The 112,976-nt window shown below is 64.6% G+C and carries 108 protein-coding genes and 1 riboswitch (2 of these 109 cut by a window edge); of the genes, 55 read left to right on the forward strand and 53 right to left on the reverse strand.

All coding sequences use genetic code 11. The features are described 5' to 3' along the window. The 3 genes from ABS761_RS07740 to hpaR all read right to left on the reverse strand — a co-directional run. Nucleotides 1-1,134, reverse strand: partial view of an MFS transporter gene (locus ABS761_RS07740; RefSeq protein ID WP_350407548.1) — the 5' portion only. Its footprint begins 111 nt before the window's first position; the window shows 1,134 of its 1,245 coding nt (coding positions 1-1,134); it begins with the start codon at nt 1,132-1,134; its stop codon lies off the left edge, out of view. Between the two features lie 31 nt (nt 1,135-1,165). Then, on the reverse strand, nt 1,166-2,350 hold the full coding sequence (locus tag ABS761_RS07745) for an MFS transporter (protein WP_350407549.1): 1,185 nt from the start codon (nt 2,348-2,350) through the stop codon (nt 1,166-1,168). 76 nt (nt 2,351-2,426) lie between these two features. Next, a complete protein-coding gene (gene hpaR, locus ABS761_RS07750) occupies nt 2,427-2,888 on the reverse strand; it encodes a homoprotocatechuate degradation operon regulator HpaR (RefSeq protein WP_350407550.1) in 462 nt (153 codons plus the stop codon). A 280-nt stretch (nt 2,889-3,168) separates the two neighbouring features. Here hpaR and ABS761_RS07755 point away from each other — a divergent pair, with 280 nt between their 5' ends. From ABS761_RS07755 to ABS761_RS07765, 3 genes are all read left to right on the forward strand, one after another. Further along, entirely contained in the window at nt 3,169-4,257 is a 1,089-nt protein-coding gene (locus ABS761_RS07755; RefSeq protein WP_350407551.1) for a TRAP transporter substrate-binding protein, read from the forward strand. Between the two features lie 115 nt (nt 4,258-4,372). Next, entirely contained in the window at nt 4,373-5,005 is a 633-nt protein-coding gene (locus ABS761_RS07760; RefSeq protein WP_350407552.1) for a TRAP transporter small permease subunit, read from the forward strand. A 4-nt stretch (nt 5,006-5,009) separates the two neighbouring features. After that, complete coding sequence (locus ABS761_RS07765) at nt 5,010-6,743, forward strand: TRAP transporter large permease (protein WP_350407553.1); 1,734 nt, start codon at nt 5,010-5,012, stop codon at nt 6,741-6,743. A gap of 42 nt (nt 6,744-6,785) precedes the next feature. Here the strand turns inward: ABS761_RS07765 and ABS761_RS07770 are convergent, their stop codons facing one another. Beyond that, nucleotides 6,786-9,368 carry an EAL domain-containing protein gene (locus ABS761_RS07770; RefSeq protein WP_350407555.1) on the reverse strand — a complete coding sequence of 861 codons (2,583 nt, stop codon included), beginning with the start codon at nt 9,366-9,368 and terminating at the stop codon, nt 6,786-6,788. Nucleotides 9,369-9,727: 359 nt separating this feature from the next. On the opposite strand from ABS761_RS07770, the gene ABS761_RS07775 reads away from it, so the two are divergent. Further along, nucleotides 9,728-10,936: a glycine C-acetyltransferase gene (locus ABS761_RS07775; protein ID WP_350407556.1), complete on the forward strand. Its 1,209-nt coding sequence runs from the start codon at nt 9,728-9,730 to the stop codon at nt 10,934-10,936. Between the two features lie 17 nt (nt 10,937-10,953). Further along, nucleotides 10,954-11,979, forward strand: a complete 1,026-nt coding sequence (gene tdh / locus ABS761_RS07780; RefSeq protein ID WP_350407557.1) for an L-threonine 3-dehydrogenase — start codon at nt 10,954-10,956, stop codon at nt 11,977-11,979. 54 nt (nt 11,980-12,033) lie between these two features. Here tdh and ABS761_RS07785 read toward each other — a convergent pair whose 3' ends face one another. The 3 genes from ABS761_RS07785 to ABS761_RS07795 form a co-directional block, all read right to left on the reverse strand. After that, on the reverse strand, nt 12,034-13,020 hold the full coding sequence (locus tag ABS761_RS07785) for an asparaginase (protein ID WP_350407559.1): 987 nt from the start codon (nt 13,018-13,020) through the stop codon (nt 12,034-12,036). Between the two features lie 11 nt (nt 13,021-13,031). Continuing rightward, nucleotides 13,032-14,321 (reverse strand): Glu/Leu/Phe/Val family dehydrogenase, encoded by a 1,290-nt coding sequence (locus ABS761_RS07790; RefSeq protein ID WP_350407561.1) that lies wholly within the window; start codon nt 14,319-14,321, stop codon nt 13,032-13,034. A 195-nt stretch (nt 14,322-14,516) separates the two neighbouring features. Next, complete coding sequence (locus ABS761_RS07795) at nt 14,517-15,191, reverse strand: Crp/Fnr family transcriptional regulator (RefSeq protein ID WP_350407562.1); 675 nt, start codon at nt 15,189-15,191, stop codon at nt 14,517-14,519. Nucleotides 15,192-15,316: 125 nt separating this feature from the next. Here ABS761_RS07795 and ABS761_RS07800 point away from each other — a divergent pair, with 125 nt between their 5' ends. The 8 genes from ABS761_RS07800 (at nt 15,317) to ABS761_RS07835 (ending at nt 24,517) form a co-directional block, all read left to right on the forward strand. Then, on the forward strand, nt 15,317-16,114 hold the full coding sequence (locus ABS761_RS07800) for an ABC transporter ATP-binding protein (protein ID WP_350407563.1): 798 nt from the start codon (nt 15,317-15,319) through the stop codon (nt 16,112-16,114). Beyond that, nucleotides 16,104-18,068, forward strand: coding sequence for an AMP-dependent synthetase/ligase (locus ABS761_RS07805; protein WP_350407565.1), 1,965 nt, complete (start codon nt 16,104-16,106; stop codon nt 18,066-18,068). Before ABS761_RS07800 ends, ABS761_RS07805 begins: the two co-directional genes overlap by 11 nt. Further along, nucleotides 18,065-18,949, forward strand: a complete 885-nt coding sequence (locus ABS761_RS07810; protein ID WP_350407566.1) for a branched-chain amino acid ABC transporter permease — start codon at nt 18,065-18,067, stop codon at nt 18,947-18,949. The genes ABS761_RS07805 and ABS761_RS07810 overlap by 4 nt, the downstream gene beginning before the upstream one ends. A gap of 3 nt (nt 18,950-18,952) precedes the next feature. Beyond that, nucleotides 18,953-20,026 (forward strand): branched-chain amino acid ABC transporter permease, encoded by a 1,074-nt coding sequence (locus ABS761_RS07815; protein WP_350407567.1) that lies wholly within the window; start codon nt 18,953-18,955, stop codon nt 20,024-20,026. A 39-nt stretch (nt 20,027-20,065) separates the two neighbouring features. Further along, on the forward strand, nt 20,066-21,337 hold the full coding sequence (locus ABS761_RS07820) for an ABC transporter substrate-binding protein (protein ID WP_350407568.1): 1,272 nt from the start codon (nt 20,066-20,068) through the stop codon (nt 21,335-21,337). After that, nucleotides 21,334-22,125 carry an ABC transporter ATP-binding protein gene (locus ABS761_RS07825; protein ID WP_350407569.1) on the forward strand — a complete coding sequence of 264 codons (792 nt, stop codon included), beginning with the start codon at nt 21,334-21,336 and terminating at the stop codon, nt 22,123-22,125. Before ABS761_RS07820 ends, ABS761_RS07825 begins: the two co-directional genes overlap by 4 nt. Nucleotides 22,126-22,141: 16 nt before the next feature. Then, complete coding sequence (locus ABS761_RS07830) at nt 22,142-23,407, forward strand: phenylacetate--CoA ligase family protein (RefSeq protein ID WP_350407570.1); 1,266 nt, start codon at nt 22,142-22,144, stop codon at nt 23,405-23,407. Nucleotides 23,408-23,500: 93 nt separating this feature from the next. After that, nucleotides 23,501-24,517, forward strand: coding sequence for an amino acid ABC transporter substrate-binding protein (locus ABS761_RS07835; RefSeq protein ID WP_502881399.1), 1,017 nt, complete (start codon nt 23,501-23,503; stop codon nt 24,515-24,517). A gap of 43 nt (nt 24,518-24,560) precedes the next feature. On the opposite strand, the gene ABS761_RS07840 is transcribed toward ABS761_RS07835, so the two are convergent. The 3 genes from ABS761_RS07840 to dprA all read right to left on the reverse strand — a co-directional run bounded on the left by ABS761_RS07840 (nt 24,561) and on the right by dprA (nt 27,171). Beyond that, nucleotides 24,561-25,034 carry a hypothetical protein gene (locus ABS761_RS07840; RefSeq protein WP_350407571.1) on the reverse strand — a complete coding sequence of 158 codons (474 nt, stop codon included), beginning with the start codon at nt 25,032-25,034 and terminating at the stop codon, nt 24,561-24,563. Then, nucleotides 25,031-25,933, reverse strand: coding sequence for a hydroxymethylglutaryl-CoA lyase (locus ABS761_RS07845; RefSeq protein ID WP_350407572.1), 903 nt, complete (start codon nt 25,931-25,933; stop codon nt 25,031-25,033). The genes ABS761_RS07840 and ABS761_RS07845 overlap by 4 nt, the downstream gene beginning before the upstream one ends. 89 nt (nt 25,934-26,022) lie before the next feature. Then, nucleotides 26,023-27,171, reverse strand: a complete 1,149-nt coding sequence (gene dprA, locus ABS761_RS07850; protein WP_350407574.1) for a DNA-processing protein DprA — start codon at nt 27,169-27,171, stop codon at nt 26,023-26,025. Nucleotides 27,172-27,375: 204 nt separating this feature from the next. Here dprA and def point away from each other — a divergent pair, with 204 nt between their 5' ends. Both def and fmt read left to right on the forward strand, forming a co-directional pair. Beyond that, nucleotides 27,376-27,900, forward strand: coding sequence for a peptide deformylase (gene def / locus ABS761_RS07855; RefSeq protein ID WP_350407575.1), 525 nt, complete (start codon nt 27,376-27,378; stop codon nt 27,898-27,900). Then, nucleotides 27,900-28,856 carry a methionyl-tRNA formyltransferase gene (fmt, locus tag ABS761_RS07860; protein ID WP_350407577.1) on the forward strand — a complete coding sequence of 319 codons (957 nt, stop codon included), beginning with the start codon at nt 27,900-27,902 and terminating at the stop codon, nt 28,854-28,856. The genes def and fmt overlap by 1 nt, the downstream gene beginning before the upstream one ends. An 80-nt stretch (nt 28,857-28,936) precedes the next feature. Here the strand turns inward: fmt and ABS761_RS07865 are convergent, their stop codons facing one another. Genes ABS761_RS07865 through rsmB form a run of 4 tightly spaced genes read right to left on the reverse strand, consistent with a single transcriptional unit; the run spans nt 28,937 to nt 33,944 of the window. After that, nucleotides 28,937-29,635, reverse strand: coding sequence for a response regulator (locus ABS761_RS07865; protein ID WP_350407578.1), 699 nt, complete (start codon nt 29,633-29,635; stop codon nt 28,937-28,939). A 27-nt stretch (nt 29,636-29,662) separates the two neighbouring features. Further along, nucleotides 29,663-31,990 carry a sensor histidine kinase gene (locus ABS761_RS07870; RefSeq protein ID WP_350407775.1) on the reverse strand — a complete coding sequence of 776 codons (2,328 nt, stop codon included), beginning with the start codon at nt 31,988-31,990 and terminating at the stop codon, nt 29,663-29,665. Beyond that, nucleotides 31,990-32,559: a DUF4390 domain-containing protein gene (locus ABS761_RS07875; RefSeq protein ID WP_350407579.1), complete on the reverse strand. Its 570-nt coding sequence runs from the start codon at nt 32,557-32,559 to the stop codon at nt 31,990-31,992. The genes ABS761_RS07870 and ABS761_RS07875 overlap by 1 nt, the downstream gene beginning before the upstream one ends. Nucleotides 32,560-32,615: 56 nt before the next feature. Continuing rightward, the gene (gene rsmB, locus ABS761_RS07880) at nt 32,616-33,944 is read right to left on the reverse strand and encodes a 16S rRNA (cytosine(967)-C(5))-methyltransferase RsmB (protein WP_350407581.1); all 1,329 of its coding nucleotides are present in this window, start codon (nt 33,942-33,944) and stop codon (nt 32,616-32,618) included. Nucleotides 33,945-34,096: 152 nt separating this feature from the next. Between rsmB and rimO the strand changes: the two genes are divergently transcribed. Further along, nucleotides 34,097-35,422 (forward strand): 30S ribosomal protein S12 methylthiotransferase RimO, encoded by a 1,326-nt coding sequence (rimO, locus tag ABS761_RS07885; RefSeq protein WP_350407582.1) that lies wholly within the window; start codon nt 34,097-34,099, stop codon nt 35,420-35,422. A gap of 16 nt (nt 35,423-35,438) precedes the next feature. Here the strand turns inward: rimO and ABS761_RS07890 are convergent, their stop codons facing one another. Next, a complete protein-coding gene (locus ABS761_RS07890) occupies nt 35,439-36,398 on the reverse strand; it encodes a methyltransferase domain-containing protein (RefSeq protein ID WP_350407584.1) in 960 nt (319 codons plus the stop codon). Nucleotides 36,399-36,473: 75 nt separating this feature from the next. Here ABS761_RS07890 and ABS761_RS07895 point away from each other — a divergent pair, with 75 nt between their 5' ends. The 3 genes from ABS761_RS07895 (at nt 36,474) to ABS761_RS07905 (ending at nt 38,537) form a co-directional block, all read left to right on the forward strand. After that, the gene (locus ABS761_RS07895) at nt 36,474-37,235 is read left to right on the forward strand and encodes a ComF family protein (protein ID WP_350407585.1); all 762 of its coding nucleotides are present in this window, start codon (nt 36,474-36,476) and stop codon (nt 37,233-37,235) included. Between the two features lie 12 nt (nt 37,236-37,247). After that, entirely contained in the window at nt 37,248-37,937 is a 690-nt protein-coding gene (locus ABS761_RS07900; protein ID WP_350407586.1) for an ankyrin repeat domain-containing protein, read from the forward strand. Between the two features lie 129 nt (nt 37,938-38,066). Further along, complete coding sequence (locus tag ABS761_RS07905; RefSeq protein ID WP_350407588.1) at nt 38,067-38,537, forward strand: tRNA (cytidine(34)-2'-O)-methyltransferase; 471 nt, start codon at nt 38,067-38,069, stop codon at nt 38,535-38,537. Between the two features lie 42 nt (nt 38,538-38,579). On the opposite strand, the gene ABS761_RS07910 is transcribed toward ABS761_RS07905, so the two are convergent. From ABS761_RS07910 to ABS761_RS07925, 4 genes are read right to left on the reverse strand one after another with little or no spacing between them, the layout of a single operon-like run. Beyond that, a complete protein-coding gene (locus ABS761_RS07910) occupies nt 38,580-39,608 on the reverse strand; it encodes an NAD(P)H-dependent glycerol-3-phosphate dehydrogenase (RefSeq protein ID WP_350407589.1) in 1,029 nt (342 codons plus the stop codon). A 10-nt stretch (nt 39,609-39,618) separates the two neighbouring features. Further along, nucleotides 39,619-40,128 carry a protein-export chaperone SecB gene (secB, locus tag ABS761_RS07915; protein ID WP_350407590.1) on the reverse strand — a complete coding sequence of 170 codons (510 nt, stop codon included), beginning with the start codon at nt 40,126-40,128 and terminating at the stop codon, nt 39,619-39,621. A gap of 25 nt (nt 40,129-40,153) precedes the next feature. Then, nucleotides 40,154-40,414, reverse strand: a complete 261-nt coding sequence (grxC, locus tag ABS761_RS07920) for a glutaredoxin 3 (protein WP_350407592.1) — start codon at nt 40,412-40,414, stop codon at nt 40,154-40,156. A gap of 19 nt (nt 40,415-40,433) precedes the next feature. Beyond that, nucleotides 40,434-40,844 carry a rhodanese-like domain-containing protein gene (locus ABS761_RS07925; protein WP_350407593.1) on the reverse strand — a complete coding sequence of 137 codons (411 nt, stop codon included), beginning with the start codon at nt 40,842-40,844 and terminating at the stop codon, nt 40,434-40,436. Nucleotides 40,845-40,944: 100 nt separating this feature from the next. Here ABS761_RS07925 and gpmA point away from each other — a divergent pair, with 100 nt between their 5' ends. From gpmA to ABS761_RS07945, 4 genes are all read left to right on the forward strand, one after another. Continuing rightward, nucleotides 40,945-41,697 (forward strand): 2,3-diphosphoglycerate-dependent phosphoglycerate mutase, encoded by a 753-nt coding sequence (gpmA, locus tag ABS761_RS07930; protein ID WP_350407595.1) that lies wholly within the window; start codon nt 40,945-40,947, stop codon nt 41,695-41,697. A gap of 1 nt (nt 41,698) precedes the next feature. Continuing rightward, nucleotides 41,699-43,093 carry a murein hydrolase activator EnvC family protein gene (locus tag ABS761_RS07935; RefSeq protein ID WP_350407596.1) on the forward strand — a complete coding sequence of 465 codons (1,395 nt, stop codon included), beginning with the start codon at nt 41,699-41,701 and terminating at the stop codon, nt 43,091-43,093. A 117-nt stretch (nt 43,094-43,210) separates the two neighbouring features. Continuing rightward, nucleotides 43,211-44,731: a S41 family peptidase gene (locus ABS761_RS07940; protein WP_350407598.1), complete on the forward strand. Its 1,521-nt coding sequence runs from the start codon at nt 43,211-43,213 to the stop codon at nt 44,729-44,731. Between the two features lie 17 nt (nt 44,732-44,748). Beyond that, nucleotides 44,749-45,528, forward strand: coding sequence for a HesA/MoeB/ThiF family protein (locus tag ABS761_RS07945; protein ID WP_350407776.1), 780 nt, complete (start codon nt 44,749-44,751; stop codon nt 45,526-45,528). Here ABS761_RS07945 and ABS761_RS07950 read toward each other — a convergent pair. From ABS761_RS07950 to ABS761_RS07975, 6 genes are all read right to left on the reverse strand, one after another. Continuing rightward, entirely contained in the window at nt 45,458-46,213 is a 756-nt protein-coding gene (locus tag ABS761_RS07950; RefSeq protein WP_350407599.1) for a pyrimidine 5'-nucleotidase, read from the reverse strand. The two genes, ABS761_RS07945 and ABS761_RS07950, sit on opposite strands and share 71 nt — an antisense overlap. Beyond that, nucleotides 46,213-47,112: an acetylglutamate kinase gene (gene argB, locus ABS761_RS07955; RefSeq protein WP_350407600.1), complete on the reverse strand. Its 900-nt coding sequence runs from the start codon at nt 47,110-47,112 to the stop codon at nt 46,213-46,215. The genes ABS761_RS07950 and argB overlap by 1 nt, the downstream gene beginning before the upstream one ends. Further along, complete coding sequence (locus ABS761_RS07960) at nt 47,109-47,606, reverse strand: peroxiredoxin family protein (RefSeq protein ID WP_350407601.1); 498 nt, start codon at nt 47,604-47,606, stop codon at nt 47,109-47,111. Before ABS761_RS07960 ends, argB begins: the two co-directional genes overlap by 4 nt. Next, nucleotides 47,603-48,313: a BON domain-containing protein gene (locus ABS761_RS07965; RefSeq protein ID WP_350407602.1), complete on the reverse strand. Its 711-nt coding sequence runs from the start codon at nt 48,311-48,313 to the stop codon at nt 47,603-47,605. Before ABS761_RS07965 ends, ABS761_RS07960 begins: the two co-directional genes overlap by 4 nt. Next, on the reverse strand, nt 48,313-48,906 hold the full coding sequence (locus ABS761_RS07970) for a phosphoheptose isomerase (protein WP_350407603.1): 594 nt from the start codon (nt 48,904-48,906) through the stop codon (nt 48,313-48,315). The genes ABS761_RS07965 and ABS761_RS07970 overlap by 1 nt, the downstream gene beginning before the upstream one ends. Before the next feature lie 97 nt (nt 48,907-49,003). Continuing rightward, nucleotides 49,004-49,507, reverse strand: coding sequence for a YraN family protein (locus tag ABS761_RS07975; RefSeq protein ID WP_350407604.1), 504 nt, complete (start codon nt 49,505-49,507; stop codon nt 49,004-49,006). Between the two features lie 32 nt (nt 49,508-49,539). Between ABS761_RS07975 and rsmI the strand changes: the two genes are divergently transcribed. Then, a complete protein-coding gene (rsmI, locus tag ABS761_RS07980; RefSeq protein ID WP_350407606.1) occupies nt 49,540-50,466 on the forward strand; it encodes a 16S rRNA (cytidine(1402)-2'-O)-methyltransferase in 927 nt (308 codons plus the stop codon). A gap of 14 nt (nt 50,467-50,480) precedes the next feature. Here rsmI and ABS761_RS07985 read toward each other — a convergent pair whose 3' ends face one another. The 10 genes from ABS761_RS07985 to ABS761_RS08030 form a co-directional block, all read right to left on the reverse strand. After that, a complete protein-coding gene (locus ABS761_RS07985) occupies nt 50,481-51,398 on the reverse strand; it encodes a septal ring lytic transglycosylase RlpA family protein (RefSeq protein ID WP_350407608.1) in 918 nt (305 codons plus the stop codon). Beyond that, entirely contained in the window at nt 51,395-52,270 is an 876-nt protein-coding gene (gene rapZ, locus ABS761_RS07990) for an RNase adapter RapZ (RefSeq protein WP_350407609.1), read from the reverse strand. Before rapZ ends, ABS761_RS07985 begins: the two co-directional genes overlap by 4 nt. A gap of 43 nt (nt 52,271-52,313) precedes the next feature. Beyond that, nucleotides 52,314-53,252 carry an HPr(Ser) kinase/phosphatase gene (gene hprK / locus ABS761_RS07995; RefSeq protein ID WP_350407610.1) on the reverse strand — a complete coding sequence of 313 codons (939 nt, stop codon included), beginning with the start codon at nt 53,250-53,252 and terminating at the stop codon, nt 52,314-52,316. Then, complete coding sequence (locus tag ABS761_RS08000; RefSeq protein WP_350407612.1) at nt 53,224-53,721, reverse strand: PTS sugar transporter subunit IIA; 498 nt, start codon at nt 53,719-53,721, stop codon at nt 53,224-53,226. The genes hprK and ABS761_RS08000 overlap by 29 nt, the downstream gene beginning before the upstream one ends. A 119-nt stretch (nt 53,722-53,840) precedes the next feature. Beyond that, the gene (gene hpf, locus ABS761_RS08005) at nt 53,841-54,167 is read right to left on the reverse strand and encodes a ribosome hibernation-promoting factor, HPF/YfiA family (RefSeq protein ID WP_350407613.1); all 327 of its coding nucleotides are present in this window, start codon (nt 54,165-54,167) and stop codon (nt 53,841-53,843) included. A 223-nt stretch (nt 54,168-54,390) separates the two neighbouring features. Then, nucleotides 54,391-55,200 carry an LPS export ABC transporter ATP-binding protein gene (gene lptB, locus ABS761_RS08010; protein ID WP_350407614.1) on the reverse strand — a complete coding sequence of 270 codons (810 nt, stop codon included), beginning with the start codon at nt 55,198-55,200 and terminating at the stop codon, nt 54,391-54,393. Further along, complete coding sequence (lptA, locus tag ABS761_RS08015; RefSeq protein ID WP_350407615.1) at nt 55,197-55,823, reverse strand: lipopolysaccharide transport periplasmic protein LptA; 627 nt, start codon at nt 55,821-55,823, stop codon at nt 55,197-55,199. The genes lptB and lptA overlap by 4 nt, the downstream gene beginning before the upstream one ends. Next, on the reverse strand, nt 55,820-56,437 hold the full coding sequence (lptC, locus tag ABS761_RS08020) for an LPS export ABC transporter periplasmic protein LptC (RefSeq protein WP_350407616.1): 618 nt from the start codon (nt 56,435-56,437) through the stop codon (nt 55,820-55,822). Before lptC ends, lptA begins: the two co-directional genes overlap by 4 nt. Next, the gene (locus tag ABS761_RS08025; protein WP_350407618.1) at nt 56,434-57,036 is read right to left on the reverse strand and encodes a KdsC family phosphatase; all 603 of its coding nucleotides are present in this window, start codon (nt 57,034-57,036) and stop codon (nt 56,434-56,436) included. Before ABS761_RS08025 ends, lptC begins: the two co-directional genes overlap by 4 nt. Further along, nucleotides 57,036-58,025, reverse strand: coding sequence for a KpsF/GutQ family sugar-phosphate isomerase (locus ABS761_RS08030; protein ID WP_350407619.1), 990 nt, complete (start codon nt 58,023-58,025; stop codon nt 57,036-57,038). The genes ABS761_RS08025 and ABS761_RS08030 overlap by 1 nt, the downstream gene beginning before the upstream one ends. Before the next feature lie 72 nt (nt 58,026-58,097). On the opposite strand from ABS761_RS08030, the gene ABS761_RS08035 reads away from it, so the two are divergent. Next, a complete protein-coding gene (locus ABS761_RS08035; RefSeq protein WP_350407621.1) occupies nt 58,098-58,643 on the forward strand; it encodes an adenine phosphoribosyltransferase in 546 nt (181 codons plus the stop codon). Between the two features lie 34 nt (nt 58,644-58,677). Here the strand turns inward: ABS761_RS08035 and ABS761_RS08040 are convergent, their stop codons facing one another. The 7 genes from ABS761_RS08040 to ABS761_RS08070 form a co-directional block, all read right to left on the reverse strand. Continuing rightward, nucleotides 58,678-62,610 carry a DUF3683 domain-containing protein gene (locus ABS761_RS08040; protein WP_350407622.1) on the reverse strand — a complete coding sequence of 1,311 codons (3,933 nt, stop codon included), beginning with the start codon at nt 62,608-62,610 and terminating at the stop codon, nt 58,678-58,680. Nucleotides 62,611-62,667: 57 nt separating this feature from the next. After that, nucleotides 62,668-63,198 carry a YqaA family protein gene (locus ABS761_RS08045; RefSeq protein WP_350407623.1) on the reverse strand — a complete coding sequence of 177 codons (531 nt, stop codon included), beginning with the start codon at nt 63,196-63,198 and terminating at the stop codon, nt 62,668-62,670. A gap of 105 nt (nt 63,199-63,303) precedes the next feature. Then, the gene (locus ABS761_RS08050; RefSeq protein ID WP_350407624.1) at nt 63,304-63,435 is read right to left on the reverse strand and encodes an entericidin A/B family lipoprotein; all 132 of its coding nucleotides are present in this window, start codon (nt 63,433-63,435) and stop codon (nt 63,304-63,306) included. Between the two features lie 164 nt (nt 63,436-63,599). Beyond that, entirely contained in the window at nt 63,600-64,520 is a 921-nt protein-coding gene (locus ABS761_RS08055) for an amidohydrolase family protein (protein WP_350407626.1), read from the reverse strand. Further along, nucleotides 64,496-65,776 (reverse strand): TRAP transporter large permease, encoded by a 1,281-nt coding sequence (locus tag ABS761_RS08060; protein WP_350407628.1) that lies wholly within the window; start codon nt 65,774-65,776, stop codon nt 64,496-64,498. The genes ABS761_RS08055 and ABS761_RS08060 overlap by 25 nt, the downstream gene beginning before the upstream one ends. Beyond that, complete coding sequence (locus tag ABS761_RS08065) at nt 65,769-66,272, reverse strand: TRAP transporter small permease (RefSeq protein ID WP_350407630.1); 504 nt, start codon at nt 66,270-66,272, stop codon at nt 65,769-65,771. Before ABS761_RS08065 ends, ABS761_RS08060 begins: the two co-directional genes overlap by 8 nt. Nucleotides 66,273-66,281: 9 nt before the next feature. Further along, on the reverse strand, nt 66,282-67,289 hold the full coding sequence (locus tag ABS761_RS08070) for a TRAP transporter substrate-binding protein (protein ID WP_350407631.1): 1,008 nt from the start codon (nt 67,287-67,289) through the stop codon (nt 66,282-66,284). Nucleotides 67,290-67,507: 218 nt separating this feature from the next. On the opposite strand from ABS761_RS08070, the gene ilvA reads away from it, so the two are divergent. Then, nucleotides 67,508-69,049 (forward strand): threonine ammonia-lyase, biosynthetic, encoded by a 1,542-nt coding sequence (gene ilvA / locus ABS761_RS08075; protein WP_350407778.1) that lies wholly within the window; start codon nt 67,508-67,510, stop codon nt 69,047-69,049. Nucleotides 69,050-69,136: 87 nt separating this feature from the next. On the opposite strand, the gene phoR is transcribed toward ilvA, so the two are convergent. Both phoR and phoB read right to left on the reverse strand, forming a co-directional pair. Further along, on the reverse strand, nt 69,137-70,456 hold the full coding sequence (gene phoR, locus ABS761_RS08080) for a phosphate regulon sensor histidine kinase PhoR (protein ID WP_350407633.1): 1,320 nt from the start codon (nt 70,454-70,456) through the stop codon (nt 69,137-69,139). Continuing rightward, on the reverse strand, nt 70,453-71,148 hold the full coding sequence (gene phoB, locus ABS761_RS08085) for a phosphate regulon transcriptional regulator PhoB (protein WP_350407634.1): 696 nt from the start codon (nt 71,146-71,148) through the stop codon (nt 70,453-70,455). Before phoB ends, phoR begins: the two co-directional genes overlap by 4 nt. Before the next feature lie 173 nt (nt 71,149-71,321). On the opposite strand from phoB, the gene ubiE reads away from it, so the two are divergent. The 5 genes from ubiE to rfaE2 all read left to right on the forward strand — a co-directional run bounded on the left by ubiE (nt 71,322) and on the right by rfaE2 (nt 75,954). Further along, nucleotides 71,322-72,092: a bifunctional demethylmenaquinone methyltransferase/2-methoxy-6-polyprenyl-1,4-benzoquinol methylase UbiE gene (gene ubiE / locus ABS761_RS08090; protein WP_350407635.1), complete on the forward strand. Its 771-nt coding sequence runs from the start codon at nt 71,322-71,324 to the stop codon at nt 72,090-72,092. Nucleotides 72,093-72,221: 129 nt separating this feature from the next. Beyond that, on the forward strand, nt 72,222-73,193 hold the full coding sequence (locus ABS761_RS08095) for a Tim44 domain-containing protein (protein WP_350407636.1): 972 nt from the start codon (nt 72,222-72,224) through the stop codon (nt 73,191-73,193). Between the two features lie 89 nt (nt 73,194-73,282). Beyond that, entirely contained in the window at nt 73,283-73,912 is a 630-nt protein-coding gene (locus ABS761_RS08100) for a ubiquinone biosynthesis accessory factor UbiJ (RefSeq protein WP_350407637.1), read from the forward strand. Then, nucleotides 73,906-75,462: a ubiquinone biosynthesis regulatory protein kinase UbiB gene (gene ubiB / locus ABS761_RS08105; protein ID WP_350407638.1), complete on the forward strand. Its 1,557-nt coding sequence runs from the start codon at nt 73,906-73,908 to the stop codon at nt 75,460-75,462. Before ABS761_RS08100 ends, ubiB begins: the two co-directional genes overlap by 7 nt. 3 nt (nt 75,463-75,465) lie before the next feature. Then, a complete protein-coding gene (gene rfaE2, locus ABS761_RS08110) occupies nt 75,466-75,954 on the forward strand; it encodes a D-glycero-beta-D-manno-heptose 1-phosphate adenylyltransferase (RefSeq protein WP_350407639.1) in 489 nt (162 codons plus the stop codon). A gap of 39 nt (nt 75,955-75,993) precedes the next feature. On the opposite strand, the gene ABS761_RS08115 is transcribed toward rfaE2, so the two are convergent. The 5 genes from ABS761_RS08115 to ABS761_RS08135 form a co-directional block, all read right to left on the reverse strand. Continuing rightward, nucleotides 75,994-76,674: a protein-L-isoaspartate O-methyltransferase family protein gene (locus ABS761_RS08115; RefSeq protein ID WP_350407640.1), complete on the reverse strand. Its 681-nt coding sequence runs from the start codon at nt 76,672-76,674 to the stop codon at nt 75,994-75,996. Between the two features lie 46 nt (nt 76,675-76,720). Beyond that, nucleotides 76,721-77,578, reverse strand: coding sequence for a bifunctional hydroxymethylpyrimidine kinase/phosphomethylpyrimidine kinase (thiD, locus tag ABS761_RS08120; RefSeq protein ID WP_350407642.1), 858 nt, complete (start codon nt 77,576-77,578; stop codon nt 76,721-76,723). A gap of 22 nt (nt 77,579-77,600) precedes the next feature. Continuing rightward, nucleotides 77,601-78,401 carry a thiazole synthase gene (locus ABS761_RS08125; protein WP_350407643.1) on the reverse strand — a complete coding sequence of 267 codons (801 nt, stop codon included), beginning with the start codon at nt 78,399-78,401 and terminating at the stop codon, nt 77,601-77,603. Nucleotides 78,402-78,700: 299 nt separating this feature from the next. After that, the gene (locus tag ABS761_RS08130) at nt 78,701-79,399 is read right to left on the reverse strand and encodes a GntR family transcriptional regulator (RefSeq protein ID WP_350407644.1); all 699 of its coding nucleotides are present in this window, start codon (nt 79,397-79,399) and stop codon (nt 78,701-78,703) included. 16 nt (nt 79,400-79,415) lie between these two features. Then, nucleotides 79,416-80,447 (reverse strand): asparaginase, encoded by a 1,032-nt coding sequence (locus tag ABS761_RS08135; RefSeq protein WP_350407646.1) that lies wholly within the window; start codon nt 80,445-80,447, stop codon nt 79,416-79,418. A gap of 494 nt (nt 80,448-80,941) precedes the next feature. Between ABS761_RS08135 and ABS761_RS08140 the strand changes: the two genes are divergently transcribed. The 13 genes from ABS761_RS08140 (at nt 80,942) to ABS761_RS08200 (ending at nt 92,175) form a co-directional block, all read left to right on the forward strand. After that, complete coding sequence (locus ABS761_RS08140) at nt 80,942-81,931, forward strand: branched-chain amino acid ABC transporter permease (RefSeq protein WP_350407648.1); 990 nt, start codon at nt 80,942-80,944, stop codon at nt 81,929-81,931. Nucleotides 81,932-82,013: 82 nt separating this feature from the next. Continuing rightward, complete coding sequence (locus ABS761_RS08145; protein ID WP_350407649.1) at nt 82,014-82,898, forward strand: branched-chain amino acid ABC transporter permease; 885 nt, start codon at nt 82,014-82,016, stop codon at nt 82,896-82,898. 123 nt (nt 82,899-83,021) lie between these two features. Then, entirely contained in the window at nt 83,022-84,167 is a 1,146-nt protein-coding gene (locus ABS761_RS08150) for an ABC transporter substrate-binding protein (RefSeq protein WP_350407651.1), read from the forward strand. A 143-nt stretch (nt 84,168-84,310) separates the two neighbouring features. Further along, the gene (locus tag ABS761_RS08155) at nt 84,311-85,534 is read left to right on the forward strand and encodes an NAD(P)/FAD-dependent oxidoreductase (protein WP_350407652.1); all 1,224 of its coding nucleotides are present in this window, start codon (nt 84,311-84,313) and stop codon (nt 85,532-85,534) included. Between the two features lie 3 nt (nt 85,535-85,537). Continuing rightward, nucleotides 85,538-85,870: a Rieske (2Fe-2S) protein gene (locus ABS761_RS08160; RefSeq protein ID WP_350407654.1), complete on the forward strand. Its 333-nt coding sequence runs from the start codon at nt 85,538-85,540 to the stop codon at nt 85,868-85,870. A 109-nt stretch (nt 85,871-85,979) separates the two neighbouring features. Continuing rightward, nucleotides 85,980-86,948, forward strand: a complete 969-nt coding sequence (locus ABS761_RS08165; RefSeq protein WP_350407655.1) for a heterodisulfide reductase-related iron-sulfur binding cluster — start codon at nt 85,980-85,982, stop codon at nt 86,946-86,948. A 154-nt stretch (nt 86,949-87,102) separates the two neighbouring features. Then, nucleotides 87,103-87,417, forward strand: a complete 315-nt coding sequence (locus ABS761_RS08170; RefSeq protein WP_350407657.1) for a Rieske (2Fe-2S) protein — start codon at nt 87,103-87,105, stop codon at nt 87,415-87,417. Then, nucleotides 87,414-88,178, forward strand: a complete 765-nt coding sequence (locus ABS761_RS08175; RefSeq protein ID WP_350407659.1) for an ABC transporter ATP-binding protein — start codon at nt 87,414-87,416, stop codon at nt 88,176-88,178. The genes ABS761_RS08170 and ABS761_RS08175 overlap by 4 nt, the downstream gene beginning before the upstream one ends. Next, on the forward strand, nt 88,178-88,879 hold the full coding sequence (locus ABS761_RS08180; RefSeq protein WP_350407660.1) for an ABC transporter ATP-binding protein: 702 nt from the start codon (nt 88,178-88,180) through the stop codon (nt 88,877-88,879). The genes ABS761_RS08175 and ABS761_RS08180 overlap by 1 nt, the downstream gene beginning before the upstream one ends. 8 nt (nt 88,880-88,887) lie before the next feature. Further along, on the forward strand, nt 88,888-89,823 hold the full coding sequence (locus ABS761_RS08185; protein WP_350407662.1) for a substrate-binding domain-containing protein: 936 nt from the start codon (nt 88,888-88,890) through the stop codon (nt 89,821-89,823). A gap of 125 nt (nt 89,824-89,948) precedes the next feature. Beyond that, nucleotides 89,949-90,575 carry a DUF1989 domain-containing protein gene (locus ABS761_RS08190; RefSeq protein WP_350407664.1) on the forward strand — a complete coding sequence of 209 codons (627 nt, stop codon included), beginning with the start codon at nt 89,949-89,951 and terminating at the stop codon, nt 90,573-90,575. 155 nt (nt 90,576-90,730) lie between these two features. Next, nucleotides 90,731-91,573 (forward strand): fumarylacetoacetate hydrolase family protein, encoded by an 843-nt coding sequence (locus ABS761_RS08195; RefSeq protein ID WP_350407666.1) that lies wholly within the window; start codon nt 90,731-90,733, stop codon nt 91,571-91,573. Nucleotides 91,574-91,704: 131 nt separating this feature from the next. Next, nucleotides 91,705-92,175 (forward strand): hemerythrin domain-containing protein, encoded by a 471-nt coding sequence (locus ABS761_RS08200; RefSeq protein ID WP_350407667.1) that lies wholly within the window; start codon nt 91,705-91,707, stop codon nt 92,173-92,175. An 80-nt stretch (nt 92,176-92,255) separates the two neighbouring features. Here the strand turns inward: ABS761_RS08200 and ABS761_RS08205 are convergent, their stop codons facing one another. Together ABS761_RS08205 and ABS761_RS08210 are read right to left on the reverse strand one after the other, a co-directional pair. Continuing rightward, entirely contained in the window at nt 92,256-93,188 is a 933-nt protein-coding gene (locus tag ABS761_RS08205; protein WP_350407669.1) for a cobalamin-binding protein, read from the reverse strand. A 9-nt stretch (nt 93,189-93,197) separates the two neighbouring features. Next, entirely contained in the window at nt 93,198-95,123 is a 1,926-nt protein-coding gene (locus ABS761_RS08210) for a TonB-dependent receptor domain-containing protein (protein ID WP_350407670.1), read from the reverse strand. Between the two features lie 117 nt (nt 95,124-95,240). Beyond that, a riboswitch (cobalamin riboswitch) is annotated at nt 95,241-95,414 on the reverse strand. Between the two features lie 152 nt (nt 95,415-95,566). Between ABS761_RS08210 and metH the strand changes: the two genes are divergently transcribed. Together metH and ABS761_RS08220 are read left to right on the forward strand one after the other, a co-directional pair. Continuing rightward, nucleotides 95,567-99,340, forward strand: coding sequence for a methionine synthase (gene metH, locus ABS761_RS08215; RefSeq protein WP_350407671.1), 3,774 nt, complete (start codon nt 95,567-95,569; stop codon nt 99,338-99,340). Then, nucleotides 99,340-100,161 (forward strand): helix-turn-helix transcriptional regulator, encoded by an 822-nt coding sequence (locus ABS761_RS08220; RefSeq protein WP_350407672.1) that lies wholly within the window; start codon nt 99,340-99,342, stop codon nt 100,159-100,161. The genes metH and ABS761_RS08220 overlap by 1 nt, the downstream gene beginning before the upstream one ends. Here the strand turns inward: ABS761_RS08220 and ABS761_RS08225 are convergent. Beyond that, nucleotides 100,150-101,595, reverse strand: a complete 1,446-nt coding sequence (locus tag ABS761_RS08225) for a DHA2 family efflux MFS transporter permease subunit (RefSeq protein ID WP_350407674.1) — start codon at nt 101,593-101,595, stop codon at nt 100,150-100,152. The two genes, ABS761_RS08220 and ABS761_RS08225, sit on opposite strands and share 12 nt — an antisense overlap. Nucleotides 101,596-101,665: 70 nt before the next feature. On the opposite strand from ABS761_RS08225, the gene ABS761_RS08230 reads away from it, so the two are divergent. The 4 genes from ABS761_RS08230 to ABS761_RS08245 all read left to right on the forward strand — a co-directional run bounded on the left by ABS761_RS08230 (nt 101,666) and on the right by ABS761_RS08245 (nt 104,028). Continuing rightward, the gene (locus ABS761_RS08230) at nt 101,666-101,857 is read left to right on the forward strand and encodes a DUF3460 family protein (protein ID WP_350407676.1); all 192 of its coding nucleotides are present in this window, start codon (nt 101,666-101,668) and stop codon (nt 101,855-101,857) included. 8 nt (nt 101,858-101,865) lie between these two features. Then, the gene (locus ABS761_RS08235; protein ID WP_350407677.1) at nt 101,866-102,738 is read left to right on the forward strand and encodes a segregation and condensation protein A; all 873 of its coding nucleotides are present in this window, start codon (nt 101,866-101,868) and stop codon (nt 102,736-102,738) included. 27 nt (nt 102,739-102,765) lie between these two features. After that, entirely contained in the window at nt 102,766-103,608 is an 843-nt protein-coding gene (gene panC, locus ABS761_RS08240) for a pantoate--beta-alanine ligase (protein WP_350407678.1), read from the forward strand. 126 nt (nt 103,609-103,734) lie between these two features. Continuing rightward, nucleotides 103,735-104,028, forward strand: a complete 294-nt coding sequence (locus ABS761_RS08245; RefSeq protein WP_350407680.1) for a response regulator transcription factor — start codon at nt 103,735-103,737, stop codon at nt 104,026-104,028. A 16-nt stretch (nt 104,029-104,044) separates the two neighbouring features. Here ABS761_RS08245 and ABS761_RS08250 read toward each other — a convergent pair whose 3' ends face one another. Further along, nucleotides 104,045-104,716: a copper resistance protein NlpE N-terminal domain-containing protein gene (locus ABS761_RS08250; RefSeq protein WP_350407682.1), complete on the reverse strand. Its 672-nt coding sequence runs from the start codon at nt 104,714-104,716 to the stop codon at nt 104,045-104,047. 155 nt (nt 104,717-104,871) lie between these two features. Between ABS761_RS08250 and coaE the strand changes: the two genes are divergently transcribed. The 5 genes in view from coaE to ABS761_RS08275 are tightly spaced (at most 51 nt apart) and all read left to right on the forward strand, a layout consistent with a single transcriptional unit that may run on beyond the window. Next, on the forward strand, nt 104,872-105,504 hold the full coding sequence (gene coaE / locus ABS761_RS08255; RefSeq protein WP_350407684.1) for a dephospho-CoA kinase: 633 nt from the start codon (nt 104,872-104,874) through the stop codon (nt 105,502-105,504). A gap of 12 nt (nt 105,505-105,516) precedes the next feature. Next, complete coding sequence (zapD, locus tag ABS761_RS08260) at nt 105,517-106,269, forward strand: cell division protein ZapD (protein WP_350407686.1); 753 nt, start codon at nt 105,517-105,519, stop codon at nt 106,267-106,269. 51 nt (nt 106,270-106,320) lie between these two features. Next, a complete protein-coding gene (locus tag ABS761_RS08265; protein WP_502881400.1) occupies nt 106,321-107,526 on the forward strand; it encodes an efflux RND transporter periplasmic adaptor subunit in 1,206 nt (401 codons plus the stop codon). After that, nucleotides 107,523-110,615: a multidrug efflux RND transporter permease subunit gene (locus ABS761_RS08270; protein WP_350407689.1), complete on the forward strand. Its 3,093-nt coding sequence runs from the start codon at nt 107,523-107,525 to the stop codon at nt 110,613-110,615. Before ABS761_RS08265 ends, ABS761_RS08270 begins: the two co-directional genes overlap by 4 nt. Then, nucleotides 110,612-112,976, forward strand: the 5' portion of a protein-coding gene (locus tag ABS761_RS08275) for an efflux RND transporter permease subunit (protein ID WP_350407690.1). It continues 734 nt past the right edge of the window; only the first 2,365 of its 3,099 coding nucleotides appear in the window; it begins with the start codon at nt 110,612-110,614; the stop codon falls past the right edge of the window. The genes ABS761_RS08270 and ABS761_RS08275 overlap by 4 nt, the downstream gene beginning before the upstream one ends.

Below are 112,976 nucleotides of genomic sequence, written 5' to 3' on the forward strand. Positions count from 1 at the left end.
GACCCAGGCCACCACGGGCGGGCCCGTAAACTGCCCGAGCGATGAGCATTGCTGCATCCAGCCCACGGTGGTGGTGGTCGTGTGCGGGGTCGGTGCGAGGGCGATGGCCAGTACGAACAGGGTGGCCGGGATCAGGCCGCCGACGGCTGAGAACACCAGAATCGCGGCAAACTGCGCGGCGGCGGGCAGGCCGGCGCCAAACGCGGCAAAGGCGCACGCGATCATGGTCGAGAAGCCGATGATGATCAGCCTGCGCGCGGGCACGCCACCGTGCAGGAGGCGTCCGGCCAGCAGGTTGCCGATGATGTTGGCGCCCGCCACCAGGGCGGTCAGGAGTCCCGCCGTCGTGCCGGCGACGCCGCCGGCCGCGTAGATCGTCGGCAGGAACCCGATGACCGCGATCCACTGTGCCGCATAGACCCCGAACGTCAGGGCGACCATCCAAACGTCCCGTGAACTCAGGGTCTGGCGGACCATGCGCATCGCCGGTGGGCGACCCGAAGCGTCCTCGCTGGCGCGGGTGCCCGCGGCCGAGGCGGCTGGAGCGGCTGGAGCGGCCGGATCGGCCGGGACCAGGGCCCCGGTCACCAGCAGCATGACGAAAGTCAGTGCCCCCAGCAGGATCCACAGCATGCGCCAGTCACCCAGGGTCAAGAACCAGGCGCCCGCGATCAGGATGATGACAGTGCCGGCGGGCATATAGCAGCTCCACAGGCCCATGACGCGGCTGAGGCTGCTCGGCGGCACCAGGCGCCGGATCAGCGAGGGTACCGGCATGGCGACCATCAGGAATCCGCAACCCTCGATGCCCCGGAACAGCAGCATCATGGCGGTGGTGTCGAAAAGAGTGCCCGCCGCCGAGGCCGCCGCGAGGATTGCCAGGCCGGTCATCACGCAGCGGCGCAGGCCGATGCGTTCAGCGACCAGTCCGATGAGCAGGCCCAGCGTCATGCCTCCCATCTGTACGATGGACAGCAGGAATCCGGATTCCACCAGATCCAGTCCAAGCTCGGCCTGCAGGGCCGGCAGGGCGGGCGGCAGCTTCCAGATGTGCAGGGCGGCGCAGATTCCGGCCAGCACCAGGCAGAGGGCGGAGCGGATGGTGCGTGGGGCGCTGGTGGGGGGAGGCATCATGGTCTTCAACGGGCATGCGCTCGCGCAGGGATCATGCGGTGACCCGGCGCGGCAGCCAGCGCCAGAACATATAGGCCGCCACGTAGCCCAAGCCGCCGATGGCCAGGATGCCGGCGGCCAGCGACAGCGCGGCGGTGATGGCCGAGAGCAGCAGGGGTCCGCCGCCGCCGCCCAAATCGCTGATGACGCGCCAGATGCCCAGGAACTGTGTGCGCCCTTCGTTTGGCGAGGCGTCGGCACCGATGGTCATGATGATGCCCGAGCCGATCCCGTTGCCCAGCCCCAGGATCATGCTGACCGCCATCAGGGTCGCAAAACCGTGGGTGAGGGGAATCAGCATCAGCGAGGTGCTCATGATCAGCATGGAGGGCAGCGCGACCCAAAGCCGGCCTCTGACGTCCATGACCTTGCCGGCGGGATAGAACAGCAGCATGTCCACGCCGCCCATGAAACCGTAGATGAGGGCGGTTGTGGTGGCGTCCAGGCCGATGTGATCGGCCCACAGGGGGATGACGATTTGGCGGCAGGCCCGCAAGGCCGATACCAGAGCGGAGGCCAGGCCCAGTGTGATGAGCACGCGCGCGTGGCGTCGCATCATTCCGCTCATGGCGACGTGCCGCGACGACGCGCGTTGCTTGCGGTCGCCCGGCAGGTCGGGAATCGCCAGGGACAGCAGGCCCGCGCCGAGGATGGCCAGGGCCGCCGCCCAGTAGGCGCCGTCCAGGCCGAGGGCGTGAATGAAGGCCGCGGCGATGAACGGCCCAAAGAACAAGCCGATGCGCATGGCGCCGCCTAATGTCGACATGGCGCGCGCGCGCATCGTCAGGGGCACGGCCTCGACCAGGTAGGTTTGGCGGGCGAGCATGAAGACGGCGCTGGCCATGCCGATCATCAAGACGCCGATCCCGAACAGCCAGGGCTCGTGGGCGAGCAGGCAGAAGGCCAGCCCCAGCAGGCTGAAGACGGATGCACCCACCATGGCACTGCGCTCTCCGAACCGGGCGGCCAGCGCGGCAGCCGGCAGGTTGGCCAGCAACGAGCCGATGCCCACCAGGGCCACGATGAAGCCGGCCCACGCCGCCGAGGCTCCCAGGTCCCGGGCGCTGAGCGCCAGCACAGGGTACATCGCGCCTTCGCCCACGCCAAACAGGAGCGAGGGGCCGAAGGCGGCCAACGCGATCTTGCGCAGACTGAACGAGGGTTTGGGTTCCTGCACGGGAGGCGGCTTGGGTTGGAAGGCCTCTATTCTTGCATATCCGGCTCGCGGTCGCGGCTTTCACGATGGCTCGATACTAGCCCCCGGGCAGCTCGACCGATCGGATCTGGTCCAGTGGGGCGTTCAACAGACGGTCGATCTGGAGGTAGCTCTGGTCCATCAGTTCGCGGCCGATGGCCTCCTCGATCAGGCGGTACTGCTCGTCGATCAGCGGTGCGATGCGGGCGCAGATTTCCTGGCTGCGCGGCGTCAGGCTGATGATGACGCGCCGCTGGTCGCGCGCGACCTTGCGCCGGCTGATCAGGTCCATGGCCTTCATCCGCGCCAGTATCCCCGTCATGCTGGGGCTCAGGATCATGCACAGGTCGCACAACTGATTGGGCTCCATGTCGCCATGCTGATTCAGGTTGCGGATGATGCGCCATTGCTGCTCGGTCAGGTTGAAATGATTCAGGATCCGGCGGAAATGGCAAAGCAGCGCCTCGCGGCCCCTGAGCAGCAGGTGGGGGAGGTTGCGATGCGCAATCGGTGTCTTCATCAACGGGCTCCTGCTCGGATCATGGTGGTACTTTACTGGGTTTTCTTCGCCGGCTTGCCATCGCGCCAGTCAGATTGCGAACATCATAATAAATATCAAGTCCAGGCCCGCTAATCGTGGGTTTTCCATTGGGATATCAGGGTTTTTGCGGATGGGTTTCCTAGCGTTAATACTGATTGCCCGAATCAGCCAATGTCCTGCACTATTCACGCGCTCTCACCCGTTTACAAAACGGAAACAAACTACTCAGGTTTACAAACCAGAACAGGGGCTCTCTCTCATGCAACGTCGTTCCTTCCTCAAGAAGGCCGCACTCGGTGCGGCTGCCGGTGGCGCCACCCTGGCCGCTCCCGTCTTCGCCCAGGATGCGCCTGCCCTCCAATGGCGCCTCGCTTCCAGCTTCCCCCGCAGTGCCGACGCCATCTACTCGGGCGGCGAGCACGTGGCCAAGTACGTCTCGGAGGCCACCGGCGGCAAGTTCCAGATTCGCGCCTTTCCCGGCGGCGAGATCCTCCCCGCGCTGGCAGTGCTGGACGGCGTTCAGAACGGCACGGTGGAATGCGGCCATACCGCGTCCTACTACTATTTTGGCAAGGATCCCGCGCTGTGCTTTGACGGCGCCGTTCCCTTTGGCCTGAACACCCGCCAGTACAACGCCTGGGTGCGCCATGCGGGTGGCCTAGAGATCCTGCGCGAGATGTTCGCCAAGTTCAATGTCGTGAATTTCCCCTGCGGCTACACCGGCACCCAGATGGGCGGCTGGTTTCGCAAGGAAATCAAGACCGTCGAGGATTTGCAGGGCCTCAAGTTCCGCACCGCCGCGTTTGCCGGCGCCGTGCTGACCAGGCTCGGCGTGGTGCCCCAGCAGATTGCCGGCGGCGACATCTACCCCTCGCTGGAAAAAGGCACGATCGACGCGGCCGAGTGGATCGGTCCCTACGACGACGAAAAACTCGGTTTCCACCGTGTGGCCCCGTTCTACTATTTCCCCGGCTGGTGGGAAGGCACGCTGCAGGTTTCCCTGTACGTCAACAAGGACAAGTACGAGGCCCTGCCCAAGCACTACCAGGCCGTGATCGACCAGGCCTCCGCCCTGGCGACCAACGTCATGATCGCCACCTACGATGCCGAGAACCCCAAGGCCCTCAAGCGCCTGATTGGCGAGGGTGCCAAGCTGCGCGCCTTCCCCAAGCCCGTCATGGACGCGTGCTACAAAGCGGCCCAGGACACCTATGCCGAGCTCTCGGCCAAGGATGCCGGCTTCAAAAAGATTCATGACCACTACATGGGCTTCCGTGACCACGAAATTCCATGGTTCCGCGTGGCCGAGGGCAGCTTCGACCAGTACATGGCCGCGGCTGCGAAGTAAGCCGTCCCCGCCGCCCCGGACCCTGATGCCGGGCTCCGGTGATGCGTGACACGCGCCGGCCCCCGACATCGGGGGCTTGCGCGTGTCTTGCCGTTATCTTTCAAAGATTTAAACCATGAAAGCTCTACTTGCCCTTTCGCGGGTGATTGACGCCGTCAATCGCCGCGTGGGCCGGGCCGTGACCTGGTTGATTCTGCTTGCCGTGCTCGTCAGCGCCACCAACGCGACCGTGCGCAAGCTCTTCAACGTCAGCTCCAATGCCTGGCTCGAACTCCAGTGGTATTTATTCGGCGCGGTGTTTCTGCTGGCTGCCGGCTATACCCTGCTCAAGAACGAGCACGTCCGCGTGGACGTGCTGGCCCAGCGCCTTTCGCGCCGCACCCAGATCAAGATCGAAATCTTCGGTGTGCTGTTCTTCCTGTTTCCGGCCTGCTTCATCATCATGTGGCTGTCCTGGCCGGTGTTCATGGACGCCTTCGTCAACAACGAGCAGTCGTCCAATGCCGGCGGCCTGATCCGCTGGCCTGCCAAGCTGCTGATTCCCGTCGGTTTTGCACTGCTGATCGCCGCGGGCGTCTCGCATCTGATCAAATGCGTCGGCTATCTGCGCGGCGCGTGCCCCGATCCCACGAACACCCACACCGGCAAGTCGGCCGAGGAACTGCTCGCCGAGGAAATCGCCCGCGAGGCCGCACAACGCGAGGTCGAGCAACGTGCAGCCAGCTCGCATCATGGGACGGAGCACTGACGACATGGAAGCCATCTTTCTTGCATATATTGCGCCGATCATGTTCGGCACCCTGGTGTTCCTGTTGCTGTTGGGCTTTCCGGTGGCCTTTGCCCTCGCAGCCAACGGTATTCTCTACGGCCTGATCGGCATCGAGATGGGCTTGCTGTCGCCGGCGCTGTTCCAGGCCTTGCCGCAGCGTGTGTTCGGCGTCATGTCTAATGAGTCTCTGCTCGCCGTGCCGTTCTTCACCTTCATGGGCCTGATCCTCGAGCGCTCCGGCATGGCCGAGGACTTGCTCGAGACCATCGGTCAGTTGTTCGGCCCCCTGCGCGGCGGGCTGGCGATCGCGGTGATTCTAGTGGGTGCCATGCTGGCGGCCACGACCGGCGTGGTCTCGGCCTCGGTGATTTCGATGGGCCTGATCTCGCTGCCCATCATGCTGCGCTACGGCTACGACCGAAGGCTGGCCTCCGGGGTCATCGCGGCCTCGGGCACCTTGTCGCAGATCATCCCGCCCTCGCTGGTGTTGATCGTGCTCGCCGACCAGCTCGGCCGCTCGATCGGCGACATGTACAAGGGCGCCTTCCTGCCTGGCTTTGCGCTCACCGGCCTGTATATCCTGTATGTCGTGGCGGTGTCCTTCTTGAAGCCCAAGGCCGCGCCGGCGATCCCGCCCGAGGCGCGCACCTTTGTCGAGCCCAACGGCGGCCACGGCATTCCCTCGCTGCTGGTGTTGATGGCGCTGTCGGTGGCGGTGGCGGTGGCGGGCGTCGAGGTCCTGCTGCCGGACAATGTGCACGTTGATGAACTGATCGTCACCAGCATCCTGGTCTGGGGCGTCACGGCTTTCGTACTCGCGCTGGTCAACAAGGTCCTGCGCCTGGGACTGCTCTCCAAGATCGCGGAACGGGTCACTTTTGTGCTGATTCCGCCGCTGGCGCTGATCTTTCTGGTTCTGGGCACGATCTTCATCGGTGTGGCCACGCCCACCGAGGGCGGCGCCATGGGCGCGGTCGGCGCGCTGATCATGGCGCTCATCAAGCGCCGCCTGAACTGGTCGCTGCTGCGCCAGGCCATGGACACGACGACGACCCTGACTTGTTTCGTGGTGTTCATCCTGATCGGCTCGTCGGTGTTCAGCCTGACCTTCCGCGGCGTCAACGGCGATCTGTGGGTCGAGCACCTGCTGATCGGCCTGCCGGGCGGCGAGATGGGGTTCCTGATCGTGGTCAGTATTCTGACCTTTGCGCTGGCGTTCTTCCTGGATTTTTTCGAGCTGGCCTTCATCATCGTGCCGCTGCTCGGGCCGGTCGCCGAGAAGATGGGCATCGACCTGATCTGGTTCGGCGTGCTGTTGGCGGTCAATATGCAGACGTCCTTCATGCATCCACCCTTCGGCTTTGCGCTGTTCTATCTGCGTTCCGTGGCGCCAAAGGAGGATTACATCGACAAGGTCACCGGCCAACCCATCGCCAAGGTGACGACCGGCCAGATCTACTGGGGATCCATTCCCTTCATCGTGATCCAGCTCTTCATGGTCGCGATGGTCCTGCTGTATCCCAGCATGGTCACGCACTACAAGGCCGACCGGCCCAAGGTCGACATCGAGAACATCGAGATCGACGTGGGGACCTTCTCGGGCTATGGCACCGGCAGCTACGGCGATGGATCGGCGGCGGGGGCCTATGGTCCGGACGTTGGTTCGGATGCGGGCGGCACCCCGTCGGATCAGGAATTGAACAACATGTTCAAGTAGCTGGACTGGGGCGCGGCGGAGCGGCCGCCCCGCCCCGGGGCTTCATGACGGTGCGCGGCGCTTGCGCACACAGTCCAGCCAGGCGTCGATCGGCATGGGTCGCGCCATCAGATAGCCTTGCAGCGCATCGCAATCGTGCTGGAACAGGAAGTCGGCCTGGGGCTGGGTTTCGACGCCCTCGGCCACCACCTGCAGTCCGAGCTGTTCGGCCATGGCCAGGATCAGTTGCGCGATGGCCATGCTGTCGGGGTCGTTCGGGATGTCCTGAACGAGGCTCTTGTCGATCTTGAGTTCGTAGAGGGGCACGCGCTTGAGGCTGGCCAGATTCGAGTAGCCCGTGCCGAAGTCGTCGACGGAAAAGCGGATGCCCAACCGGGTGATCTCGTCCAGGCGTTGCATGGTGGCGTGGGCGTCGCGGATCAGGACGCCTTCGGTGATTTCGAAAATCAGGCGATTGCCCGGCGCCCCGGTGCGTTCCAGGATGTCGCGCACGTACTGGACGAAATTCGGGTCCATGAGGCGCTTTGGGCTGATGTTCAGCGAGATGGGGTAGGTCTCGTCCAGTGCCTGCAGATCCAGCAGGACCTGGCAGGCCACCTCCAGCGTCCAGTCGCTCAGGTGGTTGATCAGGCCGGTTTCCTCGGCCAGGGGGATGAACAGGGCAGGGGAAACCGCACCCCGTGTCGGATGGTTCCAGCGCGTCAGCAGCTCTGCCCCAGTGACCCGGCCGCCCTGCGCATACTGGGGCTGCAAGTGCATGCAGAGCTGTGGCGTGTTCAGGGCCAGGGTCAGGTCGTGCTCCAGCCACAGGCGCTGTTCGACCTCGGATTGGATGTCCTGTTCGTAAAAGACGACACAATTGCCGCCGCGTTCCTTGGCACGATGCATGGCCATGTCGGCCTCGCGCATCACGTCGTCGATCGACGTGCTGCGGGCCTGCAGCAGGGTCAATCCAATACTCGCGCTGAGCACGCTGGGCTTGCCATCGACCACCAGTGGATCATCGAGCAGCGCGAGTCGCAGCTTTTCCGCCACCGACATGGCGTTGCGCGCGCTTTCCTCGATGCCGGTGCCAAGCAGCGTGAGCAGGACCATGAATTCGTCGCCGCTGACCCGCGAGACGGTGTCGCGTTCGCGCGTGCGGGCCACCAGCCGCCGGGCGACCTCCTGCAGGATGCGGTCGCCGACCACGTGGCCCCGGGTGTCGTTGATCTTCTTGAAATTGTCGAGGTCCAGAATCAACAGGGCACCGAACACCTGACCGCTGCTGGCGCTCTCGAGCGCCTGTTCCAGGCGGCTGATCAGCATCCGCCGATTGGGCAGGTCGGTAAGCGTGTCATAGAAGGCCAGGCGGTGCACCTGCTCCTCGGCCTGCACGCGGTCCGTGGTGTCGGTCAGGATCGCGCAGACCGCCTCGACGGACCCTTCGGCGTTGCGCAAAGGCACCTTGATCGATAGGAACGTGTGCTGCTTGCCGGTGGTTGCGGAGGTCAGGCGCTCTTGCAGGGCGACGCGTTGCTCCAGGTGCAGGACCTGCTGGTCCGATTGTTCGATCGTGTCCGCGGTGCTGGCGTCGTCGAGCAGTTCGCGATCGCGGCGCATGACGAGGTCACTGACCGACAGGCCGAAGAACTCGCAGACCTTGCGGTTGGCATAGAGGTAGCGCCGCTCGCGGTCTTTGATGTAGATCATCGCGTCGACGGTGTCGAGGATGGTGTTCAGGCGGCGCTCGCTGATGATCAGGCGCCGTCGTTGGCTGCGCTCCCGGCGCTTGAGATGTACGGCGAGGATAAGGGCGAACACCAGCATCAGGGCCAGAGCGACGACGAACCACTCTGAATACCATGGCACCGGCGACTGGGGACGGGGGTTTCGCCACTGCGACAGGATCTGGAAGTAGACCGATTCCGGGTTGGCCTGCCAGGCGCTGAGGTACTGGTCGATGCGTGCGAGCACCGCGGTGTTGCGACCCTTGGGTGCCGCGAAGAAGGCCTTGGTGGGCTGGAAGATGATGGGGGTGGGGACCAACTGGTATTTCGGGTATGTGAGTTCGCCGAAGAAATAGTCCGCAACCACTCCGTCGGCCTGCCCCGCCTGGACGAGTTGGAAGCCCTGGGTCAATTGGTTGACGGTCTGTAGTTGCGCGCCGATGCCCAGGGTCGGCAGCAGCCCGCTGAGATAGTCGTACTGGGCCGATCCGGCCAGCACGGCGAGGCGCTTGCCGTGGAGATCCTGGATGGTGTGCAGCGCGTTGCCCTTCGCGGCGTAGATCTGGGACCAGCTATGCAGTGCCGGGATGTGGTGGAAGTCGATCGTCCGGGCGCGCTCGGCGGTGTAGAACACATCGGGCAGCAGATCGATCTCGCCGCTCTCGAGCTGATGCATGCAGGCGGCCCAGTCGCACGCCTCGAGCGTGAGGGTCCAGCCCTCGCGTTCCGCGATTTTGCCGAGCATCTCGCCCAGGATTCCGCCAGGTCGGCCTTCGGGCGTGATGTAGATGTCGGGTGGCTGGTCATAGATACCCACACGTAGCGCCACTGCATGTCCGGTGGCTGGCAAACTGATCGATACTGCGGCCAGGGACAGCAGGAGGGCGCTTCGAAGGATTCGGATGATGATCCGCATGGGCTCAGTCGGACGTGGAAGGGCCTGTTTTTGGTCGGTGCGGTCGAATCCTGCGGGCCATCTGCCTGACCCGGCGTGATTCATCGGAGCTTGCCGACCTGTGTTGCCAGACAAAAATTGTTGACAATATTATCAGCCTGTCGCGGGTGCCTACAAGGGCTCGAAAGTGCGTCGCCGGGGGGGCGGCCAAGCGGCTGCGGCGGGGCAATGCTCGGCAAGGCTTACCATAGATCAATAGCGTAAGCTTAAAACAAATGTTGTGTGGGTCGAAATGCCACCTGTTCGGGCATTTGCGCGGGCGCTGTGGCAGGGAGGATAAAATAATGCCTCCAGATCTCACAACCTCACAAAGGTTAACCATGTCACAGCGTTTCCTGGATGAGGCGCGCGCCCGGATCGGGCAGTTGCGCACGGATGGGTTCTATAAGACCGAACGCGTCATCGCCAGCCAACAGGCCGCCGGCATCCGGCTGGCCGACGGCGCCCAGGTCCTGAATTTTTGCGCCAACAATTACCTGGGTCTGGCCAATGACGCGCGCCTTGTCGAGGCCGCGCGCGAGGGCCTCGCCACCGACGGTTTCGGCATGGCTTCGGTGCGTTTCATCTGTGGCACGCAGTCAGGCCACAAGGTGCTGGAGGCGGCGCTGGCTTCGTGGTTGGGCATGGGCGATGCGATCTTGTATTCGAGCTGTTTCGACGCCAATGGCGGCCTGTTCGAGGCCCTGCTCGATGAGCGCGACGCGGTCGTCAGCGACGCCTTGAATCATGCCAGCATTATCGACGGGGTGCGCCTGTGCAAGGCGCGGCGCTACCGCTATGCGAACAACGACATGACCGATCTGCGGGCACAACTCGAGGCGGCCCGCGCTGCCGGGGCGCGGCATGTGATGATCGCCACGGATGGCGTGTTTTCGATGGATGGGGTGATCGCCGACCTGCCGTCGATCTGCGACCTGGCCGACGAGTTCGATGCCTTGGTCATGGTCGACGATTCGCATGCCGTGGGGTTCATGGGCGAGGGCGGGCGTGGCACGCCCGAGCATTGCGGCGTCGGGGGGCGTGTCCACATCCTGACGGGTACTTTGGGCAAGGCGTTGGGCGGGGCCTCGGGCGGCTATGTGGCGGCCGACGAGGCGGTGGTCGAACTGCTGCGCCAGCGCTCGCGGCCGTATCTGTTCTCGAATTCGCTGGCGCCTGCCATCGTCTCGGCGTCTCTGCGCGTGATCGAGGTGCTGCGCAGTGCCGAAGGCACCGCGCTGCGCGAGCGCGTGCACGTCAACGGGCGGCATTTCCGCCAGTCGATGCAGGCGCTGGGCTTCGATCTTGTGCCGGGCGACCATCCCATCATCCCGGTGATGCTTGGCGATGCTGCCTTGGCGTCGCGCATGGCCGACGCGCTGCTCGGCGAGGGCGTCTATGTCGTCGGATTTTCCTATCCCGTCGTCCCCAAGGGACAGGCGCGCATCCGCGCGCAAATGAGCGCGGCGCACACGCTCGCGCAGATCGATGAGGCGGTCGAAGCCTTCGCCCGAGTGGGCCGCGCGCTGGGCGTGATTCCACGCAACTGAACGGACGGGACACCATCATGCGTGCATTGGCGAAGCTGCATCCGGCCCCAGGGCTGGAACTCATCGAAGTCGACCGTCCCAAGATCGGTCACAACGACCTCCTCATCCGCATCCGCAAAACCGCCATTTGCGGCACGGACATCCATATCTGGAAATGGGACGATTGGGCGGCCCGAACGGTACCCGTGCCCATGCATGTCGGCCACGAATACGTGGGCGAGGTGGTCGAGATCGGCCAGGAGGTCCGGGGCTTCCAAATCGGCGACCGGGTCTCGGGCGAGGGCCACATCACTTGCGGCCATTGCCGCAACTGCCGCGCGGGGCGTCGTCACCTGTGCCGCAATACGTCCGGCGTGGGCGTGAACCGTCCCGGCGCCTTTGCCGACTACCTGGCGATCCCGGCCTTCAACGCCTTCCGTATTCCGGACGATGTGTCCGACGATCTGGCGGCGATCTTCGACCCGTACGGTAACGCCACGCACACGGCGCTGGCCTTCGATCTGGTGGGCGAGGATGTCTTGATCACCGGTGCTGGGCCGATCGGTGCGATGGCGGCGGCCATCGCGCGCCATGTGGGCGCGCGCAACGTCGTGATCACCGACGTCAACGACTACCGGCTGGATCTGGCCGCGCGCATGGGCGCGACCCGCACGGTGAACGTGGCGCGCGAGGAACTGGCGGTGGTGATGCGCGAATTGGGCATGACCGAGGGCTTTGACGTCGGCCTGGAAATGTCCGGTGTCGCCAGCGCGTTCTCGTCGATGCTCGCGGAAATGAATCACGGGGGCAAGATCGCCATGCTGGGCATCCTGCCCGACGGAGTCGGCGTGGACTGGGGCCAGGTGATCTTCAAGGGCCTGGAGATCAAGGGGATCTATGGGCGTCAGATGTTCGAGACCTGGTACAAGATGGTCGCCATGCTGCAAAGCGGACTGGACCTGTCGCCCATCCTGACCCATCGCTATCCGGTATCCGAGTATCGCCAAGGTTTCGACGTGATGCTGTCAGGCCATAGTGGCAAGGTCATCCTGGATTGGAACTGATCCCGGCGGGCCGCCGCGGAGGCGGGCCTCCGGTGCCTGGGCAGCGGATCGGGTTCAGAGCTCGCGCAGCGCGGCGCCGATCGCGGTCGTGTCCAGGCCGCGCGCCAGGGCCAGGCGCAGCAGCGTGCGGGCCTGCTGAGGATTGAGCCCCCGCGACGCCAGGATGCCGTCCTCGTCGTCCGAGGCCTTGACCGTCACCTCGCCGTACGGCACGCGGCTCGCACGGATGCACTGGATCCCGCGACGACGGGCACGCGCGCAGCCACGCAAGGCCGCTGGACTGAGGCTGCCATTTCCCAAGCCGGCCACCACGATCCCCTCGACCCCTGCGTCGATGGCCGCCTGGTACAGGTGGTCGCCGGCGTCCTGGTGGTCGTAGAGAATATCGACCCGGGGCAGCTTGCGCAGCCCCGTCAAGGGGAAGGGCGCGGCTGGCGGCAGGATGGGGCGCTGTACGATGCGCACCGCACCGTCGCTGATCCAGCCCAACACCCCGGGCCCCTCGGCACCGAAGGCATCGACCCGGGTGGTGTGACCCTTGGTGGCGTGGCGCGCGGCGAGGATCCGGTCGTTCATGGCCACCAGGATGCCGCAGTCGCGGCTGCGCGGATCGCGCGCAACGAGCAGCGCGTTGTACAGATTGAGCGGGCCGTCCGCACTCAGCGCCGAGCCCGGGCGCATCGCGCCCACCAGCACCACGGGCTTGGGGTGGCGGATCGTCAGATGCAACAGAAAGGCGGTTTCCTCGAGCGTGTCGGTCCCGTGCGTGACGACGAGGCCGTCGATCTCGGGGTCGCGCAGCAAGGCCCTGATGCGCCGCGCCAGGCGCAGCACCCCGGCGGTCGTGAACTGGCGGCTGTCGATGTTGAAGATCTGCTCGCAGCGGATTGCGCCCAGCGCCTGGGCGCCGGGCACCGCCGCCAGCATGGCGTCGACGTCCTCGGTCACGCGATAGTCGGTGAGCTCGTTCGCATGCCCGGCGGTGGCGGCGATCGTGCCGCCGGTGCCGAGCAACACCAGGCGCGCTGGCGCCCGCCGCATGGACCCGCCCATCAAGGGTAGAGGCCGCGCACCTGGCGGGCCTCGAGGATGCGCGTGCAGGCGACGATGAATGCCGCGGTGCGCAGCGACACCTGGTGCTCGCGCGCCACGCCGGACATGGCGCTGTAGGCCGAGCGCATCATGGCTTCGAGGCGGTGGTTGATTTCCTGCTCGGTCCAGAAAAAGCTGGAAAAGTCCTGCACCCATTCGAAATAGCTGACCGTGACCCCGCCGGCATTGGCCACCACGTCGGGCACGATCATGGTGCCCTTGGCCGAGATGATGTCGTCGGCCTCGGGGGTCGTCGGGCCATTGGCGCCCTCGACGAGGATCTTGGTATGGATGAGGTCGGCGTTGTCGTGCGTGATCTGGCCTTCGAGGGCGGCCGGGATGAGGATCTCGGTTTCCAGCGACCAGAACTCCGCGGGCGTGAGTGATTCCGTATCCGGCGCGCCGGCCACGCCGCCGGACATGCGTACGTGGTCGAACAGCGCGAGGATGTTCAGGCCGTGGGCGTTGTGGACGATCCCGGTGTGGTCGTAGATCGCCACCACCTTGGCGCCGGCCTCGTGCAGCAGGCGGGCCGCCGTGCCGCCCACGTTCCCGAAGCCCTGGATGGCGATGCGTGCGCCCTTGATATCGATGTGGCATTCGCGTGCCGCCTCGCAGGCGGCCACGTAGACGCCGCGTCCGGTCGCTTCGACGCGCCCCAGGCTGCCGCCCAGCGCCACCGGCTTGCCGGTGACCACCCCGGTGGTGGTTCCTCCCTCGTTCATCGAGTAGGTATCCATCATCCATGCCATGATCTGGGCATTGGTGTTGACATCCGGCGCGGGGATATCCCTGTTGGGGCCGATGATCACCCCGATCTCGCTGGTATAGCGGCGGGTGATGCGCTCGAGCTCGCCTTTGGAGTAGTTGTGCGGATCGAGGCGGATGCCGCCTTTGGCGCCGCCGAAGGGCAGGTTCACGGCGGCCGCTTTGACGGACATCCAGGCCGACAAGGCCATCACTTCGGACAGCGTGACGTCCTGGTGATAGCGCACGCCGCCCTTGCCGGGGCCGCGCGAGATGTTGTGCTGGACGCGGTAGCCCTCGAAATGAGCCACCTCGCCATTGTCGAGTTCGACGGGAACGTCGACGATCAGGATGCGCTTGGGGCGCTTGAGTGTTTCGATCCAGCGGCTGAGAGAGCCCAGATAAGGCGCCACGCGGTCCACTTGTTCGAGGTAGATGCCCCAGGGACCCGGATCGTCAGGATTCAGGTACGAAGGCAGCGGTTGCGGCATGGATTCTGTCATGACGATAGCCTTTTGAGAATGGTCGTAAGGAGGGGGGAAATTGACGAAAGGTACATTCTAGTGCGCGAAATCGACGCTGTGCGGCTTTCGGGGCGGCGGTGTCCGCTGTGGGGGCGCTCGCCGGCGATGGCGTGGCGCTGGGCCGCCCGGCAGTTGGCCGTCAACCTGCCGCGTCTAGCCACTGTCTAGCCCGCTTCAGAGGCCGTAGGCCTTGAGGCCCTCCAGGTCCAGGACCTGGACCGCGCCGTACTCGACCTTCAGCAGGCCGGCGTCCTCGAGGGCGCGCAGGGCCTGGTTGGTGCGCTGGCGTGAAATCCGGGCCAGGTAGCCGATTTCCTCCTGGGTGATCTCCAGGCGCATCGAATCGCTGGGGTAGAGCAGGGGATTGAACAGCTCGGCCAGGCAGCGCGCGACCCGCGCCTCGGGCGCAAGCAGGCGGTCGTGCTCGGCTTTGCCGATGAACTGCGCCACGCGCTCGTTGAGTTGGTGCAGCAGATAGCGGTTGAAGGGGATGCTGGTGTCCAGCAACCAGTAGAACTGGTCGCCGCGCAGGCGCGCGATGGTGCTCTGGCGCAGGGCCACCACGTCGTACTTGCGCGCTTCGTGCTTGAGCAAGGAGCCCTCGCCGATCCAGCCTCCGCCGGGCACCCCCGTGAGTGAGGCCAGCTTGCCTTCGGCATTACCCACGGAAACCTTGATGAGGCCGTCCAGCACGCCGATCCAGGCGTCGGCCACGACACCCTTGTGCTCGATGATGGTTCCCGCGGGGATCGTGGCCACGGTTGTCCCCTGGACGACGCGCGCCTGCTGGTCGGCATCCAGGAGATCGAACCATGCGGCATGGGTCTGCAGCATCTGCACGATATTCATGGGTGATTACCCTCGAACGGGAGCGAATGTCATATGTGCGACAGTTGAGGTAGTGCCTACACTGTATCTTAGACCGAACGAATCGTGTTTCAGCGATGTTTTCGTAAAAACCTGAGGAGACTTTGGTGTCGAGCACTGCCGGACCGAGCGAGGGTGTTTTATCCCTCAAGCATGTCAGCCGCTGGTTTGGCGGCGTTCAGGCCCTGGCCGACGTCTCCATGGATGTCGGCCAGGGTGAGATATACGGCTTGATCGGCCCCAACGGCGCGGGCAAGACCACGCTCATCAACGCGATCACCGGCTTCTATCCGCCGCAAGAAGGCACGATCAGCTTCGAAGGCCGGTCGCTCAACAAAGTCCAGCCCCACCGGGTCGCGCGCGACGGCATTGCGCGCACCTTCCAGAACGTCGCTCTGTTCAAGGGCATGAGCGTGCTCGACAACATTCTGCTGGGCCGCCACATCTTCATGCGGCCCAGCGCGCTGGCCTCGCTGTTTTATTGGTGGTGGGCGCAAAAAGAAGAGATCGCCCATCGGCGCAAGGTCGAGGAAATCATCGATCTGCTTCAGCTCGAAAGCGTGCGCGACGAGCCCGTGGAGGTCATTCCCCTGGGCATGCAAAAACGAGTCGAGTTGGCTCGCGCCCTGGCAGCCGAACCCAGGCTGCTGGTCCTGGACGAGCCCATGGCCGGCATGAACCAGGAGGAAAAGGAATACATCGTGCGTTTCATCCTGGATGCCCAGGAGGCGCTGAATCTGACCATCCTGCTGATCGAGCATCACATGGATGTGGTCACGGCGATTTGCGGGCGCGCCTTGGTGTTGAACAACGGCCGCGTAGTGACCGAAGGTCCGGTGGTCGAGGCTGTCAACCATCCGGATGTCATTTCCGCTTATATCGGGGGGGTATCGAGTGACGACTGAGCATCCCGACGGGCGTCGCCCGGAGACCGGCTGGCGTGACGATGACCATCTGATTGCGGTGCTGGCCGAAAACGCCCGCACCCATGGCGACATGGTTGCGATGCGCGAGCGCGATCGCGGGATCTGGCAGGAATATCGCTGGCGGGATTATCTCGATCAGGTGCTGGGCGCGGCCGCCGGGCTCGAGGCCCTGGGCATGGCGCCGGGGGATAATGTGCTGGTGATCGGCGACAACCGGCCGGCGCTGTATTTCGGGATGTTGGGGGTGATCGCCCTGCGCGCGGTACCCTCGCCGGCGTATCCCGATACCACCCCCGACGAGCTCTTCGGGCAACTGGATCGCGAGGGCGTGCGCTGCGCGATTGCCGAGGATCAGGAGCAGGTCGACAAGCTGCTGGATCTGCGCGCGCGCCATCCCGATCTCAAGTGGATCATCTACGATGATCCCAGAGGGCTGACGGGCGACGTGCCCGAGGGCGTGGTCGCGTTCACCGAGATCGTGCGCAGGGGGCGCGAGCGCCTGCGCGATAACCCCGCCCTGCGGGACGAGTTGCTCAATCGCCCGCGCGCCGACGACGTCGCCGTGCTGCTGCATTCCTCGGGCACCACGGGCGCGCCCAAGGCGATTCCACTAAAGCACCGACACGTCCTGTTTGCGGTGCGCAACGCGGCGGCGGCAGGCTACTTCGAGCAGGGCGAAACGCATATGGCATACATGCCCATCGCCTGGGTCGGGGACTTTATTTTCTCGATCGGCGCCGCCCTGGCGTTGCGCTTTTCCGTGAACATCCCGGAAAACCAGGAGACCGTCCAGCACGATCTGCGCGAGATCGCGCCCACCGTGTATTTCACTTCGCCGCGGGCCTGGTCGGCCATGTTGACGCGGGTGCAGGTCGGCATCGAGGAATCGAGTCCGTTCAAGCGCTGGCTCTATCAGCACTTCATGCCGTTCGCCGTTCAGTTGGAGCGCCGGCGGCTGCAAGGCACGCAGCCCGGTCCGGCGCAGCGCTTGTGGCGGCGCCTGGGCGAGGTCCTGATCTATGGGCCGATCAAGGATCAACTCGGGCTGACGCGCGCGCGGCGCTCGTATACCGCGGGGGAGGCGATCGGCGAAGAGGTGTTTCTGTTCTTCCGCGCCCTGGGCCTGGATCTGCGCCAATTCTATGGCCAGACGGAAAACTGCGCGCTGTGCGCGGCGCAGGATCCGGGCACGGTCAAGCTGCATACGGTGGGCGTGCCGTTTCCGGGCATGGAGCTGCGCATCAGCGAGGCGGGCGAGATCCTGGTGCGCGGCGGCAATGTATTCGATGGCTATTATCGGAACCCCGATGCCACGGCCGAGGTCCTGCGGGACGGTTGGCTGCATACCGGGGATGCCGGCCATGTCGAGGACGATGGCCAACTGGTGGTCCTGGGCCGAGTGTCCGAGGTGGTTCATACGCGTGGCGGCGAGCGGTTCATCCCCACCTATATCGAGAACCACCTGAAATTCAGCCAGTACGTCAAGGACGTGTGCGTGATCGGCGCCGGGCGCGAGCACCTGTCGGCGCTGGTGGCCATAGACTGGGATGCCGTGGGCCACTGGGCTCAGGAAAACGGCGTGGCCTACACCTCGTTTGCCGACCTGTCGCAGAAGCCGCAAATTTATGACCTGATCGAGAGCGTGATCACGCACGTCAACACCACCTTGCCCGACGCCGTACGGATACGCCGCTTCGTGAATCTGCACAAGGAGTTCGACCCGGATGACGGGGAGGTCACACGCACGCGCAAGCTGCGCCGAGGCGTCATCGACGAACACTATCGTGACATCATCGATGCCGTCTACGAAGGCCGGGACGCGATTGATTCCGAGGCTCAGATCACTTATGAAACGGGCGCGTCGGGCGTGCTGAAGCGTCACCTCGCGATTCGCGATGTGTCCGCGCCGGCCAACCGGGAGACGATGGCGTGAATATCGAATTCTTTCTCGAGCTCCTGGTCAACGGCGCCTTGACGGGCCTGATGTACGGCATGGTGGGGCTGGGCATCGTCTTGATCTACAAGTCCTCGGGCGTGCTCAATTTCGCGCAAGGTGCCATGGTCATGACCGCGGGCTATGCAACATGGCTGCTGTCATCCTTCGGTCTGCCGATCTATGCCGCCGCCGCCCTGGGCATCGTGGTGTTGTTCGCCTTCGGCCTGCTGATCGAACGCCTGCTGCTGCGCAGCCTGGTCGGCCAGCCGATCATCATGATCGTCATGCTCACCCTGGGGCTGGACATTTTCCTGCGGGGGCTCGTTCCCGGCATTCTGGGCACGTCCCCCAAGCATCTGGATATCGGGGTCGGCATGGCGCCGCTGATCGTCGGTGATGTGTTTATCAATCGGGTCTATCTGGTGGGCGGCGCGGTGTCCCTGGCGCTGTTCGCTCTTGCGGCGCTGTTCTTCCGCACCCGGCTGGGGACCAAGCTGCGCGCGGTGTCGGACGATCACGTGTCCAGTTGGTCCGTGGGAATCTCCGTCGAACACGCGGTGGCGGTGTCTTGGGGCCTGGCGGGGGTTTGCGCGGTCGGGGCCGGCACGATATGGGGCACCGTGCAGGGCGTGGAATGGTCTCTGACCGCCTTGCTCTTCCCGGCGGTCGCCGTGGTCATACTCGGCGGCATCGACAGCATTCCGGGGGCGCTCCTCGGAGGCATCGTGGTGGGTGTCCTCGGTAGCGTCATTCCGGGCTACGTCGACCCGCTGGTCGGCGGCAGCACACGCGACGTGGTGACCTCGGTCATCATCCTGCTGACCATCCTGATCCGGCCCTATGGCATGTTCGGCCGCGAAGACATCGAGAGGGTATAAGCCATGTTCTATCGACTCTCCGGCGTGCATCACACCCGTTACGCCTCGGCGCGGCAGCTATGGCCGCTGCCAGCCGATCGCTGGCAGGTCGCGGCGGTCTTCGTGCTGGCGGTGGCGGCGCCGCTCTATATGTCCGACCTGTACCTGTCGAGCTATATGCTGCCCTGGCTGATCTGGAGCACCGCCACGCTGGCGCTCACGCTGCTGATGGGGGTCGCCGGGCAATTGCACTTCGGCTTTGGCGCGGTCATGGCGATCGGCGCCTATACCAGCATCCATCTGACCCAGGCCGGTGTGCCGTTCGAGGTCGCGCTGTTGGCGGCGGGCCTGCTCGCGGCCTTCATCGGCTGTCTGTTCGGGGCCGCGGCGCTGCGTGTCAAGGGGCTGTACCTGGTGATGGCCACGCTTGCGATGCAGTTCCTGGTGGACTGGGTCATCGTCAACGTCAAGGCGATTTCGGGCGGCGCCGTGGCCACCCTGCAAGCGCCCACGGTCGAGTTTCTGTGGGTTCCCGTCGACACGCTGGTCGCGCGTTATTACGTGGCCTTGCTATGGGCGGTGATCGTGACGCTGCTGATGCTCAACATCAAGCGCACCAGCTTTGGCCGGGCATTGGTGGCGGTGCGCGACAAGGACTTTGCCGCGGCGGTGATCGGCGTCAACATCTTCAAGTACAAGCTGCTGGCGTTCTTCTCCAGTTCATTTCTGGGTGGGGTGACGGGCGCGATCCTGGCTTTCTGCTTCTATCGAGCCGTCACGCCGCAGCAGTTCAGCTTCGATATTTCGATCCAGCTCGTCGCCATGGTGCTCGTGGGCGGCCTGGGCAGCGTGATCGGCGCCTTCCTGGGCGCGGGCTTCGTGCTGCTGGCGCCGATCGTGCTCCTGAATATCGTCGCGCCGCTCGTCGAGGCAGGCTGGTTGCCGGTATCGGCCTCGCTGATGGCGCACATCCCTCTCATGATCTATGGCGCCATGATCATCGGATTCCTGCTATTCGAGCCGCTGGGCCTAGCCAAGATCTATGACAACGCCCGGAAGTATTTCCTGGTCTGGCCGTTCCGGCACACACAGAGTTGAAGCTGTATTTGGTGGTATCACGCACAGGAGGAGGTCAACATGAGGCATTACATTCGATCAATGGTCGGCGGCGGTTTGGCCGGCGTCGCGATCCTCGCAGCCGGATTGGCCGGCGGGGTCGCCCATGCACAGGACAAGGCACCCATCAAGGCCGCCACGCTGCTGGACTTCACGCGGGTCTATACGTTCCTGACCGACGAGTACAGCCAGGGCCAGCAGGATTACATCAAGCTGTTGAACCTGGAGGGCGGCGTGGGCGGCTATCCGGTCGATCTGATCGTCCGGGACCAGGGCAGCCAGCCCCAGCAGGGCATTGCGCTGTATAACCAGGCCCGCGACGAGGGGGCCATCTTTTTCGATTTTCTCAGCACGCCGGTCGCCAATGCCGTGATGCCGCGCGCCAACGAGGACCATCTGCCGATGATCGCCTTCGCGCATGGCCGTGCGGACGCCATCGACGGGCAGCGCTTCCCCTTCGTCTTCCCCTCGGCGGCCATCTATCGTTCCCAGGCGGCCCTGCTGCTGAAGTACATGGATGAGCATGCCGGCGGCCTGAAGGACAAGAAGATCGCCTTCGTGCACATCGATTCGCCCTTTGGCCGCGAACCGATCGCGCTGCTCGAGGCCATGGCCGAGACCAAGGGCTTCACCCTGAAGACCTTCCCGTACGCGGTTCCCGGCACCGAGCAGTCGGCCGCCTGGACCGATGTGCGCCGCTTCCGGCCCGATAATGTGATCATCTGGGGTGCGGGTCCCGGCCAGGCGGTGTCGATCCGCGGCGCGATTTCGAACGGCATCTCGCCCAAGAGCATTTATTCCGTGATCTGGCTGTCCGAAACCGACATGCGCTCCTTCCAGGGCGACGCCGTCGTCGGGGTCAAGCGCTTCACCGCCGTCAACACCGGCGCCGATTCCGCCATCCTCAAGCGCATCGGCGAGAAGGTTGTCGCGGCAGGCAAAGGCACGGGCGATGCCAAGGTCGTCGGCTCCACCTACTACAACATCGGGGTGGCCAGCATGGCCATCATGACGCAGGCCGCAAAGCAGGCCCTTGACAAGCTCGGGCCACCGCTGACGGGCGACAAGCTCAAGGCCGGCTTCGAGATGATCAAGGACTTCGACGCCGAGGGCCTGATGCCGCCGCTGACCATCACCGCGGAGGATCACCAGGGCGGCGGCTGGGGCCGTGTGTCCGAGTGGGACGGCGACAAATGGGTGCCGCTGAACGACTGGGGCCACGCCTACCAGGACGTGGTCTGGAAGCTCGTCCGGGATGACGCGGCCAAGGCGGCCAAGGAGGCCAAGAAGTGAGCTTGCTCTCACTGAACAATGTCGAGGTCGCCTATGACAAGGTGTTCCTCGCCATCAAAGGCGTGTCGCTGGATGTCGAGGAGGGTGCGATGGTCGCCATCCTCGGCGCCAACGGCGCCGGCAAGTCGACAACGCTGAAGACCATCAGCGGCTTGCTGGCGCCCGAGCGCGGCGCGGTGAGGCGCGGGCAGGTCACCTTCCGGGGCGAGGACATCGGTCACCACAGCCCGCCACAGCGGGTGCGCATGGGGCTGGTCCACGTGCTGGAAGGACGGCGCATCTTCGAGCACCTGACGCCTGACGACAACCTGCTCGCCGCCTATCCCGGCCGCCGGGCCAAGAGCCGCTACAGCGATCTCAGGGAGCAGGCCTATGCCTACTTCCCACGGCTGGCTGAGCGCTCGCGCACCAAGGCGGGCTATTTGTCCGGCGGTGAACAGCAGATGCTGGCGATCGCCCGCGCCCTGATGACCGAGCCGCAGTTGATCATGCTGGACGAGCCCTCGCTCGGCCTGGCGCCGGTGCTGGTGAAAGAAATCTTTGCCATCATCCGGAAGATCAGCCGGGAGCATCGCACCAGCGTCCTGCTGGTCGAGCAGAATGCCCGCGCGGCCCTGGATATTGTTGATCACGCCTACCTGCTCGAGAACGGCAATGTGGTCATGAGCGGCAGCGCCGACGCGCTCAAGCAAAACCCCGACGTCCAGGAGTTCTACCTCGGCGGGGGCGGCAAGGTCGATTATCACAACGTCAAGCATTATCGCCGGCGCAAGCGCTGGTTGGCCTGACCTCAGGAGAGCGGGCATGCAGGTTTTTTACGATGCACGCGAGACACGTCCAGCGGCCGAGCGCGAACGTGACCTGTTCGCTTGCCTGCCCGGCCTTTTGCGGACGGCCTGCGAGCTTGCGCCGGCCGTCGCGCAGCAGTTGCGGGGCATCGATCCCGCGGATCTCTCGGATCGCGCGCAGCTCGCGCGCGTGCCAGTGTTGCGCAAGAGCGAGTTGCTGCATCTGCAGCATGCGGCCCGCCTCGCCCACGCGGGCGTCGCCGGCGAACGCAACCGCGTGTTCGGGGGCGTCTCGACAATCGGCTGGGGCCAGGCGCGCCGGGTCTTTGCGTCGCCCGGGCCGATCTACGAGCCCGAGGGCGAGCGGCCGGATTATTGGGGTTTTGCCCGCGCCCTGCATGCGGCGGGCGTGCGGCCGGGCTCACTGGTCCATAACTGCTTTTCCTATCATTTCACGCCGGCCGGGTCCATGATGGAGACGGCGGCCCACGCCTTGGGCTGCACGGTATTTCCCGGCGGCGTGGGACAGACCGAGCAGCAGGTGCGGACCATGGCCGATCTCGCGCCCGATGCCTATACCGGCACCCCCAGCTTCTTGCGCATCATCCTGGAAAAGGCCGATGACATGGGCGTGGCCCTGCCGTCGCTGCAGCGTGCGCTGTTTTCGGGCGAGGCGTATCCCCCCTCGCTGCAGGCCTGGTTCGCCGCGCGCGGCATCGAGGGCTTCCAGGCCTACGGCAGCGCGGATCTGGGCATGGTGGCGTTCGAGACTCCGGCCCGCGAGGGGCTGGTGCTCAATGAGGATCTGATCCTTGAAATCGTCCGGCCCGGGACCGATCAACCCGTGCCCGATGGCGAGGTGGGCGAGGTCGTGGTGACCCGATTCAATCCGGACTATCCCCTGCTGCGGTTCGGCACTGGCGACCTGTCGGCCGTCTTGCCGGGCGCCTCCGCGTGCGGGCGCACCAACGTGCGCATCCGCGGGTGGCTGGGGCGCGCCGACCAGACAACCAAGGTGCGGGGCATGTTCGTGCACCCGGAGCAGGTTGCCAGGGTGGTGGCCCGCCATCCGGGGATCGGTCGGGCGCGTCTGGTCGTGTCCGGCGAGATGGGACATGACCTCATGATCCTGAAAGTCGAGTCGGATCGTGCCCTCGATGTGGAGGCGGTGGCCGAGAGCGTGCGCGACCAGACCAAGCTGCGGGCGCGGGTCGAGGTGGTGCCCGAGGGCAGCCTGCCCAACGACGGCAAGGTCATCGAGGACGCGCGCAGCTACAAGTAGGCATGAACGCAATCGCGCATATCACCTGGTGTAGTAAGGCCTTGGGGTAATATTTCCTTTTACCCGGCCGTTCCGGCTCACTAGGAGACATCCATGCGCGGTTTGAAAACCATGGCGGGCTTGCTGGCGCTCGCCGCCGGTATTCCGTTGGCCCATGCGGACACGCTGGCGGTCGTCAAGGAACGTGGCGTCGTGCGCTGCGGCGTGACGACGGGCTTTGCTGGTTTTTCGGCCCCCGACGCCAAGGGCGACTGGCAGGGCCTCGATGTGGACATGTGCCGCGCAGTGGCCGCGGCGACGTTGGGCGATGCCTCCAAGGTCAAGATCGTGCCACTGAATGCCCAGCAGCGCTTCACGGCCCTGCAATCCGGCGAGATCGACCTGCTGGCCCGCAACACCACCGTCACGCTGACGCGCGACACGGGCGTCGGGGCGATCCATGCGGCGATAAATTTCTACGACGGCCAGGGCTTCCTGGTCGCCAAGTCGCTGGGCATCAAGAGCGCCAAGGAGATCGAAGGCGCGACCGTCTGCATGCAGACCGGCACCTCGAACGAGAACACCATGGCCGACTGGGCGCGCGCCAACGGCGTCAAGTACACCCCGGTGGTGATCGAGCAGTTCAATGAGGTGGTCAACGCGTTTGCGGCCGGTCGTTGTGATGTGTTCACCACCGATGCCTCCGGCCTGGCCTCGATCCGGATCTCGAAGCTGTCCAAGCCGGACGACTATGTGGTCCTGCCCGAGATCATTTCCAAGGAGCCCCTGGGGCCCTTCGTGCGCCAAGGCGACGATGTCTGGCTGAATATCGTCAAGTGGTCCTTCAACGCCCTGATCGGCGCCGAGGAGCTGGGGCTGACCTCGGCCAATGTGGACGGGAACGTGGACAGCGCCAATCCCAATGTGCGGCGCCTCCTGGGGGCGACGCCCGGGGCGGGCAAGGACCTTGGTGTGGACGAAAAATGGGCCTACAACATCGTCAAGCAAGTCGGCAATTACGGCGAGTCCTTCGAGCGTAACGTCGGCATGGGCAGCCCCCTCAAGATCCAGCGCGGCCTGAACGCCCTGTGGACCGAGGGCGGCCTGATGTATCCCTTGCCGGTACGCTGAGGCGCGGCCTCGCGCCGGTCGGTTCCCTCGCCGGCGCGGCGCGTCAGGGGCGTCGGCGGTAGATCAGGCTGATGTGCGCGAATGCGGCCTGCAACTCAGGCGTCCCGGCCTGAAAGGTCACCGGACGCCCTTTTTGTACGAAGCATACGAGTTTTTTCGAGGCCACGAGCGGGATGAACTTGCTCGACTGGATTTGATCCCAGGGTATTTCACGACGTGTGACCCAGCTCTGGCGCAGGCCATATTCCGAAATCTCGGTCACCGAGGTCCAGATCCCCCAGGACATCACCAGCAGGGCGGCGAAGCAGACCAGTACCGCGGCCGCCACCATGGGGCTGACCTGCTGGCCGGCGGCGCTGCTGGCCGTGACCATCAGTCGCCCGGCGATCAACAGCATGATCAGCCAGGCCAGCACGCCGATCCACCGCGGCCAGGCGCGTCCGCGCAGTGGCAACGGCCCGATCCGGGCCAGGAGCTCGGCGTGTTCCTCTGGTGTCGGCTTGGCAAAGGGCGTCATGATTTCCGGGCCGCGAGCGCATTGCCCGCGCGGCTGGCCGCCTTGCGACCGAGATGGCCGGATATCCACTGGCCGATCTCGACGATTGCGTCGAGGTCCACGCCCGTGTCCATGCCCTGGCCGCGCATCAGGTAGAGAACGTCCTCAGTCGCCACATTGCCGGTGGCGCCCTTGGCGTAGGGGCAGCCACCGAGGCCCGACACCGAGCTGTGGAAAATTCGCACCCCCGTGTCCAGCGCGGCCACGATATTGGCCAGCGCCTGCCCGTAGGTGTCGTGGAAATGCCCCGCCACCTGCGTGCCCAGGTCGGCGACCTGGCCCACGGCGAGCATGACGCGCTTGATCTGCGCTGCCGTTCCCACCCCGATCGTATCGGCCACGTCGATCTCGTCGCAGCCCAGGCGCAGGAATCGCTCGGCCACGTCGACCACGGCGGACACCGGGGTTTCACCCTGGTAGGGGCAGCCCAGAGAGCAGCTGATGCTGCCCCGCAGGCGAACGCCGGCCGCCTTGGCCGCCGCCGCCACCGGCTCGAAGCGGGCGATGGATTCGGCGATCGAGCAGTTGATGTTGCGTTGCGAGAAGGCCTCGCTCGCGGCGCCGAAGATCACCACTTCGTCGACGCGCGCCGCCAACGCGGCCTCGAAGCCGCGCATGTTTGGCGTCAGCACCGAATAGAGGGTGCCCGGGCGCCGCGCGATCGCGGCCATCACCTCGGCGCCGTCGGCCATCTGCGGCACCCACTTGGGTGATACGAAGGACGCCGCCTCGACGTTGGGAAAGCCGGCGGCGGACAGCCGATCGATCAGCTCGACCTTGATGGCGGTATCGACGAACTGTTTTTCATTCTGCAGGCCGTCGCGTGGGGCGACCTCGACGATCTTGACGTATTCGGACATGGCGTGTTCCCGGCGAGCGAGGTGTCCCTGGCGTGATTGATTCGACAAGCCCACATAATATCCCAGTGCCGGGCGGGCGGCCGGGCCACTCAGGCGCCGGCCCGAGCGAAGCGGCCATCGGCCAGGCGTTCGATGAGGCCCGAGACCTCGAGCATGCCCAACTGGCCGTTCAGGCGGGCGATGTCCCAACCCGTGCGCGTGAGCAGCGCATCCACGCTTGCCGGGTCGTGGCCCAGGGCGCGCAGCAGAATGTCGGCATCGGAGCCGGGAGGCGGGGCGGGCGTTGCCGGCGTGGGTGCTCTCGGTGCATTGTCCGAGCCCAGGGGCCGCCCGAACCCCGACTGGCGCAATTCCTCGAGGATGTCCTCGCTCGATTCGACGAGCTTGGCGCCCTGGCGGATGAGGGCGTGGCAGCCGCGTGAGAGGGGCGAGTGGATGGAGCCGGGAATGGCGAACACCTCGCGCCCAAGTTCGCTCGCCAGCCGGGCGGTGATCAGCGAGCCGCTTTGCCGAGCGGCCTCGACCACCAGGACGCCGCGCGACAGCGCCGCGACGATGCGGTTGCGCATGGGAAAGAAGAACGGCAGGGCGCGCGCGCCCAGTGGGAATTCGGAGACGAGCAGGCCGTGCTGGGCGGTGCGGTGCGCCAGGGCCCGATTGCGCGCCGGATAGACGATATCGATGCCGGTGCCCAGGACCGCGATCGTGCCGCCGGCATCCGGCCCCGCCTCGAGCGCGCCTTCGTGCGCCGCCGCGTCGATGCCGCTGGCCAGGCCGCTGACGATGCACCAGCCCTGTTGCGCCAGGTGGCGCGCAAAAGCCCGGGCGTTGTCCATGCCGCCGACCGTGGCGCTGCGCGCGCCCACTACGGCGATGGCGGGGCGTTGCAGCAAGTCCGGCCTGCCGTTGAGGTACAGCATCGGCGGCGGGTCATGCAGTGCCAGCAGGGCGGCCGGATACTCGGGGTCTGCCAGGGTCAACAGGCGGTGGCCGGGTTGGTGCAGCCAGTCGAGGGCCTTGTCGATGGCGGTTTGCGTGGCCTGGTCCGGGGCCTGCCGCATGCTTGTGGCCAGTCCGGGATCGAGGTGCCGCGCCAGGCTGCCGGTCGACGCGGCATAGATGTCCTGTGGCATGCCGAAGACAGCCAGCAGGTCGCGGATGCGGGCGGCGCCCAACCCCGGTTCGAGGCCGAGGCGGATCCAGGCGCGCAGTTCGTGTTCGTCGGCGGTGGGGGACATGCCTGGGGTCCGCCGGTGTCGAGCGGCGGTTGCAAAAAATTCCAGTGTGCCACGGATGGCGTGCCGACGGGCGGCAAGGGGGATCGGAAGGTCACGCTTCCCCGGGATGCGCACCCGGGCGGCCCCGCAGCGGTCCCATGGGGGGTTTCTGGTCAAAACTTGTTTTATCATAGAGGTTTAAGTCCGTATGATTTGGCATTTACCATGGCCCTGCTACCCATTCTCAAGTATCCCGATGCGCGCCTGCACAAGGTGGCGGCTCCGGTTGCGCAGGTCGACGATCGCATCCGCCAGCTCGTGCGCGACATGGCCGAGACCATGTACGCAGCCCCCGGCGTAGGCTTGGCGGCCACCCAGGTCGACGTCCACGAACGCGTCGTCGTCATCGATGTGTCCGAGGACGGCAACGACCTGCACGTCCTCATCAATCCCGAAATCACCTGGAAGAGCGACGAGCTCCAGGTCTACGAGGAGGGCTGCCTGTCCGTCCCCGGCATCTACGACGAGGTCGAGCGTGCCGCCCGGATTCACGTGCGAGCCCTGAACGAGCAGGGCGAGCCCTACGAGTTCGACGCCGAAGGACTGTTGGCCGTCTGCGTCCAGCACGAGCTCGATCATCTGTTGGGCAAGGTGTTCGTCGAATACCTCTCGGTGCTCAAGCAGAACCGCATCCGCACGCGCCTGCGCAAGCAGCAGCGCGAGGCCGAGCGCGAAGCCGCCAGCGCCTGATGCGGCTCGTTTTCGCCGGTACGCCGGAGTTCGCGCGCCGGGGGCTGCGCGCCCTCATCGACGCGGGTCATGAGGTGGTCGGTGTGCTCAGTCAGCCCGATCGTCCCTCGGGGCGCGGTATGAAGCTGCTGCCCAGTCCCGTCAAGCAGGCGGCGCTCGAGGCGGGCATTCCGGTCCTGCAACCGCGCAGCCTGCGGTTGGACGGCAGGTTTGCCGATGAGGCGCAGGCCGCACGCGAGGCGCTGGTGGCCATGCGCCCGGAGGCAATGGTCGTGGCCGCCTATGGACTGATCCTGCCGCAATGGGTGCTTGACCTGCCGCCCCTGGGCTGTCTCAATATCCACGCCAGTCTGCTGCCCCGCTGGCGCGGTGCCGCACCTATCCAGCGTGCGATCGAAGCGGGCGATGTCGTCACGGGCGTGACCATCATGCAGATGGACGCGGGCCTGGATACCGGCGACATGCTGCGGGAGGTCGAGGTGCCCATCGGCCCGCGGGACACCGCGTCGAGCCTGCACGACGCACTGGCCGAGGTGGGCGCGCGCGCGATCGTCGAGGTTCTGGCCGAGTTCGCCGCGGGTCGTGGGCCGCGCCCCGTGCCGCAATCCGAGGCGGGCGCGTGCTATGCCGAAAAGTTGCTGAAATCCGAGGCGACGCTGGATTTCCGGCAGGACGCGGAGCAACTGGCCCGCCGCATCCGCGCCTTCGATCCGTTTCCGGGCACCGCCATGGCGCTGCCCGGCCTGGAGCACGCGGTCAAGGTGTGGGAGGCGCATGCCGTGCCCGCCGATGCCTACGCGGCGCAGGCCGAACCAGGCTCGATTCTGAGGGCGGATGCCCAAGGCATCGATGTGGCCACCGTCGCCGGCGTTCTGCGCATCACGGCTTTGCAGCGCGCCGGCGGCAAGCGCCAGCCGGCGGCGCAGTTCTTGCAGGCGTGGAGTCCGCCGGACTAGCGTCCTGTTCGGTTAAACCATAGATTCAAATAGGACACTGGCCGCGTCCGTCGATGGATTCCGATGTCAGCGCATCGCGGTCAGCCGGTGTTTTTCTTGCGCGAGGTATCGATGCCGAGCTGTTTGAGTTTGCGGTAGAGGTGTGTGCGCTCGAGTCCGGTGCGCTCGGACACGCGGGTCATGCTGTGGTTCTCGCGGACGAGGTGATATTCGAAATAGATGCGTTCGAATTCGTCACGCGCCTCGCGCAGCGGCTGGTTCAGCGAGATGCTGCCCAGGTGCGAGTCGTCGGTCATGGCCGGCGGCGTGGACGGCGCGGCCTGGGGTGGTGCCTCGCCGGCGATCTGCGGCATCTGGGTAAAGACCGGATCAGTGGCGGGGCGCTCGGTGCGGCTGCGCATCGAGGCCGGGATGACCGGCCGCGCCAGGCCCGCAGCGACGGCCTTGAGCAGTTTCTGCAGAGTGATGGGTTTTTCGAGAAAATCAACCGCGCCGATGCGGGTCGCCTCGACGGCGGTATCGACCGTCGCGTGGCCGCTCATCATGATGACGGGCATGTTCAGCAGCCCCTGACTGCTCCATTCCTTGAGCAACGTGACGCCGTCGATGTCGGGCATCCAGATGTCCAGCAGGACCAGATCGGGGCGGTTGCGCAGACGGGATTCGCGCGCTTGCGCGGCATTTTCGGCGAGCTCCACCGTGTGGCCCTCGTCGTAGAGAATCTCGGACAGCAGTTCGCGGATGCCAATCTCGTCATCGACAACCAGGATTCGGGCCATTAACACCTCACCTATTTCTTTTGCGTATTATCCTGTGCTTGATGCATCGCGTCCAGCCGCGTTCTCGCTGGGGGCCGCCGCCGGGCTCTGATCCGATAGATGCGTGAACAGAATGGAGATGCGCGCGCCCCCATTGGACGAGTTGGAGATGTCCACTCGGCCGTGGTGCTCTTCGATGATTTTTTTGACGATGGCCAGGCCCAGCCCCGTGCCCGTGGCCTTGGTGGTGACGTACGGCTCGAACACGCGGGCAAGCACCTGGGGCGCGAATCCCGGGCCGTTGTCGGTGACGCTCAGCCGCACGCTGCGCGTGCCGTCGTCGGCCTGGATCCGTCGGGTCTGGACGATGATCCGCGCCTCCGCCGCGCCCCGATGCTGGCACGCCGCGTCGCGCGCGTTGGCCAGCAGATTGTGGATGACCTGGCGCAACTGGGCGGGATCGCCCAGCACCGTGGGCAGATCGCCGGCGAGCTGCGCCTCGATGTGCGCCGCGGTCGCGGCGCCGGTGCCGTGGCCCATGCCTTCGATGGGGTCCCAGCCGTACAGGGTCAGGACCTCGGTGACCAGATCGTTGAGATCAACGTCCTGCATCTGCGCGGGCGGGGTGCGAGCGTATTCGCGGAAGTCGTCCACCATCTGCTTGAGCGAGGCGACCTGGTTGACGATGGTGTTCGTGGATCGGATCAGGAAGGCGGCATCGGCCTGGTCCAGGCGGTCGGCCAGCTTCATCGCCATGCGCTCGGCCGAGAGCTGAATGGGCGTGAGCGGATTCTTGATTTCGTGCGCCAGCCGGCGGGCGACCTCGCCCCAGGCGACGGTGCGGTTCGCCGAGATCACCTCGCTGATGTCGTCGAATACGACGAGGTGACCGTTGCCGTGGCCGTCCATATGCAAGTGCGTGCCGCGCGCCAGCAGCGTGATGACGTGTTTCTTGCGTTCGTTGTCGGCGGCCTGCTCGAGCTCGAGCTCGAACTGCTGTTGCCAGTACGGGCGGGTCGACTCGACCGCCTCGTGGGAGGCGAAGGCCTGGCGCAGCAACTGGGCCAGGCCGAGCGCGCCATCGGCGGTTTCCAGCGGGCGGCCGCGCACGGTGCGCAGGTCCAGGCGCAGGATGTCCTGTGCCCCCTGGTTGAACAACGTCACGCGGAAGGCATCGTCGAAGACCAGCACGCCCGAGGACAGGTTGCTGAGGATGGATTCCAGATACAGATTGGTCTGCTCGAGCTGACGGCGGTTGCGGTCCACCATCTGCCGCGCCTCATCGAGCTGGCGTGTCATGGCGTTGAACGATCGGGTCAATTGGCCCACCTCGTCGCGCTCGGGCGGCTCGGGCAGGGGGCGATAATCGCCCACGCCCACGGCCTGGGTGCCCGATGCCAGCGTCAGCAGGGGGCGGACCAGCCGCCGCGACACCGCCAGGGCCGCCACCACGGCGGCGAAGACCGCCAGGATCAGGGCCAGCGTGAGGGTGATGCCGTAGAGCTTGCGCAGGCCCAGGCGCGCCAGCGCGAGCTCTTGGTAGTCGCGAAAGCCCTGCTGCACCTGGTTGGCGTTGTGTGCGATGCGATCGGGCACGGGTTGGATCACCTGCAGCCAGCGCGAGTCGGCGTTCATGCCGAGGGCCGCGCCAAAGCGGTCGTGGGTGTTGATCGGCGTGACCACGCGCAGGTGCAGGCTGTTGGCCGCCGTTGCGTCGCCCGTCGGACTGTCGGCCTCGGCCGCGGCATAGCTCTGGGCCACACGCAATTGGTTCATCACATTGCTGGGAGGCATGTCGGGCAGCAATTGGCCGAAGGCCGAGGACGAAAAGGCGACGAGCCGGCCGCTGCCGCTGAAGACCATGGCTTCGGCGACGTTGTTGTTCTCGCGCAAGGGGGTGATCAGCAGGGTGATCTCGGCATCGCTGACGTTGCCCAGGCGGCTGGCCATGGCCTGCGCGCGCGTGTCGAGTTCGGCCAGTTGCGCATCCAGCGCGGCGCGCCCCAGGTTCAGTCCGGCCTCGAGGGCGCTGTCGACTCGCACGTTGAACCAGGATTCGATGGAGCGGGACATGAACTGGACCGACAGCAGGTAGATCAGCGCACCGGGCAGGATGCCGATGAGCGTGAAGAACAGCGCAAAGCGCGCGGTCAGCCGGGCGCCGAACTGCCGCCGCCGGATCTGGCGCAGCAGCCGCACGGTGAGCAGCAGCACCCAGGACATCAGGGCGACCGCGAGGATGCCGTTGAGCAACAGCAACAGGTCGTACTGCTGGGCATAGCGCGACGCATTGCCGGTGGACCAGACCAGCAGGGCGAGCAGAGCCACCGCGCTGATGGCGGCCACCGCCAGCGCGGCGCGCAGCGCCCATCGGATCAGGGTCGGGGCGCGGCGACGGAGATCGAGAAAGTGAAATCTTTCCATGGTGTCGTCAAGGACCAGGCCTTGCTATTCATGGCGTCGACCTGAAAGGGTCGGGCCAGTCGGGTCGTGTCCAGCCGCAGTCGCAACTGGCCCTGGTACAGTGTGCCGATCGTGAAATCCTCGGTGGAGGCCACGTCCCAGGCGCGAATGTGGCGCACCAGGTCAAGGGCCTCGTTCAGTGTCGAGGCGGGCAGCGACAGGTCGCCGGTGCCCGTGCGCCATTGCCGCGTCAGCGCGTTGTACTGCACGCGCCAAGTCAGCTCGGTCGAGACCAGGTTCTCGTCAAACCACCACCAGCGCGAGCGGGTGATCCTCAGGTCGGCGGTCAGGTACAGGGGCACGCCTTTCTCGGCGGCGCTGCGCAACTCGTCGGTGAGACTAAACGCGATGTCGGCATCAATCAGCAGGCGTCCGTCCTGCGCGAGGGGCTCGACCCGTTCGACGAGGGGCTCGGCCCAAGCCTGCCCCAGCATCAGCAGGGTGAGCAGGCACAGCGCGAGGGACAGAAGCACTCTGCGCATGAGCGGTGGCCGGAGGCGTGGCGGTTCGGCGGAAAGCATGCCGTATTGTTGACGACTCATTCATGCTTGGCAATCAAGGCATAGAAAAATCCGTCGCCCGGCTCGTCGCCGGGGCCGGGGCTGGGCAGCGGCAGGATCTGGCCGGGTGCCGGCAGGCGCCTGGCGTCAGGGTGGCGTTCGATGAATGCGCGCGCCTGATCCTCGCATTCGAGCGGGAAGATCGAGCAGGTGGCATACAGCAGGTGTCCGCCCGGCCGCAGGAGCGGCCAGAGGGCGTCGGCGATGCGTGCCTGCAGCCTTGCCGTGCGCGGCAAGTCGTCCGCGCGCCGCAGCCAGCGGATGTCGGGGTGGCGGCGCACGACCCCCGAGCCTGTGCAGGGCACGTCGGCGAGGATGGCATCGAAGGCCTGTCCGTCCCACCAGGCGGCCGGATCGGCGGCGTCGGCGCAGCGCAGTGCGACGTGCGGCCCCGACAGGCCCAGGCGCTCCAGGTTCTGGGCGACCCGCGCAAGTCGTTGTTTGTCGCTGTCGATCGCCGTCAGCCGCAAGGCATGACGCTCGAGCATGTGGGCGGTCTTGCCCCCGGGCGCGGCGCAGGCATCCAGCACGCGCATGCCGTCGGCCAGGGGCAGCAGGCGTGCTGCCCGCTGCGCGGACAGGTCCTGGACCGACCACAGGCCCTCGGCGTGGCCCGGAAGCTCGTGCACCGGGCGCGCTTGCGGCAGCAGCAGGCCGTCCTCGCCCGCAAGTCGGCTGATGATGCCCGCGGCGGCGAAGCGCTCATGTAGCTGCGCGGGCGTTGCGCGCCGGATGTTGGCGCGCAGAAACAGCGGGCCGGGCCGATCGGCGGCCGCCAGCAGGGATTCCCAGTGCGTCGGCCAGGCCGTGCGCACGGCATCCACCCACCACGCGGGATGATTCCATCGGGCCTCTGGGTCGCGGGCCACGTGCTCGAGCAATACCGCGCGTTCGCGGGCATAGCGGCGCAGAACGGCGTTGATCAGACCCTTGAAGGGTTTGCAGCGCTTGTCGCGCCCAGCGGCGGCGACGGCCTGGTGCACGACCGTGTGCGGGGCATAGGCTGGGACGTGCGTGGCCCGGTCCTGCGGCGGCTCGAGGCTGGCGTCCATCAGGCACAGGCCTAGCAGCAGCAAGGCGTGTGCGAGCGGATCGGTGGGTGCGCGCGACAGCATGTGTCGCTGCAGGGCGCGCGCCAGGCCGAGGCGGCGCATGACGTGAAAGGACAGGGCTTGGGCGGCGGGCCGCTGGGTGGCGGGCACGCGTGCGAGGCTGTCCGACAGGGATTGGCCGGCGAGCACGGCGCGGATGGCGTGTGCGGCCGCGAGCATCTGTTCCGACAGGGTGGGAGGATGGGGATTGGACACGGAGAGGTGGCGTGGAGAAGGCGCTTCCAGGGGACTTTAGCACCGATTCGCTAAAATGCAGGGTTTGGGATCCTCTGGGCGGATCAGTGCACCGCATGCCGCCCGATTTGCGTAGGGGATTCTTGGCGGGCGCAAGGCCCAGAGAGGTTTTCATGAGTGCTTCCCCTCGAGTCGGATTCGTCAGCCTGGGCTGTCCCAAGGCCCTGGTGGATTCCGAGAGAATTCTGACCCAGCTGCGCACCGAGGGCTACGAGATCAGCCCCGATTACGAGGGCGCCGACGTGGTGGTGGTCAATACCTGTGGCTTCATCGACAGCGCCAAGGCGGAATCGCTCGATGCCATCGGCGAGGCTATTGTCGAGAACGGCAAGGTCATCGTCACCGGCTGCCTGGGCGTCGAGGCCGATATGATCCGCAACGTCCATCCAGCCGTGCTGGCCGTCACCGGCCCCCAGCAGTACGAGCAGGTCGTGCGCGCGGTGCACGAGGCCGCGCCGCCCACGGTCGTCCACGATCCCTACGTGGATCTGGTGCCGCCGCAGGGCATACGCCTGACGCCGCGCCACTATGCCTACTTGAAGATCTCTGAGGGCTGCAACCATAATTGCAGCTTTTGCATCATTCCGTCCATGCGCGGTCGCCTGGTCAGCCGGCCGATCGGCGACGTGTTGGGTGAGGCCCGGCGCCTGGTCGACGCGGGGGTGAAGGAACTGCTGGTCATCTCGCAGGACACCAGCGCCTACGGGGTGGACATCAAGTACCGCACGGGGTTCTGGGATGGGCGCCCGGTCAAGACCCAGCTTACGGCGCTGGCGCGCGCGCTGGGCGATTTCGGGGTCTGGGTGCGGATGCATTACGTCTACCCGTATCCACACGTCGACGAGCTGATTCCGCTGATGGCCGAGGGGCGTATCCTGCCGTATCTCGACATTCCGTTCCAGCACGCCAGCCCGCGCGTCCTGCGGGCCATGAAACGCCCCGCCTTCGAGGACCGTACCCTGGCGCGCATCCGGCGGTGGCGCGAGATCTGTCCGGACCTGACCCTGCGTTCGACCTTCATCGTCGGTTTTCCCGGCGAGACCGAGGAGGATTTCCAATACCTGCTCGATTGGATGGGCGAGGCGCAGCTCGACCGCGTGGGCTGCTTCCAGTATTCGCCGGTCGAGGGCGCGCGCGCCAACGAATTGCCCGATGCCGTGCCCGACGAGCTCAAGGCCGAGCGCTGGGAGCGCTTCATGGCGCATCAGCAGGTCATTTCCACGCGGCGCCTGGCGGGAAAGATCGGCCGCACCCTGACGGTGCTGGTCGACGAGGCGGATGGCGAGGGTGGTGCGACGGGGCGCTCCATGGCCGATGCACCCGAGATCGACGGCAGCGTGCTGTTGCGCGATGCGCCCGGTGTGGCACCCGGCGACCTAGTCCGGGTCCGTATCGAGGACGCCGACGAGTACGATCTGTACGGGGTGCCTGCCGCGTGATTAACCAAACAGCTCGCTAGCTTTTTCCGCTGTCGGGCTTGCGCGGCACGACCCGGGGCGGGGCTTTGCCAGGCTCCAGCGGCCTGGCGCGCTTGAAGGTCGTGACGGGCAGGTCGCCGAACACGCCGCGCCGCGCCGCGGCGCGCCAGGCGTGGCCGTAGGCGACCTCCAGGCTCAGGTGGATGGTGCCGTCCGCGTGGCGCCGGCGTTCGAGCGCGTGGAGCAGCCGCCCGCGCCATTGGCGTCCGGCGGCCCCGGCGCGGCGTTCCGGGTGCGGGTTTCCGCCCAGGCTGCGGACGTCCTCCAGCAGCTTTTCGGCGCTCCGGTAGGTCAGCGTGATGATCTCCTGGTCCATCACCGGGTCGGCGAATCCCACCTGGATCATCAGATCCCCGAAGTCGTGCATGTCGACGAATTCCATGGGACGCGTGCCCAGGCCGGCCTCTTGTGCGGCTTCGCGCAGCTCTTTGAAAGTGCCCGGCCCCAGGCTGGAATACATGGCCAGGCCATCGATCCTCAAAATCCGGCGCCATTCCTGCAACACCAAGTGCGGCTCGGGATGCCAGTGCAGGGCGAGGTTGGACCAGACGAGGTCCAGGCCCTCGTCGGGCAGACTGGTCTCGGCCAGATCCGCTTGGATGAAGCTGGGCGCCGGCGTCGGTTTGTTGCGCAGCTTGTGCCAGAACCCGGGCTTGGTCGCGTAGCGCGCCCGGGCCGCGTCCAGCAGAGCTCCGCAGGCGTCCAGCCCGATGTAGCGCTGGTCGGGATAGCGTGCGCGCAGGGGGTCGAGCGCGTGGGCCGCACCGCAGCCGGCATCCAGGATGTCCTTGGGCTGGATGCGGATATAGCTCAGGCGCTGGAGCATGCGCTGGGCGATTTCCCCGTACAGGAACTGCGCCGCGTCCAGTGGACTGCGTCGGGCGAACTGCCGGATGACGACGTTGGGATCGATGGGCAGGCGGGGAAGCTGTGACATGTTGGATCAAGAGGGCTTTCCGCGTCCCGGCTGCCTGTGTTCAGATGTCCGGATTCATCGCGGGGAGGTGACATTATGCTGGATACGGCCCGCTGGCGCGAACGCCTGCGCGGCATCAGGCCGCGCTCGCTGTCGGCGCGGGTACCCGCCGATTGCCCCCGTTGCGGCGCCCGCGCCCGCGGCGGCCGGCCCTGCCCCGCGTGTCTGCCGGCCCCGATCCCGACTGGGGATGGGCGGCGTTGCCCGGTATGCGCGCGGCGTCTGGCGGACGCCGCCTGTGGGGACTGTGCGCGCCGCCCGCCAGCCTTCGACCGGGTGGTGGCAGCCTTCGATTATGAGGCTGCGGGCCGGGATCTGATTCTGCTGTACAAGGCGCGGCGACGGTTCGAGCTGTCCGGCGCACTGGCCGATCTGCTAGCCCTGGCCGCCGGGGCGGCGGATCCACCCCTGCCTGGGTCTACAATCCTGGTGCCGGTGCCCTCTCGGCGCGAGGCGATCCTGCGCCGGGGGTTCAATCCGGCGGCCGAGTTGGCGCGTGCCCTGTCGGCGCGCTTGGGGCTGCGCTGCGAGCCCGGAATGCTGCGGCGGACGGACGGGGGTGCCAAGCAGGCCTTGCTGGGCCGTGCGGCGCGTCGCGTGGCCCAGCGGGATGCCTACTATTGCGGACCGGTGCCTGGCGGTTGTCACGTCGCTGTGGTCGATGATGTCCTCACCACAGGCAGCACGCTGGACGGGATCGCACGCGCCCTGAAGGCGTCCGGCGCGACGGTCGTCACCGGACTGGTGCTCGCGCGCGCCGTGCCGGATGCGGCGCGGTCGCCGGCGCGCAACAATTGATCTGGAGATCATATGGTCAAGTCGCTAGCCGCGGCCGCGGGTTTGATACTATCGTTCATGCTCCCTGCCGCCTTCTCGTCGGAAGCTGCCATGAATCAATACCCCCTGCATGCAGCCGCCCGGCAAAATGATGCCCGGCACATCGAGCAACTGCTCTCGTCCGGTGTCGATGTCGATGCGCGGGATCACTCGGGATCAACCGCCCTGCTGGTTGCCGCCAGAGCCAACTCGATTGACGCCGCCAAGGCACTCATCCAGGCCGGTGCGGATGTGAACGCAAAGGATCACATCCAAGACAGCGCATACCTCTATTCAGGCGCCAGAGGCCATCTGGATATTCTGAAAATGACCCTCTCGCACGGCGCCGATCTCAAAAGCACGAATCGATACGGCGGAACCGCCCTGATTCCAGCCGCCGAGCGTGGGCATGTCGAGGCGGTGCGTATGCTCGTAGAGGCCGGCGTTGACGTCGATCACGTCAATAATCTGGGCTGGACGGCACTGCTTGAGGCGATCATCCTGGGCGACGGGGGCGAACGGCACCGACGAATCGTCGACATTTTGCTCAAGGCGGGCGCCAACCCCGACTTGGCCGACGATGGCGGGGTCACTCCTCTCGAGCACGCCAGGCAACGCGGCTTTGGCGAGATCGAGCGTTTATTGGTCGCGGCCCACGTCGGGTCGGGTGTTAAAAAGGACTGATTTCCGGTATCCGGATATGCGTTGTCCACGCAATACGGGTTGTCTGGATAGGGCGCGGCGCAACCCGGCCCGCAGTCCACGCTTGCGCCGATGAGGATGGTTTTCATTGACAGGCAGGGTGCGCCGTTCATGTTTCATATCGTTCTGGTCGAGCCGGAAATTCCGCCTAACACGGGTAATGTGATCCGTCTCGCGGCCAATACCGGGGCGTTCCTGCACTTGGTGCGCCCCCTGGGTTTCGCGCTGGACGACGCGCGGATGCGGCGCGCCGGGCTGGATTATCACGAGTGGGCCCGGATGCGGGTGCACGACGGCCTAGGGGCCGCTCTCGAGGTCATTGGCGGGGATCCGGCGCGCCGTTTCGCCCTGACGACGCACGGGGCGACGCTGATCGGCGAGCAGCCCTTGCGGGTGGGCGATGTGTTCGTGTTCGGCCGTGAGACTGCCGGATTGTCGGAGGCGCAGATGGCCTTCTTCCCCCGGGGCCAGCGCATCCGCCTGCCGATGCAGCCCGGGCAGCGCAGCCTGAATCTGTCGAATGCGGTGGCGGTGACGGTGTTCGAGGCGTGGCGCCAGGCGGGATATGCCGGCGGGACTTAGGTCTGGCCGGGCGGCGTATGAGCGCCCGCGAGCGGCAGGGGCTTATTCCGGGCGTGGATCGCGCGAGAGCAGGGCCGCCACGGCCTCGCGCGGCGCCAGCCCGTCGAACAATACGTGGCATACAGCCTCGGTGATCGGCAGGTCGATCACCTGCCGGCGGCCCAGTGCCAGCGCTGCGCGTGCGCAGCGCACGCCCTCGGCCGTCATGCCGCCCGCCAGGATGTCCTCCAGGCACCGGCCCTCGCCGATGGCGATGCCCACCTGCCGGTTGCGCGAGAGCTCGCCGGTGGCCGTCAGGACCAGGTCGCCCAGCCCCGCCAGCCCCGAAAAGGTATCGGCCCGGCCGCCCAGGGCGATGCCCAGGCGCTGGATCTCGGCCAGGCCGCGCGTGATCAGGGCGGCGCGCGCGTTGGTGCCCAGGCGCAGGCCGTCTGAAATCCCGCAGGCGATCGCCATGACGTTTTTCAGGGCGCCGCCGACCTCGACCCCGACGATGTCGCGTGTGGTGTAGATGCGCGCCTGGGTGCCGTGGTAGACCGCCTGGCCCACCGCCCCGGTGTCCGGCTGGCCGGCGGCCAGGGTGAGGGCGACGGGCAGGCCGTGGGCGACTTCACGCGCGAACGATGGTCCGGACAGCACGCCCGCATGCAGCCAGGGCCGACGGGGCAGATGCGCGGCGATGATCTGGTGGGGCAATTGCAGCGTGTCGGGATCGATGCCCTTGCAGGTCCAGAGCAGGTGCAGCGGCCCCGCGCGCCGCGTGGGCAGGTCCTGTGCCAGGCGTGCACAGATGTCCGCCAGGCCGGCCATGGGCACCCCCAGGACGATCAGGGAGGCGGTGGGCGCGTCGAGGACGTGGCCCATGGCCTCGCCGAAGTCGGCGGTGGCGCGCAGGGCTTGCGGCAGGGTGATGTCCGACAGATGGCGTGGGTTGCGCCGATGGCGGGCGATCGCATCGGCGACCTCGGGCGCCCGCGCCCATAACACGGTATCGGCCTGAGCGCTGGCGAGCGCCGCCAGGGCGGTGCCCCAGGCGCCGGCGCCCAGCACGCTGACGTGGACCCGGGGCATGGCGGACGCCTCAGTTGCGCGCGCCAGGGGGCAGAATCAGGCCCGAGTCCTGGCTATCGGCGGCTGGTTCGCCGGCGGCCTGCGCCAGGCGCTGCTCGTACAGGGCCTGGAAGTTCATCTCGGCCAGGTGCAGCGGCGGCATCGAGGTGCGCGTGATCGCGTCGGCGACGTTGGCACGCAAGTACGGGTACAACATGGTGGGGCAGACGATCCCCAGCAAGGGGTCGAGTTGTTCGGTCGGAATATTTGAAGCTTCGAAAATACCGGCCTGGCTCAGTTCGACCAGATACAGGACTTTGTCGCCGATGCGGGTGGTGATGGTGGCCGTGACCACTGATTCGAAGACGGTTTCCGCCAGGCGCTGGCCGCCGACCTGGATCGACACCTCGACGGTCGGCCCCTCTTGTTCGAGGAAGATGGCCGGCGCGTTGGGCATTTCGAGCGACAAATCCTTGACATAGGTGCGCTGCAGACCAAAGCTTGGGGCTTGGCCGTCCTTGTTCTCGCTGTTTTCAGACATGGGGTTTCCTGTGTGGAGTGGGGGTTCAGGCGGGCTGCAGCAAGGGCAGCAGGCCGTCGGCGCGGTCCAGGGCCGCCAGGTCGTCGTAGCCGCCGATGTGGCGGTCGTCGATGTATATCTGGGGCACGGTGCGCCGGCCGGTACGTTCCATCATCACGGCCCGTTGGGAGGGATCGCGATCGACATGGATCTTGTGGATGTCCGCGACGCCGCGCTGCCTCAGCAGCGCCTCGGCGCGGATGCAATAAGGGCATACTGCGGTGCAGTACAGGGTGACCTTGGCCATGGGGTGATCCTCGGGGGCGTCAGGATTTCTTGAGCGGCATGCCGGCCTGGACCCAGCCGTCCAGGCCGCCGTCCAACGAGGATACCCGATCGAAGCCGTGCTTGCGCAGGCTGGCGAGCGCGCGCTGGGCATCCCGGCCGTGGCTGTCGACGAGGATCAGGGGCTTGTCCTTGGGCAGGCTGCCGACGTGCGACTCGAGGTCCGCCATGGGGACGTTGCGTGATTGGGGGATGCTGCCGGCCTTGAATTGCTCAGCGGGGCGCACGTCGATGAACTGGCCGTGTTCCCGGTTGATTTGCTGGACGGCGTCGTTGAGCGCGATGCGCCCGCCCGGCCGGCCGCGAGAGAGGCTGGGCCAAAGCAGCATGCCGCCGGACACCAAGGCGATGAGCAGTATCCAGAGGTTGTTCTGGTTGAGTAAAAAATCCACAGTCGATCCTGTAACAAGGGTCAAAACAAATTGTATGCCGGAGGATTATAAAATGGACGGCAGTTTTCAACTTTCGGAGCCCGTTCGGGATTGTTCGGACATGCATAAACTCGTACTCATGCGCCACGGCGAGAGCCAGTGGAATCTCGAAAACCGTTTCACCGGCTGGACCGATGTGGACCTGACCCAGACCGGCCGCGAGCAGGCGCGCCGGGCGGGCGAGCTGCTGCGCGCCAGCGGCTATGAATTCGATCTGGCGTTCTCGTCGGTCCTCAAGCGTGCGATCCGCACGCTCTGGATCGCGCTGGATGCCATGGATGCGATGCATACGCCCATCGGCTTGAACTGGCGCTTGAACGAGCGTCACTATGGTGCCTTGCAGGGCCTGAACAAGGCGGAAACGGCCGCGCGCTATGGCGAGGAGCAGGTGCTGTTGTGGCGCCGCGCCTACGCCATCGCCCCCGAGCCCCTGGCGCTCGATGATCCGCGCCATCCGCGCTTCGATGCGCGCTATGGGCGCATTCCCGCCGAGCAACTGCCGGCCACCGAATGCCTGCGCGACACCGTGGAGCGCGTCGTGCCGTTCTGGAACGACTCCATCGCGCCGGCGATCCGCGCGGGGCGCCGGGTGCTGGTCTCGGCGCACGGCAACAGTCTGCGGGCGCTGATCAAGCACCTGGAGGAGGTGTCGGACGAAGACATCATTGGGCTGAACATCCCCACCGGTCAACCGCTGGTCTACGAGCTGGACAATGAACTGCGTCCCCTGCGCCGCGACTACCTGGGCGATGCTGCACAGATCGAGGCGGCGATGCAGGCCGTCGCCAACCAGGGCAAGGCGGCCAAGGGTTGATATGCGTTTCGCGTGCCTGGGGGCCGCCTTGTGTCTCGCCGCGGTCGCGGCGCAGGCCCAGACGCCCCTGGCCGATCGCCAGGCGGCGGCGCATAAGGATCGCGCCGCCCTGCGCGAGCAAATCGACGTCCTGCGGCGGCGCATCGAGGACACCGCGTCCTCGCAGCGCGATGCCGGTCAGGCCCTGAAGGATTCCGAGCAGGCGATCTCGGACATCAGCCGCCGGCTCGACGAGCTCGACCGGCGTCGCGGTGCCCTGGCCGGAAATTTGCGCGAACTCGAAACCGCCACGGCCGGGCAGACCGCCGAGCTCGAGCGCCAGCGCGAGGCGCTGGCCCGACAACTGCGGGCGCAGTATTCCAGCGGTTTGTCGCCCTGGACGGCCTTGCTGTCGGGCGAGGACCCGCAGCGCATCGGCCGCGAGTTGGCCTATCTGGCCTATATTTCCAAGGCGCGGGCGCAGGCCTTGGACGATCTGCGCCGCAGTCTCGATCGGCTCGCCGGCCTGCAGGCGCAGACGGATTCCCGCCGCGCCGAGCTCGAAACCTTGCTGGCCGAGACCGCGCAACAGAAAAAGGCGCTGGAGGAGCAACAGGGCGAGCGGCAGCAGACCTTGCGGCGCGTCCAGGCCGAGTTGCAGGCCCAACGAGGCCAGGCGCGCGAGCTCGAGGTGCGCGATGCGCGTCTGGGCGAATTGATCAAGGGCCTGGACGTCGAAATCGCCAAGGCCGAGGCGCGGCGCCAGGCCGCGCTGCGCGCCGAGGCCGCGCGCAAGGCCCAAGAGGCCGCCGAGCGTGCCCGACAGGTGCGCGAGCAGGCCGAGCGCGACCTGCGCGAAGCCAAGGAGCGCGCAGCACAGACTCAAGCACAGGAGCAGGCGCAGGCACAGGCACAGGCACAGGCACAGGCCGAGCGTGACAGGCAGGCCGCCCGGCAGGCCGATGAGGGTCGGCAGGCGGCTGCGGCGCGCGGGGGTGAATCCGCCGTGGAGGCGCCGGCCGAGGGGTTTCCCGGCCTGAGCAAGGGCCTGCCTTATCCGGTCAAGGGCGAGGTTCAGGGGCGTTTTGGCGCCGAACGGCCTGATGGCGGCGTGTGGCGCGGCATCGTGCTGCGCGCCGATCCGGGCACCGAGGTGCACGCCGTCGCGGCGGGTCGGGTGGTTTACGCCCATTGGCTCAGCGGCTTTGGCAATCTCCTGATCATCGATCACGGCCGCAAATACCTCAGCGTCTACGCGTATAACCAGAGCCTGCTGCGCCAGGTTGGGGATATTGTGGGACGAGGGGACGTCGTGGCCCGGGTCGGCGCGACCGGCGGCCAAGTCGAACCGGGACTGTATTTTGAATTGCGCCATGAGGGGGCGCCGATCAATCCGCAATTGTGGCTGGGCCGGTAGCCGCGCGCGAGGTCGCGGGGCCCGCCATTCGTTTCGCCGCACCGGTAATTTCGTTACTATCTAGTCTCTGCCCGGGCGCGTGAATCCCGGCGCTTCTGGACACCATCGGGAACGTGCATGAGCACTCGCAAAGTCAGGTCATTGAGCTGGATCGTCGTCGGGTTTGTGGGGGGCATCCTCGTCAGCCTGGGAATCAGTGTGGCCGCCCAGCGCGGCGAGCCCCTGCCGCTCAAAGGCTTGCAGCAGTTCGCCAACGTGTTCGGAGCCATCAAGTCCAGCTACGTCGAGCCGGTCTCCGACCAGCAACTGATCGACGATGCGATCCGGGGGCTGTTCGCCGATCTGGACCCGCACTCGGTCTACCTGGACGAAGAAGGCTACAAGCAGATGCAGGACATCACCCGGGGCGGCTTCGGCGGCCTGGGGATCGAGATCGGCACCGAGGACGGCATGCCCAAGGTCATCGCGCCCATCGAGGACACGCCCGCTGCGCGCGCCGGTATCCTGACGGGCGATCTCATCACGCGGATCAACGATGAACCCACCAAGGGCATGAGCCTCAACGACGCGGTCAAGAAAATGCGCGGCGACCCCGGCACGCCGATCGACTTGACGATCCAGCGCGCCGGCAGTCCGAAACCCCTCAAATTCCACATCGTGCGCGAGATGATCAAGACGCGCAGCGTGCGTGGCAAGATGCTGCCGGGCGACATCGCCTACGTGCGTATCAGCCAGTTCCAGGATCGCACCACCAGTGACCTCGTGCGCATGCTCGGCAGCCTGTCACCCAAGTCGGCGCCCAAGGGCGTGATTCTCGACTTGCGCAACGACCCGGGTGGCCTGCTCGATGGCGCCATCGGCGTGTCCTCGGTCTTCCTCGAGCCTGGCAAGCTCGTGGTCTCGACCAAAGGCCGCATTCCTTCCTCGAACGAAGAGTTCTACGCCCGGCGCCTGACCAGCGAGCACGGCTTTGGCCTGGCGGGCGGCGTCGGCCAGCCGCCCGCGTGGGCACGCACGGTGCCCCTGGTGGTGCTGGTCAATGTTGGCTCGGCCTCGGCCTCCGAGATCGTCGCCGGCGCCCTGCAGGACCACAAGCGGGCGCAGATCCTCGGCAACAGGACCTTCGGCAAGGGCTCGGTGCAGTCCGTGTTGCAGCTCAGCGAGGATACCGGCATCAAGCTCACCACGGCACGCTACTACACACCCAGCGGACGCTCGATCCAGCTCACCGGCGTCGTACCGGACCACGCGGTCGATGACAGCGCAGCGGGCAATCTGTTCCAGTTGCAGCGTGAGGTCGACTTGCAGCACCACCTCGAGAACCAGGCCGACGCCAAGCGAACTGTCGGCGAGGGCGAGGAGGAGGACGATTTCGTCCAGGGCGAAATCAAGATGTTCGAATTCGGCGGCGACGACGATTGGCAATTGCGCCAGGCGGTCAACGCCTTGCAGGGACGGCCCATTCTCAAATCCGATCCGGCGCAGGTTCGCGAGGCCAAGGCCAAGGCCACAGCCCGTGATGGATCGGCGGATGCCGCTGCGACTGCGCCGTCGGCTGAAAAAAAAACGCTGAATGATCCGGGCACGGCCGTCGAGCGCTATCGCGTGACGCCGCAGGGGTTGATCAGGATGCCGTGATGAGGGATCCGCAACCCATGGGCGATGCGCAGTTGATGCGCTATGCCCGGCACATCCTGCTCGATGAGCTGGGGATCGAGGGCCAGGAGCGCCTCCTGGCTGCCAGCGTCCTGATCGTGGGCGCGGGCGGCCTGGGCTCCCCCGCGGCCGCCTACCTGGCCGCTGCGGGCGTCGGGCGTCTGGTGCTGGCCGACGACGACGTGGTCGAGCTCAGCAACCTCCAGCGCCAGATCCTGCATACCACCGCGCGGATCGGCACGGCCAAGGCAGAGTCGGGCCGTGAAGCGCTGCTGGCGATCAACCCCGAGATCGAGGTTCAGGCCCTGGTCGAGCGCCTGGACGATGCGCGCTTGCTCGAACTCGTCGGCGACGCGGATCTCGTGCTGGATTGTTGCGATAACTTTGCCACGCGCCATGCCGTCAATCGCGCCTGTGTCGCCTTACGCGTGCCGCTGGTGTCGGGGGCGGCGATCCGCTATTCGGGTCAGGTCAGCGTCTATGACTTGCGCAGGGACGATGTGCCCTGCTATCACTGCCTGTTTCCAGAGGCGGATGATGTCCAGGAACTGCGTTGCGCGACTACGGGGGTCTTGGGGCCGCTGGTGGGGATGGTGGGCAGCGTGCAGGCGGCCGAGGCCATCAAGCTGTTGGCCGGCATGGGCGAGCCCCTGGTCGGCCGCCTGTTGTCGGTCGACGCCCTGTCCATGCAGTGGCATGCGATCCGCTTCAGGCGTGACCCTGGCTGCCCGGTATGCGGCCACCGCGCCCCCATGTCAGCAGCGGACCCAGCGCGTTGACGCGCCGGTCGACATACAGGTCGCGGCCGTGGCGCAAGGTCGAGAATGGCGTGCCGGGATGGTAGAGGTAGACGGTACGCATGCCGACCTGGTGCGCGCTCTTCAGGTTGGCGAGTGTATCCTCGACCAGGATCACGCGGCGGGCGGGCACCCGCAGGCGCGCCAGGATCTGACGCATCAGCGCGAGCGAGGGCTTGGGCCGGTGGCGGCCCTGTAGCCGCATCTGCTCGATGCCCCACAGGCCATCGAATTCGTGCAGGATGCCCAGGGTTTCCAGGACTTCGCGTGCATAGTGCTCGGGCGCGTTGGTCAGCAGGATCTTGCGGCCCGGCAGGCGGCGCAGGCGCCGCGCCAGCCCGGTCTCACCATGGACCAGGGGGGCAACCTCGAAATTGTGGCTCAAGGCCAGAAAGCGATGGATGTCCACGCCATGGTGACGGACCATGCCGATCGCGGTCGCGCCGTAACGCACCCAGTATTGGTTGCGCAGTGCATCGGCCTGTTCGCGTTCCAGGCCCAGGGTCGTGGCCACGGCCTCGCCCATGTGCTGGTCAATGAGGCGAAAGATCGATCGCGAGGCGTCGTGCAGCGTGTTGTCGAGGTCGAACAGCCAGACGGTATCGTCGCGCGGGCGGGCCGCCGTGCGCGTCCGCCGCAGGGCGCTGGGGGCGCGCGGCGGACGCATCAGTGTGAGCTGATCATCGTGCCGACGCCGCGATTGGTGAGGATTTCGAGCAGTAGGCAGTGCGGCACGCGGCCGTCGATGATGTGTACGGAATTGACGCCAAAGCGCGCGGCGTCCAGCGCGGAGGAGATCTTGGGCAGCATCCCGCCCGAAAGCGTGCCATCCTTGAAAAGCTCGTCGATGGTCTGCGCCGACAGGCTGCGCAGCAACTGGCCGCTCTTGTCGAGCACGCCCGGCGTGTTGGTCAGCATGACGAGCTTTTCGGCGCCCAGCACCTCGGCCATCTTGCCGGCGACCACGTCGGCGTTGATGTTGTAGGCCTGGCCGTCCTCGCCGTAGCCGATGGACGAGATCACGGGGATGAACTGGTCGTCCTGCAGCGCCTTGACCACCGCGGGTTCGATGCGCTTGATGTCGCCCACGAATCCGATGTCCAGCCATTGCCCGGGGTGCTCGGGGTCGGGCATGAGTTTCTTGCGGGCCTCGATCAGGCAGCCGTCCTTGCCGGTCAGGCCGACCGCCTTGCCGCCGGCCTCGTTGATCATCATCACGATGTCCTGCTGGACCTGGCCGCCGAGCACCCATTCGACGACCTCCATGGTCTCGGCGTCGGTGACGCGCATGCCCTGGATGAACGTGCCTTCCTTGCCGATGCGCTTGAGGGCGCTGTTGATCTGGGGGCCGCCGCCGTGCACCACGATGGGGTTGAGGCCGACGAGCTTGAGCAGCACCACGTCGTGGGCGAAGCTGCGTTGCAGAGGCTCTTCGGTCATGGCGTTGCCGCCGTACTTGATGACGACAGTCTTGCCGTGGAAGCGGCGGATGTAGGGAAGGGCCTCGGACAGCACTTCGGCCTTCACCGCTGGAGAGTGAAGGTCGGAATCCTGCGGGTCGCTCATGATGTGAGTGCCTTTTCGACGGTGGCCATGAAGGCCTGTTCGTTGTAGTTGCCCAGATAGCGCTTGATGATGTTGCCCTGCTTGTCGATCAGGATCGCGGTGGGTGTGAGCTTGATGTCGCCAAAGGCCTTGGCGAGTTCGCCGGTCGCGTCGATCACCACCGGGAAGGGAAGCTTGCGGGTCTCGGCGAAATTGACGACGTAGTTGGGCGGGTCGTACTGCATGGCCACCGCGATGGTGTCGAAGCCGCGCGCCGAGAGTTTCTCGTAGTGGCGGATGGTGTCGGGCATCTGGGCAATGCAGGTGGTGCAGCTCGTCGCCCAGAATTTGACCAGGACGACCTTGCCGCGCAGATCCTGCGTGGTGACCGACTGGCCGTGCAGGTCGGTGAAGGTGACTTGCGGCGCGGGCTGGCCGCCGAAGCCTTGGACTTGCCACAGGACGATGCCCGCCAGGGCGGCGACGGCGACTAGGCTGAGAAGGAGTTTTTTCATTTCACGGGCATGGCTTGCACGTCTTCACCGGCCGCGGGCTGGGCTGTCGCGGGCGCGGTGGACGCGTCCTCGGTGGCTGCCGGCTGGTCGGATCCGGCCGTGATGCTGGCCTGACTGACGATTTGGAACAATTTTACGACTTTGTTGACGCCTTCGACACCCGAGGCCACCGTGGCGGCACGCTGCCCCTCGGCGTCGGTGACTTTGCCCATCAGATAGACCACGCCGCGTTCGGTCGTGATCTTGATGGTGCGCGACGGGATCTGCTCGGTGCGCACGAGCTGGGTCTTGACCTTGGAGGTCAGCCAGGTGTCGTTGGTGCGCACGGACAGCGGGGTGATGTCGCCCACGCGGATGTAGTTGTCGACGCGGGTAACCTTGGGGATGGCCTTGGCCAGCGATTCAGCATGCGCGCGGTCTGCCTCGGCCGGGACGTCGCCGACCAGCAGGAGGCGGCCGGCGTAGGCTGTGCCCAGCACCCGGGCCTTGTCGCCAAAGGCGTTGTTCATTTCGCTGGCGACACGCAGCTCGATCGTCTGGTCGTCGACTTGTTCTCCGGCCGTGCGGCGGTCGGTGGCGACGACCGCGGTGGTCGCGGCGGTGCCGCCGACCACTAGCACCCCGCATCCCGTGAGGATGCTCAGGGCGGCGATCGACAGGACCCAACGGGCGATTTGGCGGAAAGAAGGGAGGGGGACGAGGTTCATCAAAGGGTGTCTCCTAGGAGCAGGGCGTCGATGCCGTCGCACAAGGCATGCAGGAGCATGATATGGACCTCTTGGATGCGCATGGTCCGATCATGGGGTACGCAGAGATGGATATCAGTTTCGTAGAGCAGCTGGTTCACTTGGCCGCCGCCCTTGCCCGTCAGGGCGATGATCTGCATCTCGCGTTCGTGCGCCGCCTCGATGGCGCGCACGACATTGGGCGAATTGCCGCTGGTGGTGATGGCCACCAGGACGTCGCCGGGCTGGCCCAGGGCGTTGACCTGGCGCTCGAAGATGCTGTTGAAGCCATAATCGTTGCCCACCGCCGTCATGATCGAGGTGTCGGTGTTGAGTGCGATGCCCGCCAGCGGCAGGCGGTCGCGCTCGAAGCGGCCGACCAGTTCGGCAATGAAGTGCTGGGCATCCGCGGCGGAGCCGCCATTGCCGCAGGCCAGGACCCGGGCGTTGTTGGTGAGTGCCCCGAACAGCAAGTCCACACCGACCGCCAAGGCGGGTGCGAGGTCGCGGGCACTGGCCCTGAATGTATCGATCGCGTCGTCGAAATGCGACGACATCCGGGAGGTCATGTCCATGGCTGCGATTATCGCATGAGTCCATGGGACGGACAGGAGGGAAGGTAACAGTTTCCGAATCCCGGGTATTGACCCTGGTGGCCGGCGGACGATATGTTCATTCCATGAACGCATTCGGTATCCAGGCGATGGCACCCGCCTCGACGCTCACCACGTCGAAGCGGCAGGCCGGGACACGGCCGCCGAGATGACGTCCGACGAGCAGGGGCAGGAAGTGACGCGCCGCCCTCAGCAGGCGCGTCTGTTTGCCGCGGTTTACACTGGCGGCGGCACCGCCGAAGGCCGCGTCGCGGCGCGCGCGCACTTCGACAAAGACCAGGACGGATCCGTCCAGGGCCGCCAAGTCGATTTCACCCGCCTTGCAGCTCAGGTTGCGGGCCAGCAGGCGCAGGCCCTGAGCCTCCAGATACCGGGCGGCGAGCATTTCGGCGGCCCGCCCCTGGCGCTGAGTGGGCGAGCCGAGCCAGGGGGCGGGGGAACCAGGCCGGGGGCGGGTCTTGCCGCGTGTGCGCCGGCGGGCGATGGCGCGATCCTGGGCTCGCCGGGCGCGTTCGAAAGGGTCGTCGGGCGCGGCCTCGCGCCCTGGGGAGTCGTCGTGCATGGCGCGTCCGCGCGGATGAGTGGAGATCGAGTATGACGGATGTCGTGGGATTCGAGGAACTGCGGGAGACATGGAAACGTCTCGCCGAGCGGATGGCCGAGCAGTCCTGGCCCGAGGGTTGCCTGTACGTGGTGGCCACGCCGATCGGCAATCTGGGGGACCTCGGGCTGCGCGCCTGGCAGGCCTTGCTGCGCTGCGACGCGATCGCCGCCGAGGACACGCGCACGAGTCGCGCGCTACTCGATGCCTGGGGGGTGCGCACCCCGTTGATGGCCGCGCACCGCCACAATGAAAACCAGGCAGCGCAGGCCATTGTCGAGCGCCTGGCGGGCGGCGCGCGCATCGCCCTGATATCGGATGCCGGGGCGCCGGCGATCAGCGACCCGGGCGCGCGCATCGTGCGCCGCGTCCTCGAGGCGGGATATCGGGTGACGCCCATTCCCGGTCCCAGTGCCGTGATCGCGGCTTTGATGGCCAGCGGCGCGACCAGCGACGAGTCGCCGGGCTATGCGTTTGCCGGATTCCCGCCGCCCAAGGCGATGGCCCGCCGCAAGTGGCTGCGGGCCTGGGCACGGCTGGACGTGCCTGTGGTGATGTTCGAGTCGCCGCATCGGCTGGGGGCGAGCGTCGAGGACCTGGCGACGATCTGCGGTGCGGACCGGCGCCTGACCTTTGCGCGAGAACTGAGCAAACGGTTCGAACAGATCCAAACGGTGTCGCTGGGTGACGCGCGCGCGTGGCTGGAGGACGACCCGCATCGCAGCCAGGGCGAGTTCGTCCTGATCCTGCATCCCGCCCAGGCGTTGGCCGAGGACGGGGATGGGGACCTCGCCCCCGAGCACATCCGCCTGATGGAGGCCCTGCTCGAGGGCCTGTCGGTGCGCGACGCGGCCCGGATCGGTGCCCGGGCCACCGGCGTGGCGCGTGAGACGCTATACGCCTGGGCGCTGCGTCGCTGAGGCCGCGCCGGGGCTCAGTCCACCGCGATCGAGGCTTGCAGGCCGGTCGCCTGCGAGAGTTCGTAGGCGGCGTTGACCGCCTCGGTGCGCGTGTCGTAGGGGCCAGTGCGGACCTTGTACAAGGGCGAGTCGTACACCACCGATGCGGTGCCCAGCAGCCCGCCGGATTCCCGGTTGACCCGCTGCGCCAGGGCGTGCGCGTTGCCTTGGGACGAGAAGGCGCCGAATTGCAGGTAGATGCCTCCGGCGTGCGCCGTGTAGAGCGCGGTCTGGCGCGGTGCCGGCGCGGCGGCGGGGGCCAGCTGGGACGCGGCGGATACTGGCGGGGGGGCGGCCGGCGGCGGGGGTGGTGAAGCCTGCGCGACGGCCGTCCGGGCATAGCGCCCGCTGAGGATGTCGTTGTTGGTGATGGCCTCGACGATGACTTGGCCGCTGCCCGGGCCGATCAGTCCGAGCTTGGCCGCCGCGACGTATGAGAGATCAATGACACGGGAGCTGTGGAACGGCCCGCGGTCGTTGATGCGCACGATGACTGAGCGGCCCGTGCCGGCCCGGGTGACGCGTGCGTAGCTGGGCAGCGGCAAGGTCGGGTGGGCGGCGGTCATTGCGTACATATCGTAGGTTTCGCCGTTGGCCGTTTTCTGGCCGTGGAATTTACGACCGTACCAGGAGGCGATGCCGGTTTGGCGGTAGGCCTGGTTTTCGCCGATGGGGACATAGCGCTGGCCAAAGACCACGTAGGGCCTGAAATTAGCCGGAGCATGGGTCTCGACCCGAGGCACGGCGTCCGGGATCGACAAGATGTTGGCGGGAATGTCGCGGCCCGGTCCATCGTCCTTGTAGTAGCCGCCGCCCGATCGCGATGCGCATCCGGCGACCACCAGCAGGGCGGCGCACAGCGGCAGGGCGAGGAGTGTGCGGGCGCGGATCATGTGCCGGGCGGGTGCAGCATGTGGTTGCGGTGGCGGATGAGCAGGGGCGAGTGGTCAGCGAACCGGCGCGCGAGCTGCTCGGTGACGTAGACGGAGCGGTGCTGGCCGCCGGTGCAGCCGATGGCGACGGTCAGGTAGTTGCGGGTGTCCTGCATGTACAGGGGTAGCCATTTGCGGATGAAGGCCGAGATGTCGTCGATCATGGCCTCGACACTGCCGAACTGGGCCAGCCAGGCCGCCACCGGCTCGTCGCGACCGGTCAGCGGGCGCAGGCGTTGGTCATAGTAGGGATTGGGCAGGCAGCGCACATCGAACACCAGGTCGGCGTCGTGGGGCGCCCCCCGCTTGTAGGCGAAAGACTCGAATGTGAGGATGACCGAGGCGCGATCGGCCTGGACGAGGTCGCGTACCCAGCCGCGCAACTGTCCGGGCGTCAGGTCCGAGGTGTCGATCACGTGTTCCTGGTCGCGCAGCGAGGCCAGCATGTCGCGCTCGGTGGCGATGCATTCTTCAAGGGACGGGTCGCGGCCCTCGCGGCGCAGCCGATCGGTCAGGGGATGGCGCCGCCTGGACTCGGAATAGCGCTGCATCAGCGTCTGGTCGTCGGCGTCGAGGAAGACCACGTGCAAGGCGATGCCCATGGCGCGCAAGCTGGTCAGCACGCCGGGCAGCTCGTCGAGATCGCCCGGGGTGCGTACGTCGATCGCCACGGCGATGCGCTCGAGGCCGCTATCGCGCGTATTGGCGATGAAGTCGTGCAGGAAGCGCACGGGCAGGTTGTCAACGCAGGTATAGCCGGTATCCTCGAGCATGCGTAGGGCCACGGACTTGCCCGAGCCCGAGATGCCGGTGATGAGGACGATGTTCAGCATGCGGCGGTCCTGATGGTTGCCGGTCTTCGCGGCGAGGTGGGGGTCATGGTTTGGCCTCGTGGCTGTTTTCCATGATGGCGAGGGCCTGGCGCTCGATGAAGTCGCCCATGGTGTCGATGCCGCGCAGGCTCAGGATGGTGTTGCGCACGGCCGCTTCGACCAGCACGGCGAGGTTGCGGCCTGCGGCCACTTGCAGCATGACGCGGCGGATGGGAATACCCAGAATGTCCTCGTACTCGTCCTGAGTAGGCAGCCGCTCAAAGGAGTCCGGGGTCATGCGCACCAGGTGGACGATGAGCTTGATTTTCATCTTGCGGCGCACCGAGGTTTCGCCAAAGATCGTGCGGATGTCCAGCAGGCCCAGGCCCCGGACCTCGAGGAGGTTCTGCAGCAGGGCCGGGCACTGGCCCTCGACGAAGTTGGGGGCGGTGCGCGAGAGTTCGACCGCGTCGTCGGCCACCAACCCGTGTCCACGCGAGATCAGCTCGAGGGCGAGCTCGCTTTTGCCCAGGCCCGACTCCCCTGTGATCAGCACGCCCAGCCCGAGGACATCCATGAACACGCCGTGCATCGTGGTCCTGGGCGCCATGCGTTTGCCCAGGTAGATGCGCAGCAGGTCGATCAGGTGGGAGGCGTCGATCGGTGTGCCGAGCAGAGGCACCTCATGCTCGATGCAGAACTCGCGCAGATCGCCGGGGGCGTCGACGCCGGCCGCCAGAACGATGGCGGGCACCCCACCGGCCACCAGATCCTCGAGATGGTGGATGCGCCGCAAGGGCTCGAAGCGCAGATAATAGGCCAGCTCCTCGGCGCCGAACACCTGGACGCGGCCGGGGTGGATCAGGTTCAGGTGGCCGACCAGATCGGCGGCCGAGCGGGCGGTGTCGGGGATGACGCGTCGAGCCGCGGCATCCTGGCCCGCGATCCAGGTGAAAGAGATCTTTTCGGCGTTGTCACGAATCAGATCTTGAATGGTCAGCATGTTCGAGGGTGCGCGCAGGTTGCTCCGCCAGCAGGATCTGGTGGATTTCGGCCATGTCCTGCGAGTGGGTCAAGGTGTGGCGGATCGAGGCGTCGGACATGAGCCGCGCGATCTCGGCCAGCAAATCCAGGTGCGTCTGGGTGGCGGTTTCCGGGATCAGCAGAAAGAAGAGCAGGCGTGCGGTACGCCCGTCGTTGGCATCGAAGCGTACGGGTTCGGCCAGGCGAATGAAGGCGGCGTGGGGCTCGCGCAGATCCTTGAGGCGGCCGTGCGGAATGGCGACGCCGTGTCCGAGCGCGGTCGAGCCCAGGCGCTCACGGGCGATCAGGCTGTGGAAGACCGCCATGCGGGAAACCCCGTGGTTGTTTTCGAACAGCAGGCCGGCCTGCTCGAACGCGCGCTTTTTACTCGTGGCGGCGAGGTCGAGGATGATGTCGGACGGCGACAGAATGCGTGGCGTCAGGTTCATGGCGTCATTATAGGAGGCATCGGCGCCCTGTGGGCGCGTGGGAGGCCAAGCATGATTATGGCCTCGATTTCCCTATCGAGGCCATAATTTAAAACGCCGGCGGGCCGTAGGTAGGCCGCTTATTCGGTGGCGAGCACCTGGCGTTTCGGAGGTTCATGCGCATAGTTTTGCGTCTTGGACTTGTGTTTGAGGACCTGGCGATCGATTTTGTCGGCCAGCAGGTCGATGGCCGCGTAGAGGTTTTCGTCGCTGGCGGCGCAGTGGATGTCCTTGCCGCGCATGTGCACGGTGACCTCCGCGGTATGCTTCAGCCGCTCGATCGAGAGCATGACCTGGGTGTCGATGACGCTGTCGAAATGCCTCGTGATCCTGGAGATTTTGTTCAGGACGTATTCACGGATGGCGGGGGTGACTTCCAGATGACGACCGCTGATGCTCAAGCTCATATTCAGACTCCTAGCAAGGGAAACGGGTGTGCGCGTGGCACGGATTGGATCGTTGGCGGGCCTCCTGTCGAGCGGTTGGTTGAACGTGTGTTGATGGAACCAGTGTACCGTTTGCCCTGGTTAAATCAAGGGGGTTGGATCAAGGTTCCGGGCGGGGATGGGTCGGGGTTTGGCGGGCGGTGCCGTGGGAGCGCAAGGGCGGGGCGGGCGCCCGCCGGCGGGCCTACATGCGGAAGTTCTTGCCCAGGTAGACCTGGCGCACGGCCTCGTTGTCGATGATCTCGTTGGGGTGGCCGTTGGTGAGGACCTTGCCCTCGCTGATGATGTAGGCGCGGTCACAGATGCCCAGGGTTTCGCGCACGTTGTGGTCGGTGATCAGCACGCCGATGTTGCGGCCCTTGAGGAACTGCACGATGCGCTGGATCTCGATCACGGCAATGGGATCGACGCCCGCGAAGGGTTCGTCGAGCAGGATGAAGCGTGGTTGCGTGGCCAGTGCCCGGGCGATTTCCACCCGGCGGCGCTCGCCCCCCGACAGCGAGATCGCCATGTTGTAGCGGATGTGCTCGATCTGCAACTCGTCGATCAGTGATTCCAGGCGGTCGCGGAGCACTGGGGCCGCCAGTGGCCGGCCTTCGGGGGTACGCACCAGTTCGAGCACGGCGCGGATGTTTTCCTCGACCGTGAGGCGCCGGAACACCGAGGCGTCCTGCGGCAGGTAGGACAGGCCCAGGCGGGCGCGCCGGTGCATGGGGATGGCGGTGATGTCGTAGTCGTCGATGAGGATGCGCCCGGTGTCGGTGGGGACCAGGCCGACGATCATGTAGAAGCTGGTGGTTTTGCCCGCGCCATTGGGGCCCAGCAGGCCGACCACCTCGCCGCTCTGGACCGACAGGGTCACGTCCTGGACGACGGCGCGCCGGCCGTAGGTCTTGCCCAGGCCGATGGCCCGCAGGCCCGTCGCGGGCTCGGCCGCCGGTGGCGGGCTGTGCGCCTCTTGCCAGGGGGCGGCGCCGCCGCGCGGCAGCGTCATTGCTTGGCGGCCTTGCGGCAGTCGGCCGCGGCCTGGTCCGCGCGCGCGCGCGGCTGCGAGAGCGAGCGGACCCTGCCGCCCTCGCCCGCGGAGTTCGCGCCACCGAAAGCTTCGTAGGTGCCTGTCTTTTGGTGGTAGATGACGCGCGCGCCACGCAGGTTGTCGAAGGGTTTGCCGCAGACGTAACGGGTAATGATGGCCTGGCCGATGAGGGTGACCTCTTCGGTCTTGCCGTCATATTCGGCGCGGATGCCGCTGGCCTTGATGGTCTCGAACTTTTCGGGATTTTCCTGGCGGATGTGCACCAGGCCGGACTTTTCGGCGGTCGCAGTGCCGTACTGGTAGCCGTCGGCGTCCTCCTGGGTCACCAGCTTGTCCGAGTGCAGCGTCATGGCGCCCCGGGTCAGGATGACGTTGCCGGTAAAGGTGCTCTCTTTTTTGACATCGTCATAGTGCAGCGTATCCGAGAGGATCAGCGTGTCGGGCTCGGCATTGGCGGCCGGGCCGGATGCCGCGGGGCCCGTGGCCGCTTGCGCGGCCGGGCTGGATGTCTGCGCCCAGGTGGTGGCCGCCGGGTGCAGGCAGGCCAGTGCGGCCAGGATCGCGATGTATTTTTTATTCATGGCTGGGGTGCCTTTTGTGGCGAGGTCTTTTTGGCGCCTTGCTCCTCGCCGGAAATCTTGACGTCGCTTGAGGAATAGACCATCAATTGACGGCTGCGATTATCGTAGCGCATGCCGGTGCCGCGCATGGTGGATTGGCCGTTGACCACCAGCGCGGGCTGGTCGGTGTAGACCAGGTCTTGGTCGGGCTTGAGGACCAGGCGCTCGCTGCGGACATCCAGGGGCTTGTGCTCGGCATCGGGCAGGCGCTCGAGGTGGGCGTTGCCAACCATCACGATGCGTGAGCCGTTCTGGTCCATCGTCGCGTGGTCCGAGGTGCCAATCGTGATCGGCGATCCGGGGTGGTGGCTGACCGCATGGGGCTGTGCGACTTCGTAGGCGTCGGTGTCCGGGAAGTGCTCCATGCTCGCACCCTCGAGACGATTGATGGCGAGGCCCTGGGGGTCGGTCCGCACCATCACGAAGCGGTCCGACCAGGAGTCCCGCTCGTGGGTGATGCGGCGCGGCGGGTCGATCTGGATCGAGCGCAGGGCGTAGTCCGAGGCCCACCAGGTCCCGATCACCAGCATCGCCAGCAACAGCACGGCAACCAGGCTGGGAAAACGCTCTCTCATTGGATGGCACCGCCCAAGGGCGACAGGCCGGCCGCAAAGCAGGCGTGCATGCGCCGCTGCGCGGCCAGGATCAGGTCGCAACATTCGCGCACGGCGCCCGAGCCGCCGTGCTGGCTCGACACCCAGTGCGCCGCCTGGCTGACGTACAGGGGGGCGTTGGGCACGCTGGCGGCGAACCCGACGCGTTGCAGCACCGGCAGATCGATGATGTCGTCGCCCATGTAGCCGAGCTTGCGGAGTTCCAGGCCGGCCTCGCGCGCCAGGGTTTCGATGGCCTGCGCCTTGTCGCGCACGCCCTGGAGGACGGGAGAGATGCCGAGCTCCGCGGCGCGCCGCGCGGTGATGGCGCTCTGGCGTCCACTGAGCCAGGCAACGCCCACGCCCTGCTCGTGCAGCAGCCGCATGCCGTGGCCGTCCAGGGCGTTGAAGGCCTTGAGTGCCTCGCCGTGCTCGCCATACCAGAGGCTGCCGTCGGTCAGGATGCCGTCCACGTCGAAGACCATCATGCGTATGGCGCGCGCCCTGTCCTGGATGGCGGGACTCACGCGGGCCAGTATCTGGGCCTCCGAGGGGTGCGAGAAAGCGGGCTGCTCGTTCATCAGATCACCTTTGCGGCGAGGAGGTCGTGCATGTGCAAAGCCCCCAATAATAGCCCGTCCGCGTCCTCGACCAGCATCTGGTTGAGTTTGTGGGCGTCCATGAGGGTTGCGGCCTCGATGGCCGGCGCCTCGGGGCCGATGGCCTTGGGGTGGCGGCTCATGCCCGCCGCCACCGTCATCGCGCGGATGTCGCCGTGCTGGGCGATCATCCGGCGCAGGTCGCCGTCAGTGAAAATGCCCACCGGACGGCGTGTGGGTCCGAGCACGATGGTCATGCCCATGCCCTTGGAGGACATCTCCGTCAGGGCATCGGGAATCAGTACGTCCTCGCCCACCAGGGGCAGCGCCGCGCCAGTGCGCATGACATCGGCAACCGAGGTGAGCAGGCGCCGGCCCAGCGCACCGCCCGGGTGCGAGCGCGCGAAATCGTCGCGGCTGAAGCCGCGCGCCTCGAGACAGGCGACCGCCAGGGCGTCGCCCATCACCAGTGCCGCGGTGGTGCTGGCGGTGGGGGCGAGGTTCAACGGGCAGGCCTCCTGGGCGACGGCCGCCTCGAGGACGAGGTCGGCGCTGCGCGCGAGTTCGGAGTCCGGCCGGCCGGTCAGGGCGATGATGCGCGTGCCCATGCGCTTGGCCACCGAGATGATGGTGATGAGTTCCTGCGCGGACCCCGAGTATGAGATTGCCAGCAGGATGTCCTGGCCGGTGAGCATGCCCAGGTCGCCGTGGATGGCCTCGGCGGCGTGCATGAAGAAGGCCGGCGTGCCGGTCGAGGCCAGTGTGGCCGCGGTTTTGCGGGCGACGTGGCCGGATTTGCCGATGCCGGTCACCACGACGCGTCCCTGGCAGGCCAGGATCAGGCCCGCGGCGTCCACGAAAGTGCCGTCGATCCGGCCGCGCAGCGCCTGGAGGGCGGCGATCTGGATATCGAAACAGCGCTCGGCGCTCGCGCGGATGGCCTCGGCGGTGGGCTGGGGGTTTCTGAGCATCCGGGGATTTTACGCTGAGCCGCGCAGGCTTGTTAAACTGTGGCCGCCTTTACCTGCCTTCTGGGAAGTTCCATGAAAACCGATCCGGCCCAATTCATCCGCGACACGATCCGCACGGTGCCGGATTGGCCCAAGCCCGGCGTGCAGTTCCGCGACATCACCCCCGTGCTGCAGGACCCGCGCGCCTTTCGGGTGCTGATCGACTTGTTCGTCTATCGCTACATGCGCCAGCGCCTGGATCTGGTCGCGGGCATCGACGCACGCGGCTTCATCGTGGGTTCGGTGCTGGCGTATGAGCTCAACCTGGGCTTCGTGCCGGTGCGCAAGCAGGGCAAGCTGCCGTTTCGCACGGTGGCCGAGCAATATGCGCTGGAATATGGCAATGCGGTGGTCGAGATGCACACGGACTCGGTGCGCCCCGGCCAGCGCGTCCTGCTGATTGACGATCTGATCGCGACAGGAGGCACGATGATGGCGGCCTCCAGGCTGCTGCAACGCCTGGGGGCGAATGTCGCCGAGGCGGCGGCCATCATCGATTTGCCCGACCTGGGCGGCTCCAAGGCGGTCCGGGATTCGGGCCTGCCCGTCTACACGGTCTGCGAGTTCGGCGCCGAGTGAGCCCCCAGGCGGCCCGACCTGTGCGCAGGTGCGCCTACACCAGCACCCGCTCGATGCCCCCCGTATTGGCGGCCTTGACGTAGTCCGGCATCCAGTTCTCGCCCAGCAGGTGGCGCGCCATCTCGACCACGATGTAGTCCGCCTTCAGGCCCGTGTCCTGCTCATAGCGGGCCAGGCCCTGCAGGCAGGACGGGCATGAGGTCACCATCTTGACCTCGCCCTCGAAGCCGTCCTCGCGGATCGCCGCGGTGTTCTTGGCGAGTTCCTCTTGTTTGCGGAACCGTACCTGCGTCGAGATGTCGGGGCGCGAGACCGCGAGGGTGCCCGATTCGCCGCAGCAGCGGTCGGTTTTGATCGCCTTGTCCTCGCCCAGCAGGGACTTGACGGTTTTCATGGGGTCCTGCTGCTTGAGCGGCGTGTGACAGGGGTCGTGGTAGAGGTAGCGCACGCCCTGGACCCCGGCGATGTCCACGCCTTTCTCCAGCAGGTACTCGTGGATGTCGATCAGGCGGCAGCCTGGGAAGATCCTGTCGAATTCATAGTTCTCGAGCTGGTCATAGCAGGTGCCGCAGCTCACCACCACGGTCTTGATGTCGAGGTAGTTCAGCGTCGTCGCCATGCGGTGAAACAGCACGCGGTTGTCCGTGACCATCTTGTCGGCCTTGTCCGCCATGCCATTGCCGCGTTGCGGGTAGCCACAGCACAGGTAGCCGGGCGGCAGGACGGTCTGCACGCCGACGTGCCATAGCATGGCCTGGGTCGCCAGGCCGACCTGCGAGAACAGACGCTCGGATCCGCAGCCCGGAAAATAGAACACGGCCTCGCTGTCGGGCGAGGTGGTGGCCGGATTGCGGATGATGGGCACGATCTCGGGGTCTTCGATGTCCAGGAGCTTGCGCGCGGTCTGCTTGGGCAGCCCACCGGGCATTTTCTTGTTGATGAAGTGGATGACCTGTTCGCGGATCGGCGCCTTGCCCACGGTGGCCGGCGGGTGGGCGACCTGCTTTTTCGCAACCGGAGCCAGGAGGTCGTGCGCCAGGCGCTGGGCCTTGTAGCCCATGCCGATCATGGCGGCGCGCGTGGCCTTGATGACGCGCGGATCCTTGGCGTTCAGAAAGAACATCGAGGCCGCGGTCCCCGGATTGAAGGATTTTTTGCCCATGCGGCGCAGCAGCGCGCGCATCTCCATCGAGACATCGCCGAAGTCGATGTCCACGGGACAGGGGTTGTAGCACTTGTGGCACAAGGTGCAGTGGTCGCCCACGTCCTCGAACTCCTCCCAGTGCCGGATGCTGACGCCGCGCCGGGTTTGTTCCTCGTAGAGGAAGGCCTCGATCAGCAGCGAGGTGGCGAGAATCTTGTTGCGCGGCGAATAGAGCAGGTTGGCGCGCGGCACGTGCGTGGCGCAGACGGGCTTGCACTTGCCGCAGCGCAGGCAATCCTTGATCGCATTCGAGATGGCGCCGATCTCGCTGCGCTGCATGATCAGCGACTCGTGCCCCAGCAGGTTGAAGCTGGGCGTCCAGGCCTGCCTGAGGTCGGCGCCGGGCATCAGCTTGCCCCCGTTGAAGCGGCCGTCGGGGTCGACGCGGCGCTTGTAGTCCTGGAAAGGGGCGAGTTCCTCGGCGCTGAGGAATTCGTACTTGGTCAGGCCGATGCCGTGCTCGCCCGAGATCACGCCGTCCAGGTTGCGGGCGATCCCCATGATGCGGGCGACCGCCTCGTTGGCCTCGCGCAGCATCTCGTAGTCGTCCGAGTTGACCGGGATGTTAGTGTGCACATTGCCATCGCCGGCGTGCATATGCAGCGCGACGAAGACACGGCTCTTGAGGATGCGGTCATGTGTGGCTTGCAGGCCGGCCAGGACGGCGGCGCAGTCGGCGCCGGCGAAATGGCGCTCCATGGCGCTGCGGATATCGGTCTTCCAGGAAATCCGCAGGGTGTGGTCCTGCACCACCTCGAAGACGCGCGCCTCGGGCCGGCGCGCGAGGCGCTCGCGCAGTGTCGGCAGGTGTTCCTCGAGGCCCAGTCCAGCCAGGGTGTCCATGCTGTCGGCCAGGGGCGCGTCCAGCCCGTCCAGCAGCCAGGACCAGCGGCGGCGCACGGCGGCCAGGGTATCCAGGGCGTCGCGCCGGCGCGTGGCCAGGATCTCTTCGCGCGTATGCTCGGCCTCGTCGTGATCCTCGGTCTTGCCGATCGGCAAATCGCCGTGCAGATACGCCTCGAGCGCGTCGATCAGGCGCAGCTTGTTGCGCGTGGACAGTTCGATGTTGATGCGCTCGATGGCGTCCGTGTACTCGCCCATGCGATCCAGGGGGATCACCACGTCCTCGTTGATCTTGAAGGCATTGGTGTGGCGCGCGATGGCGGCGGTACGGGCCCGGTCCAGCCAGAATTTTTTGCGGGCCTCGGAGCTGACGGCGATGAAGCCCTCGCCGTGGCGCGAGTTGGCGATGCGCACCACTTCGCTGGCGGCCAGGGCCACCGCGGCCTCGTCGTCGCCCACAATGTCGCCGATCAGGACCATTTTCGGCAGGATGCCGCGCTTGCTCTTGGTGGCGTAGCCCACGGCGCGCAGGTAGCGCTCGTCCAGGTGCTCGAGGCCTGCCAGGATGGCGCCGCGCGTCCGGCCGTCGGTGTCGAGGTAGTGCTTGACCTCGACGATCGAGGGCACCGCATCGCGTGCCTGCCCGAAGAATTCCATGCAGACGGTGCGCGTGTGCGCCGGCATGCGGTGCAGGATCCAGCGGGCCGCGGTGATCAGGCCGTCGCAGCCCTCTTTTTGCACGCCCGGCAGGCCTGCGAGGAACTTGTCGGTCACGTCCTTGCCCAGTCCCGCCTTGCGGAAGCGCCGTCCCTCGATGGTCAAGGTCTCGGTTTTCAGCGGCGCGCGGCCCGGCGCCTTGGCACCGTCGAACCACTTGAGCTCGAAGCGCGCCTCGGCCACTTCGTGGATCTTGCCCAGGTTGTGCTCGAGGCGCGTGACCTCCAGCCAGTTGCCTTCCGGATCCACCATGCGCCACCAGGCGAGGTTGTCCAGCGCGGTGCCCCATAGCACGGCCTTCTTGCCGCCGGCGTTCATGGCCACGTTGCCGCCCACACAGGAGGCGTCGGCGGAGGTCGGATCAACGGCGAAGACCCGACCGGCCGCCTCGGCGGCCTCGGCCACGCGGCGCGTGACCACGCCGGCGCCGGTCAGGAGGGTGTGGACGGGCTCGTCCACGCCGGGCAGGGCCACGGCCTCGACCGGCCCCATGGCGTCGAGCTTTTCAGTGTTGATGACCGCAGAGCGCCAGGTCAGCGGGATGGCACCGCCGGTGTAGCCGGTGCCGCCCCCGCGGGGGATGATGGTCAGGCCCAGGGCGATGCAGGCGCGCACCAATGCTGCGATTTCGTCCTCGGTGTCGGGCATCAGCACGACGAAGGGATACTCGACGCGCCAGTCGGTGGCGTCGGTGACGTGCGATACGCGTGACAAGCCGTCAAAGCGGATATTGTCCCTGGCCGTGATGCGTGAGAGCTTGCGCAGCGCCGTCTGGCGCAGAGCGGTTGTCTGGACGAACTGCTCCTCGAAGCGGCCGACGGCGGCGCGGGCCGCGTCGAGCAGATGCAGCACCTTGGTGTCGCGCGCGCCGTGGTCATCGTCGCGTCGCTTGTCGATCTCGGCGAGGCGGTGGTTCAGGGCATCGACCAACAGATGGCGGCGCTTGGGGTCGTCCAGCAGGTCGTCTTGCAGATAGGGATTGCGCTGCACCACCCAGATGTCGCCCAGGACTTCGAACAGCATGCGGGCCGAGCGCCCGGTGCGCCGTTCGCCGCGCAGCTCGGACAACAGGGTCCAGGCCTCCTCGCCCAGCAGCCGCAGGACGATCTCGCGGTCGGAGTAGGAGGTGTAGTTATAGGGGATTTCGCGCAGGCGGGGGGCCTGGGCTTGAGCAAGCAGCTCGCGGTCTAGGGGGGCGTTCATGGATGGCTGTGACGTCGATGCCCCGGAGCGGGGTGCGGGTAATTGTCTAGTTTAAGGCTAAAGCCAGGCGCTGATCCACGGCCAGGCGTGCATCAGCGCGGCTGTCATGGCGATGTAGCGCAGGCACTTGCCGATCGCCATGTAGATCACGCAGGGCCAGAAGGGAAGTCGCAGCCATCCGGCGACCGCGCAGAGGGGGTCGCCCACCACCGGCAGCCAGGACAGCAGTAGCGCGGGCGGGCCAAGGCGCTTGAACCAGCGCGTGCCCAGTGCATGCCAGCGACCCCCGGCCTTGTCCCGGACCTTGCCGGGGTGCTTGAGGCGCCACTTTTCGTAGGCCGCCTCTGCCGCGGCGCCCATGGCATAGCTGATCGCGCCACCTGCGGTATTGCCGGCGGTCGCTACCAGCACGGCCGGCCAAAACATGTGCGGCGCGATCTGTACATAGCCGAAGACCGCCGGTTCGGAGCCCATGGGCAGCAGCGTGGCCGACACCAGGCTGACGATGAAAATCGCCGGCAGCCCGAACTTGGGCAGCGCGAGCGCCGCCAGCAAGGCGTGGATCGAGGATTGCAGCCAAGCTTCCATGGAGGAGGAGTGTATCGCTGGTCGGGCGCCGTGCGCCGTGTCGGAATGCAGAAAAGCCGGCGGGCCGGAGATTCGTCCCGGCCCGCCGGCCTGCAATGGCGACGTTTACTTTGCGGCCTTGGTGATGGCGCTGCCGACGTTGCTGATGTCTTCGCCGGCTCCGGCGACGGTGTTGGCGCAGCCCGCCATCAGCAGACAGCCCAGCAGGGCCAGCGACGCCAGAAGTTTTGTGCCCATGATCAGATCCCGTGTCTTGGTGATTGTGTTGCAATATTCTACGGTAACTTGGGGGACTCAGGCCGTCGTGCGCGGCGCGGAAGATCGTGGCGGCGAGCCTGGGCTGCTGTCTGCATCTATTGCGCCCGCGCCGCCATGATGTCGAAGTCCTGCACGCCTATCCCTCAGAACGAGTACAGTTTTTCCGGGTTGCCGACCAGGATGGACTGGATCAGTTGTTCGTCATGCTCGGCCCAGCGGTAGAGCTCGTCCACCAGTGATCCATCGTCGGGAATCTGGGTGGGAATCTGCACGTGCGGCCAGTCGGTCCCGAATACCAGGCGGTCCGGGCGCGCGTGCATCAAGGCCTGTGCCAAGGCCTGCGCGTCGGTATAGGGGGCCGTTTTCTGCGACGAAATCCGGTTGGGGCCGGTGACCTTCACCCAGGTTCTGCCATCGCGCAGCAGCGACAGCAGTGAGGTGAATGCGGGATGCCGGGAGCCTTGATCCGAACGGAAGTGCCCCATGTGATCGATCACGCTGTCGACCGGCAGCGCTGAAATCCGGGTAGCCAGGTCCTTGAACTGTGTGATGTCGATCAGAAACTGCAGGTGCCAGCCAAGCGGCGCAATCCGGTTCGCCAAGCCTTGAATCGTTGCAAAATCAATGCCGCCCCGAAAGAGCATATTCAGCCGTATGCCGCGTATGCCGAGTTGATGCATGGCTTCCAGCTCGGATTCGGCAATATCGGCATCCGTGACCGCGATCCCGCGCCATTCGATGCCCCAGGGCTTGGTCTTGGCCAGTTCGAGCGTATCGCAGAGCAGTCGATTGTCGGTACCGTAGACGCTGGGCTGCACGAGCACGGCCCGCTGGAATCCCAGCGTGCGCAGCAGCCGGACGTAATCCTGCCGGGATGCGTCAGGCGGCGTGTAGCTCCGGTCACTGTGATACGGGTACTGCGCCGCTGGCCCGAAGAGATGGGCGTGCGTATCGCAGCTTTTGGCAGGCAGCACCGCCTCCGGAAGATCGGAAAGCGGTTTGGGTCCCGGAATGTCGGGAGCGGGAATGTTCATGGTGATTAGCCCAGGAGACTCGGAAGCCACAGTGTGACCCAGGGGACGAAGGTCACGATCAGGATCAGGATGACGAACACGATCATGAATGGACCCAGGCGGCGTGCAATCTGCTCGATGGTCAGGTGACTGATCGCCGATGCGACGAACAGCGAGTACCCGACCGGCGGCGTGACCATGCCCACCGCGAAGTTGATGACGATCATGGCCCCCAGTTGAATGGGATCCATGCCCACCTGGACACCAATCGCAGTGAGCACCGTGCTGAGGATCACCATGGCGGATACATTGTCCATGACGGCGCCCAGGATCAGCAACAGCACGTTGACCATCAGCAAGAGCATGATCCGGTTGTCCGTCAGCGACAGCATGAAATCGGCGATTTGTTGCGGGATCTGTTCACTGGCCATGAGGTAAGCGAAGCCGTAGGCCATGCAGATGATGAACATGATCATCCCGGTCAGCTTCATGCTGCGCAATACGACGTCGAACAGGTCTCTGAGTTTCAGTTCCCTGTAGATCAGCAGGCCGGCGATCAGACCGTACAGGACCCCGACCATGGATGCCTCTGTCGGGGTGAAAATGCCGCTATAGATGCCGCCCAGGATGATGACGGGAGCCATCAGCGCCCAGATCCCTTCGCGCGCGGCCATGCCGAGTTCCCTGGCGGTGGCCTTTCGCTCGCAAGGGATGTTGTGGCGCTTGGCGTAGCCATAACTGACCGCGACGAAACCCGCGGCGGCGATGAGCCCCGGGATGACACCCGCCAGAAAGAGCTTGGCGATGGACTGTTCGGCCAGGACGCCCCAGATCACCATGGGAATGGACGGGGGGATCATCTGGCCCAGGGGGCCGACGGCGGTTGCCAGCGCGGCGGCGTAGTCGCGCTTATAGCCGCGATCCTCGAGCTCGTCGATCATGATGGTGCCCACCGCGGCCGTGGTGGCTGGAGCCGATCCGGATATTGCGCCAAAGAAGGTCCCGGCCATCACGGTCGCGATGCTGAGGCCGCCCGTGAGGTGGCCAAAGATCGCCGATGCAAAGCGCACGAGCCGTTTCGACAGCCCTCCCGCCCCCATCAGGTCGCCCGCAAGAATGAATCCGGGGATGGCGAGCAGGCTGGACACGTCCGTTCCCGCGAGCACCCGCTGCGCGAAGATCACCGGGTTGATATCGGCGATGAAGAGGCCGCCAATCGTCAGCACGCCGAGCGCAAAGGCGATCGGCACGCCCAGTGCCAGCAATATCACGAGGCCGATGCTGAGGAACAGCGCCAGGTCACTCATGACGGTTCCCCGAAGTGCTTGGGCGGTTGCGCAATCGTCCAAGCTTGCGCAGCGCGTAGAAGGCAATGAATATCCCGGATACCGGAAACGCGCTGCTGCGCAACCAGATGGGATAGCGCGTGGCGGGCGAGGTTTGCCCGGCGGTGAAATCGATGAAGTTCAAGCCGGTTCGCACCATGAACAGCCCGATAAATACAATGACGAGCCAAATGGCCTGCGTGAGCAAAAAACTCAGCGCCGGCGACAGGACCTTGCCGATGATCTCGATGCGGACGTGTCCATCCTCTCGGACCATCAGGGCCGCTGTCAGGAAGACCAGCCAGGTAAAGGCGAGCAGGGCGACTTCATCGGACCACGAGGCGGAGTCCTGCAGGATGTAGCGGTAGACGACGCCGATCAGCAGGCTCGCCACCATGATGCAGGTGACCGCAACCGCCAGAACCTGGATCAACCGTGTCATCCAGAGGTCGATCCAGTCCAGTAGGTGTTTCAGCATGAATCGCGGCTACCCCTGGATTTCGCTCATGGCGGCATCGACGATGTCGGGTCCTATCGAGTCGTGATACTTCTTGTAGACGTCTTTTACCAGGGCGCGGAACGCATTGACGTCATTGACCTCGTTGACCTTCATGCCGGCGGCTTCGATCTTGCCCAGTATGCTTTGGTTGTTGTCGGCGACGGTTTGGCGCTGTCGTGTTATTGCCGATTTGGCGGCGGCACGAACCGTGTTTTGTTGTGTTTCGCTCAGCTTGCCCCATGTCTTTTCAGAGATCAGCAAGCCCAAGGCGTTATACGAGTGGCGAGTGAGCGACAGGTACTTGGTGACCTCGGGGTATTTGTTGGCGTAAATCACCGCCAGCGGGATTTCGAGGCCGTCCACAGTGCCTTGCTGGACAGCGGTGAATGTATCGCTCCAGGGCATGGGCGCGGGATTGGCCCCCAGGTCGCGGAAGCTGTCCAGGAACATGTCGCTGGGCTGCACGCGCAGTTTGATGCCTTTCAGATCCTGAGGCGTGTGGATGGGCCGGATATTGTTGATGACGTTGCGAAAACCGGCTTCTGAGAAGCCCAGGCCGATGACGTTCTTTTTAGCCAGCTCCTTGATCATCAATTCCCCGGCCTTGCCGTCCAGCACCTTGTGGGCCTGTTCGCTATTGGCATAGAGAAACGGCAGGTCGTTGAGCTGGAAGGCGGGAACGATCGTTCCGATCAGGGTGCCGGTGATGACCCCGGCGTCCAGGGTTCCGAACTGCATGCCCTGGACCATTTCCGCGTCATTGCCCAGTTGGTGGTTTGGAAAGAACTTGACATCAAACTGGCCGGGCGCGGCCTTTTCCAGTTCTTGGGCGAAATAGTGGGCCGTGATGGCGTAGGGGTCCACATCGCTGTCACTGGTTGTCCATCCCAGCTTGAGTGTGGTTGCCGAGTGGGCATACCCCGCGAGGGTCATGGCGGTGGCCAATACGGTGGCTTGAGTGAGTCGTTTGAATGATTTTGCGGTGCAGAGGGTCATGAGCGTATCTCTCCTTTATGTGCAGCGGCTGCGCTTTTTTATGTTTCCAATGGTGAACAGGGCCGACTGCCTTGTCAAGAATTGATTGGCCAGGCCAGTATCCGGCATCCGGCGCCGTAGCCCATGCCGTGAACCATCTGGCTTTGGCGAGGGTTGGGCAATGGCCGCGTGCCGGAGGATGTCGGTCTTCCGTATCAGGCCCTGTGATATTCTGTTCCATTCATCTTCTCAACTCTCGCGCTCGCGCTGCCATGTCCGTCGACTACCTGAAACGCATTCTGACGTCCAAAGTCTATGACGTTGCCCATGAAACTCCCCTCGACGTGGCTCCCCGAATTTCCAAGCGTATCGGTAATACGGTGCTGCTCAAGCGTGAGGATACGCAGCCGGTGTTCAGCTTCAAGCTGCGCGGCGCCTACAACAAGATGGCCAACCTGTCGGCCGAGGAATTGAAACGCGGCGTGATCGCGGCCTCGGCGGGCAATCACGCGCAGGGTGTGGCCCTGTCGGCCAGTCGCCTGGGCTGCCGGGCGGTGATCGTGATGCCGGTGACCACGCCGCTGGTCAAGATCGACGCCGTGCGCGCGCTGGGCGGCGAGGTGGTGCTGTTTGGTGACAGTTTTACCGATGCGGCGGAGCATGCGACGGAACTGCAGGCGCGCGACGGCCTGACGTTCGTGCATCCGTTCGATGATCCCGACGTGATCGCTGGCCAGGGTACGGTCGGGATGGAGATTCTGCGCCAGCACACGGGGCCGATCGACGCGATATTCGTCGCCGTCGGCGGCGGGGGTTTGATCGCGGGCGTGGCGACCTATGTCAAGCAGTTGCGCCCCGACATCAAGGTCATCGGCGTGCAGACCGAGGACTCGGATGCCATGATCCGCAGCGTCAAGGCCGGTCGGCGGGTCAAGCTTGCCGATGTGGGCCTGTTCTCGGACGGCACCGCGGTCAAACAGGTGGGCCTCGAGACGTTTCGCCTGGCGCGCGAGTATGTCGACGATTACGTGACAGTCGATACGGACGCGATCTGCGCGGGCATCAAGGATGTGTTCCAGGATACCCGCAGCGTGCTCGAGCCCGCCGGCGCCCTGGCGCTGGCCGGCGCCAAGCGCTATGCCGCCCAGCAGAAATGGAAGGGTAAGACGCTGGTTGCGATCACCTGCGGGGCCAACATGAATTTCGACCGCCTGCGCTTTGTCGCCGAGCGGGCGGACGTGGGCGAGGCGCGTGAGGCGCTTTTCGCCATTACCCTGCCGGAAAAGCGTGGCAGCTTTCTGCGGCTGTGCGAGGCCGTCGGCCAACGCGCGGTGACGGAATTCAATTACCGGATCTCGGACGCCGAGACGGCGCACGTGTACGTGGGGCTGCAGATCCGCTCCGAAGCCGAGATCGAAAAGCTCGCCGCGCATTTCCGCAAGCTGGATTTCCCGACGCTCGACTTGACCGGCAACGAGATGGCCAAGACTCATCTGCGCTACATGGTGGGCGGGCATTCGGGGCTGGCCAAGGACGAGGTGCTGTACCGCTTTGAGTTTCCGGAGCGTCCTGGTGCCCTGATGAAATTCCTGGGGGCGATGAATCCCGACTGGAACATCAGCTTGTTCCATTACCGGAACCAGGGCGACGACTACGGCCGCATCCTGGTCGGCATCCAGGTGCCTCCCGCCGACAAGAAGGCCTTCAAAGAGTTCCTGTCCACGCTGGGCTACCCGTACTGGAACGAAACCGAGAACCCGGCCTATCGCCTGTTCCTGTAGGCCGCCGGTCGCCTGCGGCGGGGTATCTCGCGTCGTCCCCCTTGCAGCCCCCAGGTTCCCGGGGGCTTTTGCATGCCCGCGCGGCCCTCAGGCGGCGGCGTCGTGCGCCCGGGCTTGCGCGGCGCAGACCCGCGAGGGTGGGAACACCATCGAAAATGTGCTGCCTTTGCCCAGGACGCTGTCGATACGCAGCACGGCGTCGTGGCGCATGGCCACGTGCTTGGTGATGGCCAGGCCCAGGCCGGTGCCGCCGGTGGCGCGCGAGCGGCCCCGATCGACCCGGAAGAACCGCTCCGTCAGGCGCGGGATGTCCTGCGCGCCGATGCCGATGCCCGTGTCGCGTACGGCATAGCGCGCGCCGCCATCCCCGGTGCGTGCCCAGGTGACCGCGATGGTGCCGCCCTCGGGCGTGTAGTTCACGGCGTTGGTCATGAGGTTGGTCACGGCCGAGGCGAGCTCGGTATCCGCCCCCAGGACGTGCAGGCTGTCGTCGACCTCGATCTCGAACGTGTGCCGCCCGCCGGACAGGGCCTGGCTCTGTGCGAGCGCGGTCTGGATGAGCGCGGGCAACGAGACCGGCCCGCCTTCGCGGTTGGGCGAGGATTCCAGGGCCGAGAGGGTCAACAGGTCGGCCACCAGGGCCTGCATGTTGCGCGACTGCTCGATCATGAGCTCCAGGTAATGGCGGCGCTGGGCGGGGTCGAGTGCGTTCTCGGGGATGTCGTGCAGGGTTTCCAGGAAGCCCGACAGCACGGTGAGGGGGGTGCGCATTTCGTGCGAGACATTGGCGACGAAGTCCTTGCGCATGTGCTCGAGCCGTTCGATCTGTGTAATGTCGCGGGTGACCATCAGAAACTGGCCGGTGCTGTAGGGGTAGAGGTGCAGTAGCAGGGTGTGCTCGCGCGATTGTCGCGTCAGATGCAGCAGCAGCGGTTTGTCCCAGCGCGCCTGACGGGTATAGGTGGCGAATTCCGGTGAGCGCACGATGTTGAGAATGCTGTGGTGCTTGTCACGCTCGAGGTCCAGGCCCAGGTGCGCCGCGGCGGTCTGATTGCACCACAGCAGGGACTGGTCCTGGTCCAGGGTCAGCGCGCCGTCGGGCAGAGCCTCGGCGGCCAGCAGCATGCGCTCGAAGCTGCGCGTGCGTTCCTGCAGCTCGAGGCGGTTTTGCTTGAGCTTGCGGTAGATGGGGGCAAGGATGCCGTCCCAGGGGCCGACCGAGGGCGGCGGCGGGGTGTCGATGTTGCGGACCCAGCGTGCGATGCGCGAGAGCTGCCAGCCGCTGGCCAGCACCATCGTCAGCAGGCCAGCCGCGAACACGCCCCATCCGGTGGCGGCGCCCAGCCAGGCGCCTATCAACATCCCGATCAGGGCCCAGAGCCCGATGGACAGGAGGGTCTTGCTCATGCCGAAGCCGTGATGCTGAAGCGGTAGCCCGCGCCGCGCACGGTCTGGACGTAGGCGTCGAGCCCCACCGGGGCCAGGGCCTTGCGCAGCCGGCGGATGTGTACGTCGACGGTGCGCTCCTCGATGAAGACGTGGTCCCCCCAGACTTGATCCAGGACCTGGCCGCGAGTGAACACGCGATCGGCGTGGGTCATGAAGAAATGCAGCAGGCGGAATTCGGTGGGGCCCATGGGCAGTGCCTGGCCGCGGCCCAGGACCTGGCGGGCATCGGGTTCCAGGCGCAGTTCACCCGTCTGGATGGGGTCTTCGGTGAGTTGTGGCGCGCGCCGGCGCAGCAGGGCCTTGATCCGCGCCAGCAGCTCGCGCGGGGAAAAAGGCTTGGTGATGTAGTCGTCGGCGCCCGCCTCGAGACCGTCGATCTTGTCTTGCTCGGCGCCCTTGGCGGTGAGCATGATCAGGGGAATGGCGCGCGTGCGTTCATTGGCGCGCAGGTCGCGCGCCAGCCTCAGGCCCGAGGTATTGGGCAGCATCCAGTCCAGCAGGATCAGGTCCGGCAGCGCCTCGCGGATGTGCATGTCGGCTTGGCGGGCGTCGAGGGCGCGCAGGACCTCGTAGCCCGCCAATTCGAGATTGACGGCAATGAGCGCCTGGATTGAGGGTTCGTCTTCGATGACCAGAATGGTGGTTTGCATGGTTTTGGGGCGTGAGCGCCTGGGGCTTTGGGCCCCGGCGCCGGTGCGCCGGATATGACGGCACTGTAATGCTATGACCGGATTATTTCATGGGTGTGACTGTGGGCCAAAATGCAGGCACCGTTTTCTGGGACGGGAGGCGCGGGCCGGGAATGCGGTACGATACCCGGATCATGCAAAACGACCGCCAAGACGCCCAGGCTCGACCGGGGCCGCAGACACATTTCGGGTTCCAGACCGTATCCGAATCGGACAAGGCCCGGCGCGTGGCCGAGGTCTTTCATTCCGTGGCGTCGCGCTATGACGTGATGAACGATCTGATGTCCGCCGGCCTGCATCGCATCTGGAAAGCGTTCACGATCGGCCGGGCCCAGGTCAGGCCGGGCATGCGGGTGCTGGATATCGCCGGCGGAACGGGGGATCTGGCCCGTGCGTTCGCCCGGCGCGCCGGGCCGACCGGCGAGGTCTGGCTGACCGACATCAACGATTCGATGCTGCGGGTGGGCCGCGATCGCCTGCTCGATGCCGGCATCGTGGCGCCGGCGGCCGTGTGCGACGCCGAGCGCCTGCCGTTTCCCGGCGCTTATTTTGATCGTGTGACGGTCGCTTTTGGTTTGCGCAACATGACCCACAAGGATCGTGCGCTCGCCGAAATGCGCCGCGTGCTCAAGCCAGGCGGCAAGCTGCTGGTGCTCGAATTTTCACGCGTGGCGGCCCCGCTCGCCCCGGCGTACGACTGGTACTCCTTCAATGTGCTGCCGCGCCTGGGCCGACTGGTCGCGGGTGACGAGGACAGCTACCGCTACCTGGCGGAATCCATCCGCATGCATCCCGATCAGCAGACGCTGGCGACCATGATGCGCGAGGCGGGCCTGGAACGCGTCCAGCATTTCAACATGGCTGCCGGGGTGGTGGCCCTGCACGAGGGCGTGCGGTTCGATTGAGCCCGGCCCTGGCCGGCCTTGCCATCGCGAGGGGATTTTGTGTTAATGTGGAGCTGACATTAAGCTGAACGTCAGTTTCGTATCATCCGTCCCGGATGCCGCGGCCTGGCACCACCGGAGTTCCCCTTCATGAATTTGCGACTTTCCCGTTGGCTGGCCGGGGCTATGCTCATGTTCTCGGCCGTTGCCATGTTCGCCGTCTCCAGCGATGCCGAGGCTCGTCGCATGGGCATGGGCCGCAGTTTCGGCAAGCAGTCCACCAATGTCACGCAGCAGCGCCAGGCAGTCACCCCGCCGGCCGCCCAGACCACGCAGCGTTCCGCGGCGACTGGCACGACCGCCGCCGCGGGCACCGCGGCCGCCGGTACGGCCGCGCGTTCGGGCATGTCCCGCTGGCTGGGGCCGCTCGCGGGCATCGCGGCGGGCCTGGGGATTGCGGCCCTGCTGTCCAGCCTGGGCTTGTCGGGCGCCTTCCTCGAGCTCCTGTCCAGCATGATTCTGATCGGCTTGGTGGCATTTGCCGTGGTCTGGCTGGTGCGCCGCATGCGCGGCACCCAGCGCACCATGGCGCCCGCGGGGCACAGCTACCGCCAAGGCCCGTCACCCGAGGCCGCGTGGCCGGGTGGCTCGGTCGCCGGCGGGGCCTCGCGGACCGCATCCGAAGGGGTGCCCGCTGCGGCGCCCACCATCGAGGCGGTGGCTTCGCCCGCTGCCGATCCGAGCTGGTTCATCCCGGGTGATTTCGACGTGCCCACCTTCCTGGCCCAGGCCAAGCAGCGCTTCATCCAGATCCAGGCCCTGTGGGATGCTGGCAATCGCGAGAACCTGCGCGAGTACCTGACCGATGATCTGCTGGTCGAGATCACGCCCCAACTGCCGCAGCACGACGAGGGCAATCAGACCGAGGTGGTCCTGCTCAATGCCGAGCTGCTGGGGATCGAGTCCGTGGCCGGAGGCCATCTGGCAAGCGTGCGCTATTCGGGCATGCTGCGCGAGGCAGTCGGGGCCGAGGCCTTCCGCTTCGAAGAAGTCTGGAACCTGTACAAGGCCGACGGCCAGGGCTGGCTGCTGGCTGGGATTCAGCAGATCGACACCCCCTGAGGCGGCCCTCATGCGCATAACGTAAAACCGGTAAACTGAAGGGCCTGCGGGCCCTTCTTTTTTCAGGTATTCGCGCATCGCGTATGATCATGTCGCTCCCTTTTCCCCCGCCGCATCCCGCCGGTCTCGCACTGCGCGTGCTCAACGCGCTGCTGCGGCGCGAGGACTGGGCGCGCCATCGCCTGGTGGCCCACGCCGGCAAGACCCTGCGTCTTGCGGCCGGCGGCCCCTGGCAACTGCAAGCCACCATCTCCTCCGAGGGCCTGCTCCAGGCCGCGGATGCCGCCATCGTGCCCGACGTCGTCATTTCCCTGCCCGAAGGGCGCTGGCGCGAGCTGCCCGGCCTCTGGCGCCAGGGTGGGGCGGCGCGGCTATCCTCCATGGCGCACATCCAGGGTGATGCCGGCCTGGCACAAGTGGTGTCCGATCTGGCCGGCAATCTGCGTTGGGATCTCGAGGATGAGCTCGCGCACGTGGTGGGCGACGTGGCGGCGTTGCGGCTGGCGGGCGGCTTGCGCGCGCTGGGCACTGGCGCGCGCGCGACGGCGGGGCGCGCGCGCGACAACCTGGCCGAGTTCCTGGGCGAGGAAAGCGGCTTGGCGGTCCCGCGGCCGGACTTCGATGCCTGGCGCGAGGGCGTGGAGACGCTGCGTGGACGCCTCGATGCCCTTGAGCGGCGAATATCGGCGCGGGCTGCAAGGGCGGGGCGGACATGCTGACTTTTCTGCGCCTGACCCACATCATTCTGATTTCGCTGCGCTATCGACTGGATGAACTGGTGCTTTCGAGCATCCAGCACCCCTGGGCGCACGGACTGCTGCGAATCGTCTGCCTGGGCCATCGACCACGCCGCCCGAGAGGCGAGCGCCTACGCCTCGCGCTCGAGTCGCTGGGGCCGATTTTTGTCAAGTTCGGCCAGGTGCTCTCGACCCGCCGCGACCTGGTGCCGCAGGACCTGGCCGACGAGCTGGCGCGGCTGCAGGATCGCGTGCCGCCCTTTCCTTCCGAGATTGCCGAGGCGATCATCGAAGAGGCCCTTGGCGATTCGCCGCACCGGCTCTTTGCGCACTTCGAGCGCGAACCGGTGGCTTCGGCCTCGATCGCCCAGGTGCATTTCGCGGTTCTGCACGATGGCCGCGAGGTGGCCGTCAAGGTCCTGCGGCCCGAGATGCGCGAGGCGATTGAAAAGGATCTCACGCTGCTGCGCGCGATCGCGGGGCTGGTCGAGCGCCTGGGGCCTGATGGTCGGAGGCTCAAGCCGCGCGAGGTCGTCGCCGAGTTCGACAAGTACCTGCACGACGAACTCGACCTGGTGCGCGAGGCCGCCAATTGCAGCCAGTTGCGCCGCAACTTCGGCCCGGGCACGGGCCGCGAGCACCTGCTGAAGGTGCCCGAGGTGGTCTGGGAGTTCTGCGCCACCCCGGTCTTTACGATGGAGCGTATGCGGGGCATTCCCGTCAGCCATGTCGACCGCCTGCGCGCCGTGGGGGTGGATGTCCGTTTGCTCGCGCGCCAGGGCGTCGAGATTTTTTTCATGCAGGTGTTCACGGACGGCTTCTTTCATGCCGACATGCATCCGGGCAATATCTACGTGTCGGATGATCCCGCCATGCTGGGGCGCTACATTGCCCTTGATTTCGGTATCGTGGGTTCTCTGTCTGAATTCGACAAGAACTACCTTGCCCAGAATTTTCTGGCTTTCTTCAGGCGCGACTACCGGAGGGTGGCGCAACTGCACATCGAGTCCGGCTGGGTGCCGGCGCAGACCCGCGAGGAGGAACTCGAAGGCGCGGTGCGCGCCGTGTGCGAACCTTATTTCGATCGCCCGCTGTCCGAGATCTCGCTTGGGCAGGTGCTCCTGCGGCTGTTCCAGACGTCGCGCCGCTTCAACGTTGAAATCCAGCCCCAGCTCGTCCTGCTGCAAAAAACGCTCCTGAATGTCGAGGGCATGGGACGCGAGCTCGACCCCGCGCTGGACCTCTGGCAGACCGCCAAGCCGTTCCTGGAAAAATGGATGCACCAGCGCATTGGCTTGCAGGGCCTGCGTCAGCGCCTGGACCAGGAAGCCGGCCAGTGGGCCCAGATTCTGCCGCAGATCCCCAGGCTGGTCTACACCCGGCTGAACCATCCCGATTCGGGCGTCGGGATGCGGACCGAGCTCGAGCGCCTGCGCAAGGCCCAGGATCAGACCAACCGCCTCTTGACGGTGCTGTGTGGTGTGCTGGCGGTGGCCCTGGGCGTCGCGCTCTGGGCATTGACGCGGGGCTGAGCGATGGCGCATCCCGCCCGGTTCGAATCCAAGATGCTTGACCGCGAGGCTTGCGAGCGCGCGGTGCGCGAGGGGCGCTTCCCGCGCCCATTGATCTTCACCAACGGGGTATTCGACATCCTGCACCGTGGCCATGTCACATACCTGGATCGTGCCGCGACGCTGGGTGCGACCCTGATCGTCGCCGTCAATACGGACGACTCGGTGCGCCGCCTGGGCAAGGGGGGCGACAGGCCGCTGAACGCCCTCGATGACCGCATGGCGTTATTGGCGGCGCTGGCCTGTGTGGATGTGGTGACGATGTTTGCCGAGGATACGCCTATGGCGCTCATCGAGGCCCTGCGCCCCGACGTGATCGTCAAGGGGGGCGACTACGATATGGATGCCCTGCCGGAAAGTGCGCTGGTGCGCGCCTGGGGCGGCCGAGCGGTGGCGATTCCGTTCGAGCACCAGCGCTCGACGACGGCCTTGCTGAAAAAAATCCGCGCTTAGACGAGGACGGCCGAGCGCCGCGCGGGCCGCGAAAGCGCCCTAGAACTTGAAGCGGGATTTGGCCGTGCCACGCAGCGGTTTGATGAAGGTGTCAAACAGGCCGATGGTCTCGAAGCCGGCTGCGCTGGTGCGCGTGATGCGGCAGGCGGTCATGACGGGCGAGCGGCCCACGACCGCCACCAGGCGGCCGCCGATCGCGAGCTGATACTTGAGCGCGTCGGGTACGCTGGGTACCGATCCGGTGATCAGGATGGCGTCGAATTCCGCCGTGCCCCATCCCGCATGGGCATCGCCGGTTTCGAGCTTGACGTTGTCGATATGGTTGCGTTGCAGGTTGGTCTGGGCAAAGGCCGCGAGGCGGCTCTCGAGTTCGATGCTGGTGATTTGCTGGGCCAGGCGCGACAGCAGGGCGGCCTGGTAGCCCGAGCCGGTGCCGATCTCGAGGACGCAGTCGGTGGGCTCGAGGAGCAGTTCCTGGGCGAGCTTGGCTTCGACCTTGGGCGAGAGCATGGTCTCGCGGGTATCCACGCCGTCGATCACCAGCGGCAGCTCGAGATCAGAGAAGGCCAGCGCCTGCAGGTGAGGCGGCACGAACCGTTCGCGTGGCACGTCGAACAGCGCCTGCAGCACTTTTTCGTCCCGGACGCTCCAGGGGCGGACCTGCTGCTCGACCATGTTGAAACGGGCGCGTTCTGTGTCCGGTAGCTCGTTGATGTTCATGTCTCGTGAGAAGCGGTTGGAAAACCAAGGGTTTACGATAGTCCGATTATAGGCCAGGCACCGTCCCTCTGGCGCTGTGTCCCGCCCGTTCATGGGGCCACCAGGCGTGGAAGTGCTGTACCGGCCCGTGGCCCGAGCCCACGGACAGGGCGTCGGCGCTGGCGATCGCGCGCACCAGATAGTCCTTGGCCCGGTGCGCCGCCTCGGGCACGTCGGCGGCGCGCGGCAGCAGCGCCGCGAGGGCGGCCGACAGCGTGCAGCCGGTGCCATGCGTGTTGCGCGTCTCGATGCGCCGGCCCGGTATTTCAATCAGGCGGTCGCCGTTGTGCAGGATGTCGATGGTGTCGTTTCCAGGCAGGTGCCCGCCCTTGAGGAAGACCCAGCGGTCCTCATCGTCGCTCAGCAGACGGCGCAGGCGCTCGGCCATGCGGCGCATGTCCTTTAGGTTGTCGGCCGGCGTCGAGCCCAGCAGCACGCCGGCCTCGGGCAGATTGGGCGTGATGATTTCGGCCAGCGGCAGCAGGCCTTCGCGCAGGGCCGATACGGCACGCTTTTCCAGCAGGTGGTCGCCGCTCTTGGCCACCATGACGGGATCCAGCACGATGTGCGCGGGCCGCCAGTGCGCCAGTCGGTCGGCGACGGCCAGGGTCACGCTCTCTTGGCCCAGCATGCCGATCTTGACGGCATCCACGCGCACGTCGGCGAACAAGGTGTCGATCTGGGCCGCGACGAAGTCGGCAGGCACGGGGGAAATGCCGGTGACGGCCTGGGTATTTTGAGCGGTCAGCGCGGCGATGACCGCCATGCCGTAGGCGCCCAGGGCGCTCATGGCCTTGACGTCGGCCAGCACGCCGGCGCCGCCCGAGGGATCGACGCCTGCGATGGTCAGGGTGTTGGGGATCATGGGAGCGGAATGCACTGCGGATTCAGGAGCGGGTCGAGGGCAGCAGCCCCTCGGCGGGCGAGCTGGGATCAGCATCGTAGTATTTGCGCCGGACGCGACCGGCGAGGTAGGCCTCGCGGCCGGCCTCCACCGCCAGGCGCATGGCGTGCGCCATGCGGATCGGGTCGCGGGCGCCGGCGATTGCCGTGTTCATCAGAATGGCATCGCAGCCGAGTTCCATGGCGATGGCCGCGTCCGAGGCCGTGCCCACGCCGGCATCCACGAGGACGGGAACCTGGGCCTGGTCGATGATCAGACGCAGGTTCCAGGGATTGAGGATGCCCATGCCCGAGCCGATCAGTGAGGCCAGCGGCATGACCGCCACGACGCCGATGTCCTCGAGCATGCGGCACTGGATCGGATCATCGCTGCAGTACACCATGACCTGGAAGCCATCGGCGACCAGCGTGCGCGCAGCCGCCAAGGTCTCGGGCATGTTGGGAAACAGATTGCCCGAGTCGCCCAGGACTTCGAGCTTGACGAGGCTGTGGCCGTCCAGGAGTTCGCGCGCCAGGCGCAGCGTGCGCACGGCATCCTCGGCGGTATAGCAGCCCGCCGTGTTGGGCAGGATGGTGTAGCGCTTTGGGGAAAGGAAGTCCAGCAGATTGGGCTCGCCGGGATTTTGGCCGATGTTGGTGCGGCGGATGGCGACAGTGACGATCTGGCTGCCGCTCGCCTCGATGGCGTCGCGGGTTTGCTCGAAATCGCGGTACTTGCCGGTGCCGACCAGCAGGCGGGACTGATAGTTGCGGTTGGCGATGGTGAGGGGGGACTGGGTGAGCATGATGTGAGATGCGGGAGCGGTAGTGTATGGGGCGCTGCGGACTTGCGGCGACCGTCTACAAGGATAATTCATTTGCCCGGACGATGTGCATCGTTGGAGAGCATGGTTGCCGCTTACCCGCACGCCCCCCAGAGGGGGGCATTTCCCGCGGAATCGATAGATCCTCATGACCCGACTCGTCGATGTGTCGTTGACTGAGGACCGGGAAGTCGTACGGGCGATTTTGCATGAACTCTTCGTGCATGAGAGCCACGGTGCGGAAGTTCCCGCCCAGGCGATAGCCGGCCTGATCCTCGACATCAGGCCTGTGGGTTGCTCGTTTGGGTTTCAAATTCCTCGAAAAAATTTTCTATGGAATATATTGTCTCTTGTAGATGCCTCAAAGTAATTGAAACTGCCTTTTCCGTATTTTTTTCTTCGAATGCTTCTATTATGTTGGTGTGTTCGGTATTGGATTCCTTGATGTGTTTCGGATTGGCTCGCAGCGAAAACCTGACGTATCCGACCGCATTGGCCCGCAGTCGGGTTAGAATTGAGGCCAATTCGCTTTCGTCGCGCTCTTCAGAAAAAATGGCGTGAAACTGCCTGTTCATCTCCACCCATTCATCGAGATCGATGCCAGGGTTCGACATTTTTTTATTCAGAAGCGAGGCTTGGTTCAGCTCCTTCTGTGTGATCCGCTCTATGATGCGGCGAACCATTATTGGTTCCAGGACGCCCCGTAATTCGTATATCTCGCGCACGTCCTTTAAGTTGATTCCCCTTATGAACGCACCGCGGCTGGGCGTGATGACAATGAGTCCTTCTGCTGACAAATTCTGAATGGCCTCGCGCACTGGTGTAACGCTCACTCCGAGTTGATTGGCCACCTCTGTCAGAATCAGACGGGTGCCAGGCGCAAGGGATCCATCCGTGATAGAGCTCCGCAGAGAGTCCAGCACATAACTTTGGGCTGTTAGCTTCTGTCGGCGAACCTTTATGTTAGATTTTATAGTCATGATATGAGCTCATGAATTAATAGTGTGTTGATCCTCGTACCTTGAATTCGTTCATGATGCCATGCATATCGGTACTTGTGGACAGCAGCTCTGACAGCAGGATTCGAGCCTTCCTCGAACACAACCAGCCCGCCGGAATGACCCCTTGCTGAAGTAGGTGTATTTCGGAGCCTTCAAACCCATAAGTACGTTGAAATGTCGTGCCGGCGCCAGTCGTTGTTGTCATGACGAGCGGGACCCGGCGGGCAAGCAGCTCGGTCGTCTTCGCGAAGCCTGCTGGCACATGCCCGACGCCAAAGGCTTCTATGATAGCGCCCCGGTATCCCCCGTCGATGGCCAGGCGTAAGAGCCGGCCGTCTTCTCCTATGTGTACTTTGACCAGAGCCACTCCCGGCCGATTCGTATCGGGAGGCAAGCTCAGGTGTGGGACCCTTTTTGACGGCGCGGCGCTGTAGCACGGGGTTGCCTCTTCTACGAACCCAATGGCACCGAATGGCTTGGATTCGAATGCGGACAATCCGCTGCTATGGCATTTTTGCACCCATCTGGCGGAATGTATCGAATTGTTCATGACCACGAGCACTCCCCGATCCCGGGATTCGGGCGAAGCGGCAACAATAGTTGCCGCCAAGAGGTTGCCCGCGCCATCCGGGCTTTCGGATTCGGGGTGGCGCATTGCACCAGTAATGACCAGGGGCGCCTCCTGATCCCAGTACAAATCGAAGAAATAGCTGGACTCCTCGATGGTGTCGGTGCCTTGCGTAATGACTACGCCTGTGGCGCCGGCAGCTACCTGTGCCTGCGCCCACACCAGGCAACGACAAAGGTCTGAAACCACCAGGGAAGCCCCTGGTATGGACGATAGGGTGCTGGCCTCGATAGACGCTATCGCGTCCAAGGAAGGAATGGCTTTCACCAGGTCCTGTGCTGTTAGGGAGGGGATGACCCCACCGCTCGACCCCGTTCCCCTACGAGCCGTCATTGTAATAGTGCCGCCTAATGACGCGATTGCAATGATGGGTTTTATTGTGTTCGATCGAGTATTCATAGGGTTATTACTGATATCGGAGGGAACTTGGGAGTATGTATATTATATTAAATATATTTTATATGCAATCAAAAACACACTCCTTGTCATTCATGGAATTTGTGATTTTTATCAGCGACTTAGATGAATTTATGCGGAAAATAACATGCTCAGGCCTGTCGGTTGGTCGTCAGTCCTGAGGCTTTTGAGAGCCAGTGTGGGCATATTTAAAGGAGGCCTCAGTGAGGGGGAAGACGCAAAGCATGAAATCGGGGATGTCGCGGGCAGACGATGTGGCGCGGCCTCAAGATCTCAAGGGGGCATATTTTTCGGAATGGCATTGCCAGAAGCCAGGATTGGGGCGGGGCGAATGCGACCGAGCTAGAGGGGCGTACGTGGTGGCTGTCGATAGAGGTACAGGTGCCTGAGAACATCCACGGTTGGCCTGAACTGCGAGGGCCCGCAGTCGGAGTCGACATAGGCCATTCATCATTCAACTTCATATAAATAATGACATGCACTCCACCATTAGAGACAACGCTGGCAATCACAGCATTCTAAAAAAGCACTCCGGGGATGTTCTAACATTCTTTCTGACACTGGCAATATTCACCATACCCGTACTATGGAGAAGCGACTACATCATATTCATCGCCTCCTTGTTCGCTGTCCATGCAATCATCGTGATGGCGTTGAACATTACGAACGGCTACATGGGCATGCTGAATTTATCGGTAGCGGGTCAAGTCGGCTTGGGGGCATATGCCGCCGCTTTGCTGGCTGAGGCCGGTCTTTCGTTGCCGTCGGTGATCATCGCGACAATGATGCTAGGGGCCCTCGTGGGCGCATTCATTTTCTTGATTTTTTGCCGCCTGAGTGGGTTCTTTCTAGGCCTCGGAACAATTGCGGCCGCAGAGGCAATCAGATTGCTGATCCGTAATTTCGATGGCATCACCGGCGGCATGAGAGGTTTAGGCGATTTCCCTCCCATCGCGGGAGACAATTTCAGCATGTATATATTGGCCTGCGTGAGTTGCCTCGTGGTCTTTATCATGACCACGGTTTTGGTTAGGTCGGAAATCGGATTGCGTTGGAGGGCGGTTAGGGAAAATGAGGGAAAGGCGAAAGCCCTGGGCTTCAACGTATTCCTGATCAAACTGTCGACTTTCACTTTCGTTGGTGCAATCATGACTTTCGGAGGCGGGTTGCTCGCGCTGATTATCCGTTTCATAGATCCGAACATTGCCGGGCTGAATTATCTCATTGAGTACGTGATCATGTTGGCCGCGGGCGGCCCGGGAACAATTGTGGGGCCGTTGCTTGGCTCGTTCTTCATAACTGTAGTGCCCGAGGTATTGCGAGTTGCGCCAGAATTTAGAATGATCATTTATGGTGCAGTGCTGATTCTCCTTGTCCTACGGTTTCCCGGGGGGATTGCCGGTATATTCACGAAGGCGCCCGCACGCAGTCCGAGCGAGGCCAAACAGAACTCGTCGGCCGGTTAACCAAGGACAGAACCCACATGGTCCGGCTTTCCACCGCAAGACTCATGCTACGGAACGTCATACAGTTCAAAAGGATAAGGCCTTGTTTATCACCATCATTCAACAACTACTGAACGGCATTGTCGTCGGCGCCCTGTACGCACTCGCGGCTGTTGGCCTCGGCATAGTCTTTGGACTCTTCAACGTCATTAATTTTGCGCATACGCAATATATGATGATCGCCGCGGTGATTGCCATAGTGGCTACATGGGCAGGCGCGCCCTATGGCCTTGCCTTGATATTCGGGGTGGCGGCGGCGATCTTCGCGGGGGTGTTGACAGAAAGGGTACTGATAAAACCCTTGTTCGGTCACGATAATTTCCGGGTGGATACGCTGTTTCTGACGATGGGTCTGGCCACCTTGCTGGAAAACTCTGCGCTTTTGCTCTTCGGGTCTCAGCCGCAATATTTTTCATCCTCGATGTCCACGGGCGTATTCGAATATGGGGAACTGACTATGCCCATGACGGGCATCCATGTATTACTGATATCTGCGGTGATCTTTCTATTGCTATGGATCTATACCACGTACACTCGCTTTGGAAAGTCTGTGGTGGCGGTTGCGCAAAATAGCCTCGCAGCGGCGGTGGTTGGGATCCGCGTCGACTTGGTAAAGAGCATCGCCTTTGGGATAGGGTGCGGGCTGGCGGGTATCGCTGGCGTGCTGTGGGGCACTGTATATTCGGTGAGTTATTTGACGGGCAGCACTTTTCTGATTACATCATTTCTGATCGTGGTTATGAGCGGGCCCGGTAATTTGGCCACCATATTGATTGCCAGCCTGATTTTGGGAATCGTACAAAGCACATCCGTGGTTTTCTTTGATACGAAATGGCAGCAGTTTGCCGTGATCATCACCTTTATTGTCGCCATCATTCTGTTTCCTCAGGGGATAGGGGCCGGAAAATTTGCAAGGCAAAATAACTGAAGGCTGGATTTCCCTCAGGGAAATCAATATCACCTCATAGGATCGCGGGAAAATCATCAAATTAATATTTGCGTCATCACATTCATATGCAATATCTCGGTCTTAATGACCAAGGAGCTTGATATGTTGAAGAATATTCTGCCAGCAACCGTACTGCTTGGCCTCCTGGGCCTCGGTCCTGCTCACAGCCAGGAAATAAAGGATATCAATGTGGCCGCGATCATGCCGCTTAGCGGGTCCAGCATGGTGAATAACGGCCCGGCCAGCAAAGCGATCAAGATGCGGGTCAATGAAATCAATAAGAATGGGTTCGACGTCGGGGGCACCAAGTATCGGTTCAATGTGTCGTGGTTCGATTCGGAATGCAAGTCGACGTCGGCAGTAAAGGCGACGAGAGCGGCGCTGGACACGATGAAGGACATCGATGTCATTTGGGTGGGCATGTGCAGCAGCGGTGCCGTTGCTTCGAGGCCGCTGCTTATCGATTCCGGCTATGTCGTCCTCAACTCCGTCAGTGGAACCTCCCAGTTTTCCGGTCCAAAGGGGGATCCCTATTTGTTCAAAATCAAGGAAACATTTTATGGCAGAGATGTGTCGCTGTCGGAGTACCTGAAGAAAATGGGCCACAAAAAGGGCGTTGTCGTGGCGGTTAACTCAAAATGGGGTGCCGAGTCGAGCAGTACCTTCAAAAAGGCGGCAGAGGACGAGGGCCTGGAGGTCACCGACATCATTACATACGACGAGGAAAATGAGGAATTTGCTCCTATCATCACTAAACTGAAAAAGATCGATCCGGATTTCGTGTTTCAGTCCTCTGAGTATATAAACGAACAGGTCTCCTTCTTGAGAACATACAGGCAGTACGGCTTGAAGGCCCAATTGGCTGGGGAGTCCACCTGGACGGAGGACATCCCCGCAAAGATGGGTTGGGATGCAATCGACGGCATGCTCGTGGCTGGCGCGTGGTTTCCCGGTAGCGATAGCCCAGAGGTCAAGAAGTTCCTGGCAGATTATGAAAAAGAGTACGGAGAAATCCCTGGCTTCAACGGTCCGACCAGCTATGACATGGTGAATATCACAGTGGAAGCGTACCAAAAGGCTGGAAAGGTGGATCCAAAGGCCTTGAGGGACGTGCTGCGCACCAGTAAGTTCACGGGCATGACTTATGGTGATGGGGTTTTGAACTTCGACGATAACGGGCAGGCTCAATTCAAAACGGTTGTCACTAGATTTGACAAGAATAAAAAAGCCAGGGTGCATGCCGAGTGATATGCGGCTGGCCGGTCACGTCCGGCCAACCGTGATGACTAGGCACTCGTGGGTATGGCTCGTTCTTTATAAATAAATGACTCCATGCTCGATCATCTCATAGCGGTAAAAACCGATTCACAAAAACATTACGAGACTGTTACATGGATTTCTCTTCCCAATTTGTCGTGGTAGGTGGGGGTTTGGCGGGAGCCGTTGCGTGCAAGGCTCTTAGGGATGGTGGTTTTAAGGGTCAATTGCACCTGGTTGGGGATGAGGGTGTCTTGCCTTATGAGAGGCCGCCGTTATCAAAGGACGTACTATTGAAGGAAGCCGGATCTGTATCCTGCGATGTGCTGCCGCAGACCGCGTATAAAGACCTGAGTATCGACACCACTCTTGGGGCAAAGGTCGAACTCGTGGATTGGGCCCGCAAGGAAGTTGTGTTTCATTCGGGTGCGCGCTTGCCTTACGAAAAAGTCTTGATTTCCACGGGATCTCGTCCACGCAGACTTCCAATATTTGGGGAGGGACTGAAGAATGTTCTCTATCTTCGGGATATCCAGGATGCCTACGCTATAAAGGCCGCACTCACCCGGTATAAGAATATCCTCATCGTCGGGGGTGGGTGGATAGGTCTGGAGGTTGCCGCGGCTGCGCGCATACTCGGACTGGACGTGACCGTGCTGGATGTATCGGAGCGACTTTGCAATAGGATAAATTGCAGCGACCTGTCGGCCTTTCTGAGGGACTTGCATCTTGGCAAGGGGGTGCATCTCAAGTTGGGTTGCTCTGTCTCCTCCTTTGATGGCGATTCGGCGGTTGAGCGCGTGCGATTGAGCGATGGCTCCTTATTGGCCGTGGACTTGATCGTCGTGGGCATCGGTTCGGTGCCGAATTCGGAAATCGTGGCGGACGCCGATGGGAATCCTTTGAGCAACGGCTTGCTGGTGGATGAATGGGGCAGGACCGATCTGCCGGATGTGTTTGCCGCCGGAGATGTGTCGGTGATCAAGACGCTGGGTGGTCGGGTCCGGTTCGAGTCCTGGGACAGCGCCCGGCACCAGGCTCAGATGGCGGCCAATGGCATGCTGGATGACGGGAAAGAAAATATAACGCCTTATGCACCCTGGTTTTGGTCCACCCAGTATGGAAATATGGTGCAGATGGTCGGGGACATCAACGGCGACTATGAGGTGTGCCCGATCCAGACACGGAATGACGAAGACATGTTCTTGGCGTTTTGTCGGGATGAGATGATATATGGGGCGATCAGCTACAAATTCGAGCCAATCATGGCAAGAATAAAAAGACAGATTAAAAACGGTAAACCGATGTCCTTGAAATCAGCTAGGGACTTGATTTTGGCGCAACAGAAGCGGAGTTGAAGAATGAGTGATGAGGAAGGCTTCATGCTGGTATGCGATCTCGATGAGCTCAGTAAAGAGTTTCCGAGCAGCTATAACGTCAACGGCAAGGCACTGGCATTTTTCAGAACAACCGAGGACGTGGTGGCGTTGGATGAAAAATGCACTCACGCCGATGCTTCCTTGGCGGAGGGTATATTCGAGGGCGATATCATCGAATGTCCGCTGCATGGGGCGACGTTCAACATATATTCTGGCGAAGCCCTGACTCTGCCGGCGACTGTCAAGGTCAATCGATACGCAACCCTGCTGAAGGAGGGGAAGGTGTACGTGAATACAGACAAAATCTTGAATTAGTTGTGATCGAACGTAGATCGATCGCGCCTGGAGCCCCATCACGGAAGGCTTGGAATCAGGCTCTCGGTGGCGGGTAATGCTCCCCAAGTTCTTATAGGTGGATAGATTCATGGAAAACGCTTCATACACTTCTATTAAAGGAATCGCCAGTGCTTTTGATTCCGTTAGAAGCCTGGGCAAGTTGCTTGCTCCAGAAGATCTCACATATTTGACCGAGGTATCCGAAGACATCAGCCCGCCGGAGGTATTGATACACCTGTCCTGCATGGCGACGTATACCCCTTCTATCCCATTATTGGCGCAGAAGCTGCTAAACCTGATTGGAAAGAGCAATCTGATCATGGGTGGGCCGGATAATTGTTGCGGAGAACTCCACCGTCTGGCACAGCGACCGGATCTTGAAAAACAAACCGCCAAGGTGAGTATGCATGAGTTCGGCCGCAGCAAGCCGGTTCGAGTGGTATCGATTTGTCCGGACTGTGTGCAGGTGTTTCTCAGCAGTCGTGTTGGGCGGATGAAGTATCAGTACGGAGCAATTGCATCGTTATTCTCGGAGTACATGCCTTTGTTTGAGAAACACATGAAACCTTTGAATATGAAGGTTGTTTTGCATACGCATAGCGTAAACGACGAGGCTGTGGCCGATGCGGCGGAGATGAGGAAAATAATTGAGCGAATACCAGGGCTCGAGATAATAGAGAGCGAAAAGGCTCATGGGCCCGGCATACACTGTCAAACCGCCTTTCCAATGCAGCCCGCGGACAGGCTGGTCATGTACGAGGAAGCCGACCGCTTGGGGGCTCAAGCCATTGTGGTTCCGTATCACTCTTGCTACAGACAGCATTGTGCCGCCGAGCTCAATCACAAGGTCAAGGTGTTTCATTATCTTCACCTACTTGCAATGAGCATGGGAGTCGGTTTCGTGGAGGAATTCAAGAAGGTCAGGCTATTCAATGATATAGACCTATCGATGCGCTATCTCACGCCGAAAATTGAGGAGTATGGTCTGGATGCCGATGTGGTGAGGGCGCAAGTGATCAAGTCAATATATGCGAATGTCGTTCCTGAAAAACATTGATTGGTGTTGAGGATATTGAATCTGTCACGGGGCCTTATGTGGTCGAGAGGTTATTTTCCTCATCGGAATGTCTCGCAACATATAATGAATAAGCATTATATATCGGCCTGATAGGCAGTAATCATCTGAACATTAATGACTAGAGGGTTTGATTATGGCGGATTGGGCGAAGTTGGTGGATTTGAAGGACATTGGGGAAGGTATGACTGCCGTCACCCTGGACGGAAGGGGCTATGTGGTCGCGGTGATCGAGGACGAGTACGTTTGTTTCGATGCGCTCTGTCCTCATCGCCAGGCCTCTTTGATCGACGGATTTTTGGAAGAAAATGTCGTGACTTGTCCCCTGCATGGATGGCGGTTCGATCTGCAATCAAAAGGCAAAGAGATCCATGGATATCGGAGCTTGCGAACCTACGAGACACGTGTCGAGAATGGCACGATTCTAATAAAAATGGAGAATGACCTGTGACAGCCCAGAATGAAGGCCTGAGCGGCGGGTTGATGTCCGGTGGCGAGCCTTATACCCTGCAGGCTGATGGCATTACGATGCACTTTGGGGGAATAAAAGCTCTTGAGGAGGTTGATTTCAAGGTTCAGAGGGGCAAGGTCACCGGTTTGATCGGGCAGAATGGTTCTGGAAAATCCACGCTGCTTAATGTCATTACCGGAGAGCTTCAACCGAAGGGAGGGCAGATATATTTCGAAGGGGAACGCATTCCGGTGGTCAAGCCCGCGGTGATGGCGAGTTGTGGGATTTCACGTGTTTTTCAGAGCGTGCAGGTATTTGACCGTCTAAGTGTGGAGGAAAATATACGGGCGGCGCAATTACCTCTCTCCCGCTCGCCCAGGGTGCTTCCAGAGATAGCTGATGTGCTCCGATTGGTTGGCCTGTCGGACTATCATCATCTCGCCGCGAGAGATATTTCTTATGGGCATAGGAGGCTCCTGGAACTCGGGATGGCCTTGTCCACGTCACCTAAGCTATTGCTCCTGGACGAGCCCACTGCGGGTTTGTCGCGGGACTCTGTCCAGTTGGTGATCGATTGTATTAATGACCTGAATGCAAAGAATCGTGTAACCATGGTGATCGTGGAGCATGAGATGGAAGTGGTGTTCCGGCTGTGCCATCAGATATATGTTCTGGATTCCGGAAAGGTGATCGCCGTAGGCAGCCCGTCGGATATTCGAAAAAATGAGGACGTTTTGCGCCTCTACATAGGGGAAGACTGATGGCAATCTCAATAAAATCTGTGAGCGCGGGCTACGGCAAGTTCGAGGTTTTGCGGGACTTGTCGTCCGAGATTCCCCAAGGAGATTGTCGCCTCATCATTGGTCCGAACGGTGCAGGCAAGACGACGCTGTTGAGATGCCTGTTCGGCATGCTGAAAATACGGACTGGTGACATCATCATAGACGAGCAAAGAGTGGATGGGCTTGGCGCGAGAAAACTGCTGGATCTGGGGGTGGCATATGTCCCTCAGGAGTCCACAGTGTTTCCCATCATGTCTGTCGAGGATAATTTGCTGATGGGTGCGTTTCAGCGGCCGGGGATGGCGAGGGACGAGGTGGATAAAGCCTTTGATCGCTTTCCGATTTTAAAAAAGAGGCGGACCTCTCAGGCCAAGACCCTCAGCGGCGGTGAAAGGAGGATGCTCGAAGTTGGCAGGGCACTCATGGGGGATCCCAAGATTCTCATGCTTGATGAGCCATCTTTGGGGTTGTCGCCCACCATGATGAGCCTGGTTCTCGAGCAGGTTTCCACGATCAATTCTATGGGTGTGACTGTGATCATCGTCGAGCAAAAGGTCAAAGTGGGGTTGAAGATCGCAAAAAATGTAAGCGTGCTTCGGCTTGGGAGTTTTGTTAAAGAGGGAACCGCGGCTGAAGCACAGAATAGCGATTGGCTGGAGGCGGCTCTGTACGGAAATTGAGAAAATTCATGGCTATTGAAAATCAGCAGAGGATAGAAATCGTCGGGGGCGCGAGCAAGTACGCCAGCGATATCTCGGGCAGATATCGAGACATCACGTTCTCGTACAAAAAGGAGGAGGTCGGGCGTATATTCAATAACATGCGCACGGCTCGAAGCTATGATGTATGTGAATATTCCCTGGCCAATTTCATAAAGAGTTATGCAAGCGCCGATACCGGCATCGTCGGCGTGCCTGTATTTCCGTATAGGGCGTTCCGACACCATATCATCAAGGTGAGGCGCGACAGCATATTGGAATCGCCGAGGGATCTGATTGGAAAAGTCGTGGCCATACCAGACTATTCCATGACGGCTGGAGTTTGGGCCCGTGGGATACTTTTGGAAGAATACCAGGTGCATTGGTCGGATATCCGGTGGGTATCCGGACCGAATCAGCGCTTTCCGGTTCCTTCCACAGTAAAGATCAATTACACCACGGATGACCTTGAGGATGGCGTCATTTCCGGTGTGTATGACGCGATCATTTCCCCCGAGCTTAGGGACGACGCCAGGCCCGATACGAACCAAAGGCTCAGGCCTCTGCTGCGCAACGCCGACGATATCGAGAGGGAATATTATGAGCGAACGGGTTTGTACCCCATCAATCATCTCATCGTAATGGCTGAAAGCTGCCTCGCAAAGCACCCTCAAGCAGGGGCGGCGCTATATGAGGCTTTCTCCAAAAAAAAGGTGGATCTATTCGGAAGTAATCCGTCATCCTTTTTCGGCGGAGATGAGATGCCGGGCTGGCTTGCGGAGACGATCGCGCGTGGGGACGATCCGGTTCCGTATGGGCTGACTGCACGGAATATTGTGAATATAAAAAAATTGACTGGCTACCTCAGAGAGCAGCACTTGATTTCGAGAGAACCCAGTGTGCAGGAGATGTTTGTAGCCTCATGATTGCATGAGAATATTCTTTCCGTCGGGATGAGACGAGGGGAATCGACATGAATTCCGGATGAGCCTGGATAGGCAGTCCTTTTATTGTGATGCATGGTTTATTAACTTAATTAGTAGGTGATGTCATGGTGGACAACAAGGTTTTGGTTTCAGAAGTGATGGTTCCCGGCGGGCACGCGAAGGCTTTCGAGGTCAAAAAGGGCCAGTTGCTGCAGATCATCGACGCCGAGGGCGGACAGGTGGCGGATTTCATCGCCTTCAATCAGAAGGATCATTCCGAAAAACTCTCTCCGACGCATACCCGCATTTCCTTGAAATCCCTGACTCTCAAAGTCGGGGATACCCTGCGCTCCAGCATGCGCAGGCCGATGTTCGAGATCGTGGAGGATCGGTCGCCGTCGCATGACATACTGATTGCGGCTTGCGATGAGCAGCGATATCTGGTGGATTATGGCGTCGCCGAGCACCGCAGTTGTGTGGCGAACTTCGAAGAGGTGCTGGCGCCATATGGGATCGGCCGCGAGACGTTTCCGGATCCGTTCAATATATTTCAGAGCACGCACATCGAGCAGGACGGCACGCTCGTCCAAGAGCCGTGCAAGACCGCGGCGGGTGATTTCATTGTTTTGAGGGCTTTGGAGGATGTCATCGGGGCGGTATCCGCATGTCCCATGGATCTGAACCCGATCGGGGGCTCGCAGGTGACAGATGTCATGGTACGGGTCTACAAGGGCGAAGGTGCCGCGGCCTGAGATCCCCAGCGGGGGATGTTTCGCGCCGCTGTGTGAGTACTTTTGAAGTGGCATGACAGGAGAATGTCGTGGTGGAAGCGGCCGGTGGTGTGACAGAGGCCCGGCGCTCCGTTCTGGAGGGCCGGGCCCTCGGCTTCTAGAGGAGGTGTTGATTCATGAAACTGGTTAGATACGGCGAAGCGGGGCAGGAAAAGCCCGGGATTCTGGATGCCCAGGACGGCATTCGGGATTTGTCCGCGCACCTTGCGGATTGGGCGGGCGAGGCGTTCAGCCCCGCGAGCCTTGCCAAGGTTCGGCAATTGGATGTCCAGTCGCTGCCGCTCGTGGCGGGCACGCCGCGCCTGGGCGCGCCGGTCGGGGGGGCCCCGAAGTTCGTCGCCATTGGCTTGAACTATGCGGATCACGCCAAGGAATCGGGGATGCAGATTCCGGGCGAGCCCATTGTGTTCCTGAAGGCGACGAGCAGCCTGTGCGGTGCCTACGATGCGGTTGAAAAGCCGCGGGGCTCCACCAAGCTTGACTGGGAGGTCGAGCTGGCGGTGATCATCGGGACGCGCGCGAAGTATGTCAGCGAGCAGGACGCCCTCGGGCATGTCGCCGGGTATGCCGTGTGCAACGATGTGTCCGAGCGCCATTTCCAGATCGAGCGGCTTGGTCAATGGACCAAGGGCAAGAGCCATGACACGTTTGGCCCTCTGGGGCCCTGGCTGGTGAGCGCCGACGAGGTGCGGGACCCGCGCAATCTTGCGATGTGGCTGGAGGTCAATGGCCAGCGCCGCCAGACCGGCTCCACCGCGACGATGATCTTCGATGTGCCCAAGCTCATTGCCTATGTGTCCGGGATGATGACGCTCAATCCCGGTGACATCATCACCACCGGCACGCCGCCGGGCGTGGGCATGGGCATGAAGCCGCCGCTGTACTTGAATGTGGGCGACACCATGGCGCTGGGCATCGAGGGGCTTGGCGAACAGCGCCAAACCGTAGTCGCCGCCTGAGCGGGCGCTGGGCCGGCGCCCCGCCTAGAAGGCCTGCGGGGCGTAGCCGCCACAAAAGGCGCGGGGCGGTCCGCCTTGATCGATTCAGCGCCAAGTTGGTGTCGGTGCGATTCATGCCGACGAGGTTCGAGATGAAGGAAAACTATTCTGTTGCCCGGTTACTTGAAAATCAACATAGAGATATCGATGATGCTTTAAAGAACATGGTCGGCCAGGGGCTAGAGGTGCCTGATTGTTCACACGCTCTCGAGCGCCTGCGTTTCCATATCTATCTTGAAGAGGCTTTTATTTTCCCGATACTGGAGAACCGTGGCGCTGGAGAGTGGACGCTGAACTTGAAGCAGGACCACGGGGAGATATGGAGGTGCATGGAGTCTTTCCATGAGAACTCTCGTGAGCGCGCCTGCGCAGGGTCGAGAAAAACGGTTTCCGACTTGCATGACATGTTGAGAATTCATGATGACAAGGAGGAAGAGTTGATCTACCCGGTCGTGGATGTCTTTATCAAGAAATATAAACTAGCCTCCACTTTTATTGAGATCGATTCGGCTCGCCTGCCCGAGAACTGGATCTGCTTGTTTGGCGAGGCGCGAGATTCTTGATGGTCGGGATATACGCCTGAAGCGTTGATGCCGGAGGATGGCTCACGCTGGTTTCGCCAGGCCAGTCCGAACGGCCGCGCCTACCGCTTCGGACTCGCTGACAGGTCCGCGCAAATCGCCTCGGCCGCGTCCACCAGCCGGGGGCCGGCACGGTGCAGCCAGTCGGGATCGACGGCATAGAGGTGGCCACGCACGGCGGCCGACAGGCCCAGGTTCGCCCAATAGCCGCGGCGCGCGACAAGGGTCTGGCCTCCGTAGGGCGAGACGATGACCACATCCGGATCGATGCGCAGGACGGACTCCACGCTCACTTGCGGGGCCGCGACGGTCTGGCTGGCATAGACGTTGGCGCCTCCGCAGCGGGACAGCAGATCGTCGATGAGCGGGTCTCTGCCCAACGTGTAGAGGGGGTCGGTGCCGACTTCTATGAAGACTGACCGGGGTGGGCCCGCGGGCGCGGACAGGGCGCCGATGCGCGCCTGGAGAGCGTTGGCGGCGCGCGCGGCGATCGGCCCGGTGCCCAGCCGCCATCCCAGGTCGCGAACCTGCGCGGGGATCTCGTCCAGCGTCCGGGGGTTGGCATAAATCAAGGGGACGCCCAAGTTCCGCAGCACCGTGGCTAGGGCTTGGCTGCCGCCCGAGGGCAGCCAGCCGACGACGAGGGTTGGGCGCAGCGCCAGGATGGTTTCCTGGTCGAACTGGATGCCATCGCCGATGCGTGGGATGTCGCGCGCGGCGGGCGGGTAGTCGCTGCTGAGGACGGTGCCGACGATCTCCGCGCCCGCGCCGGCGGCGTACACCAACTCGGTGGCGCTGGGGGCCAGGGTGATGATGCGGTTCGGGGCGCCGTCGGCGGCCACGGCCAGCGGCGGCCTGGCGAATAGCAGGGTTGCGGCCAGGGCGATGGCCAGCCGGATCGCGCCTCGGTGGGACGTGCGCGGTCCGGCCCGGGGCCTTGCCCACCGGTGCGAGGCTCTGCGGCCGGCGTGGACCTTGGCGAGATCCGCCGTCACGGCGCCGCCCTACATCCGCCAGGACAGGTTGACGAATACGTTCGAGCCCGGCGTGTTATAGCCGTCGACCAGTACGTAGTCCTTGTCCAGCGCGTTGTTCCAGCGCACTTGCACCCCCAGGGATTTGCTGAAGTCGTAGGCGGCGATGAGGTTCACGAGGGAATAGCCGCCCAGGCGGACTTTGTTGGCGCCGTCGTCGTAGCGGTTGCCCGTATATTGGTATTCGGCGCCAAGCCTGAGGGCTTGGATGCGATGCTCGGCGCTCAGGTGGAAGACCTGGCGCGCACGGCGCGGGAGCTCGGAGCCCTGGCCAGGTTGCGGGTCGTCGTTGCGTGGGTCGAGGAAATCGGCGCTCGCGCGCAGGGTGGTGTCGCCCAGGCGCTGCTCGGCCGTCAGGGTCAGGCCACGGATGACCGCCTTGTTCAGGTTGCGCATGGTGCCCTCTGTGAAGAACGGGATGGGCTCGGAGACCTGGTAGATGATCAGGTCGTCGATCCGGTTCTCGTACAAGGTCGCGCGCAGGAGCGTGTCGGCCGTCCGGTACTGGATGTGTGCCTCTATGTTGCGCGATTTCTCGGGCTTCAGGTCGGGATTGCCGGCATACGAGCCCACCGGAAAACCCATGAACGTGTAGAGCTCGAAAGGGTAGTAGAGGTCGTTGAAGGTCGGCGCGTGGAAGGCCGTGCTGCCCAGCATGCCGACCTGCAAGGTGTCGGTGAGGTCTAGGTCCAGGCCCAGGCTGTAGGTCGCCCGATTGCCGTAGCCGGTGTAGTTGTCGTTGCGCACGCTGGCCTGAGTGTGCACGCGGTCGAAGCGGCCCTTGTAGATCAGGCCGGCGGCATTGGTGTTTCTGGCATTCTGGTCGTACTGGGTCGAGCCTTGGACGCGTTCTTCCGTGCGTTCGAGCAACAGGGCGATCTGGTGATCCTCCTGCGGCTTGAACGTATTGATCCAGGAGTACTGGCGCCGGATCGCGTTGAAGCGGCTCTGGTAGGCGCGGTCGTCGTAGCTGTCCTTGGCAAAGGAGAGGCGCAGCTCGCTGTCCCACCAGTCGGTGAGGCGGTCGGTGCTGGTGAGGCCATAGGCCTGTTGGCGAGAGAGCGCATAGGCATTCGGGAGGTCGACCCCGGCATCGTAGTCGCCGTCGGTATAGCCGTTGTAAGCGGTCAAGCCAATGCGGTGGCCCGGCGCCCATTGGTGGCCCAGCGTGCCGGACACCGCGTGGTTGCGATAGCCGTCCCGATCCGGGTAGTGTTCGAAATTGGTCTGGTTGGTGGCCTTGAGGCGGCGGGTGGCGTCAAAGCCCTTGCTGCTGCCCGCACTTGCTGAGAAGCTATAGTCCCAGCCGCCCTCGGCGCCTGAGAGGCCCAGGCTGGATTTGGCCGTCTCGTAGGTGCCGTAACCGACGTTGGCCCAGGCCGACAAGGGACGGTCTTGCGCGCCCTTTTTGGTGATGATGTTGACGACGCCGCCGATGGCGTCGGATCCGTACAGGCTGCTGGCGGCGCCGCGCAGGATCTCGATGCGTTCGACCATGGCCGGATCGAGGGCGGGGAATGGCGCCCCGCCCGACGTCGAACCGTTGATCGGCATGCCATCGATCAGCACCAGCGTGTGCTGGGCATTGGCCCCGCGCAGAAAGATGCCGGTGGCTGTCTGTGGGCCACCGCTCTGGGTGAACTGTACGCCGGGCTGGCGGCTGAGGATGTCCGCGATGCCATCGCCGGGGGCTGCCCGCAATTGTTCGGGGCCGATGACGCTGACGTCGCCGACCACGTCGGCCAGGGGCTCGGGGCGGCGGCTGGCGACGACGACGATATCCTGCAGAGACTGGACCTGCGAATCGGGTGTCGTGGGTTGAGTGGTCTGGGCCGTGACGGCCAGGGGGAAGGCACAGAGGATGGCAAGCGCGTGCCGTGGACGGAGGGATGTCATGTGGATATCCTGTATGGCGCGCGTCCCCGCACGCCATGAACGAACGACATTCCCGTCCGCCATGGGGCGGACCCGTCGGGAGAGGCGCCGCATCGATGCCGGTCGCGCTCCGGGAATGGACCAGGGTCGAGACAGGCCGGTATCGGGCTGGCATGCGGAGCATGCGCACCGTTGCGGGGGCAGCACAGTAATGGACCGGCTTTGAGGGCGGGTCGCTCTGTTTCCCGTTTACTTTCGCATCCATTCGCCCATCGGGCGGTGGCCGAAAGCACCTGTTTCGTTGCGAAATATATCACGGCGTCCCTCGGGGCCGGGGGATATCCTGGATGCCAGTGTGCCCGAGCGTGGGCTTGGCATGAGGGCGGAGTCCTCCGCGCGGGGGCCTTTGCCCGCGCCCGACGATACAATGGGACTCTCTTTGCCATTGCTTGCTGGATCGCACCGTGACCTATCCTGCCTTGCCGTACCCCATCGACGCCTACACCCGTGGGGCCGAGTTCGTCCGTTTGCTGACCCAGCGCATCGTCGTGCTGGATGGCGCCATGGGCACCATGATCCAGCAGCACAAGCTCTCGGAGGCCGATTTCCGGGGCGAGCGTTTCGCCGGGCATGGCCGGGACGTCAAGGGCAACAACGAACTGCTCTCGCTGGTGCGCCCGGACGTCATCCGCGGCATCCACGAGGCCTACCTCGAGGCGGGCGCCGACGTGGTCGAGACCAACACCTTCGGCGCCACGCGCATCGCGCAGGGTGACTACGGTCTGCAGGATCTCGCCTATGAAATGAATGTCGTCTCGGCGCGCCTTGCGCGCGAGGCCTGTGACGCGGTGTCCACACCGGACCATCCGCGCTTCGTCGCGGGCGCCCTGGGGCCACAACCCAAGACCGCCTCGTTGTCGCCCGATGTCAACGATCCGGGTGCGCGCAACGTGACTTTCGAGGAGTTGCGCGTCGCCTATACCGAACAGCTCGAGGGTCTGCTCGACGGTGGGATCGACATCGTGCTGATTGAGACGATCTTCGACACCTTGAACGCCAAGGCCGCGATCTTTGCCATCGAGTCGGTGTTCGAGACGCGCGGCGTGCGCCTGCCCGTGATGGTCTCGGGCACGGTCACCGATGCCTCGGGCCGCATCCTGTCGGGGCAGACCGTCGAGGCTTTCTGGAATTCCGTGCGCCATGCGCGACCCGTGACCGTCGGGCTGAACTGCGCCTTGGGCGCCGCGCTGATGCGCCCCTATGTGGCCGAGATCTCCAAGATCAGCGATACCTATGTCTGTGTGTATCCGAACGCCGGCCTGCCCAACCCCATGGCCGAGACCGGCTTCGACGAGACGCCGGCGGACACCTCCAGTTTGCTCGAGGAGTTCGCGCAGGCGGGCCTGGTCAATGTGGTCGGCGGCTGTTGTGGCACCACGCCCGAGCACATCCGCGAAATCGCCCGCAAGGTCCGCGACCTGCCGATGCGGGTGCCGCCGGCGATCCCCGTCAAGACCCGTCTCTCGGGCCTCGAGCCGCTGAACATCGACGACGAGTCGTTGTTCGTCAATGTGGGCGAGCGCACCAATGTGACCGGCAGCAAACAGTTTCTGCGCCTGATTCGAGAGGAAAAATTCGACGAGGCGCTGGCCGTGGCGCGCCAGCAGGTCGAAAACGGTGCCCAGATCATCGACGTGAACATGGACGAGGGCATGCTCGATGCCCTGGTCCTCATGCCGCGTTTCCTGAACCTGCTGGCCTCGGAGCCGGACATCTCCCGCGTGCCGGTGATGATCGACAGCTCGAAGTGGTCCGTCATCGAGGCGGGCTTGCGCTGCGTGCAGGGCAAGTGCGTGGTGAACTCGATCTCGATGAAGGAGGGCGAGGGCCCCTTCATCGAGCATGCGAATCTGTGCCGCAAGTACGGTGCTGCGATCGTGGTGATGGCCTTCGATACCGAAGGTCAGGCCGATTCCCTGCAACGCCGCATCGATATCTGTGCGCGGGCCTACGACATTCTGGTCAACCAAGTCGGTTTCCCGCCCGAGGACATCATTTTCGACCCCAATGTGTTCGCCATCGCCACCGGCATCGACGAACACAACCACTATGCCGTCGACTTCATCGAGGCCACCGGCTGGATCACCCGCAACCTGCCCCATGCGCGCGTCTCGGGCGGGATCTCGAACGTCAGTTTCTCGTTCCGCGGCAACGAGGCGATGCGTGAGGCCATCCACGCGGTGTTCCTCTATCACGCCATCCGACAGGGCCTGACCATGGGCATCGTCAATGCGGGCCAACTCGGGGTGTATTCCGATCTGGATCCAGCGGTGCGCGACAAGGTCGAGGACGTGGTGCTGGACCGTGCGGATCCTGCCGGGCGCACAGACCCGGCCGATGAGCGCAGCTCGACCGAGCGGCTGGTCGAGCTCGCCGAGACTATCCGGGGGGCGGGCGTCAAAAAGGAGGAGGACCTCACCTGGCGCGAGGGCACTGTGCGCGAGCGCCTGACGCACTCGCTGGTCCATGGCATCACCACCTACATCGTCGAGGACACCGAGGAGGTGCGCCAGGAGATCGCCGCCGAGGGTGGGCGGCCGATCCAGGTGATCGAGGGGCCGTTGATGGACGGCATGAATGTCGTGGGCGACCTGTTCGGCTCGGGCAAGATGTTCCTGCCTCAAGTGGTGAAATCGGCCCGCGTGATGAAGCAGGCAGTGGCCCATCTGCTGCCTTTCATCGAGGAGGAAAAACGCCTGATCGCCGATGCCGGCGGGGACGTTCGCTCCAAGGGCCGGGTGGTCATCGCCACCGTCAAGGGCGACGTGCACGACATTGGCAAGAACATCGTCACCGTGGTCCTGCAATGCAATAACTTCGAGGTCGTCAATATGGGGGTGATGGTGCCGTGCAACCAGAGCCTTGCCAAGGCCAAAGAGGTCGGTGCCGACATGGTGGGCTTGTCGGGCCTGATCACGCCCAGCCTCGAGGAGATGGCTTACGTCGCCTCCGAGATGCAGCGAGACGACTACTTCCTTAGCCGCAAGCTGCCCCTGCTGGTGGGCGGCGCGACGACTAGTCGCGTGCATACCGCCGTCAAGATCGCGCCCAACTACGAAGGACCGGTGATCTACGTGCCAGACGCCAGCCGCTCGGTGGGCGTGGCCACCAACCTGATGTCCGACCGCGCCGATCAATACCTGCAGGAGGTCTCTGAGGAATATGAACTGGTGCGCAAGCGCCACGCACAGCGCAAGTCCACGCCCATCGTCCCCATTGCCCAGGCGCGTGCGGCGCGCCCGGCCATCGATTGGTCGACCTACCAGCCGCCGCGCCCCAAGTTCATCGGACGCCGCGTGTTCAAGCACTACGACTTGTCCGAGATCCTCAAGTTTCTGGACTGGACGCCGTTCTTCCAGACTTGGAGCCTGTTCGGCCAGTATCCCGCCGTCCTCGAGGACAAGGTCGTCGGCGAGCAGGCGCGCAAGCTCTTCGAGGAAGGGCAGGCCATGATGAAGCGCGTCGTCGACGGCCGCTGGCTGACCGCCAATGGCGTGGTCGCCTTCTATCCGGCCAATACCGTCAATGAGGACGACATCGAGATCTATCGCGACGAGACCCGCAGCGAGGTCCTCATGACCTGGCGCAACGTGCGCCAGCAGACGGCCAAGCGCGAGGGCGTCGACAACAAGTGCCTGGCCGACTACATCGCGCCCAAGTCCAGCGGCGTCATGGATTACATCGGCCTGTTCGCCGTCACGGGCGGCATCGGGATCGAGAAATACGAGCAGATGTTCCAGGAGCAGGGCGACGATTACTCGGTCATCATGCTCAAGGCGATCGCCGACCGTCTGGCCGAGGGGTTCGCCGAGACCCTGCATGCCCGCGTGCGCCGCGATTTGTGGGGCTACGTCCCCGACGAGGCCATGAGCAACGAGGACATCATTGCCGAGAAATACCAGGGCATCCGCCCGGCGCCCGGCTATCCCGCCTGTCCCGAGCACGTGGTCAAGCGCCGGATGTTCGAGGTCCTCGAATGCGAGGAGATCGGCATGCTGCTGACCGAGGGCTTCGCGATGTATCCGGCCTCGAGCGTCAGCGGCTTCTACCTCAGCCACCCCAGGTCCCAATACTTCAACGTCGGCAACATCGGCGCCGACCAGGTCGAGGATTATGTGCGCCGCAGCGGCCGCGATGAGGACGACGTGCGCCGTTCGCTGGCGAGCACCTTGCGCTGATGGCGACGGGCGACGGCAAGGACCATACTGCGCGGCGCAAGGCGCTGGGCGAGTTCCTGCGCAGCGCCCGCGCCCGGATCAGCCCCGCGGACCACGGCCTGCCCGCGGGAGGGCGCCGCCGCACGCCCGGCCTGAGGCGCGAGGAGCTCGCCCAGCTTTGCGGCATCAGTGCCACCTGGTATACCTGGATCGAGCAGGGCCGCGACATCTCAGTGTCGCCCGAGGTCTGGCGCCGCCTGGCCGATGCCCTGGCGCTGGCCCGCGCCGAGCGCCATTACGTGTTCGACCTGGCCGAGTGCGCCGATCCCCAAGGCGCACGCCATGACGCCGTGGCGCTGCCCGAGGGGCTGGCCGGGTGCGTCGACAGCATCCACTGTCCGGCCTACATCCTCGATCGTCGCTGGAATCTGCTGGCGAGGAACGACGCCCTGCTGCGCGTGTTCGATGGCTGGCCCGATCGCAGCGCCCAACCCAATCTGCTGCACTATATCTTTCTGGACCCCGCCGCCCGCGAACTGGTCGTGGACTGGGAGCGCCGGGCGAGCCGGGTCGTCGCCGAATTTCGCGCCGATGTGGGCGCTCACGCCGAGGATCCCGACATTCAGGCGCTGGTGGCCGACTTGCGCATGGGCAGCCCGCTGTTCGCCCATTGGTGGACGCGTCACACCGTGGTCGATCGCGAGGGGGGGCTGCGCGAGTTCCGTCATCCGCGCGACGGCATCCTGCGTTTCCGTCAGTTCACCTTCCGCCTGGCCACGCGCCAGGACTGCAAGCTGGTCATGCTGCTCGAGGATCCGGACGGCCCCGACTCAGGCGGCTGAACGCGTCGGCGCGCGGCCTTGCAGGTCCCGGCCGGCATGTGCGGGCAGGCGTGCGAACGACAGGGCCGAGGCCGCCACGATCAGGGCCGTCACCACGAATCCCCAGATCACGTCGATCAGCGCCAGCGTGTCGCCGCCGCGCCAGGCCATGCTGAGGTTCAAAGAGACGGCCGCGCAGGCGACCCCCAGGCTGATCCCCAGTTGCTGGGACATGGAGGCGAAGCTGCTCGCGCGGCTCATTTGCGCCGAGTCCAGGTCCGCGTAGGTCAGGGTATTGACGGCGGTGAACTGCAGCGAGCGGAAGAATCCGCCGATCAGCAGGATGCCCATCATCAGCCAGACCGGCGTGTCGGCGCGAAAGAACCCGCAGGCGCCGACGAAGACCGCCGTCAGCAGCGCGTTGCCGATCAGCACCCGGCGAAAGCCGAAGGCGCGCACGATGGGCGTGGCCACGAGCTTCATGATCATGGCGCCGGCGGCCGAGGTAAAGGTGATCAGGCCGGCCGAGAACGGCGACAGGCCGAAACCCACCTGCAGCATGATGGCCAGCAGGAACGGTGATGCCCCGATGGCGAAGCGGCACAGGTTGCCGCCCAGTACCGAGACCGCGAAGGTCTGCGTGCGCAGCAGGCTCAGGTCGATGATGGGATACGCGACGTGGCGCGCATGACGGATGTACAGCAGGCCGCACACCAGTCCCAGGGTGAACAGGCCAGCGAGTTGGGCGGGTGGCAGATTTCCGTGCCCCAGGGCCTCGAGGCTGGAGACCAGCGCCGCCAGCGAAACTGCGCTGAGGATGAAGCCCAGCCAGTCCAGGCGCGGCCGGGTCGCTGGGATGTCCCGGGGGATGAATTTCAGCACCAGGGCAATGCCCAGCAGTCCCACGGGGATATTGATCAGGAAAATCCAGTGCCAGGTGGCGTAGGTCACCAGGAAGCCACCCAGGGGCGGTCCGATCACCGGGCCCATCAGGGCCGGCAGCGACAGGAAGGCCATGGCTTTGAGCAGTTCGGCCTTGGGGACCATGCGCAGCAGGATGATGCGCCCGACCGGGACCATCATGGCGCCGGCCGCGCCCTGCGCCACGCGGGCGGCGACGAGCTGGGCCAGGTCCTGCGCCCCGGCGCAGGCCACCGAGCTGAGCGTGAACAGTGCGATGGCGGCCATGAACACCCGCCGCGAGCCAAAACGGTCGGCCGCCCAGCCGCTGATCGGGACGAAGACCGCGACCGCCAGAAGATATGCGGTGATGGTGACATTCATGCGCACCACCGTGGTCTCGAAGGCGCGGGCCATCACGGGCAGGGCCGTGGCCACGACGGTCGAATCGAGCATCTGCATGAACAGCGCGCAACTGACGATCAGCGGGATCATCCGGACGGCGTGGGGGCCGGCGGCGGGCGGACGGGGGGATTCCGAGGGCGAGGCTGACATCTGGAGGCTTGGATCCGCCCGGGTGAAGTAAACTGGGCGCATCGATCAATCGATCGGATATGGCGATATTATGGCAAATAACTTTGAATCCGAGCTGACACAGTTCCTGAAGCAGTACAAAACCGATCGCAGCGACACCGAGGCCCGTCAGCGCGCCGGCCGGGGCCGGCTGTGGGACAAGTTCATCGATCCCGAGCTCCAAGAGGGTTACAAGGCCTCCCGCGTGCCTCAGGATCCCTACGTCTATTACCAAAAGAGCTGACGCGGCTCATGCGCGCGCCGGATGAGGCCCAAGGGCTGGCGGACCTGGTGACTCCGGAAATCGACAGTACTCCCGACGTCGTCGACAGCGTGGCCCTGGCCCGCCTGTACGGCGAGCCGCTGTTTTCCATTCCCCAGGATCTCTACATCCCGCCGGACGCCCTCGAGATCTTCCTCGAGGCCTTCGAGGGGCCGCTGGACCTGCTGCTCTACCTGATCCGTAAACAGAATTTCAACGTTCTGGACATTCCCATGGCGGAGGTCACGGCGCAATACCTGACCTACGTAGAGCAGATTCGCGAGGGCAATCTCGAGCTGGCCGGCGAATACTTGCTGATGGCCGCCATGCTGATCGAGATCAAGTCGCGCATGTTGCTGCCGGTGCGCAAGTCCGATACCGGCCAAGAGGTCGAGGACCCGCGCGCCGAGCTGGTCCGCCGCCTGCTCGAATACGAACGCATGAAGCTCGCCGCCCAGCGGCTCGACGCCCTGCCGCAGATCGGGCGTGATTTCCAGGCGGCCCACGCTTTTGCCGATCTGCGCGCCGAGCGCGTGCTGCCCGAGGTGTCGGTGGCCGACTTGCGCGAGGCCTGGGCACAGATCATGCGCCGCGCCCACCTCAACGCCCATCATCGCATCACGCGGGAACAACTCTCTGTGCGCGATCACATGAGCCGCATCCTGCGACGCCTCTCGGATGTGCGTTTCATGGAGTTCACCGAGCTGTTCATGGAGCGCATCCGCGAGGGGGACGCGGTCGCCGTGGTCGTGGTGCATTTCCTCGCGCTGCTCGAGCTCGCGCGCGAGTCGCTGCTGGAAATCACCCAGGCGGCGCCCTATGCGCCGCTGTACGTCAGACTGTCATATACTCGCTCGGCCTGACTATTCCAGGCACCCCGGAGGAACGCCTTGAAAGTCGTCCACACCATCGAAGCCCTGCGCGACCAGTTGCGTGGCCAACTGCGGGCGGCCTTCGTCCCGACCATGGGCAACCTGCACGACGCCCACCTGTCCCTGATGCGCCTCGCGCGTCAGCACGGCGATCCGGTGGTGGCGAGCATTTTCGTCAACCGTCTGCAGTTCGGGCCGAACGAGGATTTCGATCGGTATCCGCGCACCCTGGCCGAGGACATCGCCAAGCTCGAGCGCGCGCGCGATGTCTATGTGCTGTTCGCGCCCGACGAGCGCGAAATGTATCCTGAACCCCAGAATTTCCGCATCCAGCCCGGCGATGCGCTGGGCAAGATTCTCGAGGGCGAGTTCCGGCCCGATTTCTTCGTCGGTGTCAGTACGGTTGTGCTCAAGCTGTTTTCCTGCGTCCAGCCGCGCGTGGCGGTGTTCGGCAAAAAGGACTATCAGCAGTTGATGGTCGTGCGCGCCATGTGCCGCCAGTTCCAGTTGCCCGTCGAGATCATGGCGCACGAGACCGTGCGCGACGCCGACGGCCTAGCCCTGTCCTCGCGCAACCGCTTCCTCAGCCCGGCGGAGCGCGCCGAGGCGCCGAATCTATACGGCGCGTTGCAGCGCGTGCGCGACACGGTGCTGGGGGGCGATACGGACTTGCAGGCCATCGAGGGCGAGGCCCGGCGGGCGCTGGACGCCCGCGGCTGGCGCGTCGATTACATTTCCCTGCGGCGCCAGCGCGATCTGTTGCCGCCCGATCCGGACGAAATCCGAGCTGGCGAGCCCCTCGTGGTCCTGGCCGCGGCGCGCCTGGGTGCCACGCGCCTGATCGACAACCTCGAGCTCTAGCCACCGACGCAGCACGGCCGCGCACGCGGGGCGTGACCTTGTGCCGCCTGTCAGGACTGGCAGCTTATCGCGCCCGACCGTCCCATGACAGAATCCCCTGGACGTTAAGCATCCACGGAGCCAGTCATGTCGCAGTCGGCCGCTTTATTCCATATTCGCGAGGAACAGGCTTCGCCATTCAGCATCCTGACGCGGCGCGAGCGCGACGTCCTCGCCTACGTGACCCGGGGCACGCCCAACAAGGTGATTGCCGCCGAGCTCGGTGTCTCACAGCGCACGGTCGAGGCGCACCGCGCGCGAATTTTCGAAAAAATGCACGTGCGCAACGCGGTCGAGCTGACCCACCGCTATCTGTACTGGCAACTGGCCGCGGACGAGACGCTGGGCATCGAGGCCCAGTCCCCGCGCTTGGCCGGATAGCCGGGACCCGGCCGACTCAACCCTCTCCGGGGCGGGTGCAGGCCTGGGCGGGGTGCCCGGACAGCTCATCGATCGGATCGATGTCGGCCTGGCGCGTCAGCGTGTAATCCAGCAAGGGGCGGTGGCCATCCACCATGAGGACGCGCAGGGTGCTGTTCGAGGCGAATTCCATCTGGGCCCGGGTGCGCTCGCCGATTTGCAGCAGGATTCGCAAGGGCTTGTCGCTGGTCAGGTACCAGCAACCCATCCGGGTGCTGGTCTTTGCGGTGTCGACCGTGACGCTGCGCGCGCGCCACTGACCGTCCGGAGCCAGGGTCAGTGTCATGCGCGAGGCCGGGCATTGCATGCCTTCGGCGCAGGGCACCGTTCCCAAATAGGTGTGTGTGTCAGCCAGGGGTGCCGGGGTGGCCGCTGGCGTCTGCGCGGCGGGCGTGTCCGCCGAGTCCCGGCCGCCCGCCTGGGGCGGATTGCCCCGAGTGTCGGGCCCGAACCCCAATTGGATCTGCGCGGGCGCGACGATATCGGTACCGCCCTGGGCGCGATGCATGGCGTCCGATGCGGTGCCAGCGGCCGCGGGCTGATAGTAGCCGGGCTCGCGTTGTTGGGCGCAGGCTCCCAGCAGGATCAGCAGGGCGGGCGCGAGGGCCCGCCGGTACAGTCGTCGTGTGGCATGGGCTGAAATGCGCATGAAGGGGCTCCGAATCTGAAACTCGCATTCTACGCATTTGCGGAGAGCTTGGCGATGGAGGCGGCCGGCGGCGCCCGGTCCGAGTAGGGCGCCTGTGCCTGCCGGGCGGCCTGCGGTACAGTCATGGTCTCGGCATTCACAGGAGCTCGCCAGGTATGTTTTCCGTCGGCCTGACCGGAGGCATAGGGTCCGGCAAATCGCAGGTGGCCGACCTTTTGGCCGAGTGGGGTGCGGCCGTCGTCGATACCGATCGGATCGCCCACGCTTTGACGGCGCCTGGCGGCGAGGCGATCGAGGCGATCCGCGCCCGCTTCGGGGCGGCCGCGATCGGCGCGGACGGCGCCATGGATCGCGCCTGGGTGCGCGCGCGCGTGTTCGAGGATCCCGCGGCGCGCCACAGCCTCGAGGCGATCCTGCATCCGTTGATCGACCGTGTGACACGCGAGCAGGCCGCGCGGGCGCGCGGCTGTTACCTGGTCTACGTCGTGCCGCTGCTGGCCGAGAGCGGGCGCTGGCGCGACCGTGTCGACCGGATCTGCGTCGTCGATTGCGATCCCGTGACTCAGGTGCGGCGCGTCCAGGCCCGCAGCGGGCTGACGCGGCAGGCCATTGAGCGTATTATGTCCGTGCAAGCCTCGCGGGAAGAACGCTTGGCGATCGCGGATGATGTCGTGCTCAATGATGGGTCGACAAGTCTGGACGAGCTGGTGTGCCGTACCCGTGCCATCCATGATTTTTGGCGCGCGCGGGCCGCGTGCCGATCCGGCGGCAGCTCCAGTCACGAATAGGGTGAGTAGCGCGTGGTTCTATACGAGTACCCCTGCAACGAACGGGTCCGGACTTTTCTCAGAGTCGAGCATCTGTTCGATCGCTTGTTCTTCTTTGCGCAGGGCGAGGACGCGCGCTGCCACCAGGTCGCAATGGCGACCCTTTTTGATCTGCTGGACATCTGTGATCGGGCGGACCTGCGCACGGCGGTGCTGCAGGACCTGGACCGCCACCGCAGCGCCCTGTCCGCGCTGCGCGAGCATCCCGGCGTGGACGGCGCCATGGTGGACAGCCTGTTGGTGCAGATTCAGACGGCGGTCGCCGAGTTGGGTGGGCAGGGGCGTATTGGCCAGTGTCTGCGCGACAACGAGTGGCTGGTCAGCCTGCGCGGCAGGGTGATGGTGCCCGGTGGCTCCTCGCAGATCGACATGCCGTCCTACCACGCCTGGCAGATCCGGCCCGCCGATGCGCGCGCCCGCGACCTGGCCCGCTGGATCGATCCATTCCTGCCCCTGTATCGGGCCATGGCCATGATCCTGCGGCTGTTGCGCGATGCGGGCGATGCCCAGGACCAGCGCGCCGTACAGGGCGCTTACCAAGAAATGCTGGGCGGCAAGACCTTCCAGCTCCTGCGGGTCTGGGTCGACGAAGCCCTCCAGGTTTTTCCCGAGATCAGCGCCAACAAATACGTGATCTGGGTGCGGTTTTCCAACCAGGACACGGAACTCAAGCCCCAGCCCGCGGCGCGCGACATCGGATTCCGGCTCGCCCGCTGTAATATTTAGGCTGTTTTCAGCGAGGCGGGAGCCGGTCGTCGGCACCGGCAAGCCTCCTGCATGCCGGAGATTCATATGGTGGTTTCCACGATGCGGCCGAGGATGCGCCGCCGGCCCTGGTTGTTTGGGGCGGTGATCGTCCTGGCCGGATTGGCTGTGGCAGTTTGGTGGTATGGGCGCGGGGGCTCGGAGGGCCCGGGCCGCCCAGGCGGATTCGGAGGGCGGGCGATGGCCACGCCGGTGCGGGTGGCGCAGGCCCAGGAGGGCTCCGTCGCCCGCCTGCTCGACGCGATCGGCACGGTCACCTCCAGTGGCACCGTCACCGTGCGCCCCAGGGTCGACGGCCTGCTCGAGTCACTTGCTTTCGAGGATGGGCAGGTGGTCCGAGCGGGCGACGTGCTGGCGCGCATTGATCCCGAACCCTTCCAGATTCAGCTCGACCAGGCCCTGGGCCAGCAGGCTCAGCACGCGGCACAGCTTGCCAATGCCCAGCGCGACCTCAAACGCTACGAGCAATTGTTCAAGCAGGATTCGGTGGCGCGCCAGCAACTCGATACTGCGCGTGCGCAGGTCCTCGAACTCCAGGGTCAGGCGCGCATCGACCAGGCGGCGGTCGAGGATGCGCGGCGGCAGTTGGGTTATACACGGATCCTCGCGCCGATCGATGGACGCCTGGGCCTGCGCAAGGTGGATGCGGGCAATATGGTGCATGCCTCGGATGCGGACGGCCTGGTGGTGATTACTCGCAGCCATCCGATCGACGTGGTGTTCGCCGCGCCTCAGGCCCGGCTCGACGAACTGCTGGCGGGGCAATCGGCGGGCGGCGGCCTGGTGGTCGAGGCCCTGGCCCGCGAGGGCGACCGCGTCCTCGCGCGGGGCACTCTGGCGGCGATCGATAACCAGATCGACGTCTCCACGGGCACGATCAGCCTCAAGGCGCGCTTTACCAACGAGGACGATGCGCTGTTTCCCAACCAGTTCGTCAACGTGCGCCTCTATCTGGGCGAGCAGCGCGGCGTCGTCGCGCCGGTGCGCGCGGTGCAGCGCGGTTCGGTGGGTGCGTTCGTCTATCGGGTCGACGCGCAGCAGCGCGCGCATGTGGTGCCAGTGCGCGTGGGCACGACCGATGGCGAGCGCATCCTCGTCGAGGAGGGGCTGCAGGCCGGTGATCAAGTGGTGATCGATGGCACCGACCGATTGCGTGAGGACAGCCCGGTCGAGATCGTGACCGCGGACCCGCAGGCGGCTCCGGGGCGCAGTCGGTGAATCTGTCGCGCCCCTTTATCCTGCGTCCGGTCGCCACGACCCTGGCGATGATCGCCCTGGCGCTCACGGGCCTGATGGGATATCGCGAGCTGCCGGTATCGGCGCTGCCCCAGGTGGATTTCCCGACCATCCAGGTCACCACCCTGTATCCGGGCGCGGGCCCCGACGTGATGACGGCGCTGGTCACCTCGCCGCTCGAGCGCCAGTTCGGGCAAATGCCCGGCCTGGCTCAGATGCTGTCCACCAGTTCGGGCGGCTCCTCGCGCATCACCCTGCGCTTCGACCTGGACTTGCCGCTGGCCGTGGCCGAGCAGGAGGTCCAGGCGGCGATCAATGCGGCCTCCAATCTGCTGCCGGTGGACATGCCCTCGCCGCCGGTCTACAACAAGGTCAATCCCGCCGACGCGCCGGTGATGACCTTGGCCGTGACCTCGCCCACGCTGCCGCTGCACGAGGTGCGTGACCTGATCGACGTGCGCGTGGCCCAGAAGCTCTCGCAAGTGTCGGGGGTGGGTCTGGTCAGCGTAGTCGGGGGTCAGCGTCCGGCGGTGCGTATCCAGGCCAATCCGCAGGCGCTGGCTGCCCACGGCCTGACGCTAGCCGATTTGCGCACGGCGGTGACCCGGGCCAACGTCAATCAGCCCAAGGGGAACCTCGATGGCCCACAGCGCTCGATCACCATCAGCGTCAACGATCAACTGAGCGATCCGAGCGAGTACGAGGCGCTGATTCTGGCCTACGAGAACGGCGCGCCGCTGCGGCTGCGCGACGTGGCCACGGTGCGCCGCGACGCCGAGAACGTTCAGCAGGCCGCCTGGTTCGGCCGCTCGCCGGCGATCCTGCTGAACATCCAGCGCCAGCCCGGCGCCAACGTGATCGAGGTGGTCGACGATGTGCGCGCGCTGCTGCCGTCCTTGCGGCAGGGCCTACCCATCGGGGTGGATGTGGCGGTGGCCTCGGATCGCACGCACACGATCCGGGATTCGGTCGAACACGTGCAGATCGAGATGCTGCTGGCCATCCTCTTGGTGGTGGCGGTGACGTTCGTGTTCCTGCGCACCTGGCGCGCGACCTTGATCCCCGGCATCGTCGTGCCGCTATCACTGGTGGGGACCTTCGGGCTGATGCTCTTGATGGGTTTCAGCATCAACAACCTGACCCTGATGGCGCTGACGATCGCCACGGGCTTCGTGGTGGACGACGCCATCGTGATGATCGAGAACATCGCGCGGCACATGGAGGGCGGGCAGAACGCCTTGCAGGCGTCCTTGCGCGGCGCGCGCCAGATCGGCTTCACGCTGGTGTCCCTGACCCTGTCGCTGATCGCCGTGCTGATCCCGTTGCTGTTCATGAGCGATGTCGTGGGGCGGCTGTTTCGCGAGTTTGCGGTGACGCTCGCGGTGGCGATCCTGCTCTCGCTGCTGATCTCGCTCACGCTCACGCCCATGATGTGCGCGCGCATGCTGCGCCCGGAGGACGAGGCGGCCCAGAGCCGCTTCCAGCGGTGGTCGGCCGATGCGCTGAAAAGCCTGGTCGACTGGTACGACAGGGGCCTGCGATGGGTGCTGGACCACCAGCGCGCCACCCTGTGGGCGGCCGTCGCCACCTTGTTCGTGACGGCGGGCCTGTATGCCGGCATACCCAAGGGTTTTTTTCCACAACAGGACACCGGGGCGATCCAGGCCATCACGCAGGGGCCGCAAACGGCGTCGTTTGCCGCCATGTCGGCCCTGCAGCGCGCGGCGGTCGACCGGGTCCTGCGGGACCCGGACGTCGAGGCCGTGTCCTCGTTCATCGGCATCGATGGCTCGAACACCACCCTCAATACCGGACGCATGCAGATCGCCCTCAAGCCGCTGGCCGAGCGTGATGCCCGGGCGCGGGACATCATGGACCGCCTGGGCGAATCCCTGCGCGGCATCCCGGGCCTCGAGATCTACATGCAGCCGCTCCAGGAGCTGTCGGTCGAGGATCAGGTCAGCCGTACGCAGTATCAGATGACCCTGTCCAACCCGGATCAGGCGGTGCTCGATGACTGGACGCCACGCCTGGTCGAGACCCTGCGCGACCTGCCGCAACTGCGCGACGTGACCGACGATCTGCAGAATCGTGGCCTGGGGGTGTCGGTGCGTGTCGACCGCGATGCCGCCGCCCGCCTGGGCGTGACGCAGGCCGCGATTGACGACGCCATCTATGACGCCTTTGGCCAGCGCCTGATCTCTACCATTTACACACAGTCGGCTCAGTATCGCGTGGTGCTGGAGGCCGGCGGCGCGATGAAGCAGTCCGGCCCCGAGTCCCTCAATCATGTGTACGTCGCCACGAGCGGCGGTGGGGTGACCCCGCTGTCGAGCGTGGCCCGGTTCGAGCAGGGCCCCGCGCAACTGGCCGTGCAGCGCCTGAGCCAGTTTCCGGCCGTGACCGTGTCCTTCAACCTGGCGCCGGATGCCGCCCTGTCCGATGCGGTCGCGGCCATCGACCAGGCCCGCGAGGCGCTGGGCATGCCCGAGTCGGTGGACCTGCGCTACCAGGGCGCGGCGCATGCATTCCAGGCGTCGCTCTCGAGCACGCTGTGGCTATTGCTGGCGGCGGTGGTCACGATGTACATCGTCCTGGGCGTCCTGTACGAGAGCACCATCCATCCCGTCACCATTCTCTCGACCCTGCCGTCGGCCGCCATCGGCGCCTTGACCGCGCTGTGGCTGGCGGGGCTGGAACTGGACATGATCGGGGTGATCGGCATCATTCTCCTGATCGGCATCGTCAAGAAGAACGCCATCCTCATGATCGACTTCGCGCTGGAGGCGCAGCGCGAGCGCGGCTTGGAGCCGCAGGCCGCCATTCATGAGGCCGCGCTGCTGCGCTTTCGGCCCATTCTCATGACCACCCTGGCGGCGTTCTTCAGCGCCGTCCCGCTGGTGTTCGCCTCGGGTTCCGGCGCCGAGCTGCGCCAGCCCCTGGGGCTGGCGATGATCGGTGGTCTGCTGTGCAGCCAGGTGCTGACGCTGTTCACGACGCCGGTGATCTACTTGTGGTTCGAGCGGTTGGCGCGGCGGCGCCGGGCAGCGGACCAGGCGATCGCGCCATGAGGTTTTTCGCCCTGTTCCTGCGCCGCCCGGTGGGCACGAGCCTGCTGTGTCTGGCCATGGTGCTGGCGGGTGCCCTTGCCCTGCGGTTTCTGGCGGTCGCGCCGCTGCCGCAGGTTGATTTCCCCATGATCTCGGTGCAGGCGTCCCTGCCGGGCGCCAGTCCCGAGACCATGGCCTCCAGTGTGGCCATGCCCTTGGAACAATCGCTGGGTTCGATCGCCGGCCTGAGCGACATGAGCTCGCGCAGCAGCGAGGGATCGACACGCATTTCCCTGATGTTCAATCTGGATCGCGACGTCAACGACGCGGCGCGCGACGTGCAGGCGGCGATCAATGCAGCGCGGCCCTTGCTGCCGACGGGCATGCGCGGCAGCCCGACCTACAACAAGGTCAATTCCTCCTCCTCGCCCATCATGACCCTGGCCCTGACCTCGGGCACCGCCACGCGCGGCGAACTCTACGATCTGGCGGCCACCGTGCTGGCGCAGAAGCTCGCGCAGATCAACGGGGTGGGCGAGGTCACTGTCGGCGGCAGTTCGCTACCGGCGGTGCGCGTGTCGCTGAGCCCACGCGCCTTGGAGGCTGCGGGCATCGCGCTCGATACGGTTCGCGAGTCGCTGCGCGATGTGAATTCCCTGAGACCCGGCGGCGTGGTCGAACGCGGGGCCTACCAGTGGCAGGTGGACTCCGCGGGCCAGTTGACCCGGGCCGCGGACTACACCCATTTGATCGTGGCGTGGCGCGACGGACGGCCCGTGCGACTGTCGGACGTCGCCCGGGTCGAGGATTCGGTCGAGGACACCAACCAGGTGGGCTACTTCAACGACCGTCCCGCCGTGCTGCTGATCATTCGCCGCCAGACCGATGCCAACATCATCGACACCGTGGATTCGATCCGCGAGCGGCTGCCCGCCTTGCAGGCGCTGCTGCCCGACAGCGTCACGCTGTCGATTGCGCAGGACCGTACGCCCAGCATCCGCGCCTCGCTTTACGAGGCGGAATTGACGCTGGTGCTGGCCGTCATCCTGGTGGTGGCGGTGGTGCTGGTCTTCCTCGGGCACTGGCGCGCGGCCCTGATCCCGGCGGTCGCGGTGCCGGCTTCATTGTTGAGCACCTTCAGCCTGATGTGGTGGTTTGGCTTCACACTCAATACGATCTCCTTGATGGCGTTGATCGTGGCGACGGGCTTCGTGGTGGACGACGCCATCGTGGTGCTCGAGAACATCATGCGCCACATCGAGCGCGGCATGCGCCCGGGCCGTGCCGCGCTGCGCGGCGTCAGCGAAGTCGGCTTCACGGTGCTGGCCATGAGCCTCTCGCTGGTGGCGGTGTTCATTCCCCTCTGGCTGGTGGGCGGCCTGGTCGGGCGCCTGTTCAAGGAATTCGCCGTGACCCTGTCGGCCGCCATCATGGTGTCGCTGCTGATTTCGGTGACGCTCACGCCAGTGATGGCGGCGCGGCTGCTGCGCCCGGAGGACCAGGCCCGCGAGACACGACCCAATGCGCTCATGCGGGTGCTACGGCATCTGGGCGAGGCGTGCTGGCGGGGCTACCGACGCTCGCTGCGCTGGTCCCTGGATCACGCGCGCCTGGTGCTGATCCTGCTGGTGGCCACGATCGGCCTGAACGTGTTCCTGTATGCCAGTATTCCCAAGGGGTTCTTTCCGCAGCAGGACACCGGACAGTTAATGGGGTTCTTCCGGGTCGATACCGGGACGTCCTTCGACCAGACCCAGGCGCGGCTGGATTTCTTTCGCAAAATCCTGTTGGCCGATCCGGATGTGGATAGCGTCACGGCATACGCCGGCGGCCGCGGCGGCAGCAATTCGAGTTTCATTCAAATCCAGCTCACCCCCCTGGAGAGCGGCCGTGCCCCGGCCTCCCGGATCGTCGATCGCCTGCGCGGCAAGTTCGAGCACGTGCCCGGCGCGCGCATGTTCCTGGTGCCGCAACAGGATATTTTCGTGGGCCATTCCTCGCGCTCGGGCTCTTACAGCTATATGCTGATGAGCAGCGAGCTACCCGTGCTGACCACCTGGATGCCCAGGGTGCGCGATGCGATCGCGAGCTTGCCGGAACTCGTGGACGTGGACCAGGACGTCGAGGACAAGGGCCGGCGCGTCGAGCTGCAGGTCGACCGGGACGCGGCGCGGCGCCAGGGGATCCAGATGTCCGACCTGGCCGACGTATTGAACAACGCGTTCAGCCAGCGGCAGGTGGCGGTGATCTACGGGGCGCTGAATCAATATCACGTGGTGATGGGCGTCGAGGCGCGTGATGCGCGCGATATCGGCTCGCTGCAGGCGCTGCACGTCATCAATGCCGAGGGCGAGGCGGTGCCGTTGACGGCGTTCGTGAGCA

This window comes from Castellaniella sp. GW247-6E4 (assembly GCF_040276065.1).
Taxonomy (GTDB): domain Bacteria; phylum Pseudomonadota; class Gammaproteobacteria; order Burkholderiales; family Burkholderiaceae_B; genus Castellaniella.

Coding starts and splice junctions, on each gene's coding strand:
- dprA (WP_350407574.1), bottom strand. CDS start 27,171: ATGTCCCCCACCGCCGACGAACACGAACTGCGCGCCTGGATCCGCCTC.
- tdh (WP_350407557.1), top strand. CDS start 10,954: ATGCGTGCATTGGCGAAGCTGCATCCGGCCCCAGGGCTGGAACTCATC.
- ABS761_RS08115 (WP_350407640.1), bottom strand. CDS start 76,674: ATGAACATCAACGAGCTACCGGACACAGAACGCGCCCGTTTCAACATG.
- ubiE (WP_350407635.1), top strand. CDS start 71,322: ATGCAAAACGACCGCCAAGACGCCCAGGCTCGACCGGGGCCGCAGACA.
- ABS761_RS07790 (WP_350407561.1), bottom strand. CDS start 14,321: ATGACAGAATCCATGCCGCAACCGCTGCCTTCGTACCTGAATCCTGAC.
- ABS761_RS07830 (WP_350407570.1), top strand. CDS start 22,142: ATGCAGGTTTTTTACGATGCACGCGAGACACGTCCAGCGGCCGAGCGC.
- ABS761_RS08130 (WP_350407644.1), bottom strand. CDS start 79,399: ATGACTATAAAATCTAACATAAAGGTTCGCCGACAGAAGCTAACAGCC.
- coaE (WP_350407684.1), top strand. CDS start 104,872: ATGTTTTCCGTCGGCCTGACCGGAGGCATAGGGTCCGGCAAATCGCAG.
- ABS761_RS07940 (WP_350407598.1), top strand. CDS start 43,211: ATGAGCACTCGCAAAGTCAGGTCATTGAGCTGGATCGTCGTCGGGTTT.
- ABS761_RS08025 (WP_350407618.1), bottom strand. CDS start 57,036: ATGAACGAGCAGCCCGCTTTCTCGCACCCCTCGGAGGCCCAGATACTG.
- ABS761_RS08000 (WP_350407612.1), bottom strand. CDS start 53,721: ATGAACCTGACGCCACGCATTCTGTCGCCGTCCGACATCATCCTCGAC.
- ABS761_RS07945 (WP_350407776.1), top strand. CDS start 44,749: ATGGGCGATGCGCAGTTGATGCGCTATGCCCGGCACATCCTGCTCGAT.
- thiD (WP_350407642.1), bottom strand. CDS start 77,578: ATGATCCCCAACACCCTGACCATCGCAGGCGTCGATCCCTCGGGCGGC.
- ABS761_RS07845 (WP_350407572.1), bottom strand. CDS start 25,933: ATGTCCGAATACGTCAAGATCGTCGAGGTCGCCCCACGCGACGGCCTG.
- ABS761_RS08200 (WP_350407667.1), top strand. CDS start 91,705: ATGAAGGAAAACTATTCTGTTGCCCGGTTACTTGAAAATCAACATAGA.
- ABS761_RS07970 (WP_350407603.1), bottom strand. CDS start 48,906: ATGGACATGACCTCCCGGATGTCGTCGCATTTCGACGACGCGATCGAT.
- ABS761_RS08040 (WP_350407622.1), bottom strand. CDS start 62,610: ATGAACGCCCCCCTAGACCGCGAGCTGCTTGCTCAAGCCCAGGCCCCC.
- ABS761_RS07785 (WP_350407559.1), bottom strand. CDS start 13,020: ATGCGGCGGGCGCCAGCGCGCCTGGTGTTGCTCGGCACCGGCGGCACG.
- ABS761_RS07765 (WP_350407553.1), top strand. CDS start 5,010: ATGGAAGCCATCTTTCTTGCATATATTGCGCCGATCATGTTCGGCACC.
- rapZ (WP_350407609.1), bottom strand. CDS start 52,270: ATGCTGAACATCGTCCTCATCACCGGCATCTCGGGCTCGGGCAAGTCC.
- hpf (WP_350407613.1), bottom strand. CDS start 54,167: ATGAGCTTGAGCATCAGCGGTCGTCATCTGGAAGTCACCCCCGCCATC.
- ABS761_RS08095 (WP_350407636.1), top strand. CDS start 72,222: ATGAATTTGCGACTTTCCCGTTGGCTGGCCGGGGCTATGCTCATGTTC.
- def (WP_350407575.1), top strand. CDS start 27,376: ATGGCCCTGCTACCCATTCTCAAGTATCCCGATGCGCGCCTGCACAAG.
- rsmI (WP_350407606.1), top strand. CDS start 49,540: ATGACGGATGTCGTGGGATTCGAGGAACTGCGGGAGACATGGAAACGT.
- ABS761_RS07890 (WP_350407584.1), bottom strand. CDS start 36,398: ATGTCACAGCTTCCCCGCCTGCCCATCGATCCCAACGTCGTCATCCGG.
- ABS761_RS08195 (WP_350407666.1), top strand. CDS start 90,731: ATGAAACTGGTTAGATACGGCGAAGCGGGGCAGGAAAAGCCCGGGATT.
- ABS761_RS08050 (WP_350407624.1), bottom strand. CDS start 63,435: ATGGGCACAAAACTTCTGGCGTCGCTGGCCCTGCTGGGCTGTCTGCTG.
- fmt (WP_350407577.1), top strand. CDS start 27,900: ATGCGGCTCGTTTTCGCCGGTACGCCGGAGTTCGCGCGCCGGGGGCTG.
- gpmA (WP_350407595.1), top strand. CDS start 40,945: ATGCATAAACTCGTACTCATGCGCCACGGCGAGAGCCAGTGGAATCTC.
- ABS761_RS07820 (WP_350407568.1), top strand. CDS start 20,066: ATGAGGCATTACATTCGATCAATGGTCGGCGGCGGTTTGGCCGGCGTC.
- lptB (WP_350407614.1), bottom strand. CDS start 55,200: ATGACGCTGCCGCGCGGCGGCGCCGCCCCCTGGCAAGAGGCGCACAGC.
- ABS761_RS07910 (WP_350407589.1), bottom strand. CDS start 39,608: ATGCCCCGGGTCCACGTCAGCGTGCTGGGCGCCGGCGCCTGGGGCACC.
- ABS761_RS07815 (WP_350407567.1), top strand. CDS start 18,953: ATGTTCTATCGACTCTCCGGCGTGCATCACACCCGTTACGCCTCGGCG.
- ABS761_RS08060 (WP_350407628.1), bottom strand. CDS start 65,776: ATGAGTGACCTGGCGCTGTTCCTCAGCATCGGCCTCGTGATATTGCTG.
- ABS761_RS08035 (WP_350407621.1), top strand. CDS start 58,098: ATGAAAACCGATCCGGCCCAATTCATCCGCGACACGATCCGCACGGTG.
- hpaR (WP_350407550.1), bottom strand. CDS start 2,888: ATGAAGACACCGATTGCGCATCGCAACCTCCCCCACCTGCTGCTCAGG.
- lptA (WP_350407615.1), bottom strand. CDS start 55,823: ATGAATAAAAAATACATCGCGATCCTGGCCGCACTGGCCTGCCTGCAC.
- ABS761_RS08170 (WP_350407657.1), top strand. CDS start 87,103: ATGGCGGATTGGGCGAAGTTGGTGGATTTGAAGGACATTGGGGAAGGT.
- ABS761_RS08210 (WP_350407670.1), bottom strand. CDS start 95,123: ATGACATCCCTCCGTCCACGGCACGCGCTTGCCATCCTCTGTGCCTTC.
- ABS761_RS07935 (WP_350407596.1), top strand. CDS start 41,699: ATGCGTTTCGCGTGCCTGGGGGCCGCCTTGTGTCTCGCCGCGGTCGCG.
- ABS761_RS08070 (WP_350407631.1), bottom strand. CDS start 67,289: ATGACCCTCTGCACCGCAAAATCATTCAAACGACTCACTCAAGCCACC.
- ABS761_RS08245 (WP_350407680.1), top strand. CDS start 103,735: ATGTCGCAGTCGGCCGCTTTATTCCATATTCGCGAGGAACAGGCTTCG.
- ABS761_RS07960 (WP_350407601.1), bottom strand. CDS start 47,606: ATGAAAAAACTCCTTCTCAGCCTAGTCGCCGTCGCCGCCCTGGCGGGC.
- ABS761_RS08150 (WP_350407651.1), top strand. CDS start 83,022: ATGTTGAAGAATATTCTGCCAGCAACCGTACTGCTTGGCCTCCTGGGC.
- ABS761_RS08235 (WP_350407677.1), top strand. CDS start 101,866: ATGCGCGCGCCGGATGAGGCCCAAGGGCTGGCGGACCTGGTGACTCCG.
- ABS761_RS08165 (WP_350407655.1), top strand. CDS start 85,980: ATGGAAAACGCTTCATACACTTCTATTAAAGGAATCGCCAGTGCTTTT.
- ABS761_RS07975 (WP_350407604.1), bottom strand. CDS start 49,507: ATGCACGACGACTCCCCAGGGCGCGAGGCCGCGCCCGACGACCCTTTC.
- ABS761_RS08230 (WP_350407676.1), top strand. CDS start 101,666: ATGGCAAATAACTTTGAATCCGAGCTGACACAGTTCCTGAAGCAGTAC.
- ABS761_RS07875 (WP_350407579.1), bottom strand. CDS start 32,559: ATGCGCAGAGTGCTTCTGTCCCTCGCGCTGTGCCTGCTCACCCTGCTG.
- ABS761_RS08160 (WP_350407654.1), top strand. CDS start 85,538: ATGAGTGATGAGGAAGGCTTCATGCTGGTATGCGATCTCGATGAGCTC.
- ABS761_RS08045 (WP_350407623.1), bottom strand. CDS start 63,198: ATGGAAGCTTGGCTGCAATCCTCGATCCACGCCTTGCTGGCGGCGCTC.
- secB (WP_350407590.1), bottom strand. CDS start 40,128: ATGTCTGAAAACAGCGAGAACAAGGACGGCCAAGCCCCAAGCTTTGGT.
- ABS761_RS07865 (WP_350407578.1), bottom strand. CDS start 29,635: ATGGCCCGAATCCTGGTTGTCGATGACGAGATTGGCATCCGCGAACTG.
- ABS761_RS08100 (WP_350407637.1), top strand. CDS start 73,283: ATGTCGCTCCCTTTTCCCCCGCCGCATCCCGCCGGTCTCGCACTGCGC.
- ABS761_RS07770 (WP_350407555.1), bottom strand. CDS start 9,368: ATGCGGATCATCATCCGAATCCTTCGAAGCGCCCTCCTGCTGTCCCTG.
- grxC (WP_350407592.1), bottom strand. CDS start 40,414: ATGGCCAAGGTCACCCTGTACTGCACCGCAGTATGCCCTTATTGCATC.
- hprK (WP_350407610.1), bottom strand. CDS start 53,252: ATGCTGACCATTCAAGATCTGATTCGTGACAACGCCGAAAAGATCTCT.
- ABS761_RS08065 (WP_350407630.1), bottom strand. CDS start 66,272: ATGCTGAAACACCTACTGGACTGGATCGACCTCTGGATGACACGGTTG.
- ABS761_RS07905 (WP_350407588.1), top strand. CDS start 38,067: ATGTTTCATATCGTTCTGGTCGAGCCGGAAATTCCGCCTAACACGGGT.
- ABS761_RS08185 (WP_350407662.1), top strand. CDS start 88,888: ATGGCTATTGAAAATCAGCAGAGGATAGAAATCGTCGGGGGCGCGAGC.
- rfaE2 (WP_350407639.1), top strand. CDS start 75,466: ATGGCGCATCCCGCCCGGTTCGAATCCAAGATGCTTGACCGCGAGGCT.
- ABS761_RS08250 (WP_350407682.1), bottom strand. CDS start 104,716: ATGCGCATTTCAGCCCATGCCACACGACGACTGTACCGGCGGGCCCTC.
- ABS761_RS07965 (WP_350407602.1), bottom strand. CDS start 48,313: ATGAACCTCGTCCCCCTCCCTTCTTTCCGCCAAATCGCCCGTTGGGTC.
- ABS761_RS08140 (WP_350407648.1), top strand. CDS start 80,942: ATGCACTCCACCATTAGAGACAACGCTGGCAATCACAGCATTCTAAAA.
- ABS761_RS08180 (WP_350407660.1), top strand. CDS start 88,178: ATGGCAATCTCAATAAAATCTGTGAGCGCGGGCTACGGCAAGTTCGAG.
- ABS761_RS08225 (WP_350407674.1), bottom strand. CDS start 101,595: ATGTCAGCCTCGCCCTCGGAATCCCCCCGTCCGCCCGCCGCCGGCCCC.
- phoR (WP_350407633.1), bottom strand. CDS start 70,456: ATGAGCAAGACCCTCCTGTCCATCGGGCTCTGGGCCCTGATCGGGATG.
- ABS761_RS07835 (WP_502881399.1), top strand. CDS start 23,501: ATGCGCGGTTTGAAAACCATGGCGGGCTTGCTGGCGCTCGCCGCCGGT.
- ABS761_RS08155 (WP_350407652.1), top strand. CDS start 84,311: ATGGATTTCTCTTCCCAATTTGTCGTGGTAGGTGGGGGTTTGGCGGGA.
- ABS761_RS07895 (WP_350407585.1), top strand. CDS start 36,474: ATGCTGGATACGGCCCGCTGGCGCGAACGCCTGCGCGGCATCAGGCCG.
- lptC (WP_350407616.1), bottom strand. CDS start 56,437: ATGAGAGAGCGTTTTCCCAGCCTGGTTGCCGTGCTGTTGCTGGCGATG.
- ABS761_RS07755 (WP_350407551.1), top strand. CDS start 3,169: ATGCAACGTCGTTCCTTCCTCAAGAAGGCCGCACTCGGTGCGGCTGCC.
- ABS761_RS07900 (WP_350407586.1), top strand. CDS start 37,248: ATGGTCAAGTCGCTAGCCGCGGCCGCGGGTTTGATACTATCGTTCATG.
- ABS761_RS07760 (WP_350407552.1), top strand. CDS start 4,373: ATGAAAGCTCTACTTGCCCTTTCGCGGGTGATTGACGCCGTCAATCGC.
- ubiB (WP_350407638.1), top strand. CDS start 73,906: ATGCTGACTTTTCTGCGCCTGACCCACATCATTCTGATTTCGCTGCGC.
- ABS761_RS08135 (WP_350407646.1), bottom strand. CDS start 80,447: ATGAATACTCGATCGAACACAATAAAACCCATCATTGCAATCGCGTCA.
- ABS761_RS07950 (WP_350407599.1), bottom strand. CDS start 46,213: ATGCGTCCGCCGCGCGCCCCCAGCGCCCTGCGGCGGACGCGCACGGCG.
- ABS761_RS08220 (WP_350407672.1), top strand. CDS start 99,340: ATGGCGACGGGCGACGGCAAGGACCATACTGCGCGGCGCAAGGCGCTG.
- ABS761_RS07775 (WP_350407556.1), top strand. CDS start 9,728: ATGTCACAGCGTTTCCTGGATGAGGCGCGCGCCCGGATCGGGCAGTTG.
- ABS761_RS08265 (WP_502881400.1), top strand. CDS start 106,321: ATGCCGGAGATTCATATGGTGGTTTCCACGATGCGGCCGAGGATGCGC.
- ABS761_RS07840 (WP_350407571.1), bottom strand. CDS start 25,034: ATGACGCCCTTTGCCAAGCCGACACCAGAGGAACACGCCGAGCTCCTG.
- phoB (WP_350407634.1), bottom strand. CDS start 71,148: ATGCAAACCACCATTCTGGTCATCGAAGACGAACCCTCAATCCAGGCG.
- ABS761_RS07795 (WP_350407562.1), bottom strand. CDS start 15,191: ATGAATATCGTGCAGATGCTGCAGACCCATGCCGCATGGTTCGATCTC.
- argB (WP_350407600.1), bottom strand. CDS start 47,112: ATGAGCGACCCGCAGGATTCCGACCTTCACTCTCCAGCGGTGAAGGCC.
- ABS761_RS07985 (WP_350407608.1), bottom strand. CDS start 51,398: ATGATCCGCGCCCGCACACTCCTCGCCCTGCCGCTGTGCGCCGCCCTG.
- ABS761_RS08125 (WP_350407643.1), bottom strand. CDS start 78,401: ATGCTCACCCAGTCCCCCCTCACCATCGCCAACCGCAACTATCAGTCC.
- rimO (WP_350407582.1), top strand. CDS start 34,097: ATGAGTGCTTCCCCTCGAGTCGGATTCGTCAGCCTGGGCTGTCCCAAG.
- ABS761_RS08030 (WP_350407619.1), bottom strand. CDS start 58,025: ATGCTCAGAAACCCCCAGCCCACCGCCGAGGCCATCCGCGCGAGCGCC.
- ABS761_RS08190 (WP_350407664.1), top strand. CDS start 89,949: ATGGTGGACAACAAGGTTTTGGTTTCAGAAGTGATGGTTCCCGGCGGG.